At 72.9% G+C, this 115,343-nt stretch carries 100 protein-coding genes, 1 other RNA gene and 1 pseudogene (1 of these 102 running past the window's edge); 66 read left to right on the top strand and 36 right to left on the bottom strand.

The window, feature by feature from the left end; all coding sequences use genetic code 11:
• The 3 genes from IEX22_RS06635 to mnmA form a co-directional block, all read left to right on the top strand.
• Positions 1–414, top strand: partial view of a DNA polymerase IV gene (locus IEX22_RS06635; RefSeq protein ID WP_188667544.1) — the final stretch only. Its footprint begins 684 nt before the window's first position; 414 of the gene's 1,098 nt are visible here — the last part of the coding sequence; its start codon lies off the left edge, out of view; the stop codon is at positions 412–414.
• A gap of 91 nt (positions 415–505) precedes the next feature.
• Complete coding sequence (locus IEX22_RS06630) at positions 506–1,711, top strand: cysteine desulfurase family protein (RefSeq protein ID WP_188667543.1); 1,206 nt, start codon at positions 506–508, stop codon at positions 1,709–1,711.
• Between the two features lie 53 nt (positions 1,712–1,764).
• A complete protein-coding gene (gene mnmA / locus IEX22_RS06625) occupies positions 1,765–2,919 on the top strand; it encodes a tRNA 2-thiouridine(34) synthase MnmA (RefSeq protein WP_188667542.1) in 1,155 nt (384 codons plus the stop codon).
• 76 nt (positions 2,920–2,995) lie between these two features.
• Here mnmA and IEX22_RS06620 read toward each other — a convergent pair whose 3' ends face one another.
• On the bottom strand, positions 2,996–3,316 hold the full coding sequence (locus IEX22_RS06620; protein ID WP_188667541.1) for an alpha-amylase inhibitor: 321 nt from the start codon (positions 3,314–3,316) through the stop codon (positions 2,996–2,998).
• 195 nt (positions 3,317–3,511) lie between these two features.
• Between IEX22_RS06620 and IEX22_RS06615 the strand changes: the two genes are divergently transcribed.
• The 3 genes from IEX22_RS06615 to IEX22_RS06605 are packed head-to-tail and all read left to right on the top strand — an operon-like array spanning position 3,512 to position 5,963.
• Entirely contained in the window at positions 3,512–4,510 is a 999-nt protein-coding gene (locus IEX22_RS06615) for a CPBP family intramembrane glutamic endopeptidase (protein ID WP_188667540.1), read from the top strand.
• The gene (locus IEX22_RS06610) at positions 4,507–4,893 is read left to right on the top strand and encodes a chorismate mutase (protein ID WP_188667539.1); all 387 of its coding nucleotides are present in this window, start codon (positions 4,507–4,509) and stop codon (positions 4,891–4,893) included. Before IEX22_RS06615 ends, IEX22_RS06610 begins: the two co-directional genes overlap by 4 nt.
• A complete protein-coding gene (locus tag IEX22_RS06605) occupies positions 4,890–5,963 on the top strand; it encodes a uroporphyrinogen decarboxylase/cobalamine-independent methonine synthase family protein (RefSeq protein ID WP_188667538.1) in 1,074 nt (357 codons plus the stop codon). Before IEX22_RS06610 ends, IEX22_RS06605 begins: the two co-directional genes overlap by 4 nt.
• Before the next feature lie 38 nt (positions 5,964–6,001).
• Here the strand turns inward: IEX22_RS06605 and IEX22_RS06600 are convergent, their stop codons facing one another.
• The 6 genes from IEX22_RS06600 to IEX22_RS06575 form a co-directional block, all read right to left on the bottom strand.
• Positions 6,002–6,673, bottom strand: a complete 672-nt coding sequence (locus IEX22_RS06600; protein WP_188667537.1) for a DUF4166 domain-containing protein — start codon at positions 6,671–6,673, stop codon at positions 6,002–6,004.
• Between the two features lie 69 nt (positions 6,674–6,742).
• The gene (locus tag IEX22_RS06595; protein ID WP_188667536.1) at positions 6,743–8,035 is read right to left on the bottom strand and encodes a DUF58 domain-containing protein; all 1,293 of its coding nucleotides are present in this window, start codon (positions 8,033–8,035) and stop codon (positions 6,743–6,745) included.
• A gap of 13 nt (positions 8,036–8,048) precedes the next feature.
• A complete protein-coding gene (locus IEX22_RS06590; RefSeq protein WP_188667535.1) occupies positions 8,049–9,170 on the bottom strand; it encodes an AAA family ATPase in 1,122 nt (373 codons plus the stop codon).
• Positions 9,167–10,498 carry a DUF4350 domain-containing protein gene (locus IEX22_RS06585; protein WP_188667534.1) on the bottom strand — a complete coding sequence of 444 codons (1,332 nt, stop codon included), beginning with the start codon at positions 10,496–10,498 and terminating at the stop codon, positions 9,167–9,169. The genes IEX22_RS06590 and IEX22_RS06585 overlap by 4 nt, the downstream gene beginning before the upstream one ends.
• On the bottom strand, positions 10,495–11,211 hold the full coding sequence (locus tag IEX22_RS06580; protein ID WP_188667533.1) for a DUF4129 domain-containing protein: 717 nt from the start codon (positions 11,209–11,211) through the stop codon (positions 10,495–10,497). The genes IEX22_RS06585 and IEX22_RS06580 overlap by 4 nt, the downstream gene beginning before the upstream one ends.
• The gene (locus tag IEX22_RS06575) at positions 11,208–12,545 is read right to left on the bottom strand and encodes a DUF7847 domain-containing protein (protein WP_188667532.1); all 1,338 of its coding nucleotides are present in this window, start codon (positions 12,543–12,545) and stop codon (positions 11,208–11,210) included. The genes IEX22_RS06580 and IEX22_RS06575 overlap by 4 nt, the downstream gene beginning before the upstream one ends.
• A gap of 278 nt (positions 12,546–12,823) precedes the next feature.
• Between IEX22_RS06575 and mtrA the strand changes: the two genes are divergently transcribed.
• The 7 genes from mtrA (at position 12,824) to secA (ending at position 23,378) form a co-directional block, all read left to right on the top strand.
• Complete coding sequence (gene mtrA / locus IEX22_RS06570; RefSeq protein ID WP_188667531.1) at positions 12,824–13,501, top strand: MtrAB system response regulator MtrA; 678 nt, start codon at positions 12,824–12,826, stop codon at positions 13,499–13,501.
• A 51-nt stretch (positions 13,502–13,552) separates the two neighbouring features.
• On the top strand, positions 13,553–15,517 hold the full coding sequence (mtrB, locus tag IEX22_RS06565; protein WP_229659826.1) for an MtrAB system histidine kinase MtrB: 1,965 nt from the start codon (positions 13,553–13,555) through the stop codon (positions 15,515–15,517).
• A complete protein-coding gene (locus IEX22_RS06560) occupies positions 15,514–17,217 on the top strand; it encodes an LpqB family beta-propeller domain-containing protein (RefSeq protein WP_188667530.1) in 1,704 nt (567 codons plus the stop codon). Before mtrB ends, IEX22_RS06560 begins: the two co-directional genes overlap by 4 nt.
• An 84-nt stretch (positions 17,218–17,301) precedes the next feature.
• A complete protein-coding gene (locus tag IEX22_RS06555) occupies positions 17,302–18,180 on the top strand; it encodes a phosphoribosyltransferase family protein (protein ID WP_188667529.1) in 879 nt (292 codons plus the stop codon).
• Between the two features lie 219 nt (positions 18,181–18,399).
• On the top strand, positions 18,400–19,077 hold the full coding sequence (hpf, locus tag IEX22_RS06550) for a ribosome hibernation-promoting factor, HPF/YfiA family (RefSeq protein WP_188667528.1): 678 nt from the start codon (positions 18,400–18,402) through the stop codon (positions 19,075–19,077).
• 127 nt (positions 19,078–19,204) lie between these two features.
• Positions 19,205–20,449 (top strand): winged helix-turn-helix domain-containing protein, encoded by a 1,245-nt coding sequence (locus IEX22_RS06545; RefSeq protein ID WP_188667527.1) that lies wholly within the window; start codon positions 19,205–19,207, stop codon positions 20,447–20,449.
• Positions 20,450–20,561: 112 nt separating this feature from the next.
• The gene (secA, locus tag IEX22_RS06540) at positions 20,562–23,378 is read left to right on the top strand and encodes a preprotein translocase subunit SecA (protein ID WP_188667526.1); all 2,817 of its coding nucleotides are present in this window, start codon (positions 20,562–20,564) and stop codon (positions 23,376–23,378) included.
• A gap of 71 nt (positions 23,379–23,449) precedes the next feature.
• Here secA and IEX22_RS06535 read toward each other — a convergent pair whose 3' ends face one another.
• Positions 23,450–24,085, bottom strand: a complete 636-nt coding sequence (locus IEX22_RS06535) for an Rv3235 family protein (protein ID WP_229659825.1) — start codon at positions 24,083–24,085, stop codon at positions 23,450–23,452.
• Complete coding sequence (locus tag IEX22_RS06530) at positions 24,082–24,897, bottom strand: LysM peptidoglycan-binding domain-containing protein (protein ID WP_188667525.1); 816 nt, start codon at positions 24,895–24,897, stop codon at positions 24,082–24,084. Before IEX22_RS06530 ends, IEX22_RS06535 begins: the two co-directional genes overlap by 4 nt.
• Positions 24,898–24,990: 93 nt before the next feature.
• Between IEX22_RS06530 and IEX22_RS06525 the strand changes: the two genes are divergently transcribed.
• Positions 24,991–25,551 carry a hypothetical protein gene (locus IEX22_RS06525; RefSeq protein ID WP_188667524.1) on the top strand — a complete coding sequence of 187 codons (561 nt, stop codon included), beginning with the start codon at positions 24,991–24,993 and terminating at the stop codon, positions 25,549–25,551.
• 25 nt (positions 25,552–25,576) lie between these two features.
• Here the strand turns inward: IEX22_RS06525 and IEX22_RS06520 are convergent, their stop codons facing one another.
• Positions 25,577–25,786: a helix-turn-helix domain-containing protein gene (locus IEX22_RS06520; RefSeq protein WP_188667595.1), complete on the bottom strand. Its 210-nt coding sequence runs from the start codon at positions 25,784–25,786 to the stop codon at positions 25,577–25,579.
• Between the two features lie 166 nt (positions 25,787–25,952).
• Here IEX22_RS06520 and IEX22_RS06515 point away from each other — a divergent pair, with 166 nt between their 5' ends.
• From IEX22_RS06515 to IEX22_RS06500, 4 genes are all read left to right on the top strand, one after another.
• Positions 25,953–26,603, top strand: coding sequence for an SAF domain-containing protein (locus tag IEX22_RS06515; protein WP_188667523.1), 651 nt, complete (start codon positions 25,953–25,955; stop codon positions 26,601–26,603).
• Positions 26,600–28,171 carry a CpaE/TadZ family protein gene (locus tag IEX22_RS06510; RefSeq protein ID WP_188667522.1) on the top strand — a complete coding sequence of 524 codons (1,572 nt, stop codon included), beginning with the start codon at positions 26,600–26,602 and terminating at the stop codon, positions 28,169–28,171. The genes IEX22_RS06515 and IEX22_RS06510 overlap by 4 nt, the downstream gene beginning before the upstream one ends.
• Positions 28,172–28,343: 172 nt before the next feature.
• A complete protein-coding gene (locus IEX22_RS06505; RefSeq protein WP_188667521.1) occupies positions 28,344–33,227 on the top strand; it encodes an NAD-glutamate dehydrogenase in 4,884 nt (1,627 codons plus the stop codon).
• 1 nt (position 33,228) lies between these two features.
• Complete coding sequence (locus tag IEX22_RS06500; protein WP_188667520.1) at positions 33,229–34,743, top strand: sensor histidine kinase; 1,515 nt, start codon at positions 33,229–33,231, stop codon at positions 34,741–34,743.
• A gap of 144 nt (positions 34,744–34,887) precedes the next feature.
• Here the strand turns inward: IEX22_RS06500 and IEX22_RS06495 are convergent, their stop codons facing one another.
• Entirely contained in the window at positions 34,888–35,136 is a 249-nt protein-coding gene (locus IEX22_RS06495) for a WhiB family transcriptional regulator (protein WP_076693750.1), read from the bottom strand.
• Positions 35,137–35,408: 272 nt separating this feature from the next.
• Here IEX22_RS06495 and IEX22_RS06490 point away from each other — a divergent pair, with 272 nt between their 5' ends.
• The gene (locus IEX22_RS06490) at positions 35,409–35,885 is read left to right on the top strand and encodes a hypothetical protein (protein WP_188667519.1); all 477 of its coding nucleotides are present in this window, start codon (positions 35,409–35,411) and stop codon (positions 35,883–35,885) included.
• On the opposite strand, the gene IEX22_RS06485 is transcribed toward IEX22_RS06490, so the two are convergent.
• The gene (locus IEX22_RS06485; RefSeq protein ID WP_188667518.1) at positions 35,857–40,506 is read right to left on the bottom strand and encodes an FtsK/SpoIIIE domain-containing protein; all 4,650 of its coding nucleotides are present in this window, start codon (positions 40,504–40,506) and stop codon (positions 35,857–35,859) included. The two genes, IEX22_RS06490 and IEX22_RS06485, sit on opposite strands and share 29 nt — an antisense overlap.
• A 341-nt stretch (positions 40,507–40,847) precedes the next feature.
• Here IEX22_RS06485 and glf point away from each other — a divergent pair, with 341 nt between their 5' ends.
• From glf to IEX22_RS06465, 4 genes are read left to right on the top strand one after another with little or no spacing between them, the layout of a single operon-like run.
• Entirely contained in the window at positions 40,848–42,035 is a 1,188-nt protein-coding gene (glf, locus tag IEX22_RS06480; protein ID WP_188667517.1) for a UDP-galactopyranose mutase, read from the top strand.
• On the top strand, positions 42,032–44,050 hold the full coding sequence (locus tag IEX22_RS06475; protein WP_188667516.1) for a glycosyltransferase: 2,019 nt from the start codon (positions 42,032–42,034) through the stop codon (positions 44,048–44,050). Before glf ends, IEX22_RS06475 begins: the two co-directional genes overlap by 4 nt.
• Positions 44,047–44,913 (top strand): ABC transporter permease, encoded by an 867-nt coding sequence (locus IEX22_RS06470; protein ID WP_188667515.1) that lies wholly within the window; start codon positions 44,047–44,049, stop codon positions 44,911–44,913. Before IEX22_RS06475 ends, IEX22_RS06470 begins: the two co-directional genes overlap by 4 nt.
• Positions 44,914–45,711 carry an ABC transporter ATP-binding protein gene (locus IEX22_RS06465; protein WP_188667514.1) on the top strand — a complete coding sequence of 266 codons (798 nt, stop codon included), beginning with the start codon at positions 44,914–44,916 and terminating at the stop codon, positions 45,709–45,711.
• Between the two features lie 27 nt (positions 45,712–45,738).
• Here the strand turns inward: IEX22_RS06465 and IEX22_RS06460 are convergent, their stop codons facing one another.
• Together IEX22_RS06460 and IEX22_RS06455 are read right to left on the bottom strand one after the other, a co-directional pair.
• On the bottom strand, positions 45,739–46,794 hold the full coding sequence (locus IEX22_RS06460) for an ABC transporter substrate-binding protein (RefSeq protein WP_188667513.1): 1,056 nt from the start codon (positions 46,792–46,794) through the stop codon (positions 45,739–45,741).
• Between the two features lie 28 nt (positions 46,795–46,822).
• Positions 46,823–48,898, bottom strand: coding sequence for a DUF6541 family protein (locus IEX22_RS06455; protein ID WP_188667512.1), 2,076 nt, complete (start codon positions 48,896–48,898; stop codon positions 46,823–46,825).
• A gap of 195 nt (positions 48,899–49,093) precedes the next feature.
• Between IEX22_RS06455 and IEX22_RS06450 the strand changes: the two genes are divergently transcribed.
• Genes IEX22_RS06450 through IEX22_RS06435 form a run of 4 tightly spaced genes read left to right on the top strand, consistent with a single transcriptional unit; the run spans position 49,094 to position 52,112 of the window.
• Positions 49,094–49,732 (top strand): glycosyltransferase family 2 protein, encoded by a 639-nt coding sequence (locus IEX22_RS06450; protein ID WP_188667594.1) that lies wholly within the window; start codon positions 49,094–49,096, stop codon positions 49,730–49,732.
• Between the two features lie 3 nt (positions 49,733–49,735).
• A complete protein-coding gene (locus IEX22_RS06445; protein ID WP_188667511.1) occupies positions 49,736–50,125 on the top strand; it encodes a DUF2304 domain-containing protein in 390 nt (129 codons plus the stop codon).
• Positions 50,126–51,022, top strand: a complete 897-nt coding sequence (locus IEX22_RS06440; RefSeq protein WP_188667510.1) for a glycosyltransferase family 2 protein — start codon at positions 50,126–50,128, stop codon at positions 51,020–51,022. It begins immediately after the preceding gene.
• A gap of 58 nt (positions 51,023–51,080) precedes the next feature.
• Positions 51,081–52,112, top strand: coding sequence for a hypothetical protein (locus tag IEX22_RS06435; protein ID WP_188667509.1), 1,032 nt, complete (start codon positions 51,081–51,083; stop codon positions 52,110–52,112).
• Between the two features lie 233 nt (positions 52,113–52,345).
• Here the strand turns inward: IEX22_RS06435 and IEX22_RS06430 are convergent, their stop codons facing one another.
• From IEX22_RS06430 to IEX22_RS06395, 9 genes and pseudogenes are all read right to left on the bottom strand, one after another.
• Positions 52,346–53,065 (bottom strand): hypothetical protein, encoded by a 720-nt coding sequence (locus tag IEX22_RS06430; protein ID WP_188667508.1) that lies wholly within the window; start codon positions 53,063–53,065, stop codon positions 52,346–52,348.
• 73 nt (positions 53,066–53,138) lie between these two features.
• A complete protein-coding gene (locus IEX22_RS06425; RefSeq protein WP_188667507.1) occupies positions 53,139–53,822 on the bottom strand; it encodes a helix-turn-helix domain-containing protein in 684 nt (227 codons plus the stop codon).
• 33 nt (positions 53,823–53,855) lie between these two features.
• On the bottom strand, positions 53,856–54,044 hold the full coding sequence (locus IEX22_RS06420; protein WP_188667506.1) for a hypothetical protein: 189 nt from the start codon (positions 54,042–54,044) through the stop codon (positions 53,856–53,858).
• Entirely contained in the window at positions 54,020–54,463 is a 444-nt protein-coding gene (locus IEX22_RS06415) for a helix-turn-helix domain-containing protein (protein WP_188667505.1), read from the bottom strand. Before IEX22_RS06415 ends, IEX22_RS06420 begins: the two co-directional genes overlap by 25 nt.
• A gap of 68 nt (positions 54,464–54,531) precedes the next feature.
• The gene (locus IEX22_RS06410) at positions 54,532–56,502 is read right to left on the bottom strand and encodes an RCC1 domain-containing protein (protein ID WP_229659824.1); all 1,971 of its coding nucleotides are present in this window, start codon (positions 56,500–56,502) and stop codon (positions 54,532–54,534) included.
• 267 nt (positions 56,503–56,769) lie between these two features.
• Positions 56,770–57,000, bottom strand: a pseudogene (locus tag IEX22_RS16540) (metal-dependent hydrolase); the annotation flags it as partial.
• 51 nt (positions 57,001–57,051) lie between these two features.
• Positions 57,052–57,849 carry an SDR family oxidoreductase gene (locus IEX22_RS06405; RefSeq protein WP_188667503.1) on the bottom strand — a complete coding sequence of 266 codons (798 nt, stop codon included), beginning with the start codon at positions 57,847–57,849 and terminating at the stop codon, positions 57,052–57,054.
• Positions 57,850–57,895: 46 nt separating this feature from the next.
• Positions 57,896–58,717 carry an acylneuraminate cytidylyltransferase family protein gene (locus tag IEX22_RS06400; RefSeq protein WP_188667502.1) on the bottom strand — a complete coding sequence of 274 codons (822 nt, stop codon included), beginning with the start codon at positions 58,715–58,717 and terminating at the stop codon, positions 57,896–57,898.
• Between the two features lie 82 nt (positions 58,718–58,799).
• Positions 58,800–59,867 carry a Gfo/Idh/MocA family oxidoreductase gene (locus IEX22_RS06395; protein WP_229659823.1) on the bottom strand — a complete coding sequence of 356 codons (1,068 nt, stop codon included), beginning with the start codon at positions 59,865–59,867 and terminating at the stop codon, positions 58,800–58,802.
• A gap of 190 nt (positions 59,868–60,057) precedes the next feature.
• Here IEX22_RS06395 and IEX22_RS06390 point away from each other — a divergent pair, with 190 nt between their 5' ends.
• From IEX22_RS06390 to IEX22_RS06360, 7 genes are read left to right on the top strand one after another with little or no spacing between them, the layout of a single operon-like run.
• Positions 60,058–60,720 carry a PglD-related sugar-binding protein gene (locus IEX22_RS06390; protein ID WP_188667501.1) on the top strand — a complete coding sequence of 221 codons (663 nt, stop codon included), beginning with the start codon at positions 60,058–60,060 and terminating at the stop codon, positions 60,718–60,720.
• Complete coding sequence (locus IEX22_RS06385; protein WP_229659822.1) at positions 60,713–61,768, top strand: N-acetylneuraminate synthase family protein; 1,056 nt, start codon at positions 60,713–60,715, stop codon at positions 61,766–61,768. Before IEX22_RS06390 ends, IEX22_RS06385 begins: the two co-directional genes overlap by 8 nt.
• Positions 61,765–62,928, top strand: coding sequence for a UDP-N-acetylglucosamine 2-epimerase (gene neuC, locus IEX22_RS06380; RefSeq protein ID WP_188667499.1), 1,164 nt, complete (start codon positions 61,765–61,767; stop codon positions 62,926–62,928). Before IEX22_RS06385 ends, neuC begins: the two co-directional genes overlap by 4 nt.
• The gene (locus IEX22_RS06375) at positions 62,925–64,004 is read left to right on the top strand and encodes a sugar phosphate nucleotidyltransferase (protein WP_229659821.1); all 1,080 of its coding nucleotides are present in this window, start codon (positions 62,925–62,927) and stop codon (positions 64,002–64,004) included. The genes neuC and IEX22_RS06375 overlap by 4 nt, the downstream gene beginning before the upstream one ends.
• Positions 64,001–65,014, top strand: a complete 1,014-nt coding sequence (locus tag IEX22_RS06370) for an SDR family NAD(P)-dependent oxidoreductase (protein WP_188667498.1) — start codon at positions 64,001–64,003, stop codon at positions 65,012–65,014. The genes IEX22_RS06375 and IEX22_RS06370 overlap by 4 nt, the downstream gene beginning before the upstream one ends.
• A gap of 12 nt (positions 65,015–65,026) precedes the next feature.
• A complete protein-coding gene (locus IEX22_RS06365) occupies positions 65,027–66,187 on the top strand; it encodes an aminotransferase class I/II-fold pyridoxal phosphate-dependent enzyme (RefSeq protein ID WP_188667497.1) in 1,161 nt (386 codons plus the stop codon).
• Positions 66,180–67,628 carry a lipopolysaccharide biosynthesis protein gene (locus IEX22_RS06360; RefSeq protein ID WP_188667496.1) on the top strand — a complete coding sequence of 483 codons (1,449 nt, stop codon included), beginning with the start codon at positions 66,180–66,182 and terminating at the stop codon, positions 67,626–67,628. Before IEX22_RS06365 ends, IEX22_RS06360 begins: the two co-directional genes overlap by 8 nt.
• Positions 67,629–67,710: 82 nt before the next feature.
• Here IEX22_RS06360 and IEX22_RS15815 read toward each other — a convergent pair whose 3' ends face one another.
• Entirely contained in the window at positions 67,711–69,675 is a 1,965-nt protein-coding gene (locus IEX22_RS15815; protein ID WP_229659820.1) for a GH25 family lysozyme, read from the bottom strand.
• A 295-nt stretch (positions 69,676–69,970) separates the two neighbouring features.
• Entirely contained in the window at positions 69,971–70,732 is a 762-nt protein-coding gene (locus tag IEX22_RS06350; RefSeq protein ID WP_188667495.1) for a DUF8692 domain-containing protein, read from the bottom strand.
• A gap of 278 nt (positions 70,733–71,010) precedes the next feature.
• Between IEX22_RS06350 and IEX22_RS06345 the strand changes: the two genes are divergently transcribed.
• The 7 genes from IEX22_RS06345 to IEX22_RS06320 all read left to right on the top strand — a co-directional run bounded on the left by IEX22_RS06345 (position 71,011) and on the right by IEX22_RS06320 (position 75,799).
• Positions 71,011–72,231 carry a TadA family conjugal transfer-associated ATPase gene (locus IEX22_RS06345; RefSeq protein WP_188667494.1) on the top strand — a complete coding sequence of 407 codons (1,221 nt, stop codon included), beginning with the start codon at positions 71,011–71,013 and terminating at the stop codon, positions 72,229–72,231.
• Positions 72,232–72,233: 2 nt separating this feature from the next.
• On the top strand, positions 72,234–73,091 hold the full coding sequence (locus IEX22_RS06340; protein WP_188667493.1) for a type II secretion system F family protein: 858 nt from the start codon (positions 72,234–72,236) through the stop codon (positions 73,089–73,091).
• Complete coding sequence (locus IEX22_RS06335; protein ID WP_188667492.1) at positions 73,088–74,029, top strand: type II secretion system F family protein; 942 nt, start codon at positions 73,088–73,090, stop codon at positions 74,027–74,029. Before IEX22_RS06340 ends, IEX22_RS06335 begins: the two co-directional genes overlap by 4 nt.
• Before the next feature lie 73 nt (positions 74,030–74,102).
• Positions 74,103–74,399 carry a hypothetical protein gene (locus IEX22_RS16535; RefSeq protein WP_438816603.1) on the top strand — a complete coding sequence of 99 codons (297 nt, stop codon included), beginning with the start codon at positions 74,103–74,105 and terminating at the stop codon, positions 74,397–74,399.
• Positions 74,396–74,833, top strand: coding sequence for a TadE family protein (locus tag IEX22_RS06325; RefSeq protein ID WP_188667491.1), 438 nt, complete (start codon positions 74,396–74,398; stop codon positions 74,831–74,833). Before IEX22_RS16535 ends, IEX22_RS06325 begins: the two co-directional genes overlap by 4 nt.
• Complete coding sequence (locus IEX22_RS15810) at positions 74,820–75,326, top strand: hypothetical protein (protein WP_229659819.1); 507 nt, start codon at positions 74,820–74,822, stop codon at positions 75,324–75,326. Before IEX22_RS06325 ends, IEX22_RS15810 begins: the two co-directional genes overlap by 14 nt.
• A gap of 17 nt (positions 75,327–75,343) precedes the next feature.
• The gene (locus tag IEX22_RS06320) at positions 75,344–75,799 is read left to right on the top strand and encodes a pilus assembly protein TadG-related protein (protein ID WP_229659818.1); all 456 of its coding nucleotides are present in this window, start codon (positions 75,344–75,346) and stop codon (positions 75,797–75,799) included.
• 14 nt (positions 75,800–75,813) lie between these two features.
• Here IEX22_RS06320 and IEX22_RS06315 read toward each other — a convergent pair whose 3' ends face one another.
• Entirely contained in the window at positions 75,814–77,025 is a 1,212-nt protein-coding gene (locus IEX22_RS06315) for a glucose-1-phosphate adenylyltransferase family protein (RefSeq protein WP_188667489.1), read from the bottom strand.
• A 117-nt stretch (positions 77,026–77,142) separates the two neighbouring features.
• On the opposite strand from IEX22_RS06315, the gene prfB reads away from it, so the two are divergent.
• The 15 genes from prfB (at position 77,143) to IEX22_RS06240 (ending at position 93,101) form a co-directional block, all read left to right on the top strand.
• Positions 77,143–78,258, top strand: coding sequence for a peptide chain release factor 2 (prfB, locus tag IEX22_RS06310; protein WP_188667488.1), 1,116 nt, complete (start codon positions 77,143–77,145; stop codon positions 78,256–78,258).
• Positions 78,259–78,429: 171 nt separating this feature from the next.
• On the top strand, positions 78,430–79,428 hold the full coding sequence (locus tag IEX22_RS06305; RefSeq protein WP_188667487.1) for an alpha/beta fold hydrolase: 999 nt from the start codon (positions 78,430–78,432) through the stop codon (positions 79,426–79,428).
• Positions 79,429–79,588: 160 nt separating this feature from the next.
• Positions 79,589–80,278 carry a cell division ATP-binding protein FtsE gene (ftsE, locus tag IEX22_RS06300; protein ID WP_188667486.1) on the top strand — a complete coding sequence of 230 codons (690 nt, stop codon included), beginning with the start codon at positions 79,589–79,591 and terminating at the stop codon, positions 80,276–80,278.
• The gene (gene ftsX, locus IEX22_RS06295; RefSeq protein ID WP_188667485.1) at positions 80,275–81,189 is read left to right on the top strand and encodes a permease-like cell division protein FtsX; all 915 of its coding nucleotides are present in this window, start codon (positions 80,275–80,277) and stop codon (positions 81,187–81,189) included. The genes ftsE and ftsX overlap by 4 nt, the downstream gene beginning before the upstream one ends.
• Positions 81,186–82,622 carry a M23 family metallopeptidase gene (locus IEX22_RS15805; RefSeq protein ID WP_188667484.1) on the top strand — a complete coding sequence of 479 codons (1,437 nt, stop codon included), beginning with the start codon at positions 81,186–81,188 and terminating at the stop codon, positions 82,620–82,622. Before ftsX ends, IEX22_RS15805 begins: the two co-directional genes overlap by 4 nt.
• A 123-nt stretch (positions 82,623–82,745) precedes the next feature.
• Positions 82,746–83,228, top strand: coding sequence for an SsrA-binding protein SmpB (gene smpB / locus IEX22_RS06285; RefSeq protein WP_188667483.1), 483 nt, complete (start codon positions 82,746–82,748; stop codon positions 83,226–83,228).
• Positions 83,221–83,568, top strand: a complete 348-nt coding sequence (locus IEX22_RS06280) for a hypothetical protein (RefSeq protein ID WP_188667482.1) — start codon at positions 83,221–83,223, stop codon at positions 83,566–83,568. The genes smpB and IEX22_RS06280 overlap by 8 nt, the downstream gene beginning before the upstream one ends.
• 130 nt (positions 83,569–83,698) lie before the next feature.
• Positions 83,699–84,070: a transfer-messenger RNA gene (gene ssrA, locus IEX22_RS06275) on the top strand.
• Positions 84,071–84,210: 140 nt separating this feature from the next.
• The gene (locus tag IEX22_RS06270) at positions 84,211–84,984 is read left to right on the top strand and encodes a dienelactone hydrolase family protein (RefSeq protein WP_229659817.1); all 774 of its coding nucleotides are present in this window, start codon (positions 84,211–84,213) and stop codon (positions 84,982–84,984) included.
• A gap of 120 nt (positions 84,985–85,104) precedes the next feature.
• Complete coding sequence (locus IEX22_RS06265; protein ID WP_188667481.1) at positions 85,105–87,504, top strand: phosphoketolase family protein; 2,400 nt, start codon at positions 85,105–85,107, stop codon at positions 87,502–87,504.
• A 158-nt stretch (positions 87,505–87,662) separates the two neighbouring features.
• Positions 87,663–88,964, top strand: a complete 1,302-nt coding sequence (locus IEX22_RS06260) for a S1 family peptidase (protein ID WP_188667480.1) — start codon at positions 87,663–87,665, stop codon at positions 88,962–88,964.
• Positions 88,965–89,087: 123 nt separating this feature from the next.
• Positions 89,088–89,303, top strand: a complete 216-nt coding sequence (locus IEX22_RS06255; RefSeq protein WP_188667479.1) for a hypothetical protein — start codon at positions 89,088–89,090, stop codon at positions 89,301–89,303.
• A 27-nt stretch (positions 89,304–89,330) separates the two neighbouring features.
• Positions 89,331–90,737 (top strand): MFS transporter, encoded by a 1,407-nt coding sequence (locus IEX22_RS06250; RefSeq protein ID WP_229659816.1) that lies wholly within the window; start codon positions 89,331–89,333, stop codon positions 90,735–90,737.
• A gap of 40 nt (positions 90,738–90,777) precedes the next feature.
• Positions 90,778–92,637, top strand: a complete 1,860-nt coding sequence (locus IEX22_RS06245) for an alpha-glucosidase (RefSeq protein WP_188667478.1) — start codon at positions 90,778–90,780, stop codon at positions 92,635–92,637.
• A gap of 26 nt (positions 92,638–92,663) precedes the next feature.
• The gene (locus IEX22_RS06240; protein ID WP_188667477.1) at positions 92,664–93,101 is read left to right on the top strand and encodes a DUF2568 domain-containing protein; all 438 of its coding nucleotides are present in this window, start codon (positions 92,664–92,666) and stop codon (positions 93,099–93,101) included.
• Here the strand turns inward: IEX22_RS06240 and IEX22_RS06235 are convergent.
• The 4 genes from IEX22_RS06235 to IEX22_RS06220 all read right to left on the bottom strand — a co-directional run bounded on the left by IEX22_RS06235 (position 93,052) and on the right by IEX22_RS06220 (position 97,053).
• Positions 93,052–93,852, bottom strand: a complete 801-nt coding sequence (locus tag IEX22_RS06235) for a metal-dependent transcriptional regulator (RefSeq protein ID WP_188667476.1) — start codon at positions 93,850–93,852, stop codon at positions 93,052–93,054. The two genes, IEX22_RS06240 and IEX22_RS06235, sit on opposite strands and share 50 nt — an antisense overlap.
• Positions 93,849–95,033 carry an Nramp family divalent metal transporter gene (locus IEX22_RS06230; RefSeq protein WP_188667588.1) on the bottom strand — a complete coding sequence of 395 codons (1,185 nt, stop codon included), beginning with the start codon at positions 95,031–95,033 and terminating at the stop codon, positions 93,849–93,851. Before IEX22_RS06230 ends, IEX22_RS06235 begins: the two co-directional genes overlap by 4 nt.
• 185 nt (positions 95,034–95,218) lie before the next feature.
• Positions 95,219–96,058 carry a histidinol-phosphatase gene (gene hisN, locus IEX22_RS06225; protein WP_188667475.1) on the bottom strand — a complete coding sequence of 280 codons (840 nt, stop codon included), beginning with the start codon at positions 96,056–96,058 and terminating at the stop codon, positions 95,219–95,221.
• A complete protein-coding gene (locus IEX22_RS06220; protein WP_188667474.1) occupies positions 96,055–97,053 on the bottom strand; it encodes a lysylphosphatidylglycerol synthase transmembrane domain-containing protein in 999 nt (332 codons plus the stop codon). Before IEX22_RS06220 ends, hisN begins: the two co-directional genes overlap by 4 nt.
• Positions 97,054–97,246: 193 nt before the next feature.
• On the opposite strand from IEX22_RS06220, the gene IEX22_RS06215 reads away from it, so the two are divergent.
• The gene (locus IEX22_RS06215) at positions 97,247–97,993 is read left to right on the top strand and encodes a CDP-alcohol phosphatidyltransferase family protein (RefSeq protein WP_188667473.1); all 747 of its coding nucleotides are present in this window, start codon (positions 97,247–97,249) and stop codon (positions 97,991–97,993) included.
• Between the two features lie 4 nt (positions 97,994–97,997).
• Here the strand turns inward: IEX22_RS06215 and rsgA are convergent, their stop codons facing one another.
• The 3 genes from rsgA to IEX22_RS06200 are packed head-to-tail and all read right to left on the bottom strand — an operon-like array spanning position 97,998 to position 101,251.
• The gene (gene rsgA / locus IEX22_RS06210) at positions 97,998–99,104 is read right to left on the bottom strand and encodes a ribosome small subunit-dependent GTPase A (protein WP_188667472.1); all 1,107 of its coding nucleotides are present in this window, start codon (positions 99,102–99,104) and stop codon (positions 97,998–98,000) included.
• Between the two features lie 36 nt (positions 99,105–99,140).
• Positions 99,141–100,514, bottom strand: coding sequence for a 3-phosphoshikimate 1-carboxyvinyltransferase (gene aroA / locus IEX22_RS06205; RefSeq protein ID WP_188667471.1), 1,374 nt, complete (start codon positions 100,512–100,514; stop codon positions 99,141–99,143).
• Positions 100,515–100,543: 29 nt separating this feature from the next.
• Complete coding sequence (locus IEX22_RS06200) at positions 100,544–101,251, bottom strand: DoxX family protein (protein ID WP_188667470.1); 708 nt, start codon at positions 101,249–101,251, stop codon at positions 100,544–100,546.
• A 248-nt stretch (positions 101,252–101,499) separates the two neighbouring features.
• On the opposite strand from IEX22_RS06200, the gene IEX22_RS06195 reads away from it, so the two are divergent.
• Together IEX22_RS06195 and rsrA are read left to right on the top strand one after the other, a co-directional pair.
• Entirely contained in the window at positions 101,500–102,219 is a 720-nt protein-coding gene (locus tag IEX22_RS06195) for a sigma-70 family RNA polymerase sigma factor (protein WP_438816602.1), read from the top strand.
• A complete protein-coding gene (rsrA, locus tag IEX22_RS06190) occupies positions 102,216–102,479 on the top strand; it encodes a mycothiol system anti-sigma-R factor (protein WP_188667468.1) in 264 nt (87 codons plus the stop codon). Before IEX22_RS06195 ends, rsrA begins: the two co-directional genes overlap by 4 nt.
• Before the next feature lie 89 nt (positions 102,480–102,568).
• Here the strand turns inward: rsrA and IEX22_RS16530 are convergent, their stop codons facing one another.
• Complete coding sequence (locus IEX22_RS16530; protein WP_369299106.1) at positions 102,569–102,643, bottom strand: 50S ribosomal protein bL37; 75 nt, start codon at positions 102,641–102,643, stop codon at positions 102,569–102,571.
• A 165-nt stretch (positions 102,644–102,808) separates the two neighbouring features.
• On the opposite strand from IEX22_RS16530, the gene IEX22_RS06185 reads away from it, so the two are divergent.
• Positions 102,809–103,210 (top strand): VOC family protein, encoded by a 402-nt coding sequence (locus IEX22_RS06185; RefSeq protein WP_188667467.1) that lies wholly within the window; start codon positions 102,809–102,811, stop codon positions 103,208–103,210.
• A 21-nt stretch (positions 103,211–103,231) separates the two neighbouring features.
• Here the strand turns inward: IEX22_RS06185 and IEX22_RS06180 are convergent, their stop codons facing one another.
• Both IEX22_RS06180 and IEX22_RS06175 read right to left on the bottom strand, forming a co-directional pair.
• Positions 103,232–103,834, bottom strand: a complete 603-nt coding sequence (locus IEX22_RS06180; protein ID WP_306464428.1) for a GDSL-type esterase/lipase family protein — start codon at positions 103,832–103,834, stop codon at positions 103,232–103,234.
• 104 nt (positions 103,835–103,938) lie between these two features.
• A complete protein-coding gene (locus IEX22_RS06175; protein WP_188667465.1) occupies positions 103,939–107,817 on the bottom strand; it encodes a multifunctional oxoglutarate decarboxylase/oxoglutarate dehydrogenase thiamine pyrophosphate-binding subunit/dihydrolipoyllysine-residue succinyltransferase subunit in 3,879 nt (1,292 codons plus the stop codon).
• Positions 107,818–108,120: 303 nt separating this feature from the next.
• Here IEX22_RS06175 and guaB1 point away from each other — a divergent pair, with 303 nt between their 5' ends.
• The 6 genes from guaB1 to IEX22_RS06145 all read left to right on the top strand — a co-directional run bounded on the left by guaB1 (position 108,121) and on the right by IEX22_RS06145 (position 115,257).
• The gene (guaB1, locus tag IEX22_RS06170) at positions 108,121–109,593 is read left to right on the top strand and encodes a GMP reductase (RefSeq protein WP_188667464.1); all 1,473 of its coding nucleotides are present in this window, start codon (positions 108,121–108,123) and stop codon (positions 109,591–109,593) included.
• Between the two features lie 229 nt (positions 109,594–109,822).
• Positions 109,823–111,256, top strand: a complete 1,434-nt coding sequence (locus tag IEX22_RS06165) for a hemolysin family protein (protein WP_188667463.1) — start codon at positions 109,823–109,825, stop codon at positions 111,254–111,256.
• Entirely contained in the window at positions 111,253–112,308 is a 1,056-nt protein-coding gene (locus IEX22_RS06160; RefSeq protein ID WP_188667462.1) for a hemolysin family protein, read from the top strand. The genes IEX22_RS06165 and IEX22_RS06160 overlap by 4 nt, the downstream gene beginning before the upstream one ends.
• Before the next feature lie 204 nt (positions 112,309–112,512).
• Entirely contained in the window at positions 112,513–113,532 is a 1,020-nt protein-coding gene (locus IEX22_RS06155) for a metal ABC transporter solute-binding protein, Zn/Mn family (protein ID WP_188667461.1), read from the top strand.
• On the top strand, positions 113,529–114,347 hold the full coding sequence (locus IEX22_RS06150; RefSeq protein WP_188667460.1) for a metal ABC transporter ATP-binding protein: 819 nt from the start codon (positions 113,529–113,531) through the stop codon (positions 114,345–114,347). Before IEX22_RS06155 ends, IEX22_RS06150 begins: the two co-directional genes overlap by 4 nt.
• Before the next feature lies 1 nt (position 114,348).
• A complete protein-coding gene (locus IEX22_RS06145; protein WP_188667459.1) occupies positions 114,349–115,257 on the top strand; it encodes a metal ABC transporter permease in 909 nt (302 codons plus the stop codon).
• Positions 115,258–115,343: the final 86 nt, after the last annotated feature.

Here is a 115,343-nt window from a genome sequence, read left to right as displayed (position 1 = left end):
TGGTACGGCGGACTCGGCCGCGGCGACGGGCCCCGCGTCGTCGACGACAGCCCGTGGGTCGCCCGCGGGCACAGCCGGGAGACCACCTACCAGCAGAACCTCACGACACCGGAGCAGATCACCGACGCCATCCGGGTCCTCGCCGCGGCGGTGCACGGGGACACCGAGGCCGAGGAACGCCCGGTCGTCCGGCTGACGCTGAAGGTCCGGTATGCCCCGTTCTTCACGAAGGTGTACGGCGGGAAGCTGCCCGAGCCGACCCGGGATCGGGAGACGGTGATCGCCGCGGCCGTCGACCTGGCCGGGCGGCTGGAGGCCGGACGGGAGGTGCGTCTGCTCGGCGTTCGTGCCGAGATGGCCCTGCCGACGCCCACCGACCCCGAGACCCGCACCCCCGTGCGCGGCCGCTGGTGAGCAGTGCCGGTGACGGTGCCACCCGCGACGGCGCACGACGGCGGATGACGGCGCCGGGAGCGGTGCGAGCCCCAGCGACTAGACTGGACCGGTGCCCGCGTACCTCGACCATGCGGCCACCGCGCCCCTCTGCGGGCCCGCTCTGGCCGCGATCACCACTGAACTGACCCGCTGCGGCAACCCCTCCGCCCTGCACGGTGCCGGCCGGCGTGCCCGGATGGTGGTGGAGACCGCCCGCGACGAGATTGCCGCCGCCGCCGGCGCCCACCCCTCCGAGGTCATCCTCACGAGCGGCGGCACCGAGGCGGACAACCTGGCGATCAAGGGCCTCTACTGGTCCCGCCGCGCCGCCGACCCGCGCCGCCGCCGCATCCTCACCTCCACCATCGAGCACCACGCCGTCTCCGAGACCGTCGAGTGGCTCGAGGCGACGCAGGGCGCCGAGGCCGTCTGGCTGCCCGTCGACGGGCGCGGCATCCTGGACCTGGACGCGCTCGACGCCGCCATCGCGGAGGACCCCGCGTCGGTCGCCCTCGTCACCGTGATGTGGGCCAACAACGAGATCGGCGCCGTCCAGCCGGTCGCCGAGATCGTGCGCCGCGCCGAGCGGTACGGCATCCCGGTGCACGCCGACGCCGTGCAGGCCTTCGGGGCTGTTCCCGTCGACTTCGCCGCGACCGGGCTGGCCGCCGCCTCCATCAGCAGCCACAAGATCGGCGGCCCGCTGGGTATCGGCGCCCTGCTGCTCGGCCGCTCGGTCGTCGTCACCCCCGTGCTGCACGGCGGCGGCCAGGAACGCGACGTCCGCTCCGGCACTCTCGACGCCCCCGCCGCCGCCGGCTTCGCCGCCGCCGCGACCGCCGTCGTCGGGGACCTGCCCGCCGATCCCACCCGGATCGCCGGCCTGCGGGACGCGCTGGTGGCCGGGGTTCTCGAGCGCGTCCCCGAGGCCGTGCTGCGCGGGCCGGCGTCCGGGCCCGAACGGCTGCCCGGCAACGCCCACTTCACCTTCACCGGGTGCGAGGGCGACTCGCTGCTCTTCCTGCTCGACGCCGCCGGCGTCCAGTCCTCGGCCGGGTCCGCCTGCAGCGCCGGCGTCCCGCGCGCCTCCCACGTGCTGCTGGCGCTCGGCCTGGACGAGGCCACCGCCCGGGGCGCCCAGCGCTTCAGCCTCGGCCACACGTCCACCGCGGACGACGTCGCACTGCTGCTGGACGTGCTGCCGGGCGCGGTCGAGAAGGCCGCCGCCGCCGGCATGGCCGGGCACGTGCCCGACCTGCAATCGGCCGGCCGCTGAGCCCGCCCAGACCCCGACCGAGCAACCCGTCCCGAACGAATCCTGAGGAGACCATGCGCGTCCTGGCTGCCATGAGCGGCGGCGTCGACTCCGCCGTCGCCGCCGCCCGTGCCGTCGACGCCGGGCACGACGTCGTCGGCGTCCACCTGGCCCTGTCCCGCATGCCCGGCACCCTGCGCACGGGCAGCCGCGGCTGCTGCACCATCGAGGACTCCCGCGACGCCTGGCGCGCCGCCGAGAAGCTCGGCATCCCGTACTACGTGTGGGACTTCTCCGAGCGGTTCAAGGAGGACGTGGTCGACGACTTCATCGCCGAGTACGAGGCCGGCCGCACCCCCAACCCCTGCATGCGCTGCAACGAGAAGATCAAGTTCGCGGCCCTGCTGGAGAAGGCCATCGCCCTCGGGTTCGACGCCGTCTGCACCGGCCACTACGCCCGCGTCACCCGTGACGCCGACGGCCACCCCGAGCTGCACCGGGCCAGCGACTGGGCCAAGGACCAGTCGTACGTCCTCGGCGTGCTCACCGAGGCCCAGCTCGAGCACTGCCTCTTCCCTCTCGCCGACGCGCCCACCAAGGCCGCGGTCCGCGCCGAGGCCGCCGAACGCGGGCTCTCCGTGGCGAAGAAGCCGGACAGCCACGACATCTGCTTCATCCCGGACGGGGACACCGCCGGCTGGCTCGCCGAGAAGATCGAGATGCGGCCCGGCGAGATCGTCGACGAGACCGGCACGACGGTCGGCGAGCACGCCGGCGCCCAGGCGTTCACCGTGGGGCAGCGGCGCGGCCTCAAGCTCGGCCGGCCCGCCGCGGACGGCAAGCCCCGCTTCGTCCTCTCCATCGAACCCAAGCAGAACCGGGTGACCGTCGGGCCCGAGCGGCTGCTCGCCGTCGACGAGATCCGCGGCATCCGCCTCTCCTGGGCCGGGCGGCCGATCCCGGACGCCGTCGTCGACCCCGCCACCGGTGCCTCCACCCGGTTCGACGTCCTCGCGCAGGTCCGCGCGCACGGCGACCCGGTGCCGGCGACGGCGCAGGTGATGGTCCCTGGCGAGGACGGCAGCGGCGACGCGGGTCCGCGCCTGGTGGTGACGCTGACGACGCCGCTACGGGGCGTCGCCCCGGGCCAGACCGTCGTGCTGTACCAGGGCACCCGGGTGCTGGGGCAGGCGACGATCGACACCGCCCGCTCGCTCGCGGCGGCCTGAACCGCCGACCGGTGACGCGCGACGGCCCGGGACGAGGGGTCGTCCCGGGCCGCGACGCGTGACCGGCGTCAGGTGCTCAGCACTTGCGCAGTTCGGACACCTTCGGCGGTCCACCGAGCCGGCTGGCCGTCGACTGGTAGCCCGGCTTGTAGCTGTAGCACGGCCCGTCACCGGCCCAGGCCCAGATCATCCGGAACCGCTGCGTGGACGAGCAGTTGTTGGTGGCGCGGGCGTGGCTGGTGATGACGCCGATGGAGTTGCGCGTCTCCCACTGGCTCAGGTAGACGCAGCTGGGAGCGGTGGCAGCGCTCGCGGGTGCGGCGCTCACCAGGAGGGAAGCGCCCAGGACGAGCGTTCCGACAGCGGCGGACAGGGCTTTCCTGCGGGACGTGTTCATGACAGACCTCTCGACGTGCGGTGATGACTCGGGAGGGTGCGGGGACGGCCGGACCGGACGTGGAAGCAGGAGACCCGACCGGCTGCCCGGTGGTGGGGCAAACGTACGGGGAACTCCCAGCGGGCCGGCAGAGCGGCACCCGACAACATCGCGTGGCCCGCCGTGGAGGTTTCCTCCCGCCGGTACGCTCGGTCCATGGCTGTGGACTCGACCGCGTACTCGACTCAAGGACCCCTGCGCCGGCGGCCGATCCTGCTGTTCCTGGCGATCGCCTTCGGCTTCTCCTGGTCGGTCGGACTCGGCCTGGCGCTCGCGGGCGGACTGCGCAGCCCCGCGCTGTCCCTCCTGCTGTTGATCTACATGCTCGGCCCCGGGATCGCGGCGCTGGTGGTGAGCCGCTGGGTGGACCGCCCGGACTCCATCCCGCGCTCCCTGGGGATCAGCCAGGTGCGGCCGGTGGGCCGCTTCATCCTGCTGCTGCTCGGGGCGATCGTCCTCGCCGTCGCCCTCGTCCTCGGCGCGCTCGCCGTCGGCTCCCTGCTCGGCCTCTACCACGCCGACCTCACCGGCTTCTCCGGCTTCCGGGCCTACCTCGAGCAGGTCGCCCCGGCGGCGCTGACCCGGGTGAGCATCGGCACCGTCGTGCTGCTGCAGTTCCTCAACGTGGGCATCGGGGCCTTCGTCAACCTCGTCCCGGCGCTGGGGGAGGAGCTCGGTTGGCGCGGCTGGCTGCTGCCGGCCCTGCTGCCCGCCGGGGTGCCGACCGCCGTCGTCGTCTCCGGCGCCCTCTGGGGTCTGTGGCACGCCCCGCTGATCCTCCTCGGTTACAACTACCCGGGCGGACCCGCGTGGCTCGGCGTGCTCGCGATGATCTGCTTCGCCGTCGTGATCGGGGCCGTGCTCAGCTGGTTGCGGCTGCGCACCGGGTCGATCTGGCCCGCCGCCATCGCGCACGGCGCCGTCAACGCGGCCGCCGGATTCCCCCTCGTCTTCCTCGCGTTCGGGACGACGTTCAGCCCGCTGACGACGACGATCCTCGGCTGGTCCGGGTGGCTGCTGCCGGCGGCGCTGGTCGCCCTGCTCGCCTGGCGCGGGCAGTTCCGGCTCGATCGGGACCGGTGGCTGGCGCCCGTGCAGGGCCGGCCGCTGGCGGGCCCGGGCGCCGGTCTGCGCGCCCCTAGACTGGAGCCATGATGGATTCGTTCGACCCGTCCGCCAGCTCGCTCGGGAAGGACGTGGACCCCGCCGTCATGCACGAGCTGCTGCAGATCCGCTCCAGCATCGACAACTTCGACGCGACCCTCGTCTACGTGCTGGCCGAGCGATTCCGGGCGACGCAGCGGGTGGGCGTGCTCAAGGCCGAGCACCGGCTGCCCCCGGCCGACCCGACACGGGAGTCCATGCAGATCGCCCGGCTCCGGCGGCTCGCCGAGGAGGCGCACCTGGACCCGGCGTTCGCCGAGAAGTTCCTCACCTTCATCATCGACGAGGTGATCCGGCACCACCAGGCGATCTCGGACGGCACGGCGCCGCTGCCCGTCACCCCCGGTTCCGCCGACGCGGACACGCGGGCGTGAGCCCGGACGTCACCGCTGCCCCGGCTCCGGCCACGGTCACCGCGACCGGTCCCGTCCTCGTCGCCGGGACGGACCTGCCGGGCGCGCTGACCGCGATCCGCGGGGAACTCGGTGACCCGCACCTGCCGTCCCTGCCGCTGCTGCCGGATCGCGGTCCCGGCGCCGATGCGGTGGGCCGCGTGACGGCGCTGCTCGTCGACCTGCCGGTCGAGGTGGGCCCTCACGGCTGGCGGGTGGCCGCCCGGCCGGGGGAGGACCTGCGCCGCTCCCGGTCGCTGCTCGCCTCCGACCTCAACATGCTCGCCGACCTGGCCGGCGCCGAGCAGACCCCGGCCACCCGGATCGGCGTGTGCGTGCTGGGGCCGGTCAGCCTCGCGACGCGGCTGGACCTGGCCGGCGGGGAGCGCGTCCTCGCCGACCGCGGCGCCCGCCGGGACCTGGCCGACTCCCTCGCGGCCGGCCTCGCCACCCACCTGGCCGCCGTGCGTGCGGCCCTGCCCGGGGCGAGCGTCACGGTGCGGATCGACGAGCCGGCGCTCGCCGCCGTGACGGCCGGCACCGTCGCCACCGCCAGCGGGTACCGCACGCTGCGCGCCGTGGACCGGTCCGACGTGCGGCAGACGTTGCGGCAGCTCGTCGAGGCCGTGCGGGACGCCGGGGCGCACGAGGTGGTGCTCGCGGTCGAGCCTGAGCCGCTGCCCCTGGCGCTGGGCCGCGAGGTCGAGGCGGACGGGCTCGCCCTTCCCGCCACGGCACTGACGAGCGCCCCGGACGACCTCGGCGAGTACCTGGACGGCGGCGGGGCGCTGACGATCGGACTCGATGTCGACGGGCCGCGCGGCGTCCGTGAGGTCAGTGACCTCGCCGGCCAGGTCCTGGCGCCGTGGCGCCGGCTCGGTCTGCCCGAGACGCGCCTGACCCAGTTGACGCTGACGGCCCGCACGAGCCCGGCGGCCATCACCTCGACCCGCGCACCGGCGGGCACCCCCGACGCGGGGCGGCTGCCCGCCGTGCTGCACCGGCTGGTCGGCACGGCCGACGCCCTCGAGACGACCGCCCGCGACGCCTGACCCGCCCCCTTCCTTCCGCCGGCGGGGTGGGCGGCACGTCAGGTGGCGGGGAGGGGCTCCGGGTCGAAGCTGCCCGCGTAGACGAACACCGTGCCCAGCAGCGGCTGGACCACCCGGGTCTGGATGGTGAACCGGCCGGTGACGTCGTCGAATCCCTGCTCGGTGTACGCACCGGCCGCCAGCACGCGCGGCACCCGCAGACCGGGTACGGCCCGCGGCGCGTGCGTCGAGCTCGGACCGCCCGCGGCGAGACTGTCCGGCGGGCCGACCCACGCGGTGGTGGACGCGAGCCGCATCGCCCCGGCGGCCGTGACGGACAGGCGCAGCCCCGTGCGCAGCACCCGGTGGCGGCCCACCAGGTCCAGCAGCAGCCCGTCCGCGCCGAGGCGGCACAGGTCGGTGAACCGGCGGGTGCGGTTCCCGAAGCGGAGGATCCGCTCGGCCGCCAGGCATGGGGCGCCGGTCTCGTCCACGGAGGACCGGTTGACGACGCTGAACGGTACGCCCTGCCCGTACTCCGGGAAGAACATCTCTTCTCCGGCCAGCGCCGCGAACACCGGGCGCAGGGGCGGGACGGTGCACCCGGCGACGTCGAACACCCCGTCGAACCGCACGCTGGTGCCCGCGGGCTGCGCGAAGTAGTCCCGGACCCGCGGGTGCAGGTCCGCGTAGCGCGCGCCCAGCACCCGCTCGTAGAGTGATCCGCTCATCTCGTCCTCCTCGGTGTGGCCATCCTGCCGACCCGCGGGCGCGGGGACAACGTTCCTGGACAGGCCGGCCTACAGTCGGCCGGTGGCCTTGAGCCGGATGTACGCGTCGGCGAGGCGGGGTGGCAGCAGGTCCGGCGGCTCGTCCACCACCTCGACCCCGAGCAGCCGCAACTGGGCCGTCATCGCCGCCCGCTCCAGCCGGGCGCGTTCGGCCGCGGCCGCCCGGTACACCTCGCTGACCGTGCCTCGCTCGGCCGCGGTCTCGTCCAGCTGCGGGTCCCGGACCGAGGCCACGACCACGACGTGCTTCTCGCCCAGGGCCGGCAGCACCGGCAGCAGACCCTCCTCCGCGGCGCCGGAATCGAGGGAGGTCAGCAGCACCACCAGGCTGCGATGCGCGCTGACCGCGGCGATCTGGCCCGGCAGCGACGAGAAGTCCGCCTCGATCAGCTCCGCCTCGAGCGGCGCCATCGCCTGCACCAGGGACGGCAGCAGCTCCCCGCGGTCGGCGGATCCCACCCGGGCTCGCACGCGCCGGTCCAGGGCGAGGAAGTCCACCCGGTCCCCGCCACGGTCGGCCAGCACCGCGAGCAGCAGGGCGGCCTCCATCCCGGTGTCCAGGCGCGGTTCGTCGCCGATCCGGGCGGCCGCGGTCCGGGAGGTGTCCAGCACGATGACGACACGGCGGTCCCGCTCGGGCCGCCACGTCCGCACGACGACGGCCTGCCGCCGCGCGGTGGCACGCCAGTCGATCGACCGCACGTCGTCGCCGCGCACGTAGTCCCGCAGCGAGTCGAACTCGGTGCCGGCGCCGCGGATCTGCACGGCGGCCCGTCCGTCGAGCTCCCGCAGCCGGCGCAGCTTGGACGGCAGGTGCCGGCGTGCGTGGAACGGGGGCAGCACCCGCAGCGTGCCCGGCAGGGGAACCGTCACCTGGCGGGCGGCCAGTCCCAGCGGGCCGGCCGACCGGATCGTGACGTGCGGGCTGTGCCGGTCGCCCCGGCGGACCGGGACCAGGGTGGTGCGGAGCCGGCGCGCCTGCCCCGCCGGGATGCTCACCCGGTGCCGGGGGTCGACGGCCCCGGCCGAGGGCTGCCACCCGTCCCGCACCCGGGCCCGCAGGGTGCGCCGCGTCGGGTTCCGCACCACCAGGCCGCTGACGGCCGGCTCCGTGAGCCGGACGTTGTCCGGCAGCTCGCGGGTCAGCGTCACCCGTCGGGGTGAGACGGCGAGGGCGAGGTCGACGGCGGCGAGCACCACGAGCACGCCCGCCAGGGCGAGCAGGGTGGCGACGCCGGGCACCGCCACCACGACGAGGCAGCCGAGCAGCGCGAGGAGGACGAACCGGCCGGTCAGGGCCATCGGGATCCCGAGCTCACCGGGGGACCGGCACGGTGGCGAGGATGCTGCCGAGCACCCCGTCGGCGGAGACCCCGTCCATCTGCGCCTCCGCGCGCAACGCCACCCGGTGTCGCAGCGTCGGCAGGGCCAGGGCTTTGACGTCGTCGGGCGTGGCGTACCCGCGCCCGTTGAGCCAGGCCCAGGCGCGTGCCGTGTTCAGCAGGGCGGTCGCACCGCGCGGGGAGACCCCGAGCTGGAACGAGGGGGTGGACCGGGTGGCCCGCACGACGTCGACGATGTAGCCGAGCACCTCGGGGGAGACCTGCACCCGCCCGACGGCGGCCCGCGCCTCGGCCAGCTGGTCCGCGCCGGCCACCGCCCGCACCCCGGCCGCTGCCAGGTCCCGCGGGTCGAAGCCGGCACTGTGCCGGCGGATCACCTCGATCTCGTCGTCGCGGCCGGGCAGGTCCATGGTCAGCTTGAGCAGGAACCGGTCCAGCTGCGCCTCCGGCAGCGGGTAGGTGCCCTCGTACTCGACCGGGTTCTGGGTGGCCGCGACGATGAACGGGCTCGGCAGCGGCCGCGACACCCCGTCGACCGACACCTGCCGCTCCTCCATCGCCTCGAGCAGGGCGGCCTGGGTCTTCGGGGGCGTCCGGTTGATCTCGTCCGCCAGCAGCAGGTTGGTGAACACCGGGCCGGGCCGGAACGCGAAATCGCTGCTGCGGGCGTCGTACACGAGCGAGCCCGTCAGGTCGCCGGGCATCAGGTCCGGGGTGAACTGCACCCGGGTGGTCTCCAGCGTCAAGGCGGCGGAGAGCGCGCGGACCAGCAGCGTCTTGGCCACGCCGGGCACGCCCTCGAGCAGCACGTGGCCGCGGCACAGCAGGGCGATCAGGACGCCGGTGACGGTGCCGTCCTGACCGATGACGGCGCGGCCCACCTCGGTGCGCACGGCCAGCAGGGCCGCCCGCGCCGCCTCACCGGACGGGTCGCTGCCGGACGCGCCGCTGCTGGCGTGGTCGTCATGCCGGTCGTGCGGGAGGGCGGCAGCCTCGGTCCCGGGCGCCGGTGCCGGCGACGCGGCTCCCGGGGGCGCGGTGGTGGAGAGGCGGGGCGGGGCGTCGGGAATCCGCGGGTGCGGCTGATCGCTCATCGGGGGAAGGCCTCCTTCTCGAGGTCGGTCAGGGCGGTGGTGAAGCTCAACAGGTCGGCGGTGCGCGTGGGCAGCGGGCCGGTCAGCAGGTGCGCGACGTCGGGCACGGCCCGGCCGGTGGCGGCCGCGGTCGCCGCGACGATCGCGTCGGCCGTGGGGGCGTGGCCCAGGCGAAGACGCTCGCCGAGGCGCACCAGGGTGGCCGCGCGCAGCGTCGCGGCGGCGTGCTCGGCGGCGTCCGCGTCCTGGTACAACCGGGCCCGGCCGCGGGTGGTCTCGGCCGCCTGGACGACGACGGGCAGGGGCTCGGTCACCAGCGGCCCGTCCCGACGGCCCCGCCACAGCATGGCCAGCACCGCGACGACCAGCAGCCACACCGCCAGCGGGGTGACCCACGGCGGGGTGACGTCGGCGAGCGTACGGCCCCGGTCCGACGCCTGCAGGTCCCGGACGCCGGGCTGGTACCAGGTCAGGGTGGGGCGGGCGCCCAGGGTGTGCAGCATCAGGGCCGCGTTGCCGCGGGCGGCCAGCCGGTCGTTGCTCAGCGTGTCGGTGCCGCCCAGGACGACGACCCGGCCCCGGGCGCTCTCGACGTACACGCCTGCTGCCTGGCCCGTGGTGTCGCCGCCGGTGTTGCGCAGGCAGGTCACCGGGCCGCGATAGAGCCGGCCGGTCCGGTCCACCTCGCGGGCGGCTCGCACGGCCGGCACGGCGCAGTCGGCGCTCAGGGCCCGATCGGTCGAGGCGTCGCTGACCACTCCGCCGAGGGTGACGTCGTCCGCGAACGCCGTCAGCACCCGCAGGCCGGGTTGGAGCAGGACGACCCGGGTGCCGGCGTCGCGGGTCCGGTCCGCCAATCGCGTCAGCTGCTCGGCCGAGAGAATCCCGGACCGGTCGTCCAGCAGGAGGGTGCCGGCCGGTCCCGCCCCGGCGGCACGGTCGAGCGCCTGGGGGAGATCGTCGGCGCGGTCGACGGTGACGCCCTGGCCACGCAGGATCTGGGCGGCCGCGCGGGCGCCGCCGGGGGCCGGGTTGTCCGGGGAGAGGGATCCGCGGTCCGCGCCGACGCCCCGGAGCGCGACCGTCACGGCGACCGCCACGACGGCGATCACGGCGACGACGAGCCAGAACCGCCAGGCGCGCAACCGGCGGCCGGCGGTGGCCCGCCAGGAGCCGCCGTCCCCGGTCGCGGTGGACCCCCGACCGGCGGGCGTGGCGTCGGTCGTCGGCGCGTCGGCCGCCGTGCCGGCCGTCGATCCCCCGTCCGCCGGCGCACCCTCCGACCGGGAGGCGCGGGCGGGGCCCGGCGTCGGGGCCGGACGGCTCACCGGGGCACCACCGGGCCGGCGCCGGCTCGGACGTCGTCGCGCCGGTTCGTCCCGGCCCGGGCGAGCCGCTGGTCCAGCGCGGTGATCCGCTCGTGGTCCGCGGCGGTGGCGGGTGCGTCGCCGTACCGGACGTCGTTGAAGCGCCGACCGGCCGCGCTCACGGCCTCACGCTCGGTCGGGTGCCGCCCGGAGAGGTCGCCGGTCACCTCGTCGACGGTGCGCCCGGCGCCCTCGGGCAGGTCGGTCCGCTCCTGCGCCGCCCGCACCAGTGCGCGGAACGCCTCGATCACGGCGGTGGCGTGGTCGCCCCGTGCGGCCGCCGCGCGGGCGAGCGCCCGGTGCGCGTCGGCGTCCAGCGGCAGCTCCGCGTCGAACACCGACGCCCGGCGTGCGGCCGCCCGGTTCAACCGCGGCCGCACGACGAGCACGAGCACGACCACGCCGACGAGCAGCAGCAGCACGACGGCGATCAGCCACGGGTTGGCGCCGCTCGGGTCCAGGCCGGTCAGGACGTCGTCCAGCCAGCGGCCGATGGCGTCCAGCACGGCGTCGAGGGGGCCCGGCTTCGCGTCCTGGTACTCGGGCCGCGCCAGTTCCTGTTCCGCCCAGCGCCGGGCGGTGCCGTCGTCGGGCACCACCGGCACGTCGCGGGGCACGGCCGCTGCGACCAGCGTCCCCACCCTCGTCGCCACCGCGAGGCCGGGGACGGTCACGCGGTGCCGGGCAGCGCGCCGGCCCCGCTCCCGCGGGCGAGGCGGTCGTGCTCGGCCATCAGCGCCACGTCCAGTCCCTCGCGGCGCATCCGCAGGTCCACGTACAGCAGGGCGGTGACCCCGACCAGGAAGACCGTCGTGACGGCGCCGACCAGCGTGCTGAGCACGAGGTAGGCGATCAGCAGGGTGACGAGCAGGCCGGTCGCCGACTGGTCCAGGCCCGCGCCGGTGGGGGCGAGCACGCCGGTGAGCAGCGGCGTCGCGAACTGCAGGGGTGCGCCCGCGATCGAGGTGACGATCTGCACCAGGATCATGGTGAGCGCCAGGATGCCGAACAGGCGCCAGAAGCTGCTTCGGGTCAGCCGCCACGAACGCGCGAGTGCCTGCCCGGGGCCGCACTTCTCGAGCACGAGCACCGCGCCGCTCACGCTGAGCCGGACCGCGAACCAGGCGCCGACGACGAGGACGCCGAGCCCGATGACGAGGAACGTCACGACGGCGCCGGTGGGATCGTTGGTGGCGGCCGCGATCCCCACGCCGACGACCATCAGCACGATCATCAGGGCGATGACCGCGCCCACCCCGATCAGGGCGAGCAGCATGGCCAGCCCGATCAGCGCCCCGATCCGCGGACGCACCATCGACCACATCTGCCGGAAGCTCGTGCGCTGGTCGAGCACCGCCCGGGACACGGGGATCACGAGAGCGCCCTGCAGGATGGTGTTGCCGAGCAGAGCGACGGCCACGAACACCAGTTCGCCGAGGAACAGCGCCGGCAGGGCCGAGGTGAAGGCGGCGACGTCGGCCTGGCTGAGTTCCGTGCTCGAGGTCGACGCGAGCTGCAGGAACGACGAGCCGACGGTGACGAGGAACAGGACGATCAGCACGCCCATCAGGACGTGGAACAGCAGGGACGAGCCGATCATGGCCTTCGCGTTGCGGCGGGCCGCCTGCAGGGAACCGTCGAGCACCTCGCCGACCGACAGCGGCCGCAACGGGATGACGCCGGGTTTCGGCGGGGCGACCCAGCCCTGCCCGTTCCAGCCCTGCCCGGGTTGACCCTGCCCGTTCCAGCCCTGGCCGGGCTGACCCTGGCCGTTCCAGCCCTGCCCGTTCCAGCCGCCCGGCGCCGGGCCCCAGCCGGTGGGAGCGGCGCCCCAGCCGGGCGGAGCCGGTGGGGCGCCCGGCACGGACGCCGCCGCGGGTACCGCGTCGCTGCCGTACCGCGCGTCGCTGCCGTACCGCCCGCCGTCGTCGTACGCCCCGCCGTCGTCGCGTCGCTCACCGCCGGGGGCGGCCCAGCGGCCGGCGTCCCGGTGTTCGTCCTCGCTCATGTCCCGTGTTCCCCCTCGTCGGGCGCCGACCGGCGCCGCCCCGTGCCCCGAGCGTATCGGGCACCCGTCCGGCTGGCCAGCATCGCGCTGACCTGCGACGACCCGCGTCGCGACCGGCGGCTGTCCCGCTGTCCACGTGTCGGTGCGGCTGATCGTCCGGCCCGGTATCGCGGGGGCGATCCGGCCATGGCTGCCGCCGGCGTCCGTGGCCGCCCCGGGGCGCGCCGGACGGACGTCGCGAGTACGGGAAACGGCGGCGGGTTTGCGAGGATGAGGGCATGAAGGGACGCATTCTCGTGGTGGACGACGACGAGGCGCTGGCCGAGATGATCGGCATCGTTCTGCGCAACGACGGGTTCGAGCCCTCGTTCTGCGCGGACGGGGCGCAGGCACTGGAGGTGTTCCGCAACAGCCGGCCCGACCTGGTGCTGCTGGACCTGATGCTGCCGGGGCTGGACGGCATCGAGGTGTGCCGGCAGATCCGCAGCGAGTCCGACGTCCCCGTCGTGATGCTCACCGCCAAGTCGGACACCTCCGACATCGTGCGCGGCCTCGAGTCCGGGGCCGACGACTACGTGCCCAAGCCGTTCAAGCCGGCGGAGCTGGTCGCCCGGGTGCGGGCGCGGCTGCGGCCGGGCGAGACGAAGCCGCCGGAGACCCTCACCGTCGCGGACGTGACGATCGACGTCGCCGGCCACTCGGTGCGCCGCGGGTCGCGGACCATCGCCCTGACTCCGCTCGAGTTCGATCTGCTGGTCGCGCTGGCCCGGAAGCCGTGGCAGGTCTTCACCCGCGACCAGCTGCTGGAGCAGGTGTGGGGGTACCGGCACGCCGCCGACACTCGCCTCGTCAATGTGCATGTTCAGCGGCTTCGGTCCAAGATTGAGAAAGATCCCGAGGCTCCCGAGGTCGTGCTGACCGTGCGGGGCGTGGGATACAAGGCCGGACAGAGCTGACGCGGTGGCCCCGCGCCGGCCCGGGCCGGCGTGAAGGAACGGGGAGAGAACGTGCCAGCGACGAGCACCCAGCGGCGGAGCGGGCCAGCCCCGTCGGCGGCGCCCGGCGGCCGGGCGACCCGGCGCACCGGGTCCTACCGGGTGCGGCTGACGCGGCACCGGCCGCGGCGCACCAGCATCGAACGGGTGTGGCGTTCGACCCGGTCCAGCGGGCTCAAACTCGTGTCCCGGTGGCGGCACTCGCTGCAGTTCCGCACCGTGCTGCTCACCATGGGCATGACCCTGATCGCGTTCGCCATGGTGGGGGCCTTCCTCTCGCATGAGATCTCGTCCGCGCTGTTCAGCGAGCGGCTCTACCAGGCCGAACAGGAGTCGCGGCGCGGCTTCGACGAGGTGCAGGCGATCTTCGACCGGGCCGAGACGAACGACCAGGCGACCGGTCAGCAGACCATCTACAACACGCTCAAGGTGCTCGAGGGCGACAGCGGGTCCACGCGCCGCATGTTCCTGCTGCTGCAGAAGCCCGGGGAGCAGGGCCAGCGCTGGGTGGAGACCGCCCGCAGCGACGACTCCCAGATCACCTCCGCCGTCATCCCCGAAGAGCTGCGCGAGGCGGTGCGGCGCGACGACGGCCAGTACTACCAATCCATCGCGCTGCCGGTCGGCAGCTCGGACGTGCCCGCCATCGCCGTCGGCCGGATCGTGCGGGTGCCCCCGGGCACCAACTACGAGCTGTACCTGATCTACAACCTGTCGGAGGCGCAGGACACCCTCAGCTACATCCACGGTGCCCTCTGGGTGGGCGGCGCGGTGCTGCTGCTCGCGGTCGGCGCGATCGCCTGGTTCGTCACCCGCGCGGTCGTCGCCCCCGTCTCCGACGCCGCCGACGTGGCCGAGAAGCTGGCGGCCGGTCAGCTGGAGGAACGCATCAACGTCGAGGGCGAGGACGAGCTCGCCCGCCTCGGCGCCTCCTTCAATCACATGGCCGGCAACCTCCAGGACCAGATCACCGCCCTGGCCGAGCTGTCCCGCATGCAGCAGCGGTTCGTCTCCGACGTCTCCCACGAGCTGCGCACCCCGCTGACCACGGTGCGGATGGCCTCCCAGGTGCTCTACGACGCGCGCGACGACTTCGACCCGATCAACAAGAGGTCCGCCGAGTTGCTCTATCACCAGGTCGAGCGGTTCCAGAACCTGCTTGCCGACCTGCTGGAGATGTCCCGCTTCGACGCCGGAGCGGCGGTGCTCGACATCGGCGACGCCGACCTGAACGCCGTGGTCCGCAGCGTCCAGGACGGCACCGCGATCCTCGCGGAGAACGTCGGGTCCACCATCGAGGTGCAACTCGACGAGGACACCTGCATGGTCGAGATGGACGCCAAACGGATCGAGCGCGTGCTGCGGAACCTGCTGGTCAACGCCATCGAGCACGGCGAGGGCCGGCCGATCCAGGTGCGCGTCGCGGCGACGGACAACGCCGTCGCCGTGACGGTGCGGGACCACGGTATCGGCATGACCCCGGAGGACGTCGCCCACGTGTTCGACCGCTTCTGGCGCGCCGACCCCGCGCGGGCCCGGACCACGGGGGGCAGCGGACTGGGCCTGTCCATCGCCACGGAGGACGTCAACCTCCATCACGGCCGGTTGCAGGCGTGGGGCCTGGCCGGTCACGGCTCCAACTTCCGGATCCTGCTGCCGCGCCGGCGCGGCGAGGAGCTCGTCGACGAGCCGCTGGCCCTCGAGCCGCCGGACGCACCGGTGCCCGCCGTGGACACGGAGGACACCGCCGTCATCCTCGACCCGGCCGACGCGGACGCGACCGTCGTGCTCGACGAGCGCTCCGACGCGGCCTCGACGGCCGCCCCCGCCGAGCCCGACGGGACGGCGGCAGGCCCGCGGGACGGCACGCTCGACGGTCCGCGGAACGACGGGCCGGGCGGGCCGGGGGAGTCGACGCCGGCGGGGGAGCGGGCCGGGACGACGTCGGGCGGCACCGTGGCGGGAGGCGCCCGATGAGCGCGCGCCGGTCCCGCCGCGTGCTCGTGCTCGTGCTGGCCGCGCTCCTGCTGCTCACCGGCTGCTCGTCCATCCCCACCAGCGGCCCGGTGGGGTTGAGCAACGACTCCGGCAACGCGGGCCAGCAGAATCAGCAGGGTCCCGCCCCCAGCGGGCCGCAGGAGAACGGCAGCCCGCAGGCCATCGTGCAGGGCTTCATCCGCGCCGGCGTCGGCAGCGCGGACGAGTACGCGGTCGCGCGGAGCTACCTGACGCCGGCCCTCTCGAGCACGTGGAAGCCGGACCAGCGCACGCTCGTCCTCTCGTCCGCACCGCGCGTGGTCACCACGCCGTCGGCGAGCACGGTGCGACTGGTGATGGCGGTCACCGCCACGGTCGACGACCAGGGCATCTACCGGAACGCGGCCGAGGGCGCCACCGAGTCCCTCGACGTGACGCTGCAGAAGGTCGACGGGCAGTGGCGGATCGGCAAGGTCCCGGACGGGATCATGCTGCAGGTGCGGGACTTCGGGCTGCTCTTCGACGCGTACTCGCTGGCCTTCTACGACCCCACCTACACCTACGCGGTGCCCGACGTGCGGTGGTTCGTGCGCGGACCCCGGGTCACCACCTCCCTGGTCCGGGTGCTGCTGAACGGTCCCGCCGACTACCTCAAGGGCGCCGTGGTCAGCGCGTTCCCCGAGGGGACGACGTTGAACACCCCGTCGGTGCCCATCGTCTCCGGGGCGGCCGAGGTCGACCTGCCGCAGCAGGTGCTCGACTCGTCCGACCAGAAGCAGCGTGAGCGGATGCTCAATCAGCTCTCCGGCACACTCGTGGGAGTGCTCGACAGCATCAGCTCGGTCCGGTTGCTGATCAACCAGCGTCCGCTCGACATCGACGCCGGTGAGGCGGCGCGCAGCGCCCCGGTCAAGGAGAAGCAGGTCCCGGCCAGCCAGGTGGCGGTCGTCCGGGACGAACTCGTGCTCTACCAGGGCGGGGGCTACCGACCGATCGACGGCATCGGCTCGGTCGCGGCGGACAAGCCGATCGACCCGGCCATGAGTTACGACCAGCGCCGGTTCGCCTACCTCAGCTCCGACCGGCGCCGCCTGCTGAGCACGTCCACCGACGGCACCCGCGGCACCGTGTTCACCGGCACGGCGCTGACCCGGCCGAGTTTCGACCCGTTCGACTGGCTATGGACCGCCGACGGCTCCGGCGCGGGACTGGTGCACACGGCCCCCGCCGCCCGGCCCGGCGGCGGGGTGAACGAGGTCAGCGCCCCGTGGCTGCGGGGCAGGACCATCACCAGCCTGCGCCTCTCCCGGGACGGCGCGCGGGCGCTGATCGTGACGGTCGACGACGGGAAGTCCTCCCTGTGGCTCAGCGGGGTGCGCCGGGCCGCGGACGGCACGCCGCGGGAGCTCACGTCGGCGCTGCCCATCCGCACCGCCCACCCGGTCAACACGGCGGTGTGGCTCGGCGACACCGAGGTCGTGGTGATGGCCGCGTCGGACAAGTCGACCGTGACGCCGGAGGTGCTCTCGCTCAGCGGACAGTCCCAGGAGCTGGCGCCGGTGCGCGGGGCGACCTCCCTGGCCGGCGGCAACGGCACCCAGGAGATCTACCTGCAGTACGGGCAGGAGCTGCTGGTCCGCGTGGACACCACCTGGTCCAACCAGGCGACCGGGGTGCTCGACACCGCCTTCGCCGGCTGAGGGTTCTCCCTCCCCAGCCCCGCGTCGTCCCCAGCGGCCGGCGTCGCACCCACGCGCGGTGGACCGACGGGGCACGCTCGGGGGATGGAGCTCGACACCTCGCCGCGACACCGGGGCCCCTGGCCCCGGTTCGCCCGGCTGCGGCTGCTCGCCGGGGCGGTGGAGGCCGGCATCCTGGCCTTCCTCGCGTTGCTCCTGCCCGTCTGGTGCCCGGGCTGTGGGCGGATCGACGTCTCGCTCTGCCGACGGTGCGCCGCGCGCTTGCGGCGCGCCACCGCCCGACCGTTCGCCGCGGAGGCGTCCGCCCCGGGCCTGCCGGTGGCCCCGGCCCTGGCGGTCACCGCGGCCGGAAACTACCGGGCCGGTCGCACGGACGCGGTGCTGCTGGCGTTCAAGGACCACGGGCGCACCGATCTGGCCCCCCCGGTCGCGGCCGCCCTCGGCCGCGCGGTCGCCGTGGCCGCCCGGCGGGCCGGCGCGCAGGCCCGGGACGGCCCGCTGCTGCTGGTCGCGGTGCCCATCCGCCGGCGCGCACGCTGGCGACGGGGCTACCACCCGGTGGGGGTGCTGCTCCGGTCGGCGCTGCGCCGTGGCCTGCTGCCGCCCGGCACCGTGCTGATGCCGTGCCTGACGACCCGGTGGTGGCCGGCCCTCGGGAGCCCACCGTGGGCGGCGGGATTCTCCTCGCTGACGGGGCGACGCGGGATGCGCCGCCCGGGCGCCGGGGCGCACCGCGGTGCGGGTCGACGCGCTCGGGCGCGCCGACTCGCCGGCAGCATGCGGGTGCGCCGCGGGGGCCGTCGCATTCCGGTGCCGCCGGGGTCCGTCGTGCTGCTCGTGGACGACGTGCTGACCACCGGCGCCACCCTGGCCGAGGCCCGTCGTGCGCTGGCCGCCGCGGGCGTGCCGGTCCACGGGGCCGCCGTCGTCGCCGCGGTGCCGGCACCCGGTCGGGGGCGCTGACCAGCCCTCACGCCGCGCCCGGGCGCGGTGAGCCCACGCGGCGCGGTGACGCCCGCGCTGGCGGCGAAGGGGCCGTGATCCGGTGACGGGAAGGTGAGCACCGGGTGAAAAAGCAGTGTCGCTCCACTAACGTGGGGTCAGGTGTCGAGGAGACACCGCAACGGCGTCCGTCGGATGAGCCGGTGCCGTTGTGTCACCGACTACAGAGCGGAGATCACCATGGACTTTTCCATCTACGGTCGCAACGTCACGGTGTCCGACCGGTACCGCGAGTACGCGGAGGAGAAGATCGCCAAGATCGAACCGTTGGTCGAGTCGCGGCACCGTCTCGAAGCCAAGGTGACGAAACAGCCCTCCGCCGTCACCATCGAACTGACCGTCCTCGGCCTCAAGCCCGTCATCCGGGCCGAGGCCGCCTCGGAGGACAAGTTCGCCGCGTTCGACGCCGCCGCCAAGAAGCTGGCCGAGCGGCTCCGCCGGGCTCGCGACCGCAAGAAGGTCCATCACGGAGGCCACCAGCGCCCCACCGCCGTCCACGAGGCCACCGCCTCCCTGCCCGTGGTCCGCGCGGACACGCCGCTCTACCTGCAGACCGCGGACGACGTCGACGGCCGGGTGGCCGACGCGGTGCCGGACCAGCAGACCGGCGAGTCCCCGGTCACCATCCGCCGGAAGGTGTTCCCCGCGGCGCGACTCTCCCTCGACGACGCCGTGGACGCCATGGAGATGGTCGGCCACGACTTCTACCTCTTCATCGACGAGAGCACGAACACACCCTCGGTGGTCTACCGCCGCCGCGGCTGGACCTACGGCGTGATCTCCCTCGACGAGGCCTGCGACGAGAACGCCGACGTGCAGGAGGAGGAGCTGACCTACCGGTCGGCCACCACCGCCTGACGCCGGGCAGCCGGAACGGGCCACGACCCCCTCGGGCCGTGGCCCGTTCCCCGTCCCGGCAACGGGCCGGGCACCGATTCCGTCGCCGTCACCGTCCTTGCCGCCCATCAGGAGGGGAAGCACGCCCGTGGTCACCCGACTCGGCCCGGCCGCCGCTCGGCGCATCGCCATCGCGGCACAGGCCCTGGAGGTGCCGCACGGGCAGCGACCGACCTCGGGGCGGGTCACCTCCGCCCACATCGCCGCCCTGCTGCGCCGCATCCACCTGCTGCAGATCGACTCGGTCAACGTGCTGTGCCGCAGCCACTACCTGCCCGTGCTCGCGCGCCTGGGCCCGTACGACCGGGACCTGCTGCACCGGCTCAGTGAGCGGCCGCCGCGCCGGCTGATGGAGTACTGGGCGCACGAGGCCAGCTACATCCGCCCCGAGCACTTCGCGGACCTGCGCGTGTGGCAGCGCCGTCGCTGGGTCGGTCTGTCCGCGCTGCCCGAGGAGGCGGCGGCGGAGCACGAGCAGATCGCCGCCGGGCTGGTCGAGACGCTCGGCCGGTCCCGGCCGATGACCGCCTCCGCCCTCGCCGTCGCGCTCGACCACGACCACGCGGTCGACCGGGTCGCGTGGGGGTGGAACTGGACGCCCACGAAGCGGGTGCTCGAGCACCTGTTCGAGCGCGGTGTCGTCGGCGCAGCGGGCCGGACCGCGCAGTTCGAGCGCCGCTACACCCTCACGGAACGGGTACTGCCGCCCGCGGTGCGGGGCGCGCCGGAGCCGGACCCGGCGGCCGCGGCGGACCGGCTCACCGAGGCGGCGGCGCGCGCCCTCGGCGTGGGCACCACCCGCTCCGTCGCCGACTACTTCCGGATGCCGGTGCAGGCGGCCACGGACTCCCTGACCCGGCTCGCCGCCGACGGCGTCGTCGTCCCGGTCACCGTCGACGGCCTGGACCAGCCCCACTGGCTGCACACCGCGGCCCGCCGCCCGCGCCGGGTCGAGGCCCGGGCGCTGCTCAGCCCGTTCGACTCGCTGATCTTCCACCGGCCGCGCGTCGAGCAGCTGTTCGGATTCCACTACCGGATCGGCATCTACACCCCGCCCGACCGCCGCGAGCACGGCTACTACGTGCTGCCGTTCCTCCTGGGAGACCGGCTGGTGGCCCGCGTCGACCTCAAGGCGGACCGGCAGCACCGCACCCTGCTGGTGCAGGCGGCGTTCGCCGAGCCGAAGGCGCCGCAGCACACGGCCGACGAGCTGGCCGCGGAGCTGGGCGTGATGGCGGGCTGGCTCGACCTCGACGACGTGGCGGTGGCCCCGCGCGGGGACCTGGCCCCGGCCCTGGCCGCGGCCGTCGCCCGGGCACCCGGCCGGCGCTGAGGAGACGCTGAGCTCGCGGTCGGACGCCTCGCGTAGACTCGGCGCAGCGCGGAACCGTGGCCACGGGATCCGCGCTGTCCAGAACGAGGCGACCACGCAGGAGCGAACAGCTGTGCCATCCCTGATCGAACGGGTTCTCCGCACGGGCGACAAGAAGACCCTCAAGCGATTGCAGTCCTACGTGGACGCGGTCAACGCCCTCGAGGACGACTTCCGGGAGATGTCCGACGCCGAACTGCGGGAGGAGACCGACACCCTGCGTCAGCGGTACCAGGACGGGGAGACGCTCGACGATCTGCTGCCCGAGGCCTTCGCCGCGGTCCGCGAAGCCGCCGGCCGCACCCTCGGGCAGCGGCACTTCGACGTCCAGCTGATGGGCGGCGCCGGCCTGCACCTGGGCAACATCGCCGAGATGAAGACCGGTGAGGGCAAGACGCTCGTCGCCACCGCGCCGGCCTACCTCAACGCGCTGACCGGCAAGGGCGTGCACGTCGTCACGGTCAACGACTACCTGGCCGGGTATCAGAGCGAGTTGATGGGCCGCGTCTTCCGGTTCCTCGGCATGTCCACCGGCTGCATCCTGGCGAACATGGACCCCGCGCAGCGTCGGGAGCAGTACGCGGCGGACATCACCTACGGCACGAACAACGAGTTCGGGTTCGACTACCTGCGCGACAACATGGCGTGGGCGCCGGACGAGCTGGTCCAGCGCGGCCACCACTTCGCCGTCGTCGACGAGGTGGACTCGATCCTCATCGACGAGGCGCGCACCCCGCTGATCATCTCCGGGCCCGCGTCCGGGGACGCCAACCGCTGGTACGGCGAGTTCGCCAAGGTGGTGCTGCGGTTGACCGCCGGCACCGACTACGAGGTCGACGAGAAGAAGCGCACCGTCGGCGTGCTCGAGGGCGGCATCGAGAAGGTCGAGGACTACCTCGGCATCGACAACCTCTACGAGTCGGCGAACACGCCGCTGATCGGGTTCCTCAACAACGCCATCAAGGCCAAGGAGCTGTTCAAGCGCGACAAGGACTACGTCGTGCTCGACGGCGAGGTGCTCATCGTCGACGAGCACACCGGCCGCATCCTCGCCGGCCGGCGCTACAACGAGGGCGTCCACCAGGCCATCGAGGCCAAGGAGGGCGTCGAGATCAAGGCCGAGAACCAGACGCTCGCCACGATCACCCTGCAGAACTACTTCCGCCTGTACGAGAAGCTCTCGGGAATGACCGGCACCGCCGAGACGGAGGCCGCCGAGTTCGTCAACACGTACAAGCTCGGCGTCGTGGTCATCCCGACGAACAAGCCGATGGCCCGGCAGGACCGCACCGACCTCGTCTACAAGAACGAGAAGGTCAAGTTCGACGCCGTGGTGGAGGACATCGCGCAGCGGCACGACGCGGGTCAGCCCGTCCTCGTCGGCACCACGAGCGTCGAGAAGAGCGAGTACCTCTCCGCGCAGCTGGCCAAACGGGGCATCCGGCACGAGGTGCTCAACGCGAAGAACCACGCCCGTGAGGCGGCGATCGTCGCCCAGGCCGGCCGGAAGGGCGCCGTCACCGTGGCCACCAACATGGCCGGCCGCGGCACCGACATCATGCTCGGCGGCAACGCCGAGCACAACGCCATCGCCGCCCTGCACGAGCGCGGGCTGGACCCGAACGAGAACCCCGAGGCGTACGAGACGGCGTGGCCGGCCGCCCTGGAGAAGGCGAACCAGGCGGTGCAGGCCGAGCACGCGGAGGTGCTCGAGCTCGGCGGGCTGTACGTGCTCGGAACCGAGCGGCACGAGTCCCGCCGCATCGACAATCAGCTGCGCGGCCGCTCCGGCCGGCAGGGGGATCCGGGCGAGTCCCGGTTCTACCTGTCGCTGACCGACGACCTGATGCGACTGTTCAACTCCGGCGCGGCCGAGCGGCTGATGAACAGTTCCGCCATCCCCGACGACGTGCCGATCGAGGCGAAGATCGTCTCCCGCGCCATCCAGTCCGCCCAGTCGCAGGTGGAGTCCCGCAACGCCGAGCAGCGCAAGAACGTGCTCAAGTACGACGACGTGCTCAACCGGCAGCGCGAGGCCATCTACGGGGACCGGCGCCGGATCCTCGAGGGCGAGAACCTCGAGGGCATGGTCGAGAACTTCCTCACCGGCGTGATCACGGACGTGGTCGAGGCCGCGACCGCCGAGGGTCACAGCGAGGACTGGGACTGGGACCTGCTCTGGGCCAACCTCAAGACGCTCTACCCGGTGGGCCTGACGCAGGACGAGATCGCCGCGGAGGCCGGCGGCAAGGGCAACGTCAAGCCCGACTTCCTGCTCGAGGAGATCCTCTCCGACGCGAAGATCGCCTACCAGAAGCGGGAGGCGGCGATCGGCGAGGAGAACATGCGCGAGCTGGAGCGCCGCGTCGTGCTCTCGGTGATCGGCCGGAAGTGGCAGGAGCACCTCTACGAGATGGACTACCTCAAGGAGGGCATCGGGCTGCGCGCGATGGCGCAGCGTGACCCCCTGGTGGAGTACCAGAACGAGGGCTTCACCATGTTCCAGCAGATGATGGAGTCCATCCGCGAGGAGACCATCGGCTTCCTGTTCAACCTCGACGTGCGGGTCGAGCAGATCGACACCGACGGCGACGGCGTGCCGGACCAGGCGGCGCTGGCCGCCGCCGGCCTCGAGGCTCCCGAGCGGCCGGCCCAGCTGCAGCTCTCCGCCCCGACGGAGACCGGCGACGTCGAGACCCACGTGGAGCGGGCCGCCGCGGCGCTCGCCTCCGTGGCGCGAGGTTCGCGCCCGACGTCGTCCGCGTCGTCGGACGGCACGTCGGCCGCTGGGGCGGCCACGAGCACGTCGACCGGCACGTCGACCAGTACCGCCCCGTCGAAGGCGTCCCAGAAGGGCACGAACAAGAAGAACAAGAAGAAGCGGCGCTGACGTCCTGCCCGACGAGGGACGACGGGGGTTCGGCCGGTGGGCCGGGCCCGCGCCGTCGTTGCGTGGGTCGGTCAGCCGAGCTGCAGGGCGGTCACGCGCCACTGCAGGTGCCGCAGTTCCAAGCGCAGGGCCATCGCGCGGCTCCGAACGGGCTCGTCGACCACCAGGCTCATCTCGTAACAGCGGGCCGTGACCCGGCAGGCGTGCACCGACCGCACCGCGGCCTGCCGCAACGGCGGTCGCCGGTCGTCCGACGGCGCGGCGGCCGGGTGCCCGGTCCTGCCGGGGTGAGGCGCGGCGCCGGAGGCTCGGGCGGCGGCCGCGCGGGCCGTCGCGGCGCGGATGAGGTCCGCGCGCAGGACCAGCGCCTCGTGCACGGCCGGATCCATCCAGCGCACCAGTTGTGCGGCAGGCCGCGCACCGGCGAGGACCTCCAGGATCGCCTGGCCGATCGCGCGCGTCTGGGCGATCACCCGCCGCGTCGTCTCGTCCTCCAGCGGCAGCACCCGCGCCGGCTCCCGGCCGCGCTCCCCGGCCCCGGCCGGGGCCACCGGGGTGAGAGGGGCGACCGCCGCAGGATGGCGCCTGACCGGCGGAGCACCGGTACGCTGGGCGGGCACCCACCGGGTGGTGATCGGTGGGGGCGTCGCGGCCCCCGCCGTGTCCGTCACCGGTAGCGCGGTGGCGGCGTGGGCTCTCGTGCTCATCGTCCTTCTCCCTCCACGCTGGGGCCGCCAGCGGACGGCACCTGCAGGATCTGGCCGGGGCGGATCAGGCCCGGGTCCGGGCCGATCACCTCGCGGTTGAGTTCGTGCCACCGCGGCCACTGCCGGGCGATCTCCAGGTCGGTGGCCAGCGGGCCGAGCTGGCGAGCGGCGAGGGACCACAACGTGTCCCCGGCCATGACCGTCGCCGTCGTCCCGTTCGTCGGTGTCGTGCGCGTGGGAGGCCGCACCAGCAGAGTCTCGTCCTGCACGGCGGGTGCTCGCGGCACGAACCAGGGATCCGCACCCGGGTCCGGTCGTGGTGCGGCGACGCCGCCGGCCGCGGTGAGGATCGGCGCGGAGGTGACCGTGGGCGCCGCGACGGCAGCGACGGCCGTGGTGGTCGTGCCGGCCACCAGCTGCGCACTGAGCAGGACCGCCACGAGCCGCCGGATGAAGACCGGGCTCAGCCCGGCCGGGACGGTGGAGGTCCGGCCGCACCGGCCCCGCAGCTCCGCGGTCAGGGTGACGAGCAGGCACAGGACCCACCATCCCGTCACGCCGACCCCCACCAGCGAGACGACGGCGCCCACGGCGACCTCGACCCCGGCGTCGCCGAAGGGTGCCGACACGGCCGACGCCGACACGGCCGGTGCCTCGCCCAGTCGGCTCAGCAGCAGCCCGCCGACGACGGCGTTCATGCCGCCGAGGGCCAGCACCGCCAGTGCGGGGGCCAGATCGACGAGGATCGCGGTGCCGGACCGCCGGCGTACCGGTGGTCGCCCGATCGCGCACCGCCGCGGTTCTCGTTCCATCGCGTGTCCTCGATCCCATCGTTTGATGGTGTTTGATGCCATTTGTAGCACTTGGTTCATGGTGCGTAAAGAGTTCGGCGCTACCGTGTGGACATGAGGTGGGATGCCCTCTTCGAGGACCTGCAGAGTCAGTGGGAGAGCCTGCAGGATCGCGCCCGCGAGAGTGAGATCGCCGAGCGCACGCGGATCGACCAGCAGAGCGTCACGCTCGCCGGCCGGTTGAGGGCGAGCACCGGCGCGCACGTCCGCACGCTGCAGGCCGACGGGGATATGGTGACCGGGGTCGTCGGGTTCACCGGGGCCGATTGGGTGTGCCTGCGCTCCGGGCCCCAGGACGTCATCCTGGCGGTCGGCTGGTGCCGGTCGTGGGAGGGGCTCCACCGGGCGACGGCACCGCCCCCCACGTCGGTGGGGGACCGGCTCAGCCTGGCCTCCGCGCTGCGGGGCTTGAGCCGGGATCGCGCCCTCGTCACCGCCACCCTGGCGGCGGGTCAGCCGTCGACGGCCGTGCGCGGACGGATCGAACGGGTGGGTCGCGACTTCGTCGACCTGACACCGGTGCATCCGGGAGAACTCCGTCCGGACCGCCGCCCCGGAGGGACGACCACCGTGCCGATGGCCGCGTGCCTGCGGATCAGCTCACCGGCCCGCTGACCGGTGGCTCGGTCAGGACCGCCGGTCAGCGGGTGCGCTCGCGTGCCACCTGCTGTCGGGTCTGCTCGTACTTGTCCTCGATGTAGGCGTCCAGGACGGTCTGCTCCACGCGCCACTGACCGCGACCGCCGACCTGGATCGCCGGGAGCTCGCCGCTGCGGACCAGCGCGTAGGCCTGCGCCGAGGATATCTGCAGCTCCTCGCAGACGTCGCTGAGCGTGAGGAAACGGGGCATCATGCACCTCCCGGGCCGGTCGTCGTTCTCCCTCCCCATTCTGGCATCCCGGGCGGGCGGGTCCGCCTGTTGTCCACAGCTGCTCGGCAGCCGGTGACCGGGCCGCGCCCGCCGTCTACAGTAAGGACCACGGTGCCCCCGGGCGGGGCACGTCGAGGGGGAGACGATGAGCACGGTGACCGCTCGTCCCGCGTCCGGGACGCCGCGCCTGAAGCGGCCGTCATGGAAGGATCCGCGCCTGCTCCTGGGCGTGCTGCTGGTCGTCGCCTCCGTGGCCGGCGTCGTCGCACTCGTCGCCGGACTGGACCGCAGCACCGAGGTGTACGCGGCGCGGACGGACCTGACCGTGGGCCAACCCCTGCGCCCTGACGATCTGGTCGTCACCCGGGTCCGGCTCGGCGACGCGCAGCCGGCCTACCTCGGCCCGAGTGGAATGCCCGCGGACGGCGCCGTCGTCACCCGTCACGTCCCGCGCGGAGAACTCGTCGCCGCGTCCGCGATCGGCCGGCCCGACGCGCTGGACCGCAAGCCGGTCGCCATCACCATCACCGAGGCCCTCCCGCGTGAGGCGGTGGCCGGCGCGCGCGTCGACGTGTGGGTCGCGATGCCGGGCACGAGCCCGAACTCCTACCTCAAACCCGTGCGCCTGCTGCCGGGTGCGGAGATCGCCGAGGTCACCACGACGACGTCGGCGCTGGGCGCGTCCCGGCAGACCGTGCTCCAGGTCCTCGTGGACGACGCCACGATGCCGCAGATCCTGAACGCGCTGGGGAATCAAGCGCGGATCTCCGTGGTCTGGAACCCGGCCGCCCGATGAGCGTCCCGCTCGCGATCCTCGGCGACGCGCCGGCGGACCACGTCGCCGGGCTGGAGCGGTTGCGCGGTCCGGTGACGGTCGTGCGCCGGTGTGCCGACCTGGCGGAGCTGCTGGCGGTCTGCGAGAGCGGGTTGGCGGAGGTCGCCGTGATCGCCGGGCCGGAGGACGACCTGCCCGGGCACCTGCTGGACCGGCTGATCGCCGGCGGCGTGCCCGTCCTGGTCCTCTCCGCCGACCGGGAGCGAGCGGACCGGTGGGCCGCGCTCGGCGTCGTGATCCTGCCGCCCGCCGTCGGCACGGAGGAACTGGCCGCGGCGGTGTTGACCGCCGTGGCAGGGGGTCGACCCGGGCCCCGTCCCGGTCGCGATGGCGATCTCGATGGTGATGCCGACGGCCAGTGGTCCGGCGGGTGGTCCGGCGACGGCTCCCGGCCCGACGCCCCGGCGTCCATGGACCGCCGGGCATCGGACCCGGCGGAGGGGCCGGAACCGGGCTCCGGCTCGACCGCCGATGCACCGGCATCCGCCGGCCGGACCGGTCGCCCGGCCCGGTCCGGGCGCGACGACGCGGATGCGGACACCGGCGGCATCGGCGACGTCACCGGCGTCCCCGGTGCCGAACTCGGTGGCGGGACGGGCCTGCGGACCGCGGAGGAGCCCGGGAGCGGGCCGGACGGGGACGAACCGGGCCTGGTGATCGCCGTGTGGGGGCCGACGGGGGCGCCGGGCCGCAGCACCATCGCCGTCAACCTGGCCGCCGAGCTGGCGGCCGACCTCGGGACGGCGTACCTCGTGGACGCCGACACCTACGGCTCCAGCACCGCGGTCATGCTCGGCCTGCTGGACGAGACGGCGCCGGTGGCCCAGGCCTGCCGGCTGGCCGACCAGGGACTGCTCGACCCGACCGCCCTGCACCGGGTGGCCGCGGACGTCGTCGTCGGCGGGGGTCGGCTGCGCGCGCTCACCGGCGTCACCCGGCCGGATCGGTGGCCGGAACTGCGGCCGTCGGCGCTGGGAGCGGTTCTCGACCTGTGCCGCGCCACGGCCCCGGCCACCGTGATCGACTGCGGCTTCTGCCTCGAGGCCGATGAGGAACTGAGCTTCGACACCGTGGCTCCCCGACGCAACGGCGCGACCCTGCGGTCCCTGGAGGCCGCGGACGTCGTCATCGCGGTCGGCGCGGCCGACGCGATCGGGCTGCCGCGGCTTGTCAAGGGCCTGGCCGACCTCGCCGAGGCGGTCCCGACGGCGGCCCCGGTCGTCGCGATCAACCGGGTCCGGCGCGAGACCGTCGGCCGGGGCAGTCGACAGCAGATCCTCGGCGCATGGGAGCGGTACGGGCCGGACCTGCCGATCGCGGCGTTGCTGCCCGCCGACCCTGCCGCCGACGCCGCCCTGCTCGGGGGTACGGTGCTGCGCGAGTCGGCGCCGACCAGTGCGCTGCGCGCCGGCATCCGCGCGCTCGCCCCGGCCACGCTGGCCCGGCAGCCCGTCGAGGAACCGGCCCGGTGGCGGTGGTTCCGCCGGGGGCCGGCGGCTGGTGCCTCGACGGCGGCGGGTGGGACCTGACGGCCGCCGCAGCCCGCGCGGGAGATCCCGAGGAGCCGCCGGGCACCTGCACAAGAACCCGGGCGCCGGCAGGGCGAGGCGCCCATGACGCCTGTCACGCCCCGGGCTAGGCTCGACGGTGACGTCCGCAACGGCGCGGACGCGACACCGATGCGTACGGAGGTCACCCCCGATGTCTGCCGGAGAACAGTCCCCTCGACCCGCCTCGTCCGCGGGAGCCACCACCGTGGATCCCGCCGCCGACGACGCGTTCGTGCGGAACTACTACCAGCACCTCTCCGCCGAGGACCTCGCGTCCTACGAACAGGACGCCCTGGTCCAGCGCATCCACCGGCACCAGGAGCTGGCCGCCACCCGGCAGCGGGGCGAGGCGCTCGTGCTGGCCGACTCCGAACCCGACGCGACCGTCCTCTACGTGGTCACCGACGACATGCCGTTCCTCGTCGACTCCGTCGTCGCCGAGATCGCCCGCCACCACGCGGCCATCCGCCAGGTCAGCCACCCCACGTTCATCGTCACCCGGGACCGATCCACCGGCCGGCTGCGTGGCGTGGAGAAGGTCCCCAGCCACAGCGGCGTCTCCAGCGGGGACACCGCCGCACTGCCGCGGGTCGCCGCCCGCGTGGCCGACGCCGAGTCCGGGGACACCGTCAGCATCGTCGAGTCATGGATCGCCGTCGAGTCCGCCCGGGTGGAGTCCACCGAGGCACGGGACGCCCTCGTCGACGGCGTCCGCCGCGTCCTCGGCGACGTCAGCGCCGTCGTCGAGGACTTCACCCCGATGCGCGAGGCGCTGCTCCGCGCGGCCGAGGGCCTGGAAGCGCTGACCGACCCCACCATCACCGCCCGCACCAGCGGGGCGGAGCTGCTGCGCTGGCTCGCGGACGACAACTTCACCCTGGTCGGCTACCGGGAGCACGACCTGGTCGAACGCGACGGTCACGAGCTGCTCGTCAACCGGCCGGGCACCGCCCTCGGGGTGCTCCGGCACGCCGAGCACGTGCAGCATCAGCTCACCAGCGCGGGGGAGCGCAAGGCCCGGGAGAAGACGGCGCTCGTCATCACCAAGGCCAACTCCCGCTCCACCGTGCACCGGCCGGCCTGGCTGGACTATATCGGCGTCAAGGACTTCGACGCCGCCGGCAACGTGATCGGCGAGAAGCTGTTCCTCGGGGTCCTGGCCGCCGGTGCCTTCACCGGGTCCGTGCAGGACATCCCCCTGGTGCGGGAGAAGGTCGACGCGGTGCTGCGGCACTGCGGCTTCCCGCCGGACTCGCACTCCGGCAAGGACCTGAAGAACATCCTCGAGACCTACCCGCGCGAGGAGATGTTCCAGATCAGCACGCCCGAGCTGATCGAGACGGCGACGGCGATCCTGCACCTGCAGGAGCGGCGCCGCACCCGGCTGTTCCTGCGCACCGACGTGTGGGGCCGGTTCGTCTCCGTGCTCGTCTACCTGCCCCGCGACCGCTACACCACGAGCGTGCGGCACCGGATCGAGAACGAGCTGACCGCCGCGTTGGGCGCCGAATCCATCGATTTCGAGGCGCGCATGAGTGAGTCCGTGCTCGCTCGGCTGTACTTCCGGATCCGGCTGCCCCAGGGCGTGGAGGTCCGCGACGTCGACGTCGACGATCTGGAGCGGCGGGTGCAGCGCGCCGGCCGCTCCTGGTCCGAGGGCATCGACCAGGTGCTGCGCACCCGCACCGACCTCACCGAGGTCAGCCGCCTGGCCGGCCAGTGGGCGGAGGCGTTCCCGGCCGCCTACCGGGCGGACTTCGAGGTCGAGGACGCCCTCGAGGACATCGGCCGTTTCGAGGAGGCCGAGGCGAGCGGGCACCCGCAGCTCGTGCTGCGCCGTCCGGACGCCGCGAGCATCGACGACGGCGGGCCCGCCGCCGCCGCTGACGCCCGGCTGAAGATCTACCTCACCGAGCCCCGCTCGCTGACCGCGTTGCTGCCCGTGTTCCACAACCTCGGTCTGCAGGTGCTCGACGAACGACCGTTCCGCGTCGAACGGGCCGACGGCGCCACGTTCCACCTCTACGACCTCGGGCTGAAGTACCCGGCGGGGATCGACCCGATGACCGGCGCGGTCGACCTGGCGGACGCGTTCCGGGCCGCCACGGCCGGCGCGACGGAGACCGACCGGTTCGACCGGCTGATCCTCGCCGAGGGTCTGCGCTGGCGGCAGGTGCAGGTGCTGCGGGCGTACGCGAAGTACCTGCGCCAGCTCGGCAGCACCAGCTCGTACGGCTTCATGGCCGACACCCTGCTGGCCAACCCCGATGTCGCCCGCGCCCTCGTGGCCGTCTTCGAGGCCGCGTTCGACCCGGCGCTCGGCGCCGCCGACGACCCCGCCCGCATCGCCCGCCGGGCGGAGGCGCGCGCCACGCTGGACACGGCGATCGAGGCGGTGGCGACCCTGGACGCGGACCGGCTGCTGCGCGCGTTCGCCGAGGTCATCGACGCCACGCTGCGCACCAACTTCTACCAGGGCAGCACCCACCTCGCCTTCAAGCTGGCGACCCGGGACATCGCGTCCGCGCCCGCCCCGCGGCCGGCGTTCGAGATCTGGGTGTACTCGCCCGAGGTCGAGGGCGTGCACCTGCGGTTCGGCGCCGTCGCCCGCGGCGGGCTGCGCTGGTCCGACCGGCAGGAGGACTTCCGCACGGAGATCCTCGGTCTGGTCAAGGCGCAGACGGTGAAGAACGCCGTCATCGTGCCCACCGGGGCGAAGGGCGGCTTCTACCCGAAGCGGCTGCCGGACCCGGCCGTCGATCGCGCCGCCTGGCTGGAGGCCGGCCAGGACGCGTACCGCACCTTCATCCGGGCGCTGCTGGACGTGACCGACAACCGGGTGACCGGCGACGACGGCACCGTGCGGGTCGTCGCCCCCGCCGACGTGGTCCGGCACGACGCGGACGACCCGTACCTCGTGGTCGCCGCCGACAAGGGCACCGCTTCGTTCTCGGACACGGCCAACGGGATCAGCGCCGAGTACGGCTTCTGGCTCGGCGACGCCTTCGCCTCGGGCGGCTCCGTCGGGTACGACCACAAGGCCATGGGCATCACCGCCCGCGGCGCCTGGGAGTCCGTCAAGGCGCACTTCAAGGAGCTCGGCACCGACACGCAGGCGGACGACTTCACCGTCGTCGGGATCGGCGACATGAGCGGCGACGTGTTCGGCAACGGCATGCTGCTCTCCGAGCACATTCGCCTGGTGGCCGCCTTCGACCACCGGCACGTGTTCCTCGACCCGGACCCGGACGCCGCCGCGTCCTTCGCGGCACGGCGCCGGCTGTTCGACCTGCCGCGTTCCTCGTGGGCGGACTACGACGCGAGCCTGATCAGCGCCGGCGGCGGCGTGTACCCGCGGACCGCCAAGTCGATCCCCGTCTCCGACCCGGTGCGGGCCGTCCTCGGCCTGCCCGACGGCGTCACCCAGCTCAGCCCGCCGGAGCTGCTGCGGGCCGTGCTCGCCGCCCCCGTCGACCTGCTCTACAACGGCGGCATCGGCACCTACATCAAGGCGTCCACCGAGACGAACGCCTCCGTCGGCGACAAGGCCAACGACGCCATCCGGATCGACGGCGCCGACGTCCGCGCCCGGGTCATCGGCGAGGGCGGCAACCTCGGGATGACCCAGCGCGGCCGGATCGAGGCGGCCCTGACCGGTGTCGTGCTGAACACGGACGCGATCGACAACTCCGCGGGCGTCGACTGCTCGGACCACGAGGTCAACATCAAGATCCTCGTCGACGCCGCGGTCCGGGCCGGCCGGCTGGACCCGGACGAGCGCGCCGGCTTCCTGCAGTCGATGACGGACGAGGTGGCCGACCTGGTGCTGACCGACAACGTCGACCAGAACCTGCTGCTGCTCAACGACAAGCAGCACGGGCCCGAGTGGGCGCCGAGCTTCGAACGGCACATGGACTGGCTCGAGGAACACGCCGACCTCGACCGGGCCCTCGAGTTCCTGCCCACCACCGAGCAGGTCGAGCAGCGGATCGCGAACGGCCGGGGCCTGACGTCCCCGGAGCTGTCGGTGCTCGCCGCGTACGCGAAGATCCAGCTCACCGGCGCCCTGCTGCGCAGCGACGTGCCGGACGACCCCTGGTTCGAGGACACGCTGCTGGCCTACTTCCCGTCGCCCATCCGCGACCGGTTCGCCGACGAGGTGCTCGCCCATCCGCTGCGCCGCGAGATCATCGCGACCGCCATCGCCAACGACATGGTCAACATCGGCGGCATCACCTTCGCCTTCCGGGCGATGGAGGAGACCGGCGTCGACGAGGCGTCGATCGCCCGGGCGTTCACCTCGCTGCGCCGGATCTACGCGCTCGACGACGTCGTCCGGATGCTCACCGAGGTGCCGGCCGGCGTGCCGACCGAGACGTGGTGCCAGATCTACTCCGACCTGCGGCGCCTGCTGGACCGCGCGGTGCGGTGGTTCGTCACGCACGGGTACGCCGACGAGAGGATCGGCCGGTCCGTCGAGCTGTTCGAGCCGGTGATCGACCCGCTGCGCAAGGGCATCGGCCGGTTCCTGCGCGGCACGGACCTCGAACGGGAGCGCAGCTGGTACCGGCACGCGGTCGACGGCGGCGTTCCGGACGGCCTGGCCACCCGGTGGGCCGGTCTGTTCGAGAGCTACGCCCTGCTCGACGTCGCCGAACTCGCTCGGCAGAACGGGTACCCGGTGGAGCTGGTGCTGAACACGTACTTCGCGATCTACGACCGGTTCGAGGTGGACGACCTGCTCGAGCGGATCACCCGGCTGCCCCGGCTCGACCGGTGGCAGGCCCTCGCCCGGGCGGCCCTGCGCGAGGACCTCTACTCCACCGTCGCCGACCTGACCACCACGGTGATCGAGACGACGGCGGACACGCCCGACGCGGACGGGCCGGCGCGACTGGAGCGGTGGCAGGAGCTCAACGGTGAGCGACTGGACCGGGTGCGCAGTATGTTCAATGAAGCGACCACCCGGCAGACCGACGACATGGCGTCGCTGTCGGTGGCGCTGCGACTGCTCCGCTCCATCGTCCGGAGGTGACATGGCCATCTTCACCGACCCCATGACCAGACGTGCCGATTTCGGGCCGGGGGACGCCGAATGGCTGCACCTGCTGGTGGGGGACTGGCAACTCGTCGCGGACCTGGCGTTCGCCGACCTGGTGCTCTGGTTCACCGACGGGGACGGTGGGTACACGGCCGTGGCGCACGTCCGCCCGTCCACCTCGCACACGGTGTTCCACACGGACCCGGTCGGGGACCGGATCCCGGCGGACCTGGCGCCCCTGGTGGCCCGGGCGGAGGTGAGCAGGCAGATCGAGCGCAGCTCGGCGACGGACTGGGCCGACGAGCACGGCACGCAGGTCGAGGCGGTGCCGATGGTGCGCAACGGGCGGGCCCTCGCGGTCATCACCAGCCATCTTGACCTGTCCAACGCCCGGCTGCCGTCCCGGCTGGAGATGACGTACCGGCAGTGCGCGTTCGACCTGTTGCGGATGTGCACGCTGGGCCTGTGGCCCGACTTCGCCACCCCCACGAGCACCCGCCGCGGCGCCCCCCGGGTGGGGGACGGGCTGATCCGCCTCGACGTCGAGGGCACCGTGCAGTACGCGAGCCCGAACGCGGTGTCCGCCTTCCGGCGGCTCGGTGAGGTCGACACGCTCGAGGGCCAGTCCCTCGCGCGGGTGACGACGTCCTTGCTGCGCGACCAGCGGCTGGTGGACGAGACCCTTCCGCTGGTGCTGACCGGGCGGATGCCGTGGCGCACCGAGGTGGAGAGCCGGGGTGTGAGCCTGACGCTGAGGGCGATCCCGCTGCGGGACAGCGACGACCGGTTCGGGGCGCTGGTGCTGTGCCGGGACGTCTCGGAGCTCCGGCGTCGCGACATGGAGCTGGTGTCCAAGGACGCGACGATCCGCGAGATCCATCACCGCGTGAAGAACAACCTGCAGACGGTCGCCGCGCTGCTGCGGATGCAGTCCCGGCGGATGAAGTCCGAGGAGGGGCGGCAGGGGCTCGAGCAGGCGATGCGCCGCGTCGCGACGATCGCGCTCGTGCACGAGACCCTTTCGCAGGGGCTCGCCCAGAACGTCGACTTCGACGAACTGATCGGCCGGCAGATCCGGCTCGCCGCCGAGGTGGCGTCACCCGAGCAGCAGGTGCGCACCGCCCTGGTCGGCCGGTTCGGCGAGTTGCGCAGCGACCTGGCGACTCCGCTCGCGCTCGTCATCAACGAACTGGTGACCAACGCGGTGGAGCACGGGCTGCGGGAGAGCTCCGGCACCGTGACGGTGACCGCGCGCCGCACGCCGTCGGAGGAGCAGCCGGAGGCGCTCACGGTCACGGTGGAGGACGACGGGGTCGGCCTGACCCAGCGCCCTCCCGCACCGGGCGCCGCCCGCTCCGGCTACGCGCCCGAACACGAGGGGCTGGGCATGCAGATCGTGCGCACGCTGGTGGGCAGCGAACTCGCGGGCACGATCGGCTGGGAGCCGCGGGCCGCCGGTGGGACCCTGGTCCGCGTCACGATCCCGATGCGCAACGCCGACGACGACTGAGCGGGCGTCGCGCCCGTCCGGACGGGCGCACGTTTCGTGGGCTACGGACGACGAGCCGGGCAGCGACAGCTCAGCGATCTCGTCCTGGAGATGACTGATGGCCCGCACCCCGAGGAGGGCAGGCCATCAGGCGGAGACGAGGGTTCAGCTGGCGCGACGAGCGCGGGCGGCGCGCCGCTTCATCGCGCGGCGCTCGTCCTCGCTCATGCCACCCCACACACCGGCGTCCTGGCCGGTCTCGATGGCCCACTGCAGGCAGGTGTCCATGACCGGGCAGCGCCGGCACACGCTCTTCGCCTCCTCGATCTGCAACAGAGCGGGGCCGGTGTTTCCCACCGGGAAGAACAGCTCGGGGTCGCGTTCGAGACACGCGGCACGACTACGCCAATCCATGGTGTACAACTCCTTCGCGCGGCGTCCGGAATCGACCAGAAGGGCTCAACGGGCGCCAGAGAGAAAATGACAATTCAGTCACACGGACCCGGGTGAGAGGTCGACGTTCACGGCTTGTTCAAGCCTGACATGCAACGATTTGACTGACAAGGGGTCCTGTCGCGGACATTCGCCACAGCCCTGAGAAAAAGATCACAGGCCATCGGCCTTGCCTGCAGGCGGGGGCCGTGACCCGTGCCGCCACTAGGCTGCTGGGGTGAGCATGGAGCGCCATGAGTGAGAGCCGGCAGGCCGGCGACGGCCCCGACGGTCGGCGGGCACCCGCGCCCCGTACACCGAGTCAACGCCCCGGTCGGAGCGCGCATTCCCGGCCGGCGGCCGTGCTCGTGCTCGCGGGTCTGGTGCTGCTCCAGGTGCTGGGCATGGCGGCCGTGGCCCTCTGGTACGGCATCGCGCTCGTCTCCTCCCCGGCCGCGTCCTTCGGCGGGGCCGTGTTCACCCTGGTACTCCTCCTGGCGATCGCCGGCTGGCAGGCGGTGAGCGCGGTCGCCCTCAGCCGCGGCCGCCGCTGGGCGCGGGCGGCCGTGCTGGTGTGGCAGTTCTTCCTCTTCGCGATCGCCGTGCCCACCCTCACCGGGGGATTCTGGGGCTGGGCACTGCTGCTCGGTCTGCCGGCGCTGGCGATCATCGCCCTGCTGTTCCGGCGCGACGTCGTCGCGTTCACCACGCCGGGCCCCGCCGCCGGCTGACATCGGCCCCGGCCCCCGGACCCGGGCCGGTGTCCGGAACCTCGGGCACCTCGGGCACCTGGAAGACCCGTCGGATGGGTCCGTGGACGTGGACCGACCGGCCGCGCACCGTGATCGGGTCGACCGGCAGTCGCACACCGAGAGGGATGAGCGCCGCCGGATCCGCCACCCCGACGACGACCAGACGGCGTTCGGTCACCGCGGTGCCGATCAGCGGGAATCGGTGGGTCAGTGCGGTCGCCGTCGACACCGCCACCACAGCGGCGTGACCGTCGGTGAGCAGTTCCGTCAGCCTCGCGAGGTTCGTCGGATCGAGCGCGTCGGCGTCGTCCACGAGGTGCACCCGCGGGCCGGGCGGCGCCGCGTCCCCCGGCGACCACCGGCTCACCGCGTCGACGTTGAGGGCAGCCAGGGCCCGCAGCACCGTGCTGCGGCCGGATCCGGAGGCCCCGATCACCGGCAGCACCTGGCCCGGTCGCAGCCTCAGCCACAGCGGCCGCCCGTGCTCCTCGCCCAACCCGGCCAGCAGAGCCCAGCCCGTTCCGGTCACCGCCGGCGCGCAACCCGGGCCGCACGCCCGCGGTGAGGAGCCCGGCGCGAGGTCGGACGGTCCCGGGGCGGCCCAGCCTCGCAGTCGGTCCAGGCTCAGCCGATCGGGGAGGGGCGACAGCACCGGTCCGGCGCGCACGTCATCGTCGGGCGTCCCTGCCGATCCCGCCGACGCCGATCCCGCCGTCCCTGCCGATCCCGGTGCCCGGATCGGCGCGGCCATTGCCCCACCGGCGGCCGACCCGTCACTGCGAGCGCGGTCGCGACCCGGAGAGTCGGCGCCCGGATCGTCCTGGCGTGGGCTGTGGCGACCCGGGTCGTCAGCGGTCGGAGTGTCACCGCGCGAGCCGTCGGCCGCGGGTGGGGCGAGCACCAGCTGCGCGCGGGCAAGCACCTGGCCGGACCCGTCGCTCTGGACCGCCGGCCCGTCGAGGACCACGCGGCCGCTCACCCGGGGTACGCGCGGCAGCCGGGGCCACGCGGCCGTCGGATCGCCGGGCACGTGGACGCGTTGACCCAGACAGGCGAGCAGCCGACCGCCGGACAGGTCCCGTCCCCCGCTCACGATCAACCCGAGTCGAGCGGCTCGGCCGGCTCCGGCCAGACGCTGCACCAGTTCCTCGCCACCGGCCCACGGCTGTGCACGGAACACGGTGGTCCACACGGACCAGTCGTGCACGACGAGCAGCAGCGGGTCGGGGACACCGGGGTCGGCCTGCTCGGGAAACTCCGCCCCGTCCGCCGTCCCCTCACGGGCATCGACCGTCCGGGCCAGGTGGTCGAGCACCCGGGCCGCGCGCTGTGGTTCGGCCGCGGTGACCCGTGCCGCCACCGCGGTCGCCGGGAGCAGCCCGGCCAGGGCACCCGACGCGTCGAGCAGGTAGCAGCGCAGGCCCGTCGCGGTCGCGGCGACCAGGGCACGCATGACGACGCCGACGGCGGCTCCGTCCTCGCCCAGGACGGCCAGGTGGGGATCCTCGCCCGGCCGGTGCCACCAGGGCTGCAGTCGCTGCTGATCCGGACGGTCGATCACGCCGACCGGCGCTCCCGCAGGAGACGGAATCGTGCCCGGTGCGGCCAAGGCGAGCACGTCGGCCGGGCACGGGTGCTCCGGCAGCGGGGGCGCGATGACGCGGCGCCGGGATCGTTGGTTCGCGGGGTCGTCGTGCGGGCCACGGGGCCGCACGTCGAACGTCGTACCGGCTCGCCCGCTGATCGGAGCCGTCGTCCAGGGACCGGGCCGGCCGGCGGCGCCGTCCCAGGGGGCGATGCGGGGGAGGGCCGCGGCCGTCCCGGGTACGGCGGTGGCCGTCTGGAAGAGCACGGGCGGACGGTCGCCCACCGCGATCCAGCCTCGCCCGGGGATGCGGGCGGGCAGGGCCGCCGCGAGACCGGAGCCGATCACGTCGAACGACTCGTCGGCGGACTGGGTGCGCAGGGCGATGCGGATGGCGGTGTTGGCGCGGATGTCGCCGTTCACCGCGCCGCGCGGGCGCTGTGTCGCCATCACCAGGTGGATGCCGAGCGAACGGCCCTGGGCGGCGAGCCGCACGAGCTCGGCGAGTCCGTCGGGGTGCTCGTCGGCCATCACACGGAACTCGTCGATGACGATCACCAGTCGGCCGGGGGACTCCTGGGCGGGGATGGCGGCGTCGTCCACGGCGTCCGCGGCCCAGTGGCGCAGGAGCTCCTCCCGCCGCCGCAGTTCGGCCCGCAGCGAGGCGAGGGTCCGTTCGAGCTCGTCGTCGAGATCGGTGATCAGCGCGTCGCAGTGGGGCAGAGTCGCGAGCGGCGCGAGCGCGGTGCCGCCCTTGAAGTCGATGAGAACGAGACCGAGCGCGTCCGGGCTCCGGTGGCGGGTCAAGGAGAGGATCAGGGTACGCAACAGCTCGGACTTCCCGGCGCCGGTGGTGCCGGCGACGAGCAGGTGGGGACCGTCCACCGCCAGATCGATCAGCAGCGGTCCGTCGGCGGTCACCCCGAGCACGCAGGGGAGTCGCGCCGCGGCGACGGCCTCCCGGGTGAGCCGGAGCAGGGCGTCCGACGTGCAGCGGCGCGGCAGGTCGGCGGCGGATCCGGTCAGGATGCGTGCCGGGAGTGCCTGGGTCCGCCAGACGCAGTACCGCTCGAAGGCAGCCGCGGGCATCTCGTCGGGCGCGAAGGTGAGCGCCGTGCCGGGCGCCCGGATCGTGGCGGGTGAGCCGAGCCGGACGACGGTCATGTCGTCGCCGTCGGCCGACGTGGGCGCGCGACCGGGTGCCTCCGGTTCGCGGACGAGCCACAGGGCCGGCGGCGGATGTCGCAGCACTCGTCCCAGTGCGGCCCGACCGGCGGCATCCAGCCGATCGACCGCCACGACGAGCACCGCGGCCGGTTCGTCCGGGGACTCGGCGTCGTCGGCAGGGTCGCTCACCGCTCCGGGACGGCGAGAGCCGGCCGCGGTGACCACCGGCCGGAGGTCGCTGCCGAGCACGGTGACGGACGGCAGCAGTCGCGCGCTCGCGGCCAGCTCGGGGTCGGCGCACAGGTGCAGTCGCACCGCGGGATCCAGGCCGCTCACCTGCGTCACCAGGGCGCGCACCAGCCCCGCGGTCTCGGCACGGCCACCGACGATGTCGACGCGGCGATGGGCGGCCAGCTCGAGGACCACCGGCGGCGGTCCCGGCAGTCGCGTCCCCGCCTCTCCTCCCCGTCCGACCCGCGAGCGTCGCGCCGCCCATCGCGGCTCTCTCGACCGGGGGTCCGGCGCCGTGGGCGCGTTGCCGGGAGCGGTGCCGGCAGCTCCGCCGGTGGTACCGGCCGGAGCCGGGCGGCCGGTGACCGCGTCGCCGTCGCACGTCGTCACCGCCCCGCCCGGGTACCGTAGGCGGCCGCGCCCCGGCGAGGGCACCGCCGCACCGAGACGGAGCAGCGCCGGGGGAAGGTCGGTCTCGGCGCCCGCCGGCCCGTCGGGCGGAGGCGACGCGCGGGTCCCCGGCCCGGGCGGGCCCCCGGGTGCACCGCGAACCCCGGCGACCGATCGGTGAGCGGCGAGCAGATGAACGGTCAGATCGGGCGGTTCGGAGTGCTCCACGCCGGGTCGCCCAGCCGGGGCACCCGGGTCGGTGCGGTGGGGCCGCCGGGACCGGTGGCGCGCGCGCAGCGCGGCGAGCGCCGGCAGCAGGGTCACCGGCACGGACATCGCCGTCATCGCCAGCAGCACCCACGAGCCCGTCGTCGCGCCGAGCACGATGCCGACCAGCAGGGGCAGCAGGGCGGCTGCGGCCAGCGGCCAGGACGGTCCGCGCCGGAGTGCGGGGGCCGACGGTGCCGCGGCCGTGCCGGCACGAGGGCGGGTCACGGAGCCTCGCCTGGTGGGATACGGGGGCAGCGCCGTGTCGGTCGCGCGCAACCGCAACGACGCTGCGCCCACGGTGATCCGCGAGTCCACGGTCACCACCGCCGTCCGACGGCGCCGGCCGTCGACGGTCAGGCCGTTGGCCGAGCCGGTGTCGGTGAGCACGATCCGGTCCGGCAGCACGTCGAGCACGGCGTGCCGGCGGGAGACCGATGGGTCGTCGATCGCGAGGTCGGCGCCCGCCCGGCCGATCGTGTGCCGGCCACGGTGCAGGGCCAGCAGGGTGCCGGCCCCGGCACCGCCCGTCACCCCGAGCACCAGTCCCGCGGCGAGGTCGAACGGGGACGCGGGCCTCAGGCGCAATCCGGCCGGCGGGCCGCCGCGCCGCGCGGCGACCCCCGCCCGGACGATCAGAGCGCCGGACACCGGCACCGCCCGCAGCGCACTCACCGGCACACCGTCGACGGTGAGCTCGGCGTGCCCGCAGACGCGGCCCAGCAGCCCCGCGAGGATCGGGCCAGGGCCGGCACCGGCCCGGAGGCGCTCGCCGGCGTCGTGCGGGTGGTTCTCCCGCCGGACGTCCACCGACTCGTCGGACTCCGCCTCGTCCCCCGACCGGGCGTCCGGCAGGTCGGCGACCAGGTGCACGACCGCGGTCCGGCAGCGGCAGCGGGGCCCCGGGCCGGGACCCGTGGTCGCGCCGGGGCCGTGCACGAGGACGATCGGCAGCATCATCGTGCACCCCATCTCCCTCAATACACCGTCGGGCGAGCCGAGTCGCCTCCGCCGCGTCGATCGTCTCGGCGCCGGAGGGCTGCGGCACCGGCTCGTGGGGACGACCGTAGGACGGTGAGGCCACCGGGGAACGGCACCGGCGTGACGATGTGCACAACGCCAGGTCCGCGGTCGCCTGGGGAGGAAGAAGCGCCTCCCGGCGCGGGATCCCGCGCCGCCACGGCACGCCGCCGGCGGCCCGGATTCCGGCGGGAGCCGGGGCCCCGTCGGGTAATCTTGGGGCGGTGCCTGCCGGGCAGCGCCGTCGCGCGCCCCGGATTCCTCGATCCCCAGGAGTGTTGGTGAACGCTGATCTTGTCGTCGTCGGTTCGGGCTTCTTCGGCCTGACCGTGGCCGAGCGAGCCGCGGAGGAGCTCGGACTGAAGGTGGCGGTGCTGGACCGTCGTCACCACATCGGGGGCAACGCGTACAGCGAGAACGAGGCGCAGACGGGCATCGAGGTGCACCGCTACGGGGCGCACCTCTTCCACACCTCGAACGAGAAGGTGTGGGAGTACGTCAACCGGTTCACCGCGTTCACCTCGTACGTCCATCGCGTCTACACCCGTCACCAGGGTGAGGTATACCCGATGCCGATCAACCTCGGCACCATCAATCAGTTCTTCCGCGCCGCCTACGGCCCGGCCGAGGCACGCGAGCTGATCCGGGAGCAGGCCGGCGAGCTGGCCGGCACGGACCCGCAGAACCTCAACGACAAGGGCATCCAGCTGATCGGCCGGCCCCTGTACGAGGCCTTCATCAAGTACTACACGGGCAAGCAGTGGCAGACGGACCCGAAGGACCTGCCCGCGGGCATCATCTCCCGGCTGCCCGTGCGCTACACGTACGACAACCGGTACTTCAACGACACCCACGAGGGCCTGCCGGTCGACGGGTACACGGCGTGGATCGAGCGGATGGCCGACCACCCGAACATCGAGGTGCACCTGAACACCGACTTCTTCGACGAGAACCACGAGCTGGGCCGCAAGGCCGTGCTCGGTCAGGTACCCGTCGTCTACACCGGTCCCGTGGACCGCTACTTCGGCTACGCCGAGGGCGACCTCTCCTGGCGCACCATCGACCTGGAGGAGGAGGTCCTGCCCATCGAGGACTTCCAGGGGTGCCCGGTGATGAACTACCCGGACGAGGACGTGCCCTTCACCCGCATCCACGAGTTCCGTCACTTCCACCCGGAGCGGGACTACACCAAGGACGCCACGGTGATCATGCGCGAGTTCTCCCGGTTCGCGGAGCAGGGCGACGAGCCGTACTACCCGATCAACACCGCCGAGGACCGCGCCAAGCTGCTCGCCTACCGCGACCTCGCCCGGGACGAGCAGTCCGTGCTGTTCGGCGGTCGCCTCGGCACCTACAAGTACCTGGACATGCACATGGCGATCGGTTCGGCGCTGAGCATGTACGAGAACAAGATCAAGCCGCACTTCAGTGGTGGTGCGCCGCTGGTCAGCGGGGGAGTCGACGAATGAGCGCCGAGGCGACGCCGCTGCCCTCCGAGGCCGCGGCGCAACCGGCGTTCAGCACGCTGCAGCGGGTGATCCTGCCGCACGCCGGGCAGATGGACACCGTGCCCCTGTACGTGGACACCGGCGTCGCCACCGGCGCCCGCTTGTCCACCATGGACGGCTCCGCGGACACCGGGCGCACCGCGAAGACCGTCGTGCCCGTCTCCGTGGCCGCGGAGGTCGCGCACGCCGAGGACTTCATCAGCCGCACCTCCATGTCCGTGCGGGCCGGCAACCGGGTCTCGTTCGCGACGTACTTCAACGCGTTCCCCGCCTCGTACTGGCGGCGCTGGACCGTGCTGGACGACGTGCGGCTCGCCGTGCGCACCACCGGCACCGGCACCGTCGTCGTCTACCGTTCCAACGCGCGCGGCTCGCTGCAGCGGGTGGACTCGCGCCGGGTCACCGGCCCGGCGGACACCCTCTTCGACCTGCCGCTGGCACCCTTCGGCGACGGCGGCTGGTACTGGTTCGACCTGGTGGCCGGCCGCGAGCCGCTGGTGCTGGAGGAGGCGAGCTGGCAGGGCCGGGACGACGGTCGCGCCCCCGGCCGGATCACCCTGCAGATCACCACGATGAACAAGGCCTCCTTCTGCCTCGACAACCTCCGGCTGCTGGCGGACGATCCCGCCGCGCGGGAGTTGCTGCAGGAGATCCTCATCGTCGACCAGGGCACGGCCCGCGTCGCCGACCACCCGGACTTCGAGGCCGTCGCGGCCGGGCTGACCGGCAAACTGCGGATCATCCACCAGGACAACCTGGGTGGTTCCGGCGGGTTCTCCCGCGGCATGTACGAGGCGGTGGCCAACGGCAGCGACTACGCCCTGCTGCTGGACGACGACGTCGTGATCGAGCCGGAGTCGATCGCCCGGCTGCTGACCTTCGCCGACCGGTGCCGCAAACCGACCATCGTCGGCGGCCACATGTTCGACCTCTACAACCGGACCGTCCTGCACACCTTCGGCGAGATCGTCAACCCGTACCGCTTCCAGCCGGACCAGCCGGTCGCCGACCAGGTCCTCGGGCACGACCTGCGGGGCTCCAGCCTGCGCAACACCGCCTGGTTGCACCGTCGGGTCGACGTCGACTACAACGGCTGGTGGATGGACCTGATCCCCACCCGGGTGATCCGCGAGGTCGGCCTGGCCCTGCCGGTGTTCATCAAGTGGGACGACGCCGAGTACGGCCTGCGGGCGCGGAAGGCGGGTTACCCGACGGTGTCGCTGCCCGGTGCCGCCGTCTGGCACGTGTCCTGGATCGACAAGGACGACCTGGTCGGCTGGCAGGCGTACTTCCACATCCGCAACCGGTTGATCTCCGCGCTCATCCACTCGCCGTACGAGCGCGGCGGCCGGGTGCTGCGCGAGTCCGGGTATGCCGACATCAAGCACCTGATCTCGATGCAGTACTACACGGCGGCCGGCCGGGCCATGGCGCTGGAGGACGTGCTCGCCGGCCCCGACCAGCTGCACCGCATCCTGCCGGAGCGGATCCAGCAGATCCGGGCCATGACCCAGGAGTACCCCGACGCGCAGCTGGCGCCCGACGTCGAGCAGTATCCGGCCCCCCACATGGCCAAGCCGCCCCGGCGCGGCCGCGGACTGGCGGCCCCCGGCTACACCCGCCTGATCCCGTGGGCCGCGAAGACCGTGGTGCGTCAGCTCGTCGCCCCGGTCCCGCCGGAGTCCCGGGAGCGACCCCAGGCGCACATCGCGCACCAGGACAACAAGTGGTGGCGGATCTCCCAGTACGACTCGGCGCTGGTCTCCAACGCCGAGGGCACGGGGGTGTCGTGGTACCAACGCGACCGTGGCGAGCTGCGCCACCAGCTGGCCCGCTCCGCGGCGCTGCATGCGCAGCTCCTGCGGGAGTGGCCGGCGCTGCGCCGCGCCTACCAGGAGGCGGCCGCCCGGATCACCTCCCTGCCGGCGTGGGAGCAGACGTTCGCCGCGCACACCCGGTCCGAACTGCGCCGATGAGCACGGCGAGCCCCCTCGAGCCGCTCGTCCGCCCCGGTCACGGCCGGGGTCTGGCGGACGTGCCCCGGCACCGCTACCTGCTGCGGCTGCTGGTGAACAAGGAGATCCAGGTCCGGTACCGCGGGTCGATCCTGGGCCTGGTGTGGTCCTACATCAAGCCCGGGGTCCAGTTCCTCGTGTTCTACCTCGCGCTCGGCCTGTTCCTCGGCCTGAACAAGAACATGGAGAACTACCCGGTGTACCTGTTCTCCGGGATCGTGCTGATCAACTTCTTCGGGGAGGCGTTCGGCAACGGCGCGCGCGCCATGGTGGCCAACGGCGCCCTGATCAAGAAGATCTACCTGCCGCGGGAGTTGTTCTCCGTCTCCACCGTCTGGGTGGCGCTGATCCACTTCCTGCCGCAGCTGCTGGTGCTGCTGCTCGCGTGCCTGCTGGTCGGGTGGCATCCCAGCCTGCTGCAACTGGCCGTGATCGTCGTCGCCATGCTCATCATGGTGCTGCTGTCGGCCGGGCTCGGCCTCGTCTTCGGGGTCGCCAACGTGTTCTTCCGCGACTCGGAGAACATCGTCGACCTGCTCACCATGGTCGCCACCTGGCTCTCACCCGTCCTGTACGTCTGGACCATGGTGGCCCAGGAGCTGCCCGGCTGGGCGTTCCCCCTGTACATGGCCAACCCGATCACGGTCGCCGTCGAGCTGTTCCACTACGGATTCTGGCAGCCCACCACCAGCGGCACCGCACCGATCCCGCCGCACCTGCTCTCCCTGTGGACGCCGGTGGCCCTGGGGATCAGCCTGGTCGTGCTCGTGCTGGGCGATCTGATGTTCCGCCGGCTGGAGGGTCGCTTTGCCCAGGAGCTGTGAATGAGGGAGCGGATCGAGGAGCCGGCGCCGACGTCGTCGTCCGCGGGCTGGCCGTGGCCCCCGGAGGACTCCGTCGTCGTCGCCGTGCGGTCGGTGACGAAGAAGTTCGTGCTGCGGCACACCCGTTCGATGAAGGAGGCGTTCGTCTGGCTGATCACCGGGCGGCGCGGCGACCTGTCGGAGCGGTTCAAGGCGCTCGACGACGTCAGCTTCGACATCCGCCGGGGCGAGACGGTGGCGCTGCTCGGGCTGAACGGCTCCGGCAAGTCGACGTTGCTCAAACTGATCTCCGGGGTGATGCGGCCCGACGGCGGTGAGGTCGCGACCCGCGGTCGGGTGGCCGGGCTGATCGAGGTCGGCGCCGGCTTCCACCCGGACCTGACCGGGCGGGACAACGTCTTCCTCAACGGCGCGATCCTCGGCATGACGCAGCAGGAGATCGAGGACAAGTTCGACGACATCGTCGCGTTCTCCGAGATCGAGCAGTTCATCGACACCGAGGTGAAGTTCTACTCCTCCGGCATGTACCTGCGGCTCGCGTTCTCCGTGGCCATCCACACCAGCCCGGACATCTTCCTCGTGGACGAGATCCTCGCCGTCGGGGACGAGCCGTTCCAGCAGAAGTGCATGGCCAAGATCGAGGAGATGGTCGGCCAGGGTCGCACGCTGGTGGTCGTCAGCCACGAACTGGACAAGGTCGCCACCCTCTGCGACCGGGGCATCCTGCTCGAGCACGGCCGGATGGTGCTCGACGGTCCCGTGCAGGACGCGGTCCGGCACCTGCGCGGCGGCCACTGACACGACGAGCGGCGCCGCGCCGGCCCCTCAGCGGGAGGGCGACGGCGAGGGCGAGACCTGGTCCGGGTGATCGACCAGGTAGGCGGTCTCCGCCACGTCCGGCAGGGCGTTGTCGATGGCCCATCGGAAACTGTCGGGCGTCGCCGCGTCCAGGGCCTGATGGATCGGCCCGCTGGTCTGCACCAGCAGCCCCTTCCCGCTGGCGACGGCGGGGAGCTGCTTGAGGTGCGGGTCGGTCTGCAGGAACCGCTGGTCCCGGCCACCGGGGAAGTTGACGATGAGCACATCGGCGGCCAGGGTGCCGGCGGCGGCAGCCGGGACGCTGGAGCGCGTCGATCCGGGCTCGGGCGCGCCCGCTGCGGCCATCGCCGGCGCCGGCGTCATGCCGACCGCCTCGAGGAACTGCACCTGCCCCGACCGGGCGGTGTGCACCTGGATCCGGGCCTCCGCGGCGGGGGTGACGTCCAGGACGAGGAAGGTCTTGCCCTTCAGGGACGGGTAGACCGTGGTCTGCTCGGCCAGTTCGCGGGTCGCGTTCTCGATCAGCGGGTCCGCGCTGCCGGAGCGGCCGATGGCGCGGGCGACCTCCCGGGTGCGGTCCCGCCAGTCCGCGGTGGCCAGGCCGGGGGAGGAGACGACGGGGGCGCCGAGGTCGGTGTACGGGCCGACCAGGTCCGGGTCGAGCAGCGTGTCCGCCGCCACGATGAGGTCCGGCTTGAGGGCCTTCACGGTGGACAGCGAGATGCCGGGGACCTCGTGGTAGCGGGTCGGAGTGAGACCGGAGGTGTTCAGCTGGGCGTCGAACCATGGGGCGGCGTAACCGGGTGAGGGGGCGCCCGCGAGCCGGCCCCCGAGGGCGGCGACCAGGTCGGCGCTGGCCAGGTCGATGGCCGCGACCCGCTGGGGTGCGGCGGTCACCACGGCGGAGGCGGTGGGCGCCGGCGCGGTGACCGGGAACGAGTCCGTGGCCGACGGCGTCGGCGCGGGTGCGGGGCCCGAGCAACCGGCGAGGGCGAGGGCGGCGATGACGGCGCCCGCCGCGGTGACGCGGACGCGGGCGGTGGCGTGATGACGACGTCGCACGGGGACTCCTCGGGTTTGTGCTCCCACGTCAGGCGCGGCAGGCGGTCAGTTCGTAGAGGCGGGCGTGCCCCACCTCGGCGGCCAGCCGGACGCCGGGCGTGCCCTCGAGGTGGTTCAGACCCGGGTAGGGGTGCTGCCCCGCGGTCACCTCCCGGGACCCGAAGTCGAGCGCCCAGTACGCGTTCTCATCCCGGACGGCGGCGCACACCGTGGTGTTGAAGGCGGCCTCGTCCCAGTGGTCGATGATGGTCTGCTCCGCCGGCGAGCGCTGGCCGGCGACGTGCGGGGTGACGGTGCGGCGGTCCGCGAGAGCGAGCACCAGGGCGCCACCGGTGCGCGGGTTGGCCAGCACCTGCTCGCCGGCGGGCACGAGGCCGTCGACCTGGTCGAGCAGGGCCCGCTCGTCGCTGTCGAGCAGCGGGGACGTCGACGTCATCGCGTACCGGGCGATCAGCGAGTCCTGCCGGACCTCCAGCGACGGGTTCTGGCCCAGTACCCCGATGATCAGGACGAGCGCCAGGCTGACCGAGCCGTAGACGATGCCGGGACGCTCCTGCAGGCCGGCCAGCACGCGCGACCGGTCGCCCGCGGGCGCCACCGGCTGCCGGGCGGCGCGCCGTTCGAGCAGCCGACGCAGATCCGTGACCAGGTGGCGGACGAGGAACTCGGCGCCGATGGCCACGATCGGCACGGTGACGATGGGCAGCAGCGCCGCGAGCCGGAAGTTGTCGGTGTACCAGACGCCCGTCCAGAAGGAGCGCACGTCGCCGACCGGCATCGAGCTGGCGACGATGAAGAGGGCGGAGCCGACGAGGAACATGCCGAAGATCCACCACTGCCGGCGCTGCCGCAGCATGCTGTAGAGCCCGATGGCGATCAGCACCAGCATCAGCCACGAGATCGGCGCGAACATGGGGGCGGCGCCGAGGATCTCGCCGACCGCCTGCGCGGCGGTCTGCACGGGCTGCCACGTGTAGGTGCTGGGGTCCGGGCGGGCCACGATCCAGACGGCCAGCCCGGCCACCACGTACAGCACGGTCAGGCCGGCCCACACGATGGCCCGCCGCCGCGGGACGGAACCGCGCGCCGCGCGGATCAGCTGCTGGGCTAGCTTGGCGAGGACGAGGGGGAACACGAAGGCGACCAGGGCGACCACCACACTCGGGTGGGCCAGGGCCATCCCGGGCAGCATCAGGACGAGCAGCAGGCCGGACGTGAGCACGGACTCGGGCCGGAAGCTGCCGACGTCGAGCACGTCCACCACCAGCCCGATGGCCAGGGGCAGCATCGCGATGGCGAGGTGGTTGGGATAGAGGACCCCGAAGTCGATCATCAGGTAGGGGAACGCGCTGAACGCCGCCGAGAGCACCCCGGTCAGCATCATCGGCAGCAGCCGGCCCCCGCTGATCCGGCTGACCAGGAACAGGCAGGCCAGCGGCCAGACGAGGGCGGCGACGACGATGTTGGTGGCGTTCACCGCCAGCGGCACCGACGCTCCGGTCAGCTCGGCGACGACCGCGACGAGGTCGTGCCACGCGGCCGGGTAGAAGCCCGCCGACGTGGGGGTGAGGTTCCCCAGGGTCAGCGAGGACCCGTTGCCCGTCGAGATGATCGTCTGCACCGCGTTGAGGTGGAAGATGTTGTCGTACGTCTGGGAGATGTTCTCGGGCTTGCCGATGCCGCGGACGTACCGCAGCCCGATGATGTACAGCGGCAGCACCAGCGAGACCAGCCCGATGAGGATGCCCGTCACCCGCGGGTCGCCCACGAGCGGGTAGTCGCGGGCCGTGGACCGGGTGGCACCCGGCCGGATCCAGGACCGCGCCTGGCTCAGATCGGTGCGGCGCAGCAGCACCGCGACCCGGAGGGCGAGGGCGAGCAGCGCCACGATCACGGTGGCGATCGCGACGACGACGGGGGTATAGGGAACGCCGAGGCGCGGCGCGACGATCGCCGTGCCGGCACAGATCGTCACGGTCAGCGGCGCGGACACGGCCGCGAGGGTGAGGCCGCGCACACCCGCACAGCGCGCGAGGACGGCGCCCGGGACGAAGACGGCCACCACGGTGATGCCCAGTGGCAGGATGGTGTGCCACCAGCTCATCCGGGCGACCTCCTTCGATGGACCAACATGACCGGGCGCGGCCCGGGGCCGGTCCGGCGTCCGGGCGGTGACGACCCTCGCCCACCCTACGGCAGCCACCCGCGTGGCCGGCGCATCCCGGCCCGCGGCGTCCCGGCCCGGCGCGGTCGCTGTGTGATACTGGACGGCGTGGGTCGCTCGTGGGTCGTCATTCCGATGTTCAATGAAGCGTCGGTCGTGGCCGATGTGGTGACCGGTCTGCTGCCTCATCTCCCGCACGTCGTGTGTGTGGACGACGGCAGTTCGGACGGTTCGCCCGAGGTGGCCCGGCAGGCCGGCGCCGTCGTCGTGCAGCACCCCATCAACCTGGGCCAGGGTGCGTCCCTGCAGACCGGCATCGACTACGCGCTGCAGGATCCCGAGCTGGACTGCATCATCACGTTCGACGCCGACGGGCAGCACCGGGTGGCCGACGCGCTGGCCATGCGGGACCGGGTGCTCGCCGACGAGGCGGACATCGTGCTCGGCTCCCGCTTCCTGGACGGGCGCACGCGACTGGCCCCGATGAAGCGGCTGGTGCTCAAGACCGCGGCCCTGCAGTCCCGGCTCTCCACCGGGATGGACCTGACCGACGCGCACAACGGCCTGCGCGCGTTCAACCCGTACGTCGCCCGCAGCATCCGGCTGACCCAGAACCGGATGGCGCACGCCTCCGAACTGATCAACCAGCTCGCCGAGCTGAAGCCGCGCTGGGTGGAGCACCCCGTGGAGATCATCTACACCGACTATTCGAAGGCCAAGGGACAGTCGCTGCTGAACGCGGTCAACATCCTGGCCGAACTGTTCCTGAGGTAGCCCATGCAGTTCCTCGTCCAGATCCTCCTCGTCGTCGCGGTCATCGCCTTCTCCCTGGTGCTGATGCGCGGGGCGTCCAACGCCCGCCACATGGCCATCCGGCGCATGCTGCTGCTGGCGATGGCGTTCGTGGCGGTGATCTCCATCCTGTTCCCCGCGATCCTGACCACGGTCGCGTCCTGGTTCGGGATCGGCCGCGGCACGGACCTGGTGCTCTACGGGTTCATCGTGGTCTTCCTCATCTTCATGGCGACCACCTACCAGCGGTTCCGTCAGGTGGAGATCTCCCTGACGAAGCTGTCCCGGCGGATCGCCATCGACGAGACCCCGCGGCCCTGGGAGGGGCCGGAGGGGTCCCCGCAGACCGGAAGCAACCCGAGGATCGGTGGCTGAATGACGATCGATGTGATGTTCCCCTACTACGGCGACGTGGCCATGATGAAGGCCGCGGTGGCGAGCGTGCAGGCGCAGACGTACCGCGACTTCCGGCTGGTGATCGTCGACGACGGGTTCCCCGACCCGGACCTGCCCGCGTGGTTCGCGCAGCTGACGGCCGGGGACGACCGCGTCGAGTACCACCGCAACGAGGTGAACCTCGGGGCGAACGGCAACTACCGCAAGTGCGTGGACCTGGTCACGGCGCCGTTCTGCGTGATCATGGGCGCTGACGACATCATGCTGCCGAACTACCTGCAGACCGTGGCCGATGCCTTCGCCGCCGACGACGTCGACATCGTCCAGCCCGGCGTCGAGGTGATCGACGAGAACGGCGCGGTGTACGAGCCGCTCGGGGACAGGGTCAAGACCGTGGTCCGGGCCCGCGCCGTCGGCCGGGCCTCCCGCGCCGTGATCGGCGGCGAGCCGCTGGCCGCGTCGCTGATCAGCGCCAACTGGCTGTACTTCCCGTCCGTCGCCTGGCGCTCGGACCGGGTCAAGCAGCACAACTTCCGGCAGGGCTACGACGTCGTGCAGGACCTGGCCCTCGCGCTGGACATCATCATGGCCGGCGGCAAGCTGCTCGTCACCGACACCGTGTGCTTCCAGTATCGGCGGCACCGCGAATCCGACTCCTCGGTGCGCGCCCTGGACGGCCGCCGGTTCGCGGAGGAGCGCGCCTTCTTCGACGAGTGCGCCCGCGACTTCGCCCGGCTCGGCTGGACCGGCGCCGCCCGCGCCGCCCGCGTGCACTTCTCCTCCCGCCTGCACGCGGTCGCGCTGGCGCCCGAGGTGGTCAAGCGGCGGATGTGGCCCGGCCTGGGCAAGCTCGCCCGGCATGCCGTCCGGCCCTGACGCCCGTCCGCCCCCGCCCGTCCCCGTTCCGCCCCTGACGAGGAGCGCTGCCCGCCGCATGGACATCCAGAACCACTACTACGGCCACTCCGCGGTCCTCGCCCGGCACTGCGGGCTGCCCCGCGTTCGGCACGTCGCCGGCCTGATCCAGCACGGCTGGACGGTGACCAGCCCGGTCCGGGCCCAGTTCGGCGACTTCGCCGGCTGGGGCCCGTCCCGCCGGCGGCTGTCCTGGACCAGCACCTCGCGTGCCTGGTCGCCCGAGGACCCGGAGAGCCGGTTCGCGGACGGGTCGCCCATGCTGGACGCGATCGGCGCCCCCTACCTCTACCTGCTGCGGCAGGCGCAGCAGGCCGACGCGCTGCCGGCCCGTGAGGACCGGACCCTGGTGCTGCCGATGCACGGCACGGCGCTGCTCAAGGTCGCCGGCGACCACGCGGCCTACGCGGCGCAGGTGCGGGAGAAGGAAGGATCGGCGACGGTCAGCCTGCACATCGACGACCTGCAGAACGAGACGATCGTGCGGGCCTGGGAGGGTGCCGGCCACCATATCGTCAGCTCGGGGGAGCGCCGCGACCCGCGGTTCATCGCCCGGGTGCTGTACCTGATGGCCTCGTCGCGCCGGGTGGTCTCCAACCGGCTGTCGACGTCGGTGATGTACGGCGCGGTCACCGGTGCCGACGTCGCCGTCTACGGCCCGGACTACGCGCTCGGAGCCAACCCGGACGTCGACCCGGGCCTGCAGATGCGCCGCTGGTGGCCCGAGTTCCACGAGGAGAACCCGGACCAGGACCAGCTGCGCCGGATCGCCGGCGAGGAGCTCGGCGCCGGCGACGTGCGGGAGCCGGCGGACCTGAAGCGGCTGCTCGGCTGGGACGGACCGACGACGCGGCCGTTCGTCGAGTACTGGGCCAGCGGGCCGTGGGCGAAGGCCCAGGCGGTGCTCGGCTGGAAGGCACGCCATGAGGGCGCCCACGAGACCGAGGTCGGGCTCTCGCCGTGGCACTGGATCCGGCACCCGTTCCAGCACCTGCCCTCGCCGCTGCCGCGCATACCGAAGGACCTGGTCAGCGAGCCGATCCGGCACTGAGGCCGCGTTCTGCCTCGTCGAGGGGCCGGAGCTGGAGTTCGCGAGCCGGCGAGGGTCTCGGGCCGACGGTTGGCGTAGGAGGGGATCCCGGCGTACTCGCGTTCGTCTCGCGGAGCGCCTCGTCGGCGTGGTCGGCGTCGTCGAGGGTGATCGTGGCGGGGAAGGCGATGATCGCAGAGGTCGTCATGCCCCTCATGTGTGCGGTACTCCAGCCGCCACTCGCACCGCTGCTGTCAGGTCAAGCCGAGCCGACGCACGTCGGTGAGACCCTGCGTCTTCTGGGTGAGGATCGACAGCGCCGAGCGTGCTGCCGGTATGTGCTCAGGGTCCAAGGTCAACCAGGACGGGTGGTCCGGGTCCTGCAGGTGAGCCCAGATCCGCCGGATCCTGCCGCGGTCGTGTCCGCGCAAGAAGCGAGCTTCGGCGACGGGGTCAGCGATCGTGGCCGCGAGGCTGATCGCATCGTCCAGGTGCCGGCGGGTATCCCTCCTGTCGTCGATGTAGGCGGCTGCTTTCAGCCCGAGTGCGGCGATCGAGTTTGGCACGCTGATGATGCTGTGGGTGGTGCCGTCAGGGTCGGTCGCGATGATGCTGTTGACTGTTCGCTGCAGCGCGCCCGTAGCGCCGTGCACCTTCACGACGGGGCGTCCCATCAGCGTCGGGGCGGGGTCGGTGTTGGCGTGATCGGCGACCATCAGGTCGATCACCTCGCTGCCGCCCCTCTCGAAGCGGTGGGCCGCTGCGCCGCGCGGCAGAGGCGGCTTCGGGACGTATCCGAGTGTCATCAGGCGACCCTGGACCTTGGACAGGCGATTGGGGTCGGTCTCGATGTGGGCGACCATGTCGATGTCCTCGGTCGGCCTGATGGTCCGGATGCCGGCTCGCTGCAGGTGCAGCTGGACCATCAGGCCGCCGACGAGCGTCCAGTCCTCTGGGGAGAGGACCTCGGCCACCTCAAAGCACCGCGGCCAAGGTGCTGCCCATCCGTACCTCGGGTAGGGGATCTCCCACACGGGGCGGGCCTGATCAGCCACCGAGCAGCTCCTTCATCTTCTGCCGGCCGGCGGAGGCAAGGCGCGTGTCGGGGCTGTCCATCAGGTCCAGGGCGACCGCCGCGATCGGGGTACGCCCAGCAGCGAACGGCTGCTCGATCGTTGTCTCGCGCAGTGTCACGTTGCCGCGGTGCACCTCGGCGAGCCCCAGGGCTCCGGCGATGGGGCGCGCCTGGGCGGCGGTGACGTACCCGTCCAGGCGTCCCCCCCGGCCGCCGGCCAAGCCGAAGGAGCGTGCGACCTCCGCGTCCTGCAGGCTGGTCTCCCCGGTGACGAGGGCGAGGGATTCGAGGTGTCCGCGCACGTTCTCCGGCGCGTCGAAGCTGAAGGTGATGGCGCGGTGACGCGCGAGGTGACGGACGGCCTCGACGTCGTACCCGGTGAGACGCCGCTTGATGCGGCTCAGCTCGTCGGCGCCAAGCCAGTCGACACGTTGACCGGACAGGAGGGCGATGGCAGCCCAGGCGATGCGCGGGCTCCAGCTGCGGCCCCGTCGGAGCGGCTCGCCCTTCAGGGCCAGGACGTCGGCGCGTTCAAGCAGGGTGGTTCGACCGATGCGGCCGACGGCTTTCAGCCTGCCGGATTCCAGATAGTGGACGACGGCAGTACGGCCGACGTCGAGAATGTCGGCGGCCTCATTCAGCGTGACCTGAACCATAGACACAATGGTGGCTTTAGAAACACTATTCTGTCAATCCAGGCGGCGTCCGAGCGCGGCCGCGCCGGCGGCGGCCAGCTGGGCGTGGGGGTAGACCAGCAGGGCCAGGGCGACCGCGGCGACCGGAACGCGCCCATGAGCTTTGGCCACCTCGACGACGGGCTCGCGCAGGATGACGCCGCCCTTGGCCATGGCGATCAGGCGACGTTCGTGGGCCAGCATGTCGGTGGCGCCGGAGCGGTGTAGCCGTCGATGATCGCGATCGGGCCGGCCTCCAGGCCGAAGGGCACTGCGGTGCTGGGATCGGCCAGGGTGGTCGCCCGGTGCCGGGCGAGCTGGCGGATGTCCTCGACGTCGTAGCCGCGCAGCTTCGCGCGCAGCCGGGCGCGGGTGGACGGATCGAGCCAGTCGGGTCGTTCTCCAGAAAACCGACACAGGGACGCCCACGCGGTGCACGCCCTCCAGGGTCGGTCACGGCGTCGACCGGTGTCGGCGAGGGCGAGGACCTGCTGCTCGTCGAGCAGGATGAGGTTTCCGGAGCGACCGGTGACGGTCAGGCGTCCCCGGCTGATGAGCTTGCGGACGGCGGTCTCGGAGACCCCGAGCGTCCGGCCAGCTTCCGCGACCGTGGTGACACGCATCAGTCCTCTCGGATCGATAACCATGGTGCCAACCCGGAGGTGGGGCCAACCCAGGCAGACGGTTGAGCTCAGGTCTTGCGGAGCAGGTTGGTGACCCCGCCGAGCAGCAGGACGGTGAACAGCCAGGCCAGCGCCTTCAGGGCGGTGACGACCGCCGCGGCGAGCCACGCGCCGGGGCTCCACACCCATGCGGAGGACTGCACGCTGCCGACGACGGGCAACGCCGTCTCGGCGGCGTACAGCCACTTGTTCAGGCACGGGTAGTCCCAGCCCTCGCGGGCGGCCTGGCAGTCGGTGGCACCGGTCAGGGGACCGTGCTGGTCGACGACCTGAACGGCGGTCTCGGTGGACAGCGGTCGCGCCTGCCGAGCGGGTTCTAGCTGGGTAGCGCAGCCGGTGACGATCGCCAGGGTGACGAGCCCGAAGGCGGCCAGCCAGAGCCCGGCGCGCAAGGGTCGGTATCCGAAAGCGACGGCGAGCCCGTACCCGTGGCGGAGCAGCCACCGAAACCACCCGGTTACCCACCTGATGACCGCGCGCACCGACCAGGTCGGCGGTCCAGCCGGTCGAAGCTGCTTGGTGGACCGCTTCGCCGCAGCGATGCGCAATCGGGTCGCCTCCTCCACGTGGCCGTCACGAGCCAGCGCATCGGCCGCTTCATGCCACGGTTGCGGCACGAACCCCTCCTGCTTGTCCAACCAGTGGGTGAGGACGACATCGCGACCCTGTTCCTTGGGGTCGACGCCGTTTAGTCGGATGCTGGTCAGCGTCCAGCCGGTGGCCTCCAGCCCTGAGGGCGGTTCTTGGTCTTGAAGGACGAGCGCCTGAATGTGCGAGAGATGCAGATCCAGCTTCGCCGTCGTCCCACCGATGAACAGGGTTCCGATCACCGCGTCCTGCATGTCGATCTTCCCGACTGCTTCGAGGGACGGAAGCGGACGGCACACCACCTTTTCCAGGTCCAGCTGGCCGCCGATGTGCGCACTGACAGCTCGCACCTCCCCGGTCGCGCGCAACCCAGCCCAAAACGCGCCGCCGTCCACCTGTGCACCGTCGAGGTTGAGGGCATTCCCGCCGCGGTTGGAGAGGACCGCCTTCTGCAGGCCCAGTTGTCCGCCAATGTGCGCACCAAGAGCGCGCACCTCCCCGGACGCCTGCAACCCAGCCCCGAACACCGCACCGTCCACCCGCGCAGCGTCGAGGCTGAGGGCATTCCCGCCGCGGTTGGAGAGGACCGCCTTCTGCAGGCCCAGCTGTCCGTCAAAGTGCGCACCAAGAGCACGCACCTCTCCGGTCGCGCGCAACCCAGCCCAGAACGCCCCGCCGTCCACCCGGGCGCCGTCGAGGATGAGAGCACTCCCGCCTGGATTGGACAACACGGCCCCTTGAAGCTTCAACTCACCAGCGATGTGCGCACCGACGGCGCGTACATCGCCGGCCGTGACCAACCCGGCCCAGAACGCGCCGCCGTCCACCTGTGCACCGTCGAGGTTGAGGGCATTCCCACCGCGGTTGGAGAGGACCGCCTTCTGCAGGCCCAGTTGTCCGCCAATGTGCGCACCAAGAGCACGCACCTCTCCGGCCGCCTGCAACCCAGCACAGAAGGCCCCTCCGTCCACCCGGGCGCCGTCGAGGTTGATCCCCGCGACTCGGCAGCCCGGGAGGGCAAGCGCGGGGATCTGCAGTCCGTTGGCCTCCAGGTCGTGGTCCAGCTGGCAGCGGGAGAGGACGATGCGGCAGTCAAGGCTCGCCTCGACGAGGTCGAGGGATCCGGTGATCCGGCACCCATGGACCTGCAGGCCGTGCGGGTCGGGCGTGGTGTTGCTGTCAAGGAGCGCCAGTCGGACTGCGGCGGAGGGGATGGTCCGCTCCGGTCCCCACTGCTCGAGCTCGTCGTCGTCAGGAGCGATCGTCGCTGCCTGCCGCATGTCGACGTCGAGGATCCCGAGATGCTCACCCCCTGGGGCGACGGGTACCCCGGTCTTGATGGCGTCGGTGAGGACTTGGGCCCATTCGTTTTCGCTGCGTTCCCCCGTCATGCGGGTCAGTGTGCCGCAGCGCGCGGCCCGATGACTAGGGCCGCGGGTCAGCGCAGTCCGATGGTCGCGATCAGGTGGTCGATGCCGGTGCGGGAGAGCGCGACGAGGGCCGTGCCGATCCCGAAGATCGCGTACGCGGAGATCGGGACCAGGAGCAGCCATTCGCGCCAGGACCCGGCATTGCCGAGGACGGGGAAGGCGAGGTAGCCGTTGGGCTTCCAGCACTCCTTGAGGACGGGCAGGCTCTCGATTGCCCTTGGGCGGCTTGATGGTGAACGGCCAGACCAGGTTCACCCCGCCGGTGGTGAGCAAGTCCCCGGCGATGTGCACGAGCACTCCGAGGGTGACCGCGGTGACGAACCAGGTGCGCTGCTCGGGGGCAGCGAGGGCGATCGGGACGCCGGCGACCCAGCGGGTTGCGCACGGTTTCGGGGATGAACTGCAGCGCCTTGACGGCGAAGGCCAAGGTGACCGGCTCCGCGTCGATCCCGGTGGCACTCACCGCTCTTCCTGACGGCGCCGTCGGCGTGGATCGCCTCGCTCAGCGCCTCACCAGGCGCTCCAGCCCCCGTCGACGGGAATGGTCTGGCCGGTCACGTAGCGCGAGGCGTCCGAGGCGAGCCACGCCACCACGCCGCGGAAGTCGTCCTCCGTGGCCATCCGGGCCAACGGCGTCAGCTTCGTGTACCGCTCCGTGAACGCGTCGTCCTGCCCGCGGGCGATGCCGCCCGGGGCGAAGGCGTTGGCCCGTACGTCGGGGGCCAGCACCGTCGCCAGGTAGCGGGTCAGCTGGACGATGCCGCCCTTGCTCGCCCCGTAGGCGGCCGGGTTGCCCATCGTCGTCGACTCGTACAGCCCCATGTTGGGCCCGACGATGCCGTAGATCGACGAGACGTTGACGATGGCGCCGTGCCCCGAGGCCGCCAGCCTGGGCGCCAGCCGGCGGGACAGGGAGAACGGCACCTGCAGGTTCAGCCGGGTGGCCAGGTCGAACGCCTCGTCCGTCTGCTCCGGGAACGGGACGGCGTAGCCGGGCACCCCGGAGGTGCCGGTGAAGGCGGCGTTGTTGACCAGCACATCGAGCTGATCGCCCACCGCGTCGGCGAGGGTGGCGGGCCCGTCGGCGCCGAGCAGGTTCACCGGCGCGGCCTCCGCCTCGACGCCGTGCCGGTCGGTCAGCTCGGCCGCGACGGCATGGCAGCGATCCGCGTCCAGGTCGGAGACGATCACCCGCGCGCCGAGGGAGGCGAGGGTGTCCGCCAGCACCGAGCCGAGCGGCCCGGTGGCGCCGGTGACGAGCGCGCGCCGTCCGTCCAGGGAGAAGAGGTCGGCGGAGCTGCTGGTCATCGGGACTCCTCGGAAGGGATCGGCGGCAGAGAGGGTCAGGCGGGCGTCAGGCTTCGGCGGGGCTCGGCTGGTGATCGCCCGGCTGCTCGCGGCCGGGCAGCGGAGCGAGACCGGCGGTGACCACGGCCTCGACCAGGCGGAACTCCCGCTCGTCGTCGATGCTGAACGCGTGGCTCTCGGGGATCTCGACGTACCCGTGGCGGCCCTCGTCGAACCAGCTGGTCTCCAGCCGGCGGACGAAGTCGGCGCGCCACACGTAGAAGTTGCCGTTGATTCGCAGGAAGGGCGGCACGTCCTGCCGGCGGGTGACGCCGGTGCCCTCGGGGAAGTACCGCGCCAGGGCGCCGTCGTCGGCGCCGGCGTCCTTCTTCACGCCGACCCAGGTCGGGTGGAAGAAGGGTTCGGAGACGGCGATGACGCCGTCCAGATGCGGGGCGGCGGCCAACTGGTCGATGGCGGCGCGGACGCGCTCCGGGGTGCGGGTGGGGCTGGTCGGATCCAGCAGCAGCACCATCGCGATGTGCCCGTCCGGGTCGAGCGTCTCCAGCGCGTGCCGGATCACCGCCCCCATGGGCGCGGTGTCGGAGGCGAGCTCGGCCGGGCGGAGGAACGGGACGTCGGCGCCCTGCTGGCGGGCGACGTCGGCGATGGCGGGGTCGTCGGTCGAGACGACGCAGCGGACGTCCGGGCCGAGCTCGTCGGCCAGGGCGACGGACCAGCCGAGCAGGGGCCGGCCGAGCAGCGGGCGCACGTTCTTGCCGGGCAGCCCCTTGGAGCCGCCGCGGGCCGGGATCACCGCCAGGATCGACGGTGCCTGCGCACTGACCTGGTCAGTGGCCTGCTCGCTGGCCTGATCGGGAAGGGTCACGGTGAGAAGCTCCCGTCGCTGAACTGATCCGGGTGGTGGTGCCGGTGCTGGTGCACGCGCCGCCGGGCCCGCCGGCGCGGCATCACCACCCTAGTCGCACCCGTCCGCCGGCGCGGTCCGAGGCCCGCGCGGCGTCGCAGATCCGCACCGCGTCGACGCCGTCGGCCAACGTCGCGGGGGTGAAGGCGGACACGGCCGCCGGCGGTTCGAGCCCGGCCCGCTGCAGCACGGCCACGGTCTGGCGGGCGAGGATCGTGTCGACGTCGCGATCGGCGGGAAAGGACCACGCGACCGGCTCGCCGTCGGCCGGAATCAGCTCGACCCGCGCGGCGGGCACGTCCCACCGCAGCGTCCCGCTGGTGGTGGACAGGGTGATGCCGCGCGAGGTGACCGGGGTGATGTAGTCCAGCCGCAGGTGCGCGGGCACCGCGCCGAGCCACAGCAGCTCCGCCCACTCCTCGGCCTCGATGCCCAGCAGGTCCGAGCCGAGCGCGGCGGTCAGCGCGTCCGGCCGGCCGAGCAGCTGCATCGGGTAGTCGATGTCGTGCACCAGGTCGCGCAGCACCCCGCCCTGCGCGGCCGACGCCGAGTAGCTCTCCCGATAGTCGCGCTGAGGGCGCCAGCCGGGTAGCCACGACTGGGAGACGACGTGCGCGGACGTGACGGTGCCCAGCTCCGCCAGCAGCGCCGCGGTGAGGGCGAACCCCTGGTGGTAGCGCAACGGGGTGCTCACGACGATCCGGTCGGCGTTCGGATGCTCGAGCAGGGGCCGGGCCGACTCCGCAGTGGGGCTGACCGGCTTCTCCAGCAGCACGGCCGCCGGCTGTGCCGCGAGCAGGTCCACGGTGTCGGCGACGTGCCGGTCCGTGTCGGTGGCGACGACGACCAGGTCCAGCGGTCCCTCGGGCAGGCTGTCCACCACCCGGGCGCCGGCCGGAAGGTTGCGGTCCACGCCCGGCCGGCCCGGCCGCACCGGCCACACGAGGACCTCCTCGACGCCGAGGCCGGCCAGCACGCGGGCGTGCCGGGAACCGATCGACCCCGAGCCGCGCACGAGCGCCCGCAGCGGGCTCCGTCCGCCCTCGCGCGGGCTCAGCCGCGGGACGGCGTCGAGATCGGCCAGGGCGGAGGCGCGGGGGGAGATGTCCACCGGCCCGATGATACGGCGGGGGCACCCGCCGGCAGAGACGGGCGCTCGTGGCGGACGGCGTCGCGGTGGTGGTGTCGGGAGGGCGCTGTGGTGGCCCAAGGCCGTGGTGGCCCGTACGGTGGAGGCGCCGGAGGCGACCAGCACCGGGATCGACCCGGCGACGGGCCACGGCCGCGAAGGAGCGAGACGGATGCACGACTGGCTGATCATCGGAGCGTCCGGGCACGCCCGCAGCGTGGCCGCGGTGATCCGCGGCACTGGCGGCACCGTCGCCGCCGTCAGCGATCGGGACCCCGGTGACCCGGCCGTCCTCGGCGCTCCGGACGCGCGGGTCTTCACCGACGACGCGCCGGCCCTGGACCACGCCCGCGAGCACGGCCTGGCGATCACCGTGGCGATCGGGGAGAACGCCGTCCGGGAGCGGGTGGCGCAGGTGATCCTGGCCACGGAGCCGCTGCGCGCCCTGGCCCACCCCCTCGTCGCCGCCACCGCCACCGTCGACGCCCTCGCCGACCTCGGCCCGCTGGTCCAGGTGCTCGAGCACGCCCACGTCGGGCCCGGCGCCGTCGTCGGCGCGGGCACGATCGTCAACACCGCCGCCGTGATCGAACACGACGCGCGGGTCGGTGACTGGTCTCACGTCGCGCCGGGAGCCGTGCTGCTCGGGGCCGCCGCGATCGGGGAGAAGGTCTTCCTCGGGTCGGGCGCGCGGGTGCTGCCGGGCCGCATGATCGGGCCCGGCGCGGTGCTCGGAGCGGGCACCGTGGCGGTGGCCGATCTGGAAGGTATGGCAACATATGGGGGAGTCCCCGCCCGTCCCCTGCATGCCCGAAAGGTCCCTCTTCTTGACTGATTCCGCGGTCCCCGAGGCTGTCCAGTTCGGCTCCCACCGCATCGGCGCTCAGGAGCCGACGTTCATCATCGCGGAGGCCGGGGTCAACCACGACGGCGACATCGCCGTCGCCCACGAGCTGGTGGACCTGGCCGCCGACAGCGGCGCCAACGCGGTCAAGTTCCAGACCTTCGATCCGAGTGCGCTCGTCTCCGAGTCCGCCGGGACCACGCCGTACCAGCAGGCCGCCGGGTTCGACCAGTCGCAGGCCGAGATGCTCTCCGCGCTGACCCTTCCGAGACAGGCCTGGGCGGAGCTGCGGCAGCACAGCGAGGAGCGCGGTATCACGTTCCTCTCCACCCCGTTCGACCTGGACAGCGCCCACCTGCTCGCCGACATGGGCGTGCCCGGGCTGAAGATCGGCTCCGGGGAGCTGACGAACACGCCGTTCCTCGCCGCCGTCGCCGCCCTCGGGCTGCCGATGATCGTCTCCACCGGGATGGGCACCGTCGACGAGGTGGCCGACGCGCTCGCCGCGACCGCCGCGGCCCCAGCCACGGTGCTGCTGCACTGCGTCTCCTCCTACCCGGCGCCGCTGGACCAGGCCAACCTCCGGGCCATCCCCGCCCTGCGTGACCGCTTCGGGGTGCAGGTCGGCTGGTCGGACCACACGCCCGGCGCCCTCACCGCCGTCGTCGCCACCTCCCTGGGGTCGACGCTGCTGGAGAAGCACATCACCACCGACCGCACCCGCAACGGCCCGGACCACGCCGCCTCCCTGGAGCGCGACGAGTTCGTCGACTACGTGCAGCGGGTCCGCGAGGTCGGCCAGGCCCTCGGCGACGGCAACAAGCGCCGCATGCCGAGCGAGGAGGACAACGCGACGCTGGTGCGCCGGTCGTGGCACGTCGTCCGCGACGTGGCCGCCGGCTCCGTGATCACGGCGCAGGACGTCTCCGTGCTCCGGCCCGAGGGCGGCCTGCCGCCGTCGGCGGAGGTGGTGGGCAGGACCGCCGGCCGCGACCTGAGCGCCGGCGACCAGCTGACGGACCGAGACCTCTCCTCGTGAGGGTCCTCGCATTCGTCGGTACCCGGGCGGACCTGTATCCGCTCGCCCCGGTGCTGACCGAACTCGCGAGTCACGTCGAGCTGCACGCGGCCACCGCGGTCGGGTTCGCCCCCGGCGCCGCCGCCCCGCTGCTCGCCGGCGCCGGCCTGGCAGACGGCAGCTTCGTCCACCACGACCTCGGCCTGCACCTGGCCGCTCCCGAGCCGGCCGGCCAGACCGCCACGGGTGCCGCGCTGGCCACCGCCGTCGGGGCGCTGATCGAGTCGACCCGGCCCGACGTGCTGCTCGTCCTCGGCGACCGCTGGGAACTGCTGTTCGTGGTCCCGGTCGCGGCCCTGCACGGCGTGCGCATCGTCCACCTGCACGGCGGGGAGGTGACCGAGGGCGCGCTGGACGAACGCGTCAGGCACGCCGTCACCAAGCTGGCCGACCAGCACGGCGTGGCCACTGAGGGCGCCGCCCGCCGGGTGCGCCAGCTCGGGGAGGACCCTCGCCGGGTGCACCGCACGGGAGCGCCCGGCCTGGACCGCTTCGCCGACGCCGCCCCGCTGACCGACGAGCAGTTCGCCGCGGAGTTCGGGGTGACGCCCCGCAGCCCGCTGCTGATGGTGGCCTACCACCCCGAGACGGCCACGGACGGGGAGGACCCCGGCACGGTCGCGCGCCGGGTCTACGCCGCCGCGACCGCCACCGGGGGCACCGTCCTGGTCACCCACCCCGGGTTCGACCCCGGCCGGGAGCGCATCGTCGCCGTGCTCGACGAGCTCGCCGCGGCCGGCGACCCGCACGTCATCCTGCGCGAGAACCTGGGCCCGCTCTACCCGGCGACCATGGCTCGCGCCGACGCCATGCTCGGCAACTCCTCCTCCGGGATCATCGAGGCCGCCAGCTTCGGCCTGCCCGTGGTGAACGTGGGGGAGCGGCAGCGCGGCCGGGAGCACGGCGCCAACGTGATCGACTGCGCGGACGACGCCGCCTCGCTGCGGCGGGCGATCGACGCCGCGCTGGATCCGGCGTTCGCCGCCGCCAGCGCCGCCACGACCAACCCGTACGGCGATTCGCACGCGGCCGGCCGCATCGCCGCCGTCGTCCGGGCCGCGCCCGAGCAGTCACTCGTGAAGACCTTCATCGATCTCGACGGGCAGGACCGCGCATCATGACGAGAACCATGACCTTCGACGACCATCTGGGCGCCTGCTGCATCGGCACCGGCGCCACGCTGCGGGAAGCGCTGCAGACCATCGACCAGGGCGGCTCCTCGATCGCCCTCGTCATCGACGACCAGTCCCGGCTCGTCGGCGTGCTCACCGACGGGGACGTCCGGCGGGCGCTGCTGGCCGGTGCCGACCTCGGCGATCCCGCGCGCGACGTCGCCAACACCACCCCCCGCACCGTCAGCCCGGACGAGGGCCGCAGCCGGGCCCTGGACCTGATGCGCAGCCAGCGGATCACCGAGGTGCCGGTGGTGGACGCCGAGGGCCGGTTGCAGGGCCTGCACACCCTCACCGACATCGTCGGCCGGAAGGCGCTGCCCAACGTCGCGCTGATCATGGCCGGGGGCCGCGGCACGCGCCTGGGGAATCTGACGAAGGACACCCCCAAGCCGCTGATGACGGTCGCGGACCGGACCATCATCGAGTGGATCATCCTCGGGCTGGTCGACTCCGGCATCACGTCGATCTACGTCTCCGTCGCCTACCTGGCCGAGAAGATCGAGGCGCACCTGGGCGACGGCTCCCAGCTGGGCTGCACGATCACCTACCTGCACGAGGACCCCGAGACGCCGTTGAACACGGCCGGGGCGCTGGGCGTGCTGCACCACGAGCGGCCGGACCTCGCCGAGCCGATCATCGTCACCAACGCGGACCTGATGGTCCGCTACTCGGCCGCCGACCTGCTGGCGTTCCACGCCGAGCGCGGCGCGACCGTGACCGTGGCGGCGCGCCCCTACACGCACCAGATCCCGTTCGGCGTCCTGGAACTGGAACCGGGCCGGCGGGTCAGGGAAGTGGTGGAGAAGCCCACCATAGAATGCGAGATAAGTTCCGGGATCTACGCCGTGTCCCCCGAGGCGCTGGCCATGGTGCCCTACCTGACCCCGTACTCGATGCCCGACCTGATCCAGGCGTGCATCGCGTCGTCGCGGACCGTCAGCGCCTGGCCGATCGAGTCGGACTGGATCGACGTCGGCACCCCCACCGATCTCGCCAAAGCGAAAGGCCAGTCACCCGCATGAGCACGAGCACCCAGGATCTGTCGGGCAAGACCGTCGTCGTCACCGGCGCGGACGGCTTCATCGGCAGCCACGTCACCCAGCAGGCGATCGCCGCCGGCGCGAACGTGCGCGCCCTGTGCGTCTACAACTCCAACGGCTCCTACGGCTGGCTGGACGAACTGAGCGCCCAGGAGCGCGACGCGGCCGACCTGCGCCTCGGTGACATCCGTGACGCGGAGTTCGTCTCCGACCTGGTGGCCGGCGCCGACGTCGTGCTGCACCTGGCCGCCCTGATCGCCATCCCGTACTCCTACCAGGCGCCGCGCTCCTACGTGGAGACGAACATCGTCGGCACCCTGAACGTGCTCGAAGGGGTCCGCCGGCACGAGGTGCCCCGCATGGTCAACACCTCCACCTCCGAGGTGTACGGCACCCCGGAGACGGTGCCGATCACCGTGAAGAACGAGCTGCGCGGCCAGTCGCCCTACAGTGCCACGAAGATCGGCGCGGACAAGCTGTGCGAGGCGTGGGCCCGCTCCTTCGAGACGCCCGTCATGGTGCTGCGCCCCTTCAACACCTTCGGCCCGCGCCAGTCGGCGCGCGCCGTGATCCCCACGGTGCTGCGCCAGATGGTCGCCGGGGCGAGGGAGATCCGCCTCGGCTCGCTCACGCCGCGCCGCGACTTCACCTACGTCGAGGACACCGCCGACGGCTTCCTCCGCGCGGCCACCGCCGACATCCCGCTCGAGGGCCAGGTCATCCAGCTGGGCACCGGGCACGACGTGACCATCGGCGAACTGGTGGAGCTGGCCCGCGAGGTGACCGGGTCGACGGCCGAGATCATCACCGAGGACGAGCGGGTCCGGCCCGACGCCAGCGAGGTGATGCGGCTGCTCTCGGATCCGTCGCAGGCGCTGGAGGAGCTCGGCTGGGCCCCGTCGGTCGACCTGGAGGAGGGCCTGCGCCGCACCGCGGAGTGGATCTCCACCCGGAACGTCGACGCCGCCGACGCCGCCCGCTACGCGCGCTGAGGGGCGGACACGATGACTGAACGGATTCCCCTCGCCGTCCCCAACATCGGAGCCCGCGAGTCGGAGCTCGTGCGCGACGCCGTCGACAGCGGTTTCGTCTCCTCCGTCGGGCACTACGTCGCCGACTTCGAGCGCGCCTTCGCGGAGAAGGTCGGCGCGAAGCACGCCGTCGCGTGTGCCTCGGGCACCGCGGCCCTGCACGTCGCCATGCGGATGGTCGGCATCCGGCCGGGTGACGAGGTGGCGGTCTCGGACTTCACCTTCATGGCCAGCTCCAACGCCGCGTCCTACCAGTTCGCCGATCTGCTGCTCGTCGACTCCCGGGCCGACACCTGGGGCATGGACCTCGACCTGCTCGAGGTGGAGCTCGAGCGCCGGTCCCGCGGCGGCGAGCGGCTGCCCAAGGCGATCGAGATCGTCCACATCCTCGGTCAGCCGGCCGACGCCGCGCGGGCCGTGGCGCTGGGCGAGACGTACGGCATTCCGGTGATCGAGGACGCCGCCGAGGCGCTCGGCGCCGTCTACACCGACGGTCCCGCCGCGGGCCGGCACGTGGGCACGGTGGGCCTGATGGGGGCCTTCTCCTTCAACGGGAACAAGATCATGACCACCGGTGGCGGCGGCATGCTGACCACCGACGACGACGAGCTGGCCGCCCGGGCGAAGCATCTGACCACCCAGGCGCGGCTGCCCGACCGGGGCTACCTGCACGACGAGGTGGGCTTCAACTACCGGCTGACCAACGTCGCCGCGGCGCTCGGCGTCGCCCAGCTCGAGCGGCTCGACGAGTTCGTCGCCCGGAAGCGGGAGATCGCCCAGCGGTACACCGACGCGTTCGCGGACACGGCGATCACGCCGCCCCCCCAGGTGCCCGGCACCGAGTCCACGTTCTGGCTGTACTCGGTCCTGGTTCCGGACCGCGGGCGCGACGACGAGTCGGCGCGGGACGAGCTGCAGGACTTCCTCGGCGTCGCCGGCATCGATTCCCGTGCGCTGTGGCGGCCCCTGCACCTGCAGCCGCCGCTGAAGAACGAGCGGGTACTCGGGGGCGCGGTCGGCGAGGACGTGTTCCGGCGCGGCCTGTCGCTGCCCTGCTCCACGACCCTGACGGACGCGGAGCAGGAGCGGGTGATCGGCCGGGTGCTCGAGTGGCTCGACCGTCCCGGTGACTGACGCCCCCGACGCCGGAACCGCCGGGGCCACCGGCACCGCGGACGCGGCGGGGCCCGCCCCCCGCGCGCGCACGGGGAGGGCGTCGCTCCTCTACCTCATCGGCGCGCTCGCCCAGGGGCTGGGCATGTTCCTGGTGCAGCCGTTCGCCATCCGGGTGCTGGCCGACGACGTGGCCTGGCAGGAGCTGTACCTCTCGATCTCGTTGATCCAGGTGGGCGTCGTGCTGGCCTCCGCGGGCCTGCCCCTGGCGATCACCCGCGCCTGGTTCGACACCGACGGACACCGCCGTGCCCGGTCGATCAGCGGTTTCCTCACCGGGTTCGGGCTGCTGCTCGGTGTTCTGGCCGCCGCGGTGTTCGCCGCGGTGCGCGGGGGAGCGCCGGGGACGTCGACCTTCAGTCTGGCGCTGGTGGCGATGGGCGTGCAGTCGAGCGTGCTCGCCGCCCAGGCCATCCTGCGCGCCCAGGGCCGCGCCGTCGCCTTCGTCGGGCTGAGCATCGGCTCGTCCGTGCTCGCCTATCTGGTGGGCCTGGTCGCGATGCTCGTGGTGGCGCCCGACCCGACGGTGTTCATGGCCGGTTACGGGGCGGTGCTCCTGCTCACCGGCGTCGTCGCCGCCCTGATCACCGGACCCGTGCTGCCGTTCACGGTGCCGGGGGCGATCCGCGAATCGCTGGCGATCGGCTTGCCGGTGCTGCCGCACACCGGTGCCCTGATGCTGCTCACGCAGGGCGCGCCGTTCCTGCTGGCCTTCCTCGCCGCAGCCGGACTGTCCGGCGACTACGGCAAGGTGCAGATCTTCGTGCTCGGCACCATCACGCTGCTCAACGCCCTGAACAACGCGTGGGTGCCGGAGCTGATGCGGGTGGACCGCGAGCAGCGGGACGCACGGCTGCGCTCGATCATGGGCGTCGCGAGCTGGGCGGCGCTGGGCATCGTCGTGGTCGCCGCCGCCGGCGCGAACGTCGTCACCCACGTGCTGGCGGTCGGGCGGGAGGACCTGATCCCGGTCGCGCAGGCCATGACGCTGGGCACCTTCGGCTACGCGCTGTACCTGAACGCCTCGACCCTGCTGTTCGCCGACAAGCGCACGTGGGTGCTGCCGCTGGTGACGCCGGTGGTCCTCGTCGTCTCGGCCGGCATCGCCTGGCTGCCGGCCGCGGCCGGCAACCTGGTGGGCACCGCCGTCGCCTCGGCGGTCTCCTTCACCCTGCTCGGGCTGGCCTACCTCGCCGTGGTGTGGCGGCGCTCCCGGCGCGGGTGGCCGCTCGGCCGGCTCGCCGCGGTCACGGCGGCCGGCCTCGGCTATGTGCTCGTGCTGATGCTGCTGCCGCGCGACGTGGTCACCGGGCTGGTGACGGTCGCCGTCGTCGGCGTGGCCGGCGGGACGGGCGCCGTCCTGGTGCTGCTGCGCCGCCGGCGTCGCGCCGCCACCGCGTGAGCGCGGCGGCCGCGGCCGCCGCGCATGACGAGAGGCCCGCACCCTCACGGGTGCGGGCCTCTCGCGTCGGGTCAGCTGCGGGTCACCAGGCGCGGATGGTCTCCCCGCCGGCGATGTTGTACGAGTTCCAGCCGGTCCCGAAGGTGCTCACCGAGCCCCAGGTGCCGTTGCCCGGGACGGCGTAGTAGCGCAGGTTGCCGCCCTTGACCCGGACGGCCAGGCCCATCGAACCGGCACCGCTGAAGTTGCTGAGCACGCTGATCGAGCTGGCGATGTTCCACGAGCCGCCGACGTAGCGCGGCGCGCTCCGGTTCAGGAAGCCGCCGGTGCCGTTGCCGCGGTAGACGTACAGGCCGCCGGTGCGCGGGTGCCGGGCGAGCAGGTCCTCCAGGCCGTCGCCGTCGAAGTCGATCATGACGGTGTCGAAGCCGGTCCAGCCGGCGCCGAGGGAGCCGCCCTGGACGAGCCCGCCGTTGCTCCACCGCCACAGCGTCATGGTGCCGTTGCTGTTGCGGGCGAGAACCTGCGGGTAGGCACTCGAGGCGATCCAGTAGCCGACGGTCAGCTGCGCCCCGGCGATGCCGCCGCCCCGGATCAGGTACGTGGCGGCGCCGAAGCCGCCGGTCTTCTTCCCCGGGTAGACGGTCAGGCTGCCGCTGCGCCACTGGCCGAGCAGGTCCAGGACGCCGTCGTTGTTCCAGTCGATGACCGTGACGGAGCGTGCCGTGGCCCAGCCGGTGGAGATCCGGTAGCGGGTGCTCACGGTGCCCCGGCCCGTGGCGGGGTAGTTCCAGAGGTTCCCGGCCGTGTCGGCGGCCACGACGTCCGCGGGAGAGGTGATGGACGGGCCGGTGGGCTGGATCACCGGTGCGGGGGCGACCGGTGCGGCGGAGGCGACGGCGCCGCGGGCGAAGGTCTGCAGCTGCGCGTAGGAACCGTTCCACTGGTTGGAGTCGCCGACGAACGGGCCCTCGGAGGAGAACTGCCAGATGCTGTAGGTGGACCAGCTGGCCGGCATGTCACCCACCCAGGTCGAGTACGCGGCCAGGTGCAGCGGGTTGTCGCTGAACGCGGCGCTGTTGCCGGTGCACTTGATCCACCAGTCGGTGGTCGTGTAGATCGCCGGGGCCCGGCCGGTCTTCGCCTTGACCGTGTTGGAGAAGTCCCGAATCCAGGACACCATCTGCGCGGGCGTGAGGTCGAAGCACGCGTTCCCGAGCTCCGGGTACGGGTTGTACTCGACGTCCAGCAGCGGCGGGAGGGTCTTGCCGTCACCGGACCAGCCGCCGCCGTTGTTGATGAAGGTGGTGGCCTGGCTGGCACCGGAGGACACGCCGGGCAGCGCGAAGTGGTAGCCGCCGCGAATCATGCCGACGGCGGCGGCGCCGTTGTACTGCTGGGAGAAGTAGTCGTTGACCTGGTAGTTGCCCTCGGACGCCTTCACGTAGGCGAACTTCGAACCCTGGCTCCACGCCGTGGCCCAGTTGACGTTCTGCTGCCAGCCGCTGACGTCCATGCCGAGGACGCCGCCGTCCGGGGTCCAGCTGGCGGTGGTCCGCGCGGTGGACGGCGTCGACGTGCCGGACGGGCTCTTCGCCCGCACGCCGGAGCCCGTCGCCCGGGCCTTGACGCCCTGCCCGAGGTAGGCGCCGTTGGTGCCCTGCTGCTTCTTCAACTCCGCCAGATCGATGTCCGAGCGGACCGTGCTGGCGCGTTCGGCCGCCGTCAGCGGCGTCGTCTGCTTGGGCAGCGTGGTGCCGGGCGCGGAGCTGGTGGACGAGCTCCGGGTCGGCACCGGAGCGGTCGGCACGGGGGCGGCGGGCACGGACGCGGCCGTACCGGGGGTGCCGGCGGCGGGCGAGCCGGGCGGGGCGTACGGGTTCACCGGGGCCGCGACCGCGGCGCCGGCGCCGGGGCCGACGACGAGGGCGAGCGCGATCGCCGTGGTGAGCCAGCGGGTGAGCGCCCGGAGCGGGCGCGCGGTGGCGGTGGAGGAGTCGAGGTGGTGTCCGCCTGAGACCTGCGGATCACGTGAGTGAGATGTCATGGAATTGTCTCCGCGATAGCGCCCGCGGGGTCGGGCGTCGTTGGGCACACCGGACCGAACAGTCCGATGCGGGCTGATCCCGCCGGGAACACCCCCCGATGCTCACGGCGTGTCGGCTTGACATTGAACGGCCAAACCCACTCGTCAAGATATCACGACAGTGTTTCGGGTGGGACTGGCGTGATCAACGTGACAACGAAACGGTCACGGCAGTCACTCCCGTCTCTTCTGCCCCTATCGACCGCGGGCGGGCGCGCGTAAGCGACGCGCGGGTACGGGCGTGCTGGTCAGCGGGTCAACGCGAGGTGCGGCGCAGCAGCATGGCGAGGGAGGTGACGGCGATCAGGCACATCACGAACAGCTCACCGCCGGACTCGATCAGGGCCAGCCAGGCCAGCGCCCCCTCACCGGTGACCACCCGGGCGAGCAGCTCGGCGCCCATGTCGATGCCCACGGCGAAGACGGCGAGGGCGACGAGCAGCAGCGCCAGGCGGCGGGTGTCCTGCCGTCCGAGCGCGTCGGCGCGGCGATGGGCGAGGACGACGAGCGCGGCGAGCACGAGGCCGCCCCCGGCCCACACCCCCAGCTCGCCCGCGTCCTGCGGGCGCAGGCCGGCGATCGAGGGAAGGCTGACGTGCTGCAGGATCAGCTTGGCGCCCCGCTCGTGCAGGGCGTACGAGTCGTCCGCCGTCATCACCGCGAACACGAGGGCCCACGCGGCGTACACGGCGCGCCGGCGGCGGACGGCCAGCCCGATCATGGCCAGGGTGGCGACGGACATCGCCGCGTACCCGGCGACCTCGGGCCAGGACCGGTCGTTGTCCCCGTTGAACCGCGGACTGTCGAACACGGCGAGGGCGCCCTCGTGGGGGCCCGTGTAGTAGAGGACGTTCGCGGCCATCAGGGCGAGCCACACGCCGGCGGCAACGACGGCGGTGGTCACCACCAGCGGGTGGCGCCAGCGCGGGACGCCGCCGGCGACGCCGACCCGCGGGTGCGCGCGCCTCGGCGCACGGTGGATGCTCGTGAGGCGGTCACGACTGACCGTACGGCTCATGGTGTCCCCCCACCCGTCGGACGCCCTCCCTGCCCCCAGGGAGAGTCACACCGGTGCGTCGCCCCCCGGCCACGCGGTGTTCACCCAGTGTTCACCACGGCAGGCGTTCTCACCAGTGCTGCGACCGGTCTCCGTCGTCGATTCCGGGTGGGTTGTCCACAGGCTGTGCCCGAACGCTGGTCGGCGTCCCGAAGGACGATTACGCTGCTGCCACGGTCCGGTGACGACGGCCCGTCGTGGAGCCCGTGAGGGTCCGCGCGCGAATACGGGGGGTCCGTATGGACGCTGTTCAGATCGTCGAGGGAGAGGTCCGCGAGCTGATCCGGCTGCGCGGTCTCGACCCGGCCCGGCAGGGCCATGAGGTGCGCCTGCTCATCGACGCCGTGGTCAACGACTACTCCGAGCGCGCCCTCGTCTCGCCGTTGCCACCCCTGGGCGCGCTGTCCTCGGCACAGCGACAGGTGTTCGACGCCGTCGCCGGCTTCGGCCCGCTGCAGCCGTTCCTGGACGACCCGGGCGTCGAGGAGGTCTGGATCAACTCTCCCCGCGAGGTGTACGTGGCGCGCGGCGGGGAGTCCGAGCTGACGTCGCTCTCGCTGACCGAGACGCAGGTGCGCGATCTGGTCGAGCGGATGCTCGCCACCTCCGGCCGTCGGCTGGACCTGTCCAGTCCCTTCGTCGACGCCGCTCTGCCGGACGGATCCCGCCTCCACGTCGTCATCCCCGACGTGACCCGCCGGCACTGGTCCGTGAACATCCGCAAGTTCGTGGTCCGCGCCCGGCGGCTCGAACACCTGGTCGAGCTCGGCTCGCTCTCCCCGTCCGCGGCGCGCTTCCTGGCCGCCGCCGTCAGTGCCGGGCTGAACATCCTGGTCTCCGGGGCGACCCAGGCGGGCAAGACCACGCTGCTCAACTGCCTGGGATCGGCGATCGGCCCGCGTGAACGAGTGATCACCGTCGAGGAGATCTTCGAGCTGCAGCTGCCGCTGCGGGACGTGGTCGGGATGCAGTGCCGACAGGAGAACCTCGAGGGGGCCGGGGAGATCCCCCTGAGACGCCTGGTGAAGGAGGCGCTGCGGATGCGGCCGGACCGCCTGATCGTCGGCGAGGTGCGGGAGGCCGAGGCCCTCGACATGCTGATCGCCCTCAACAGCGGCCTGCCGGGCATGGCCAGCGTGCATGCCAACTCGGCGCACGACGCGCTGGCGAAGATCTGCACCCTGCCGCTGCTGGCCGGGGAGAACATCAGTGCCGCCTTCGTGGTGCCGACCGTGGCCTCCTGCCTCGACCTCGTCGTCCACGCCGAACGGCTGGCCTCCGGGTACCGGCAGGTGGCCCAGGTGCTGGCGGTCGGCCGCCGCGTGGAGGCCGGGGTGATCGAGACCGCCGTCCTCTTCGACCGTCGCGACGGGGAGCTCCGGCCCACCGGCAGCGGCATGCCGGTGGACGACAAGTTCGTCCGCGCCGGCCACCGCGTCACCGATCTGCTGGAGGTGTGAGCATGTCCGCCGTCCTCGGGACCGTGCTCGGCGTCGGGCTGCTGCTGATCTGGTGGTCCTGCTGGCCGCGACCGGTGGCCCGGAACTCTGGACGCGGTACGGGTCGCGTCCGGGCGATGCTGCTGGCGGCCGGCATCGAGAACGTCAGTCCGGCGTCCCTCGTGGCCACGTGCGTCGGCGCCGGCGTGCTGGTCTTCCTGCTCGTCTTCGTCGTCAGTGCCGGGGCGACGCCCATCGCGGCCTGCTTCGGCCTGTTCGGCGGCTGGCTGCCGCTGGCCGTCGTGCGCTGGCGGGCTCGCCGGCGGGCGGCCTCCCTGCGGGAGCTGTGGCCCGACGTCGTCGATCACCTCCGGTCCGCCATCCGTGCCGGTCTCTCCCTCGCCGAGGCGCTGACTCAGCTGGGGGAGCGCGGGCCGGAGGAGCTGCGCCGATTCTTCCGGGATTTCGGCGCCGACTACCGGTCGGGCGGCCAGTTCGAATCCGCCCTCGACCGCCTCAAGGAACGGCTGGCCGACCCGGTCGCCGACCGCATCATCGAGGCCCTGCGCATGACTCGCGACGTGGGCGGCTCCGATCTCGGCCGGCTGCTCGGCACGTTGTCCGAGTTCCTGCGGGAGAACTCCCGCACCCGCAGCGAGCTGGAGGCCCGACAGTCGTGGACGGTGAACGCCGCCCGGCTGGCCGTGGCGGCACCATGGATCGTGCTGCTGCTGATGGCCACCCGGCCGGAGGCCGTCGCGGCCTACAACTCGGCGGCGGGAGCGGCCGTGCTGCTCGGAGGGTTGGCCGTCTCCGTCGTGTGCTACCGGCTGATGCTGCGGATCGGGTCGCTGCCGCCGGACGAGCGAGTGCTGCGATGAGCGCCGAGCACCTGGGTTGGGCGGTCCTGCTCGGTGCGGGCACCGGGCTCGGCCTGTGGCTCGCCATCGTGCGGCTGCCCGCCCTGCGGGCGCCGACGTTCGCCGACCGGATCGCCCCGCAACTGCGCGCCGTCGCGACCCGGTCACGCCTGTTCGACGAGGCCGGCCCGGCCACTCCGTTCGGCCCCGTCGAGCGCATCTTCCGTCCCGTGCTCGTCGACGTGGCCCGGTGGTTCTCCCGGTTCGCCGTCGGCGCCGCGACCACCGGGCGCCGCCTGGCGCAGGCCGGCCGCGACGTCAGCGTCCTGGACTACCGGGTGCAGCAGGTGGTGTGGGCCGGCCTCGGTCTCTTCGCCGGCACGGTGCTGGGCGTGGCCGGCGTGCTGACCGGCCGAACCTCCACCCTCGCCGCCCTGCTGCTCGTGGTCGCCGGGGCGGTCGGCGGATTCGCCCTGCGAGACGCCGTGCTGAGCGCCCAGATCCGCCGACGGGAGGCCCGGATGCTCAGCGAGTTCCCGAGTCTGGCCGAGCTGATGGCGCTGGCCGTCAGCGCCGGTGAGAGTGCCGGCGGGGCACTGGAACGCGTCGTCCGCACCTCCCACGGGGAGCTCGCCGGCGAATTCGCCCGGGTGCTCGCCCAGCACCGGGCGGGCACGCCGCTGCGCACGGCCCTGAGCGAGCTCTCCCGCCGCACCCAGCTCGCACCGCTCGCCCGCTTCGTGGACGGACTGAACGTCGCCATCGAACGCGGGACGCCGCTGGCCGACGTGCTGCACGCCCAGGCCGCCGACGTTCGAGACCTCTCCAAGCGCCAGCTGATGGAAGCCGCGGGCCGCAAGGAGATCGGCATGATGGTCCCCCTCGTCTTCGGGGTGCTCCCCCTCACCGTGGTGTTCGCGGTGTTCCCGGGCATCGCCCTGCTCAACCTCGGGTGGTGACGACTCGTGCCGCCACCGACCCTCCACCCCACCCCGCCGGTCAGACCGGCACATCACCGCACAGGAGAACACCATGGATCACCACCTCATCGTCCCGACGCCGCGCTGGTCGCTCACCGGGCGGCGTCGCCCGCCCGCCGCTGCGCACCCCGCCGTGGGCGCCGTCCTGCTCACCCTCCTGCTCGCCGCGCCGCGAGCGGTGATCGGCCGCGTCGGCGCCGGTGAGGACCCCGAACGCGGGGACGTCCCCGGCTGGGTGATGATCACCCTGATGTCCGCGGTCCTGGTGGCGGCGCTCCTCGCGATCGCCGCCCCGGCGCTGCAGGGGCTGTTCGAACAGGCCATGCAACAGGTGCAGCCACGCCGATGATCCTCACGACCGTTCGCCCGGTGGCGCGCGGCCGGCCGATTCGCCGGGATGACCGGGACCGGGACGACCGGGACCGCGGTTCGGCCGTGGTCGACTTCGTGCTCGTCGGCGCCGTGGTGACCCTGCTGGCGATGTCGATCGTCCAGCTCGCCGTCATCCTTCACGTGCGGAACACGCTGCTCGACGCGGCGAGTTCAGGCGCTCGCTACGGGTCCCTCGCCGACCGGACGGCGGCCGAAGGCCGGCAACGCGCCCACGACCTCGTGGCGTCCACCCTGGGGGAGGACTACGCGGGCTCGGTGACGGCGCAGGAGGGCCGGGACGCGGGCCGGCGGACCCTGCGCGTGACCATCACGGCGCCGATGCCGGTCCTCGGGTTGGTCGGCCCGTCGGGGCTGCTGCAGGTCGAGGGGCACGCCGGTGCGGCCCCGTGACGATGCCGCGGCGCCCGGCCCGGCGCGCCCCAGGACGGTCGTCGCGGCCGTGCGGGAGCGGATCCTCGACGGTCCCGGCGGCGCCGACGCCGGGAGCGCGGTGATCGAGTTCGTCGTCCTCGGCACCCTGCTCCTCGTCCCGGTGGTCTACTTCATCCTCAGCCTCGGCGCCGTGCAGGCCGGCTCCTTCGCGGTCGTCGGCGCCGCGGACCAGGCGGCCAAGACCATCGCGCTGAGCGAGGACCCCGCCTCGGCCGGTGGGGCTGCCGAGGCGGCCGCGGCCACCACCATGGGGGACTTCGGGTTCGACCGCTCCGCCTGGACCGTCGACGTCGCCTGCTCCGCACCGGGATGCGAGGGTGCCGGCGCCCGGGTGACGGTGCGAGTCCGGCTGACCGTGCCCCTGCCGCTGGCGCCCGCGGTCGGCGGGTCGACGCTCAGCGCCGCCGCGGTCGAGTCGAGTTCGACCGAGATCCTCGGCCGGTACCGGTGAACGGGTCGTCACGGGTCGTGGCCTCGGCCCGGTCGCGCGCCGAGGATCGCGAGACCGGCCAGACGACCGTGCTCATCATCGGATTCGTGCTGCTGACCCTGCTCGTCACGAGTGTGGTCGCCGGCGTCACCGCCGTCTACATCGAGCACAAGAAGCTGCTCGCGATCGCCGACTCGGCGGCACTGGCCGCCGCGGACACCTTCGATCTCGCCGGCGACGGCGCCACCACCGCGCCCGTGCCGGTGCTGCGCTCCGACCGGGTCAACGGTGCCGTGCGCGCCTACCTCGACGGGCTCGGCCCGGACGCCGGCGTCGACGGCCTGGCCATCGGCGCCGGAACCGGCACCGCGGACGGCCGGACGGCCCGGATCGAGCTGCACGGGGTGGCGCGCCCTCCACTCGTGACCTTCCTCGTGCCGGACGGCATCCCGGTCACCGCGACGGCTCAGGCGCGCGCGGAACTGCGGCAGTGACGTCCGCGGGCCGGTCAGGCCGGCTCGGGCAGCTGCGCGCCGGCCGGGACGTGCTCGCCGTCACCCACCCGGTGGCGCGCCCCCAGGACGGTGATGCCGGCGTCGCCGTCACCGTCGGTGGCGATCGATCGGCCGGAGTCCGCCTCCCCGACGACCGCGCCCGCGCCGATCCGCACCTGCAGATCGATCAGGGCCGTCTCCACGGTGGCGTCCGCCGCCACCACCACGTCGTCCATCAGCACGGACGAGCGCACCGTCGCGCCCTCCTCGACCACGACGCCGGGCCCGATCACCGAGTCGACCACGGTGCCGCGCACGACGGCGCCGGCGCTGAGCAGGCTGTTCGCCACGGTCGCTCCGGCGGCCACGAACGCCGGCCGCTGCTGCGGTTGGGCCGTGTACATGGGCCACGTCGGGTCCGAGACGTCGAACCCGCCGCCGTGCAGCAGCTCCTGGTGCGCCTCCCAGTAGCTCTCGAGGGTGCCGACGTCGCGCCAGTACCCCTCCAGCCGGTGCTCCGCCACCGTGCCGTGCTCCACCAGGTGGGGGACCAGCGCGTCGCCGTAGTCCTCGAGCCTCCCGTCCCGGTCCAGCAGCATCGCCAGCGTGTCCAGCAGCACGTCGGTGTCGTAGAGGAACACCTCGGTGCCCACCAGCGAGCCCGTCGGTTCGTCCGGCTTGTACGCGAAATCGGTGATGCGCCCGCTCTCGGCCTGCACCACGGAGAACCGGGACACGTCGCCCTCGATCTCGGTGGTCACCATGGTCAGGTCGGCGCCCGCGGCCAGGTGCGTGTCGACGACGTCGCGGTAGTCCAGTCGGTAGAGGTGATCGGCGCTGAGCGTGAGCACGAGGTCCGGCCCGAACTCCCGGATCAGCTCCGCCTGCCGGTGCAGGGAGTCCGCGTTGCCCTCGGCGAAGCCCTCCCCCTCGGCGCCTTCGTACGGCGGCAGCAGCCGCAGCCCGCCGTGCGTGCGGTCCAGGTCCCAGGGCCGCCCGTTGGCCACGTGCTCGTTGAGGAAGTGCGGCTGGAACTGCTCGACCACCCAGACATCCGACACGTCGCTGTGCACGAGATTGGACAGGGGCACGTCGATCAGGTGGTGGGAGCCGGCGAACGGCAGGGCCGGTTTGGCCTTGCCCGCGGTCAGCGGGCCCATCCGGCCACCGGCGCCCCCGGCGAGCAGGACGGCCAGGACGGTGGGGCGGGCTCGGCCGGCACTCATGGGACTCCAGACGGCAGGGGAAGCGGTCCGTCGAGCGTAGCAGCGGCGGTGCCGCGGGACCCCGACGCCGTCGGGCCCACGGGACGGGCGGGTGCGGTGCCGTAGGCTGGTGGCACCATGGCAACCACCGATTTTCCCGCCGAGATCGCCCAGCTCCGCTCCACCTTCGCCAGCATCGAGAACGTCGTCGACGTCGAGAAGGTGCGCGCCGAGATCGCCGAGCTGAGCGAGCAGGCCGGCGCCCCGGACCTCTGGGACGACCCCGATTCCGCCCAGCAGGTCACCAGCAAGCTCTCCCACCGGCAATCGGACCTGGAGCGGGTCGAGAGGCTCGGCTCCCGCATCGACGACCTCGAGGTGCTGGTCGAACTGGCCGGCGAGGAGGACGACGAGGACACCCGCGCCGAGGCCGAGCGGGAGCTCACGTCGATCAAGAAGTCGATGAGCGAACTCGAGGTGGTGACCCTGCTCTCCGGCGAGTACGACGAGCGGGAGGCGGTCGTCACCATCCGCGCGGGCGCCGGCGGCGTCGACGCCGCGGACTTCGCCGAGATGCTGATGCGCATGTACCTGCGCTGGGCCGAACGGCACGGCTACCCGACGTCCGTGCTCGACACCTCGTACGCGGAGGAGGCCGGGCTGAAGTCGGCGACCTTCGAGGTGAAGTCGCCCTACGCGTTCGGCACCCTCTCCGTCGAGGCCGGCACGCACCGGCTGGTGCGGATCAGCCCGTTCGACAACCAGGGCCGGCGGCAGACGTCGTTCGCCGCCGTCGAGGTGATCCCGCTGATCGAGCAGACGGACAGCGTCGAGATCCCCGAGTCCGAGCTCAAGATCGACGTGTTCCGGTCCTCGGGCCCGGGCGGCCAGTCCGTCAACACGACCGACTCCGCGGTGCGCATGACCCACCTGCCCACGGGCATCGTCGTCTCCATGCAGAACGAAAAGTCCCAGATCCAGAACCGGGCCGCCGCGCTGCGCGTCATGCAGTCCCGCCTGTTGCTGCTGAAGAAGGAGCAGGAGGACGCCGAGAAGAAGGCGCTCGCCGGCGACGTCAAGGCCTCCTGGGGCGACCAGATGCGCTCCTACGTGCTCAACCCGTACCAGATGGTCAAGGACCTGCGCACCGAGCACGAGGTGGGCAACACCTCGGCCGTGCTCGACGGCGAGATCGACGACTTCATCGACGCCGGCATCCGCTGGCGCGCCGCCGCCCGCACGGGCGCCGAGTAGCTTCCCGGCGCTCCCGGGCGGGCTGCCGTGACGGTTGTCCCCAACGTCGCGCCCCGTGCGTCGTTCCCGGCCGGCAGAATGGCATGATGGTCCCGTGAGCCGCCGGGGGGCCGGCACTCACGCACCGCCGCGGTGACGCCACCGCGGCCCGAGGGTGGGAAACAGAGGACCATGGATCCGTTCCTGATGCGGTCGTACCACCAGGACCGGGTCGCCGTGCGCGGCGGCGACCTGACGGTCGGGGTGTGGGATCCCGTGCGCGCCCCCGGCACCGACACCCCGGATGACGCTCCGTCGGTGTCCACGGAACCTGCGGCCGGGTACACCGCCGTCGAACCGCCCGCCGCACCGACCGTCGGTGCGGCACCCGCCCGCACCGTCCTGCTGCTGCACGGGGTGACCGGCACCCACCAGATGTTCCGTGCCTTTGCCGAGCGACTCGACGACTACCGGGTGCTCGCCCCCGACCTGCGCGGCCGCGGTCAGAGCTATCACCTGCTCGGGCCGTACGGGATGACCGCGCACGCCGACGACCTGGCCATCGTGCTGGACCAGGAGGACGCGGAGGACGTCGTCGTCGTCGGCCACTCGATGGGGGCACTCGCGGCGCTCGTGCTCGCGCACCGGTACCCGGAGCGCATCCGCGCCCTGCTGCTCGTGGACATGTGGCTGCCGCGGCTCGCGTCCGCGGCCGAGGACCTCGACGCGACGGTGCAGCAGATCTTCGCCCCGCTGCTCGCCCCGGTCGAACGCACCTACACCTCCGTCGAGGAGTATCGCCGGATCTGGTCGGAGTCCGGCCGGTTCGGCACCCCGCCCTCCGCGGACGCGACGGCGGCCCTCGACTACGCACTGCACGGCGACGCGCCGTCCCTCGCGATCCGGGTGCAGCAGCGGGCCGCCTGGGAGGACGCTCGCGAGATCGTCGGGGCGGAGGACGTGCTGGCCGCGCTGAACGGTCTCACCCACCCCGCCCGCGTGATCTGGCACCGCACCGGCCACGCCGAGGACGCCGCCGCCTGGGACGTCGAGGGGGCCGCCCAGTCCTGGGCCGACCTGCTGCCCACCCTGACCGCCACCGAGTACCCCTCCGACGGGCGGATCCCGCTGTTCACCGAGGACGGCATCGCCCGCATGCGCGCCGCCGTCGACGAGCTCGCCGACGGCTGACCACCGTCCCGCGTGACCGGCCGCGGGACGCCGGGCGACACGCCGCACCGGCTGACCGGGCGGCGACGGCCCCCGCCCTACACTCGAACCGCCGAGGCTCCTGTTCCCAGGTACGGTCCCGCCTCGGTGCCACGGGGCGGGCCGGGAGCAGCATGCGCGCATGATCCGATTCGACAACGTCGCCAAGGTCTACGACGACACGTCCCGTCCTGCCCTCGACGGCATCACCACCGAGATCGACCGTGGTGCGTTCACCTTCCTGGTGGGCGCCTCCGGGTCCGGCAAGTCCACGTTCATCCGGCTCGTGCTCAAGGAGGAGGCGCCGTCCCGCGGTGCCGTCTACGTGGCCGGCCAGAACGTCTCCGTGATCGCGCCGTGGCGTGTGCCCCGCTTCCGCCGCGGCATCGGCGTCGTGTTCCAGGACTTCCGGTTGCTGCCGGGCAAGACGGTGTTCGGCAACGTCGCGTTCGCCATGCAGGTGCTCGGCCGCAGCCGCACGGCGATCAAGCAGACCGTGCCGGCCGTGCTGGAGACGGTGGGCCTGCGCGGCAAGGACGGCCGGTACCCGCACGAGCTCTCCGGCGGCGAGCAGCAGCGCGTCGCGATCGCCCGCGCCGTCGTCAACCGGCCCGCCATCCTGCTCGCCGACGAGCCGACCGGCAACCTCGACCCCGCCACCTCGATGGACATCATGCGGGTCCTCGACCGGATCAACCAGAACGGGACCACTGTGGTGATGGCCACGCACGACGGGCTGATCGTCAACGAGATGCGGCGCCGCGTGATCGAACTCGATCACGGCGCCATCGTCCGGGACGACGCCGCGGGAATCTACGAGGGTGCCCGATGAGGGCCGCCTTCATCCTCGGCGAGATCGGCCACGGCCTGCGCCGCAACCTCACCATGGTCATCTCGATCGTGCTGGTCACGTTCGTCTCCCTCACCTTCGTCGGTGCCGCTGCCCTGCTGCAGATGCAGATCAACCAGATGAAGGGGTACTGGTACGACAAGGTCGAGATCTCCCTCTTCCTCTGCCAGGAGGGGTCCGTCTCCCCGAGCTGCTCCTCCGGGGCGGTCACGGAGCAGCAGCGGGAGGCCATCGCCGCCCAGCTGCAGTCGCCGACCTTCGCCCCCTACGTCGCCTCCGCCCACTACGAGTCCTCCGACGAGGCGTTCACCCACTTCCGGGAACAGTTCGAGAACTCCCCGATCGTGGACACCGTGACCGCGGACCAGTTGCCGTCCTCGTTCCGGATCCAGCTCAAGGACCCCACCACGTTCGACGTGATCCGCGAGGGCTTCTCGTCCACGCCCGGCGTCGACACGGTCAACGATCAGCGCGAACTGCTCGACCCGCTGTTCTCGAAGCTGAATCAGGCCTCGGTCTTCGCCCTGGTGACCGCGGGCATCATGATCGTCTGCGCGGTCCTGCTGATCGCCACGACCATCCGCCTCTCCGCGTTCAGCCGCCGCCGGGAGACCGGCATCATGCGGCTCGTGGGCGCGCCCACGTCGGTGATCCAGCTGCCGTTCGTCCTCGAGGGCATCATCGCGGCGACCGTCGGTGCCGTCCTCGCGTCGGCGGCCCTGTGGGCGTTCACCCGCTTCTACGTCGAGGACTACCTCAGCCGGGAGAGCCAGGACCTGGCGTTCATCTCCGCCGGCGACGCGCTGATCGTCGCGCCCGCCCTGATCCTGCTCGGCGTCGTCCTGGCCGGGGCGTCCTCCGTGCTGACCCTGCGCCGCTACCTGAAGGTATGACCGTGACCCCGTCGACATCCCCGGCTCGGCCGGGTTGCCCGTCCCGTCGGTCCGCTCGCTGGGCCGGCCTGACCGCCGCGGCCGTGCTGGCCGCCGGCCTGGTCGCCGTCGCGCCCGCCACCGCCGACGACCTCGACGACCGGCAGTCCGCGCTCGAGCAGGAGGCGCACGAGGTCGGGGAGGCAATGGAGAGCCTCGACGCGAGCATCACGCGCTCCATCGCGCAGCTGCGCGTCTACCAGAAGCAGCTGCCCGGCGCCCGGACCGCCCTCGCCGACGCGCAGGCCCGGGTTGCGACCGCCGTGCGCGACGTCGAGTCCCAGTCCGCGCGGCTCACGCTGGCCGAGCAGTCGAAGGCCGACCTCGACCGGCAGCTGCAGGGCGATCGGGAGGCGGCGGAGAAGACCCGCCGGGCCATCGGGGCCATCGCGGCGCAGGCCTACAAGAACGGCGGTCTGTCCAGCAACGTGTCCCTGATGCTCGGCTCGGGCAGCTCCGCCGACCTGTCCGACAGCATCCGGCTCGCCGACGCGGCCCTGCGCAGTCAGAGCACGGTGCTCAGCACCTGGACCCAGCAGCAGGCGACCGACCAGAACGCGGCGGCCCGGTTGGCGGCGGTCGAGGAGGAGATCTCCCGGCTCAAGGCGCGCGCCGAGTCAGCCCTCGACGCCGAGCAGGCCGCCCGGGACGCCGCCGCCGCGCGCAAGGCGGCCGTGGACCGGCTGGTCGCCGACAGCGCGACCCTGACCGGCCAGCTGCAGGCGAAGAAGCCCGAGATCAGCCGCCGCCTGGCCCGGGTCGAGGCGGACCAGGCACAGGTCCGCAACCAGATCGCCGAGCGGCAGCGCCGGGAGCTCGAGGCGGCCCGCCAGCGCGCCGCCGCGGAAGCCGCCGCCCGCGCCGCCGCCGAGGCAGCCGCCCGGCAGCGCGCGGCGGCCGCGGCCGCCGCGGCAAGCGCCGTCCTGCCGCCGGCGCCGGTGGTCAGCACCCCGGACCCCGCGCCACCGAGCTCGTCCGGGTTCATCCATCCGGTGCCCGCCGGCGTGCCCATCACCTCCCCGTACGGCCTGCGCCCCGTGCCGGAGGGCACCATCGACTTCCTGGGTACGGGCTCCTACCTGCACACGGGCCTGGACTTCGGCGCCGCCTGCGGCACGCCGCTGCTCGCACCGGCGGACGGCGAGGTGATGTTCGCGGACGGGGCCGTGCCGACCGGCGGCAACCGGATCGTGCTCACCCACGGGGTGATCGGCGGCAATGCCGTCTCGACGATGTACTACCACCTGACCTCGTCCGTGGTGCATCCGGGACAGCGGGTCAAGCAGGGCCAGACGATCGGCTACACCGGCACCACCGGCAACTCGACCGGCTGCCACCTGCATTTCGAGGTCATGGTCAACGGCTCGCTCGTGGACCCCGCGCCGTACCTCTGAGGGACTGCGGGGTCGGCCGCGTACAATGGTGAGCCGCCCACCGGGCGGAGGCGGCCGGGCCGGCCGCCGCACCATCCCATCGCACCGCCTCCCCGGCGTCGTGCGCGCAGGCAGGAGGAAGCCGTGCCCCAGGACCGTGGCGCCGACGGTGTCAAGACGGTGGCGAGCAACCGCAAGGCCCGGCACGACTACCTGATCTCCGACACGTTCGAGGCGGGCCTCGTGCTGCAGGGCACCGAGGTGAAGTCGCTGCGCGAGGGGCACGCCAACCTGACCGACGGGTACGCCGTCTTCTACAACGATGAACTGTGGCTCGAGGGCGTCCACATCCCCGAGTACAGCCAGGGCAGCTGGACCAACCACACGGCTCGCCGTCGTCGCAAGCTGCTGCTGCATCGCGAGCAGTTGATCAAGATCTCGCAGAAGACCCGGGAGTCCGGGTTCACCATCGTGCCGCTCTCCCTCTACTTCGTGGGCGGGCGCGCGAAGGTCGAGATCGGCATCGGCCGCGGCAAGCGCGACTACGACAAGCGGCAGTCGCTGCGCGAGGCCCAGGACAAGCGGGAAGCCGCCCGCGAGATGCGGCAGCGCAATCGCCGTGGCTGACCGCCGCCCCGGTCGGCCCGCCGGCCGCGGCACGGAGGTCCCCGCGGTCGGGTCGCCGATGCCGTGGTGGACGACGACGATGATCGTGCTCGACCTGATCTGGCTGGCTTTCACGCTGCTCGGCACCGCGGTCGTCTTCGCGCTGGCGTCCTTCGTGGATCCGACGTGGACCTGGTACCTGCTGATCGTCCTCGTGATCGCCGCCTACGCGGCCTTCGTCACGGTTCCCCTCAGCGCGGTGCTCGTCATCGTGCTGATCCGGCAACGCCGCTGGCCGTGGCTGCTCGTGCCGGCCCTCGTGATCGGCGCCGTCGTCGTGGGGATGATCGCCGTCACCTGAGCACAGCGGTCGCGCGCACACGGCCGGCGGGAAGACGTGAGGGCCTCGATGCGTTATGCTCAGTGGTCCGGACGCGTTCCGGGCATCGCGTCGCGACGGGGTTCCCGTCGAGGCGGTTGGCAATTGCATAGGGGATGACAGGTTTCGACGATGTGAGTCGCGACAGGGGAAGCGGGCCGAGGATGCAGGGTCATCTCGTCAACGCTCTCTGCAAACCAATAAGTGCCAATTCTAAGCGCACTGACTTCGCTCTCGCTGCCTGAGCAGCCAGAATGAGTCCGTCAGCCCGGGGGTGCTCCCGCCCCGGTGACTGGCGTCGATTAGGGAGCCACTGCCCTCAGTCCAGGCCGCAGGGACTGAGGGGACACTGATGCGGCTGGGCCCGGGTCAGCCACCTGTCTGCAGGATGGCTGGGGCCGAGTAACACCCGACGCAGACTGCGCCCGGAGAAGTCCTGACAACACCACATCGGACGGGGGTTCGATTCCCCCCATCTCCACTCATCCCATACGTCACCCGCCTCGCTGGGTCGACGCTACGGCCACGGGCCGGCACCCTCGGGTGCCGGCCCGTTGTCGTCCCGGCCCGGTGCCGCGGGCACGTCGACCCGTGCGGCCATGGCCGCGTTCTACACTCGGCACCATGCCGATGATCGAGCTGACCAGCACCGACACCACGCGCGAGGGGGGCTCGAACCCCGTCCCCGCCTATGTCGCCGAGCCCGGCCCGGGAGCCACCGTGCGTGGTGGCCTGGTGCTGATCGAGGAGATCTGGGGCGTCAACGACCACATCACCGATGTCGCGAACCGGCTCGCCGCCGAGGGCTATCTCGTCGTCGCGCCGGAGATCCTCGCCCTCGGCGTCGACCTCGAGGAGGCCGCCGAGCTCGGCCGGATCCGTGCGCACGGCACCGACGAGGAGCGCCACGACAGCCAGCCCCGGTTCCGGGAACTGCTCGCGCCCACGCACTCGCCGGAGTTCGCCGGCGCCGCGATCACCGCCCTGCGGTCCGCCGTCGGCCGCCTGCTCGCCGATGAGCGCGTCGACGGCCGCGTCGGCGTCGTCGGCTTCTGCTTCGGCGGCACCTACAGTCTCGCCCTGGCCGCCGCGGACGACCGGCTGCGCGCCGCGGTCAGCTGGTACGGCGCCCCGCTGGACGCCGACGACCTGAGCGGCGTGCGCTGCCCGGTCCTGGCCTTCTACGGCGCCGAGGACGAGCACGTGACCGCGAGCCGGCCGGCGGTGGAACAGGCGCTGGGCGAGACCGGCACCCCGTTCGAGGGGATCGTCTATCCCGACGCCGGCCACGCGTTCTTCAACGACACCAACCCCCTGGCCTACCGGGCGAGCCCCGCCGCCGACTCCTGGCGGAGGGCGCTGGCCTTCCTCGCGGCGCACCTGCAGCAGACCGGCTGAGCTCGCCCTGAGGTGAGCGTGCGGCCACCGCCCGACGGTCCGTATGCTGATGACCGGGTCGGCGGTAGCCCGCGCCGACCCGCACCCGCCTGACGCCCGGCCGAGACCCCGGGAGGGACCATGGCCACCGACCAGCACCTGTCCGCCATCGACGCCTGGTGGCGCGCCGCCAACTACCTGTCCGTCGGCCAGCTCTACCTGCGGCAGAACGCCCTGCTGCGCCGGCCCCTGGAGAGCCGCGACATCAAGCGGCGCCTGCTCGGGCACTGGGGCACCACCCCGGGCCTGACCTTCGTCTACGCGCACCTGAACCGGGTGATCACCCAGCGGGAGCAGGACATGCTGCTGATCGCCGGGCCCGGCCACGGCGGACCCGCCCTCGTCGCCGGCACCTGGCTCGAGGGCACCTACTCCGAGACGTACGGCGACATCACCCGGGACGAGGCCGGGATGGACCGGCTCGTGCGGCAGTTCTCCTACCCGGGCGGCATCCCGTCCCACGCCGCGCCGGAGACCCCGGGTTCCATCAACGAGGGCGGCGAGCTCGGCTACAGCCTCGCCCACGGGTTCGGCGCGGTCCTGGACAACCCCGGGCTGGTGGCGGCGGTGGTCGTCGGCGACGGGGAGGCCGAGACCGGGGCCCTGTCCGGCAGCTGGGACGCGCACGTGTTCCTGGATCCCCGGCGCGACGGCGCCGTGCTGCCGATCCTGCACCTGAACGGCTGGAAGATCGCCAACCCCACCATCCTCGCGCGGATGCCGCAGGATCAACTCGAGCAACGGCTGCGCGGTCACGGGTACGAGCCGTTCGTCGTCACGGTCGACGACCCGGACGCCACCGACGCCGCGCACCGCGACTTCGCCGCCGCGCTCGACGCGTGCCTGGACCGGATCGCCGCGATCCAGGCTCGGGCCCGCGAGGGCGCGCCGGCGGACGCGGTCACGCCCGGGGACGAGGCGCGGCGCGAACCGTGGCCGATGATCGTGCTGCGCAGCCCGAAGGGGTGGACCGGCCCGGCCGAGGTGGACGGCAAGCCGGTCGAGGGAACGTGGCGTGCCCATCAGATCCCCCTGACGGTCGCGCCGGACGACGACGCGGCCCGGGAGCGGCTGACCGCCTGGCTGCGCTCCTACCGGCCCGAGGAACTGTTCGACGAGCAGGGCAGGCCGCGAGACGCGGTCACCACACTGAATCCCGCGGGGGACCGGAGACTCGGCGCCACCCCGTTCGCCAACGGCGGTCGGCTGCTCGCGCCGCTGCGGCTGCCGGCGTGGCAGGGCACCGGGGTCGCCGTCGCCGAACCCGGCCGGCAGCGCGACAGCCCCATGGCCACCCTCGGCACCTGGCTGGCCGAGGTGATCCGCGCCAACCCGGAGACCTTCCGCCTGTTCGGGCCGGACGAGACCGCCTCCAACCGCCTGCAGAACGTGTTCACGGCGACCGACAAGGCGTGGAACGCGACGGTGCTGCCGGTGGACGAGCACCTGGCCCCGGACGGCCGGGTGATCGAGGTGCTCAGCGAGCACCTGTGCCAGGGCCTGCTCGAGGGTTACCTGCTGACCGGGCGGCACGGCGTCTTCGACTGCTACGAGGCGTTCGTCCACATCGTGGACTCCATGTTCAACCAGCACGCCAAGTGGCTGAAGGTGCACCAGCGCCTGCCGTGGCGCCGGCCGATCGCCTCCTTCACCTACCTGCTCTCGTCCCACGTCTGGCAGCAGGACCACAACGGCTTCTCCCACCAGGACCCGGGCTTCATCGACCACGCGGTCAACAAGTCCGCCGACGTCGTGCGGGTGTACCTGCCGCCGGACACCAACACGCTGCTGTGCACCATGGACCACTGCCTGCGCAGCCAGGACCGCATCAACATCGTCGTCAGCGGCAAGCACCCGTCCCTGACCTGGCTCGGTCCCGAGGCGGCAGCCCACCACTGCGCCCGGGGCCTGGGCGTGTGGGACTTCGCAGGCACCGAGCGGCCGGGGGAGCAGCCCGACGTGGTGCTGGCCTGCGCCGGTGACGTGCCCACGATCGAGACGGTCGCGGCCGCCCAGCTGCTCGCGCACCACGTCCCGGAGCTGGCGGTGCGAGTGGTCAACGTCGTGGACCTGATGCGGCTGATCGACGACCGGTCCCACCCGCACGGCCTGTCGGACGCCGACTTCGACGGCATCTTCACCGAGGACAGGCCCGTGATCTTCGCCTACCACGGCTACGCGTCCCTGATCCACCGGCTCACGTACAAGCGCGCCAACCACGCCGGCCTGCACGTGCGCGGCTACCACGAGGAGGGCACGACGACGACGCCGTTCGACATGGCCCTGCTCAACGGGATCGACCGCTACCAGCTGGTGATCGACGTGATCGACCGGGTGCCCGCCCTGCACGGGACCCGCACGGTGCTGCGGCAGCGGCTCATGGACGCCCAATTGGCGGCCCGCGAGTACACCCGCGAGGTCGGCGACGACCCGGACCACATCACCGGCTGGTCGCTCGCGGCCGACCCGGTGCTGCCGTGAGGTAACTCAGCTCTGGCTGATCGCCGGCCGTCGATCTAGACTGCGGTCGGCGGCTCAGCGGGATTCTTCTTCTCCCTTCGGATCCTGCCGGCCGTGGCATCCCACGGGTGCCAGCGCGCTGGGGGGCGTTCGACGGCGCGGCAGAAGGACGGCACGTCATGACCACCTCCGGTTACGGACGATGGGTGGCAGCGCCATTCGTCCTGGGCTTGATCGCGCTGCCGCTGTCAAGCTGCACCCAGCCCACGGCCGGTCCGACGGTGACCGTTCAGGCGCCGCCACCTGCGCAGTCCCAGCCGCAGCAGGCGCAATCCCAGCAGTCCGGATCGACCACCACATCGAGCCCTGCGGCGACCCCGCCCGCCGCGACCCCGCCGGTGGCCTCGGGCGCTCCCGTCGTGGGTCCTACCCCGCCGGTCCCGCCCGCAGATCCGACCTGGGCCGACGTCTACTCGAAGGTCAAGAGCGGCGTTGCGCTGATCGAGGTCACGACGTGTGACGGGGGAGGGCATGGCACCGGCTTCGTGGTCGGCCCGAATCTCGTCATGACGGCGGCTCACGTGGTTGACGGGCAGACGGCGATCTCGGTGAGTCTGCCGGGTGGGGTCTCGTCGGCGCAGGTGATCGGGTTTGATCCCGGTGACGACCTGGCCCTGCTGCGCCTGGACGACGCGGTTCAGGGCTACCGGTTCGCAGTCCAGCAGGCGCTGCCCTCGGTCGCGTCGGATGTGGCGACCATTGGGTTCCCTCTCGGCGCCGAGATGACCTTCACCGAGGGAAGGGTCAGCACGGTCAACGCCGAGATCGACGGAGTGTCCGGGCTGATCAAGACCGACACGGCGATCAACCACGGCAACAGCGGCGGTCCCCTTCTCGACAACAAGGGCCGCGTCGTCGGTGTCGTCGTCAGCAAGGTGACACAGGACTCCAACGGAGACGCCGCCGAGGGCATCGCTTACGCGGTGAACCCGTTGCGGGCGGTATCCCGCCTTGCCGAGTGGCGCGACCGCACCACCGCTCTTGCACCGGACAGCTGCTCTACCGATGGCGGGGGCGCGGCAACCTCAGCTGACGTCGACGTGACGATCGAGTCCTCCGACCCCAGCGCGGCATCCATCGCTCAGACCCTTCAGATCTATGGCCAGGCCATCAATCGGGGGGCCTACGAGACCGCCTTCGACGTGTACACAACTGACACCCAGCAACAATTGCACGGCCTCGACACCTGGAAGGCCGGACTGGACTCCGTCTTCTGGCGGTCACTCGTGTTGACGGAGGTCCGGGACCCCGTCGGAGACAGGATCCACGCGGACGTCACCGTGCAGACCCAGCAGGACACCTCCGTCGGTCGCAACGGCCAGACCTGCTCGATCTGGACGTTCGACTACACGATGGTCTGGACAGGCACGGACTGGAAGATCGAGAAGGCTGACGCCGGGGCTCCCGCGGCGTGCTCGTAGGGGAATGCGTTCGTCGGTCGGTCTCGATGCGGCTCGTTGTCGCCACGGCTGCTGCCGTGAGGGAAGGACCGGGCCGGTCCCGGCCCCGGCGAGCCGCACCGCGGCCGGGCCTACACTGGGCCCGTGAGCTGGACCGACCGCCGGCCGCCGTGGTTGCCGCCGATCCCGCCCCCGCACCCGGGGCGGTGGCTGATCGTGACCGGCCTGATCATCCTGGCCGCGGCCTTCGTGTTCATCCTGGTGATGACGGTGATCGGGGGCACGCACACGCTCTACACGCTGCTCGCCATCCTGGTCGGGCTGGCCTTCCTGCTCGGCGGACTGCTGCGCCGTCGCTGAGGACGCCCACCGGCGTACGCTGACGCTGTGACGGACGGCGCCGGCGGGCGGGAGCGAGCCACGCCCGTGCAGCGGCGGGTCCTGACCGTGGCTATCCTCGCCTCCTTCATCGCCGTCCTCGACGGTTTCGTCGTCAACCTCGCGCTGCCCGCCCTGGCCCGCGAGCTCGGCGGCGGGCTGACCGCGCAGCAGTGGGTGGTCGACGCGTACCTGCTCACCCTCGGCGCCTTCATCCTGCTCGCGGGGGCGATCTCCGACGTCGTGGGCCGCGGCCGGATCCTGCAACTGGGCCTGTGGGGGTTCGGGGTCACGTCCCTGCTGTGCGCGGCGGCCCCGGACCCGGGGCTGCTGGTCGCCGGGCGGGCGCTGCAGGGCGTGTGCGGCGCCATGCTGGTACCCAGCGCCCTGTCGCTGATCATGGCGCACTTCGACGGCCCCCGTCAGGCCGCGGCGATCGGCACCTGGACCGCGTCCACCGGGGCGGCGACCGTCGTCGCGCCCCTGATCGGCGGCCTGGCGGTCGACCTGATCGGCTGGCGGGTGATCTTCGTCGTCAATGTCCTGCCGATCGGCGTCTGCCTGGCCCTGCTGCCCGCGCTGCTGCGCGCCGACCGGCGGCGGCCGGACGCCCGCATCGACGTCCTCGGCGGTGCCCTCACGGTCGCCGGACTCGGCGGCCTCGTGTTCGCGCTGATCGAGGCCGGCCGACTGGGGTGGGCCCACCCGCTCGTGCTCGGTTCCGCCGTCGTCGGCGTCGCCGGGCTGGTGGGACTGGTCCGGCACGAACGGCGCACCCCGGCTCCGATGATCCCGCCGGACCTGCTGCGGATCCGGAACGTGGCCTGGGGCAACGCCGCCACCTTCGGCATCTACGGGGCGCTGGGGCTCAGCTCCCTCGTGCTCACCCTCTACCTGCAGCAGGTGGCGGGGCTGGGGGCGACGACCGCCGGGTTGGCGACCCTGCCGACGACGGTGCTGCTCATCGTCTTCTCCGCACCCGTGGGCAGGCTCGCGGGCCGGCTGGGCGCCCGGTGGTTCATGACGGCGGGCCCGCTTCTGGCCGCCCTGGGGCACGTGCTGATGCTGCGCGTCGGCGCGGAGCTGAACTACCCGACCGACCTGCTGCCGGGGGTGCTGCTGTTCGGCGCGGGGCTGGCCGTCACGGTCGCCCCGCTGACCTCGGCCATCCTCGGTGCCGTGCCGCCGGACGTCGCCGGCGTCGGCTCGGCGATCAACAACGCGGTCGCACGCATCGCGGGTCTGGTCACCACGGCGACGGCCGGGCTGGTGATCGGCGGCAGCCTCGACACGGCGGCGCTGCACCGGGTCCTGCTCGTGTGCGCGGCACTGCTGGCCACCGGGGCGCTGCTCTCGGCGGTCGGCATCCGGACGCCGTCGCCGGCGACGGGGCCCGCCGACGTGCCGCGGGCCTGACACCCGTTCCCGGCCCCCGCCCACCTGACATCATGGACGGATGACCGGACACCACGCCGACGCCGCTCCCGCCGACACCGCTCCCGCCGTTGCCTCGTCCGCCGTCCCGGACCCCGCCGACGCTCCCTGGTGGACGCGGGCGGTGGTCTACCAGATCTATCCCCGCAGCTTCGCCGACGGCGACGGGGACGGTTTCGGCGACCTGGCCGGCATCGCCTCGAAGCTGGACCACCTCGCCGAGCTCGGCGTCGACGTGATCTGGCTGTCTCCGATCTACCCGTCCCCGCAGCACGACAACGGGTACGACATCGCCGACTACCAGGACATCGACCCCCGCTTCGGCACGCTCGAGGAGTTCGACGCGCTGCTGGCCGCGGCCCACGAGCGGGGCATGAAGCTGATCATGGACCTCGTCGTCAACCACACCTCCGACGAGCACGCCTGGTTCCTCGACTCGCGCTCCTCCCGCGCGGCCGACAAGCGCGACTGGTACATCTGGCGGGACCCGCGGCCCGGTTTCACCGGGGGCACCCCGGGGGCCGAGCCGACCAACTGGCGGTCCTTCTTCTCCGGGCCGGCGTGGCAGTGGGACGAGGCCACCGGCCAGTACTTCCTGCGCCTCTTCGCCCCGCAGCAGCCGGACCTGAACTGGGACAACCCGGACGTGCGCCGGGCCGTGTACGCCATGATGCGGTGGTGGCTCGACCGCGGCGTGGACGGCTTCCGGATGGACGTCATCAACCTCATCTCCAAGGGCGAGTACGTCGACGTCGAGCCGGTGACCTCCTCGATGCCGCTGGGCGCCGAGCAGTACGCCAACGGGCCGCGCGTGCACGAGTACCTGTCGGAGATGCACCGGGAGGTGTTCGCGGGCCGGGACGCGGAGCTGATGACGGTGGGGGAGACGCCCGGCACCCCGCTCGAGCACGCCCAGCTCTACACGGACCCGACCCGCGCCGAGGTGGACATGATCTTCCAGTTCGAGCACGTGGGCCTCGATCACGGCAAGGGCGGCAAGTGGGATCCGGCGACCCTGGACCTGCGGCACCTCAAGGCCAATCTGGCCCGGTGGCAGGACGGGCTGTTCGGCCGCGGCTGGAACTCGCTGTACCTGAACAACCACGACCAGCCGCGTCTCGTCTCCCGGTTCGGGGACGACGGTCAGGGGCTGCTGGAGCAGGGCGACGTCGACGGGGCCGAACGGGTGCGCTACGCCTCCGCCACGGCGTGGGCGGCGGTGCTGCACCTGCAGTGCGGTACGCCGTTCATCTACCAGGGCGAGGAGTTCGGCATGACGAACGTGCCGTTCGGCGGGATCGAGGACTTCGCCGACGTCGAGGCCGTCAACCACTACACCGAGGCGGTGCAGCAGCAGGGCGCGGACCCCCGCGACGTGCTCGCGGCGCTACGCCTGATGACGCGGGACAACGCCCGGACCCCGGTGCAGTGGGACGACTCGGTGCACGGCGGCTTCAGCGCCGCCTCCGACCGGCCGGACGTCACCCCGTGGATGCCGGTGAACCCGAACTACGCGACGATCAACGCGGCGGCCGACCGGGCGTCCCGCCGGTCGATCTTCCGCTTCTACCAGCGGCTGATCGCGCTGCGGCACACCGACGACGTCGTCGCCTTCGGCCGTTTCGACCTGCTCGAGCCCGACCACGAGCAGCTCTTCGCCTACACGCGCACGCTCGGCGACCGGGTGCTGCTCGTCACCGCGAACCTGAGCGGACGGCCCTGCCCGCTCCCGTCGTCCTGCCGGCCGGCGACGGCGCGGCCGGTGCTGACGAACGTGCCGGACGACGCCGCCGGGGAGGCGGATCCCGCCGTGCTGCAGCCGTGGGAGGTGCGCGTGGTGGCCGTGCCCGCGGGCGTGCCGGACGCGGGCGCCGGGGTCTGACCATGCCGCGGCGGGTGGGGCCCGGTGTGCTCCTGCTCCGGTCGCTGCTCTCGTTCCTGCTCGAGCTCGCCGCGCTGATCTCCCTCGGCGTCGCGGCCTTCCACCTGCTGCCGCTGGCCTGGGCGGTGCCCGTGGGCATCGCGTCCCTCGTGGTGGTGGTGCTGGCCTGGGGCCGGTGGATGGCGCCGCGCGCGTCCCACCGGATCGGCCGGCCCGCCCGGCCACTGCTCGCCGGCGGCTTCTTCCTGCTGGCGGCGGCCCTGCTGGCGCTCTCGGGGCTGCCCTGGCCCGGCCTCGCGATGGGCGTCGGGGCGTCGGCGCTGCTCGGTCTGGAACGGTTCGGCCGTGGCCGGGACGAGGAGCGCCGCGTCCGGGAGGTCCGGCTCCCGGTGCCACCGGAGCAGCACCTCGACGTCAACGAGCGGGACGATCCTGGCGCGGACGCGGGACGGGACGATCCGTGAGGGTGCACCCGTCGTGCTCGCCCCGGTCCGCGACCCACACGGCCGCCGCGTCCTGCCGGGCGAGCAGGACGGCGTCCGCGGCCCCCACCACGCGCACCCGCACGACGGCGCCGCTCGCCCGCCGGTCGTCGGGTGGGTCGAGCACGGTGAGGTCGGTGTCGGGTCCGATCCGGGCCGCCGCGAGTGCACGCAGCAGGGCCGGGTCCGCGTCGCTCACGCGGCGCACCCGGACCGGGTGGCCGGCGTCGAACCCGGCGAGCGGACGGGCGTCGGGGACGACGACGGCGCCGTCACGACGGGGAATCGGATCCCCGTGGGGGTCCCGCTCCGGATCGCCGAGCCGCTCGGCGATCGCCTCGATCAACCGGTCCGAGACCGCGTGCTCGAGCCGCTCGGCCTCGTCGTGCACCTCGTCCCAGCCGTAGCCGAGCTCGCTGGCCAGCCACGTCTCCAGCAGCCGGTGGCGGCGGATCATCGCCACCGCCAGCGCGCGGCCCGCCGGCGTCAGCTCCACCGGCCGGTACGGGCGGTGGACGACGAGGCCCCGCTCGTCCAGGCGCCGCACCATCTCGGACGCCGACGCGGCGGTGACGCGGAGCCGCGCGGCCAGCGCCGTCGTCGTGATCGGTCCCGGGTTCCACTCCGTGTGCGCGTGGATGGCCTTGACGTAGTCCTCCACGCTGGCCGAGGACCTGCCGCGAGGGGCCGCGGCGTCGCCGCGTCCGGCCGCTGCCGCCCGCGGCGCGCTCACCCGGCCGCTCCCGTGACGGTCAGCCACAGCAGCACGGCGTTCAGCGCCACGATCAGGGCCACCGCCGTCCAGGCCAGCACCCGGGTGAGCACCGGGTCCCGGTACTCACCCATCAGGGATCGCCGTCCGGTGTACCCGACCAGCGGGATGACGGCGAAGGGGATGCCGAAGGAGAGCACCACCTGGGAGATCACCAGTGCCCAGGTCGGGTCCACGCCCGCCGCGAGCAGCGCGATGGCGGGGACGAGTGTCATCGCCCGGCGCGCGAGCAGCGGGATCCGCAGGTGCAGCAGGCCGCCCATGATCACCGCACCGGCGTAGCTGCCCACGGAGGTCGAGGCGAGGCCGGAGGCGAGCAGGCCGACCGCGAACAGCACGCCCACCAGGGGACCCAGCGCGGCGACGATCGCCGCGTGGGCGCCGGCGATGGTGTCGGTGCCCTCCACGCCGCCCAGCGTCGAGGCGGCCAGCAGCAGCATCCCGATGTTGACCACCCCGGCGACGGCCAGCGCGCCGCCGACGTCGAACCGGGTGGCGCGCAGCACCAGGGCGGTGTCGCGCTGGGCGTGGTGCCGGTCGCGGCTGAGCGCCGAGTGCACGTAGACGGCGTGCGGCATCACCGTCGCGCCCAGCATGCTGGCGGCCAGCAGCACGGATTCGGCGCCGTCGAACCGGGGCACCAGGCCGCCGACGACGCCGCCGGCGTCGGGTGGGCTGACCACCAGGCCGGTGAGGAAGCCGAGGGTGATCACGGCGAGCAGCCCGACGACGACCCGTTCGAAGGGGCGCTGCCCGTGGCGGGTCTGGACCAGGAGCACGCCCATCGACACGAGGCCGACGATGAGGCCGCCCAGGGGCAGGGGGACGCCGAACAGCAGCTGCAGGGCGATCGCGCCGCCGACGACCTCGGCCAGGTCGGTCGCCAGGGCCACGAGTTCGGCCTGCACCCAGAACGCCCGCCGCGGCCAGGGGGAGAGCCGATCGCCCAGCAGTTCGGGCAGGGAGCGCCCGGTGACGATGCCGAGCTTGGCGGACTGGTACTGGACGAGCACCGCGACGGCGTTGGCCGCGACGAGCACCCACACGAGCAGGTACCCGTAACTCGCCCCGGAGGTGAGGTTGGCGGCCACGTTGCCGGGGTCGACGTAGGCGACGGCGGCGACGAACGCCGGGCCGAGCAGGGCGACGGACGGCCACCGGCGGCGGCGGCCCGGGGCGGGACTGCCGGGCGCGGCGTCGCCGGAGACCGCGGCGTCCGACGGCCGACCGACAGAGTTAGGCACACCTGAAAATTACCGCCGCACGGCGCGGACGGCAACGCCCGCCGTCCCGGGCCGTCATGGCCGGGGCGGCGGGCGCGCCGGGGTCAGCGCTCGGCGGGGGTGAGGGCGAGTTCGTCCAGGCCGGGGTTGAGCCGGCGCAGCACCTCGGTGTGCAGCCGGGCGTTCGTGGCCAGGGCGTTGCCGCCGAAGGGTCCGTCGACGCCGTCGAGGGAGGTGAACCGGCCGCCGGCCTCGGTGACGATCGGCACCAGTGCCGCCATGTCATGCAGATTGAGCTCGGGCTCGCAGGCGATGTCGACGGCGCCCTCGGCGACGAGGCAGTAGGACCAGAAGTCCCCGTACGCGCGGGTGCGCCACACGGCGTCGGTCAGGTCGAGGAACGCGTCCAGGCCGCCCCGCTCCCGCCAGCCGCCGAGGGAGGAGTAGGAGAGGGACGCATCGGCGAGCGTACCGACGTCGGAGACCCGCAGCCGGGTCGCCGCGGCGAGGGACCGGCCGGTGAACGCCCCGCCGCCCTCGGCGGCCCACCAGCGCTTGTTCAGCGCCGGGGCCGAGACGACGCCGACCACCGGTCGCCCCTCGTCGATCAGGGCGATCAACGTCGCCCACACCGGCACGCCGCGGACGAAGTTCTTGGTGCCGTCGATGGGATCGATCACCCACCGGCGCGGCCCCGAGCCGGTCGAGCCGAATTCCTCCCCGAGCACGGCGTCCCGCGGCCGCACCCGGGCGAGCTGGGCGCGGATGGACTCCTCGGCGGCGGTGTCGGCGTCGCTGACCGGGGTCATGTCCGGCTTGGTCTCCACCGTCAGGTCCTGGGCCTTGAACCGCGTCATCGTCTGCGCGTCGACCGCGTCCGCGATCACGTGGGCGAGGCGCAGGTCCTCGGTCCAGGGCGAGGACGTCCGGTCGCGAGCTGTCATGGTCTCTCCTGTGCCGCCCGGCGGGCGTGGCGTGATCGGGGGTGGTCGGATGGGGGTCGCGGCGGGCGGTGCCCGGCGTCGTCCGGGTCGCCGGACGGGCGCAGACGGTCCCTGCGCAGTGTACGGGCCAGCAGGACGAGCCCGCCCGGCAGCACGGAGACGAGCGCCAGCAGGCCGTACGCGACGGACACGGCGACGCCCAGCCCGGGTGGCTGACCGACGAGCAGGAAGCCGAGCGCGGCGGTGCCCTCGCGCGGTCCCCAGCCGGCCACGTTCAGGGGCACGGACATGCCGGCGAGGCTGATCGCGGCCAGCGCCGGCGCCTGGCCGAGCGGCACGTCCGGCGCGACGACGAGCAGCGCCACCACGAACATCGCCGCGAACACGGCCCAGCCCGCGACCGAGAGCCCGGCCACCCGGGCCAGGTCGCCACGGGTCAGCCACCGCAACCACGGCCACGCGACCGCGGCGCACACCGCCGCGACGGCCAGGGACAGCAGCCCGACGGCGGGCTGCAGGGCCAGCAGGGCGATCCCTGCCGCGGTGAAGACCACCGTCGTCCCGGCCAGGCGCTCGGCCGTGACGGTGCCGGCGCTGCGCTTGAGGGTCGCGCCGGGGGAGTCCGTCCCGGCCCGGGGCTGTTCGACGGCGCGCAGCGCGTCCCCGGCCAGCCCGCCGGGGAGCACGGCGTTGAGGAAGGCCGCCTGCCAGCAGCGGGAGACGGCCGCGCCGGGCGTGATGCTCAGGCCGCGGGTGCGGGCGACGAGGCGCCAGCGGCCGGCCTGGAGCAGAACGCCGAACGCGCCCAGCAGCAACCCGGCGACGGCCGCGGGCACCGTCAACACCCGGGTCGCGGCGGCGAACGGCGCGGGACCCCACACGATCACGACCCAGACGAGGATCCCGACCGTCACGCCCACCTGCAGCACGAGGGTGAGCGTCCGGAGCCCGGGACGACGGGGCCGGTCCGGCCCTGGTCGCCCGGCTGGTCCCATGCCGGCAGTCTAGCGAGGCGCCGTCCCGGGAAGGTGGGGCACGGGCGGCGCACGCGCGCGTCCGGTCGGGCGCTGGCCCACGGAGCCGGTTCCGGAGGAAGATGGCTCCACGTGCCCGTGCGGCCCCGTGCGGGCACGCCGTTCGCGTGCGGGCGGCGGCGGGCGCAGGACGCGACGGGCGACGGAGGCGGCGATGCACCGGATGGCGAGCCGGGTCGGTCAGCGCGCGGTGCTCGATGTCGTCGTGACCGTGCTCGGTTGCCTGGGGGTGGGCATCCTGCTGGTCCAGTTCGGGGGTGCCTCGCCCTTCGGCAGCGCCGCCGCCGTGATCAGCGGGCTCACGCTGGTGTCCGTCGGGGTGGTCAGCGTCGCGCGGCGTCGTCCGCTGTTCTCCACGCCGGCGGACCGGGTGACGCTGACGCGGGCGGTGCTGGGCGGCGGCTGCGCCACGATCGTCGTGCTGGCCCTGCTGGGGGCGGTTCCCTTCCGGTCCTGGTGGCTGCTCCTGCTGGCGGCCCCGGCGGTGCTGCTGGACGCCGTCGACGGTTGGGTGGCCCGCCGCACCGGCACCGCGTCCGCGCCGGGGTCGCGGCTGGACATGGAGACCGACGCGGCGCTGCTGCTCGTGTTGTCCGTCCCCCTGACGTGCGTGCTGGGGCCGTGGGTGCTGGCGGTCGGACTGATGCGCTACGCCTTCGTGGCCCTCTCCTGGTGGCGGCCGGCGCTGCGGGGCCCCCTCGGGTTCAGCCGGTTCCGGCGGATCGTGGCCGCCGTGCAGGGCGTCGTGCTGGTCGTCGCGCTGGTCCCGGTGCTGCCGGTGCCGGTGGCCGGCGTACTGGTGGCCGTCGCCCTGGCGCTGCTCACCGTCTCCTTCGCCCGGGACGTCGTCGCCCTCGAACGAGTCGCCCGGCGTCCCCGCCCCTCGATTCCCCCACGCTGACCGGTCAGCGGGAGGGGAGGGGGCCGGGGGCCTCGGCGGCGCCGAGTTCCTTCTGAGCCGCCGCGGCGTCCGCCCCCACGCCGAGCAGCCGCCGGAACGATGCCAGCCGTGCGGGGCCGGCCGGGCCCGCACCACCGTCGGCCACCCATCCGTCCAGTTCGCAGCCGTCGTCGGGGCTGCGGTGCTCGCACCCGCGCGGGCACTGCTCCGCCCCGGGCTCCAGGTCGTCGAACGCGCGCAGCAGCGTGTCGGCCGAGACGTGGGCCAGCCCGAAGGACCGGATGCCGGGGGTGTCGATGATCCAGCTGCCGGCGGCGCCGTCGGCCAGCCGGATCGCGAGGGCCGAGGAGGAGGTGTGCCGCCCGCGGCCGGTCACGTCGTTGACCGTGCCGGTCGCGCGGCCGGCGTCGGAGAGGGCGTTGACGAGGGTGGACTTGCCCACCCCGGAGTGCCCGATCAGCACGCTGATCCGCCCGTCGAGCCGGCGCCGCAGGGCCTCGATCGCCTCCGGGTCCAGTGCCGCGTCGTCCTCCTCGCCGGCGGCCGAGCCCGCCCGGCTGATCACCACGGGCAGGTCGAGGTGCGCGTAGTTGGCCAGGAACGGGGCCGGGTCGGCGAGATCGGCCTTGGTCAGGCACAGCAGGGGAGCGATGCCGGCGTCGTAAGCGGCCACCAGCGCGCGATCCACGAACCCGGTGCGCGGCTCGGGCCGGGCGGCGGCGGTGACGATCACGAGCTGGTCCGCGTTGGCGACGACGACGCGCTCCACCGGGTCGGTGTCGTCCGCTGACCGGCGCAGCACCGTCCGCCGGTCCCGGATGCGCACGAGCCGCGCGAGAGTGTCCGCGGTGCCGCTGACGTCGCCGACCAGGTCGACCTCGTCCCCCGGCACGATCGCGGTACGGCGCAGCTCCCGCGCGCGGGCCGCGATGACGACGCGTTCGTCGGCCGTGTCCTCGTCGACCACGGTCGTGTACCGGCCGCGGTCCACGGTGACGATGCGGCCGACGACGGCGTCCCGGTGCTCGGGCCGGTCCTTCGTGCGGGGCCGCGTGCCGCGCTTGTTCGGCCGGATGCGCACGTCCGACTCGTCCCACTCGCGCCCGCTCACGGCGTCCTTGCGGTCTCGGTCACGGGCACGCGGGCCTCAGGCGGTGCCCGCGAGCATCCGCGCCCACAGGTCGGCGAACTCGGGCATCGTCTTGGCGGTGGTGGCGATGTCCTGCACGCGCACGCCCGGGGTGACGAGCCCGAGCACCGCGCCGAACGTCGCCATCCGGTGGTCGGCGTAACTGCGCAGGTCGGCGGCGTGCAGTGCGCCGCCGTCGATCACCAGACCGTCGTCGGTCTCGCTGGTGGTGGCGCCCGCGCGGGTCAGTTCGGCCCGCAGCGCGGCCAGCCGGTCGGTCTCGTGACCGCGCAGGTGCGCGATGCCGCGCAGCCGTGACCGGCCCGGCGCCACGGCGGCGAGGGCGGCGACGGTGGGGGCCAGCTCACCCGCGGCGGAGAGGTCGAGGTCGACCGGGCGCAACCGCGTGGGCCCCGTGACGGTGAGCAGGTCCGGTCCGCGCGTGACGGTCGCCCCGAAGGCGGGCAGGATCTGCCGCCAGTGGTCCCCGCCCTGCGTGGTGTGCTCGGGCCAGCCGGTGACGGTGACCCGGCCCCCGGTCACCAGGGCCGCGGCCAGGAACGGGCCGGCGTTGGAGAGGTCCGGCTCGACCGCCACGTCGAAGTGACGCACGGGCCCGGGTCGGACCGTCCAGACGTCGGGGGTGCCGTCGTCCACGGCGACGCCCGCCTCGCGCAGCACCTGCACGGTCATCTCCACGTGCGGCAGGCTCGGGATCGGGGCCCCGGCATGCTCGAGCCGCAGCCCACGGGCGAAGCGCGGAGCGGCGAGCAGCAGGGCCGAGACGAACTGGGAGGACGCGGACGCGTCGATCACCACGTGATCGCCGGTCACCGCGCCGGTGCCGTGCACGGTGAACGGCAGGGTGCCCCGGCCGTCGTCGTCGACGGTGACCCCGAGCGCGCGCAGTCCGTGCAGGACGGCGGCCATGGGCCGGCGCCGGGCGCCCTCGTCGCCGTCGAACCGCACCGGCCCGTCCGTCAGGGCCGCCAGCGGCGGGACGAAGCGCATCACGGTGCCGGCGAGCCCGCAGTCGACCGACCGCTCAGGGGCCGGGCCGGAGGCACCGGCCGCGTCGGAGACCTCCGGGGCGGGCACGCCGGTGGGTATCGGGGCGGTGAACCGCCAGTCCGGGCCGAAGTCGCCGTCACCGGGCACGTCCTCGACTCGCGCCCCGAGCGCCCGGACCGCGGCCAGCATGAGGTGGGTGTCCCGGGAGTGCAGGGGCGAGCGCAGCCGCGACCCGTCGCCGGCGAGGGCACCGAGCACGAGGTACCGGTTGGTCAGGGACTTCGAGCCGGGCACGCTGAGCACCGCGTCCACGGGCTGCGGCGCGAGCGGAGCCTCCCACCAGGGGAGGCTCCGCTGCGCCGCGTCGTCGGTGCCGGTCATGCTGTCCACGGTGCTGCGGGCGCGCCGCTTCAGAGGATGCCGGCGGCCTTGAGCTGCTTCTCGGCCCTCTTCTGCCAGGTCGAGGCGTTCTTCGACGCGGGCTTCGCGTTCCTGGCGGCGGCCTTCGAGGTCTTCGCGGCGGCGTCGCGGACGCTCTTCCGGGCGTCCGCCGTGCTGGAGACCAGGTTCTTCTTCGTGTCCGCGGCGACGCTGCGGACGTTCTTCTTCGCCTCCGCGGCCGACTTCTGCAGGTTCTTGCGGGTCTCGGACCGGGCGGCGGAGCGCTTGGCGCCGGCGGCCGCGTGCTCGGCACGCCAGGCCAGGGAGGGCTTGCCGTTGCGGTCGACGGCCGCGAGGGCGGCGCCACCGGCGAGGCCGACGTTCCTGAGCAGCTGGGTGCGCCGGGCGGCCTTCTCCTCTGCCGTGTCGGCGGGCGCCTGCGTGAACTCGACCCAGGCGTTCACCGCCTGCGTGCCGACCAGCACGGTCGAGGCCAGGCGGGTGACCTTGCCGACGGCCAGCAGCGCACCGGCGCCGGCCTGCACGCCGCCGAGGACCTTGGTGACCGTGACCTCGTCGCGGGTGTACGCGGCGACCTGGGGGGCCACCGAACGCAGGCCGCCGATCACGGGCTGCAGGGAGGAGGCCTGGCTCGCGGCGTTCTTGAACCGGTCGATGCCGGAGAGGACGAAGGTGCCGGCGAGGGCGGGTCGGGCGAAGAAACGAACGAGCGTCATGATCTGCCTCCAGTGTGGGAACGACGGCGCGGACGTGCGACGACGGTCGATCGGCCGCCCCGCGCACCGACGCCGAGGGTCGGTGCTTGCCAGTTTTCCATCTTTTCCCGCCTCCGCCCACCCGCGGGCGGAACGCGGCGGGCGCGACACGCAGGCCGGTCGCCGGCCGCGGGGGAATATTCGCGCCACGACGCGTGGTTGGCATCTGGTGGAAGGAACACCAGCGACGGACGCGGGAGGGAGGGGCCATGCCGGTGCTCGAGGCGACGCCAGTAGACTGGGCGACGATGACTTCAGCACCACGCACGCCCTCTCCCGCGGCCGACGACGCCGCGAGCGACGCGCCGACCGATTCCCCCGACGTCGACGTCGCCCGTGAGACGCCGGACCAACGCCGGGCCCGCTTCGAGCGGGACGCGCTCCAGTACGTCGATCAGCTCTACTCGGCGGCCCTGCGGATGGCGCGCAATCCCGCGGACGCCGAGGACCTGGTGCAGGAGGCCTATGCCAAGGCCTTCTCGGCCTTCCACCAGTACAAGCCGGGCACGAACCTCAAGGCCTGGCTGTACCGGATCCTGACCAACACGTACATCAACCTCTACCGCAAGCGGCAACGTGAGCCGCAGCAGTCGCAGTCGGAGAACATCGAGGACTGGCAGATTGCCCGCGCCGAGTCGCACACGTCGACCGGGCTGCGCTCCGCCGAGGTCGAGGCGCTCGACCACCTGCCGGACTCCGACGTCAAGCGCGCGCTGCAGGAGATCCCCGAGGACTTCCGGCTGGCCGTGTACCTGTCCGACGTCGAGGGCTTCGCCTACAAGGAGATCTCGGAGATCATGGGCACGCCGATCGGCACCGTGATGTCCCGGCTGCACCGCGGCCGGAGGTTGTTGCGAGAGAAGCTCTCCGACTACGCCGCGGACCGCGGCATGCGGGTGAGCAGCACCACCAAGGAGAAGACGACATGAGTGAGGATGACTGCACGGCCCTCGGCGGCTGCACGGACGCCCGGATCGAGCGGCTCTACGAGTACCTCGACGGCGCCCTGCCGCGCGAGGACATCGACGAGATCAAGGCGCACCTGGACCACTGCCCCGAGTGCGTCCAGGAGGAGGAGGTGGAGCGGGTGATCCGCACCGTCGTGCGCCGCAGCTGCGCCGAGACCGCCCCCGAGACGCTCAAGGCCACCATCATCAGCCGGATCACGGCCGTGCGCGTCTCCCGCTGAGAGCTCCCGTTCCCGCGGTCGATCCGCACGGAACACGCCGAGAGGGCCCCGGACGTGTGTCCGGGGCCCTCTCTCGTGCCGTCAACGGCTCAGGTGTTCGGCCGCTTGCCGTGGTTGGCTCCACCGCGCTTGCGGTCGCGGCGCTTACGTGCCCGCTTGCTCATCACTGCCTCCTTCGCCGTCGGTCGTCATCGTCGCCGTCCATTCTCCCACAGCGGGGGACGTGTTCCGGACGCGGAAGCCACCCCGTGAGGTGAGGGCGGACGGGAGCTGTCCGCATCGGCACGTACGCTCCTGGTGTCCGGCCGCACCGCACCCCAGGAGGAACCGTGGACCTGCGCTGGTACTCGATCGTCATCGACTCGTCCGACGTTGCCGCCCAGGCCCGCTGGTGGGCCGAGGTGCTCCACTGGCGGATCGTGTACGAGGCGGCCGACGAGGTGGTGATCGTCCCGGCCTGGGCCGATGAGGAGGCGCTCGCCGCCACCCCGTTCGACCGGGTGCCGCCGGGTATGGTGTTCGTCCCGGTGCCGGAGAGCAGGACGGTGAAGAACCGGATCCACCTGGATCTGGCGCCGCATACCAGCCTGGACCGGGACGAGCAGGTCGACCGGTTGCTACGGCTGGGAGCCGCCCGCGTCGACGTCGGGCAGGGACCCGACGTCAGCTGGGACGTCTTCGCCGACCCCGAGGGCAACGAGTTCTGCCTGCTCTCCTCGCGGGACCGGTAGCCGCTCGCGGTCGGCCCACCGTCACGCCGGGACGGGCAGCCGCATCCACTCGTACCAGCCGCGGTGCAGCACGAGCCACGCGAGCAGCCCGTACCCGGCCTGCCCCGGCCGGCCGTCGTTGGCGGCCAGGTCCGCGCGCCACTGCTCGTGGTGCTGCAGCGGGGTGAACGTGTCCACGTAGATGTGGCGACGCCGCGTGGTCACGTCGGCGAAGGCAGCGGAGAGGTCGGCAAGCCGGCGGTTCCGCACCGGGTCGAGCCCCGGCGGCGGCCCGACCACGATCACGGGGATGCCCTGCTGGGAGGCGCCGTCGATGATGTTCGCGAGGTTCAGCCGGCTGCGGGCGCTGGAGACCTCGACGTCCAGGTCGTGCGCCGCGAGCCCGATGACGAGGCGGTTCTCCGCGCCGTCCTCGAACCGGCGGCCCACCTCATCCTGCCAGCGGGCGGCCAGGGCCTCGGTGCCCTCCTGCGGGGCGGCCAGCGTGTAGGCCGCCAGGTCCAGGTCGTCGGTGGGGGTCCGGGCGATCACCCGGCCGAACCAGCCGAGGGCGCGCGGATCGCCCACCCCGGCCAGCAGCTCGTCGCCGACGGCGCTGATGCGCACAGTGCGTTGCTCGAACACGCGGAGCACAGCCTTCCTCGCCCTCCTCGGAGGGACGGAACCAGATCAGTGGGGGACAGGGCAGCGGGCGCCGGGGATCGACCTCGGCGCCCGCTGCACGAGCGTCAGTCCTGCGCGAACGCCGAGGAGACGAGCCCCTGCAGCTCCACCGCGTGCCGCTTGGCGGATCCCGTGGCGGGGGAGGCCGACGCCGGCCGGGAGACGAGGCGCACCGGACGATCCAGCTCCGGCACCAGGTTCAGGCCCATGAACGGCCACGGTCCCTGGTTCGCCGGCTCGTCCTGCGCCCACACGATCTCCGCGTTCGGATACTGCGCCAGCTCGGCGCGCACCTCCTCCAGCGGCAGCGGGTAGAGCCGCTCCACCCGGATGATCGCGGTGTCGGTGGTGCCCTGCTTCTCGCGGTGCGCCGCCAGGTCGTAGTACAGCCGGCCCGAGACGATGACGACGCGCTTGACGTCCTCCGCCCGCAGGTTCGCCGTATCGCCGATCACCGGCCGGAACGTGCCCTGCGTGAAGTCCTCGACCGACGAGGCCGCGGCCTTGAGCCGGAGCAGCTGCTTCGGCGTGAACACGATCAGCGGCCGGCGCGGCTTGCTGAAGGCGTGCCGCCGCAGCAGGTGGAAGTGCGACGCCGGGGTGGTCGGGTTGGCCACCGTCATGTTGTCCTCGGCGCACATCGTCAGGTACCGCTCGATCCGGGCGGAGGAGTGGTCCGGGCCCTGACCCTCGTAGCCGTGCGGCAGCAGCAGGGCGAGCGAGGACCGCTGGCCCCACTTCTGCTCCGCGGAGGAGATGAACTCGTCGATGATGGTCTGCGCGCCGTTGGCGAAGTCGCCGAACTGCGCCTCCCACAGCACGAGGGCGTCCGGACGTTCCACCGAGTAGCCGTACTCGAAGCCCATGGCCGCGTACTCGCTCAGCAGCGAGTCGTAGATCCACAGCTTCGCCTGGTCCTCGGTCAGGTGCGTCAGCGGCGTCCACTCGTCGCCGGTGACCCGGTCGTGGAACACGGCGTGCCGCTGCACGAACGTGCCGCGCCGCGAGTCCTGCCCGGCGAGCCGGACCGGCACGCCCTCCATCAGCAGCGAGCCGAGTGCGGCGAGTTCGCCGAAGCCCCAGTCGATGCCGCCCTCGCGGGACATCTGTTCCCGCTTCTCCAGCAGCGCCTTGAGCTTCGGGTGCACCGTGAATCCCTCGGGGATGTCCAGGTGCGCCTGCCCGATCCGGGCCAGCCGGTCGGCGCTGATGGCGGTGGAGTCGGGCACGTTGATGCCGCGGTCCTGCTGCTGGGCGGCCGGCAGCTCGAGGTCGGAGACCGCTTCGCTGTCCCGGGTGACGACCGGCATGGGGGAGGTCTGCGCGGCGTGCGTCTCGGAGAACACCCGCTCGAGCCGCTCCTGGTAGTCCTTCAGCGCCTGGTCCGCCTCCTCCTGGCTGATGTCGCCGCGGCCGACGAGGGCCTCGGTGTACAGCTTGCGGGTGGAGCGCTTGTGCTCGATCAGCGTGTACATCATCGGCTGGGTCATCGAGGGGTCGTCGCCCTCGTTGTGACCGCGGCGGCGGTAGCTGATCATGTCGATCACGACGTCCTTGTGGAACCGCTGACGGTACGCGAACGCCATCTGCGCGACCCGCACCACGGACTCCGGGTCGTCCCCGTTGACGTGGAAGATCGGCGCCTGCACCATCCGGGCGACGTCGGTCGAGTAGACCGAGGACCGTCCTGACGACGGGGCGGTGGTGAAGCCCACCTGGTTGTTGACGATGACGTGGATCGTGCCGCCCGTGCGGTAGCCGCGCAGCTGCGAGAGGTTCAGCGTCTCCGCCACCACGCCCTGACCCGCGAACGCCGCGTCGCCGTGCACCTGCACCGCGAGCACCGGGAACGAGGAGGGACCGTCGGCGCCCTGGTCCAGCCGGTCCTGCTTCGCCCGGACGATGCCCTCGACGACCGAGTCGACGGCCTCCAGGTGGGACGGGTTCGCGGCCAGGTAGACCTTGGTCGAGTTGCCCTTCTCGGAGACGTACGAGCCCTCGGTGCCGAGGTGGTACTTCACATCGCCGGAGCCCTGCACGGACTTCGGGTCGACGGTGCCCTCGAACTCGCGGAACACCTGGGCGTACGTCTTGCCGGCGATGTTGGTCAGCACGTTCAGCCGGCCACGGTGGGCCATGCCGATGGCCACCTCGTCCAGCCCGTCGTCGGCCGCGTTGTCCATGATCGCGTCCAGCAGCGGGATCAGGGACTCGCTGCCCTCGAGGGAGAACCGCTTCTGCCCGACGAACTTGGTCTGCAGGAACGTCTCGAACGCCTCGGCGGCGTTGAGCTTCGCCAGGATGTGCAGCTGCTCCTCGCGGTCCGGCTTCTTGTACGGGTGCTCGAGCCGCTCCTGGAACCACTCCCGCTCGGTGGGGGACTGGATGTGCATGTACTCGATGCCGACGTTGCGGCAGTACGCGTCGCGCAGGACACCGAGGATGTCGCGCAGCAGCAGTTTGGGCTTGTCGCCGAAGCCGCCGGTGGGCCACTCCCGGTCCAGATCCCACAGGGTGAGCCCGTGGGTGCGGATGTCCAGGTCGGGGTGCTTGCGCTGGACGTATTCGAGCGGGTTGATGTCGGCCATCAGGTGGCCCCGCACCCGGTACGCGTGGATCAGCTGCTGGATCCGGGCGACCTTGTTGATCTGCTCGATCGGGTCGACCTGCACGTCCTGCGCCCAGCGGACCGGCTCGTAGGGGATCCGCAGGACCTCGAAGATGTGGTCGTAGAAGTCCTGCTCGCCGAGCAGCAGCTGGTGCACCAGGCGCAGGAACTCGCCGCTGCCGGCACCCTGGATGACCCGGTGGTCGTACGTCGAGGTCAGCGTGATGATCTTGCTGATCGCGTGCTTGGCGAGGATCTTCTCGCTCGAGCCCTGGAACTCGGCCGGGTACTCGAGGGCGCCGACGCCGACGATCGCGGCCTGGCCGGCGGAGAGCCGCGGCACCGAGTGCACGGTGCCGATGCCGCCGGGGTTGGTCAGGGAGACCGTGGTCCCGGCGTAGTCGTCCATGGTCAGCTTGTTGTTGCGGGCCCGCTTGACCAGATCCTCGTAGGCCGTCCAGAACTCGACGAAGTTCATCGTCTCGGCCTTCTTGATGTTCGGCACCACGAGCGTGCGGGTGCCGTCCGGCTTCGGCAGGTCGATCGCGATGCCGAAGTTCACGTGCGCCGGCTGCACGGCGGTGGGCTTGCCGTCGACCACCTCGTAGCGCACGTTCTGCGACGGGAACGCGGCCAGCGCCCGCACGACGGCGAACCCGATGAGGTGGGTGAAGGAGACCTTGCCGCCCTGCGCCCGGCGCAGGTGGTTGTTGATCACGATCCGGTTGTCCACGAGCAGCTTGGCCGGGACGGCGCGCACGGTGGTGGCGGTCGGCACGGTCAGGCTGGCGTCCATGTTCGCGGCCACGGCCTTGGCGACGCCCTTGAGGACGGTGCGGGTGTCCTCCTCGGTGCGCTGGTCGCGGTCGTTCGTCGGCAGCTGCGCCGGGATCGGCGTGCGGATGCGCCGGCTGTTGGTGCCGGGCTCGGCGATCGGGGTGGGCTTGGTGCCGAGCAGCATCGGCCCGGCGCTGCCCTTCGCGTCGGCGTCGGGATCGGCGGGGTTGGTCGCCGGGCCCTCGTTCGTCACGTCGGAGCCGGTGCCGCGGGACTCCTGAGGCGACCGCTGCTGCGGCGCCCGGTCCTGCGCGGGCTTCGCCGCCCGCGGCGAGGAGGAGGCCGACGCGGCCTGCCCGGTGGTGGGGGCCGCCGGAGCACCGTTGCCCGCGGCCGCCGCGCCCGTGCCGTTCGCGTCGGCGTCGAACGAGTCGAAGATCGGCCACCACTTCTGGTCGACCGAGTTCCGGTCCTTCGTGAACTGTTCGTACAGTTCATCGACGAGCCACTCGTTCCCCGCGAACTCCTCGGGAATGCGCTGGTGTGGTTGGTGTGGCAATGAATTCGCCTCTTCCGTCTGTGCTGCCCGATCCACCGTCGTCCCGGCCGCACAGGCGCTCGCGTCACGCGCACCGCAGCGGACGTCCGTGGTCGGCACGTCGTCAGGCCGCGCGTGGTCGCGCCTGGGCAGCGAAGACCACTGACAGTCTAGTGACGACGCGCGGGGGTGGCGAATCACGACGACGCCCGGTGTCGGCGCGGTCCCGGCGTCCGGGATTTGCCGCACCGGTGCGAGGAACGGTATCGTCGTCAGGTTTGCCGTCTGGATCGCCAGCACGATTGCCGCAGGAGAGCGCCGAGAATGAAGTTCCTCACCGAGCCCACGACCGATCTGACGTACGCGGACGTGTTCATGGTCCCGTCCGCCTCCGATGTGGCCTCCCGGCTCGACGTCGACCTCGCCACCGACGACGGCACCGGCACGACCATCCCGATCGTCGTGGCGAACATGACCGCCGTGACCGGCCGGCGGATGGTCGAGACCGTCGCCCGCCGCGGTGGCCTCGGCGTGCTGCCGCAGGACGTGCCGCTGCCGGTGATCGCCGAGGTGACCTCCTGGGTCAAGGCCCGGCACACCGTCTTCGAGACTCCGGTGCGGCTCGGCCCGGGCGACACCGTGGTCGACGCGCTGCACCTGATCGGCAAGCGCGCCCACGGGTACGTCGTCGTGGCCGACGACGAGGGCTGCGTGCTCGGCATCGCGGGGGAGACGGACCTGGCGGGGGTGGACCGCTACGCGTCCCTGGACTCCGTGCTGCGCCCCGCCCTGACCGTCGACGCGGCCGGCCTGGACGCCGCGGACCTCGCCTCGGACCCGGCCCGCGCCGAGGCCGCCCTGCGCGACGCGTTCGGGCTGATCACCGGCACCGCGGCCGGCTTCGCCCCCGTGGTGCGGGACGGCGTGCTCGCCGGCGCCCTGACCCGGACCGGCGTGCTGCGCTCCGGGCTGTACCGTCCCGCCGTCGACGGCCAGGGTCGCCTGCGGGTCGCCGCCGCGGTCGGCATCAACGGCGACGTCGCCGCCAAGACCCGCGGCCTGCTCGACGCGGGCGTCGACACGCTCGTCGTCGACACCGCGCACGGGCACCAGCGCCGCATGATCGACGCGCTGCGGACCGTCCGCTCCCTGGCCCCGCACGTGCCCGTCGTCGCCGGCAACGTCGTCAGCGCCGCCGGCGTGCGCGACCTCGTCGACGCGGGCGCCGACATCATCAAGGTCGGCGTCGGCCCGGGCGCCATGTGCACCACCCGGATGATGACGGCCGTGGGCCGGCCCCAGTTCAGCGCCGTGCTGGAGTGCGCCGACGAGGCCCGCGCGCTCGGCAGGCACGTGTGGGCCGACGGCGGCGTGCGTTACCCGCGCGACGTCGCGCTCGCGCTGGCCGCCGGCGCGAGCCAGGTGATGATCGGCTCCTGGTTCGCCGGCACCCACGAGAGCCCCGGCGACCTCCAGCAGGGCGCCGACGGGCGCCTCTACAAGGAGAGCTTCGGCATGGCCTCCGCCCGCGCGGTGCAGCACCGGACCCAGCAGGAGGAGGCCTTCGAGCGCGCCCGCAAGGGCCTGTTCGAGGAGGGCATCTCCAGCTCGCGGATGTACCTGGACCCGGCGCGGCCGGGCGTGCAGGACCTGCTCGACGGGATCACCTCCGGCGTGCGCAGCTCCATGACCTACGCGGGGGCGCGCACCCTCACTGAGTTCCGGCAGCGGGCCGTCGTCGGCATCCAGTCCGCCGCCGGATACGAGGAGGGCCGTCCGCTGGCGCAGAGCTGGTGACCGGGCCGCCGGGCCGGTGACCGGGCCGCCGGGCGCCCCGCATCCGCCCGGCCGGGCTCTTGTAGACTGGAGCCCTTATGGGAAGACACTCACCCCGCCGATCCATGAGGAGCGCCCCGGGCGCAGCTGACGCTGCCCCGGGTCGAAGTTCCTCGGGGCCCCATCGGGCCTTCCGCACCCGTCGCCCCGCGACGTCCCCCCGGCCGTCGACGCCGGTCCGGAGCCGTTGATGGAGTGGCTGCTCCTGGTCGCCGGGTTCGTGCTCATCCTCGGCACCGGGTTCTTCGTCGCCGTCGAGTTCTCGCTCGTCGCCCTCGACCAGCCGCAGGTGCAGCGTTCCGTCGAGCGCGGCGAGCGCGGGGCCGAGGCGCTGCTGCGCTGCCTCAAGAGCCTCTCGACCCAGCTCTCCAGCTGCCAGCTCGGCATCACCCTGACCACCCTGCTCACGGGCTACGTCATGGAGCCCTCGCTCGCCACGCTGCTCGGCGGCCCGCTGACCGCGGTGGGCGTGCCCGAGGGCGTGGTGCACGGCGTCGCGCTGATCGTCGCCATGGTCGTCGCGACCCTGTTCTCCATGCTGCTGGGCGAGCTGGTGCCCAAGAACATCGCGATCGCGATGGCGCTGCCGCTGGGCCGCGCGCTGGCCGGGCCGCAACTGATGTTCACCGCCGTGTTCAAGCCCGCCATCGTGGTGCTCAACGGCTTCGCCAACCGGATCCTGCACCTCGTCGGCCTCGAGGCCAAGGAGGAGCTGTCCGGGGCGCGGTCGCCCGAGGAGCTCTCCTCGATGGTGCGGCGTTCCGCGCAGCTGGGCACCCTCGACGCCGGCACGGCGACCTTCGTCTCCCGCACGCTCGGCTTCGCGAGCCAGACGGCGGCCGACGTGATGACCCCGCGGCCCCGGATGGCCGCCGTCGAGGACGACGCGACCGTGGCCGACATCGTCGAGCTCGCCCGCCGCACCGGGTACTCCCGATTCCCGGTGCTCGGTTCCTCCGTCGACGAGATCCGCGGCGTCGTGCACGTGAAGAAGGCGATCGCGGTGCCCGCCGAGCGGCGGGCCCACCTGCCGGCCGGCGTCATCATGACCGAGGTGCTGCGCGTCCCCGAGACCGTGCACCTGGACGCGCTGCTCGCCGAACTGCGCGACGGCAACCTGCAACTGGCCGTGGTGCTGGACGAGTACGGCGGCACCGCCGGCATCGTCACCCTGGAGGACCTGGTCGAGGAGATCGTCGGCGAGGTCTCCGACGAGCACGACCGGGTCAAGCCCGGTGTGCTGCAGAGCGCGGCGGGGGACTGGTACTTCCCCGGCCTGATGCGCCCCGACGAGGTCAGCGAGCAGATCCCCGGCCTGTCGGTACCCGACGAGTCGGGCTATGAGACGGTCGGCGGCTTCGTGATGAGCGCGCTCGGACGGATCCCGGCCGCGGGTGACACGGTCGAGCTCGAGTCCGGCACCCTGACCGTCGAGCGGATGGACGGCCGGCGGATCGACCGGATCCGGTTCACCCAGCGCGTCGAGGAGCCGGTGCTCGGGGGCGACGACGACGGCGTCACCACCGGCGGGGCGTCCGCCGTGCCGTCGCGCACCGCCGTCGGCGGGTCGCCGTCCCGCGCCGCGGGCTCGCACGCCGTTCCCGCTCGAGGGGAGGACCGATGAGCGACTGGTGGGGCATCGTCTGGCTCGTCGTCCTGTTGATCGGCAACGCGTTCTTCGTCGGTGCCGAGTTCGCAATCATGTCCGCCCGCCGCAGCCAGATCGAGCCGCTGGCCGAGACCGGTCACCGGCGGGCCCGCACGACGCTGTGGGCGATGGAGCACGTCTCCCTGATGCTCGCCTGCGCCCAGCTGGGCATCACCGTGTGCTCGCTGTTGATCCTGCAGGTCGCGGAGCCGGCGATCCACCACCTGATCGCCGACCCGCTCGGGTCGATCGGTCTCTCCGCCGAGGTGGCGTCGGTGGTCGGTTTCGCCGCCGCACTGCTGATCGTCACGTTCCTGCACGTCACGCTCGGCGAGATGGTGCCGAAGAACATCTCGGTCTCCGTCGCGGACCGGGCCGCCCTGGTGCTGGCCCCGCCGCTCGTGTTCGTCGGCCGCCTGGTCAAGCACGTCATCATGGCGCTGAACTGGAGCGCCAACCACCTCGTCCGGCTGCTGGGGGTCGAGCCGAAGGACGAGGTCACCTCCACGTTCACGCTCGACGAGCTGGCCTCGATCGTGGAGGAGTCCACGCGCACCGGCCTGGTCGACGACGAGGCGGGGATCATCTCCGGGGCCCTGGAGTTCTCCGGTCACCGCGCCCGGGACACCATGGTGGGGGTCGACGACCTGGTCACCATCGAGGTCGGCGCGACGCCGGAGGAGTTCGAGCGGACCGTGGGGCGCACCGGGTTCTCGCGTTTCGTGTTCGTCGACGAGGGCGGCAACCTCACCGGCTACCTGCACCTGAAGGACGTGCTGGCCATCGACCCCGCCGCCCACCAGCGGCCGATCCCCGAGTCGCGGGTGCGGACCCTGGTCAACCTCGCCCCGGACGAGGAGGTCGAGGACGCGCTGGCGCTGATGCAGCGCACGGGGTCGCACCTCGCGCGGGTGATCGACGGGAACGGCCGGACCCTGGGCGTGCTGTTCCTCGAGGACATCATCGAGCAGCTGGTCGGCGAGATCCGCGACGCGACGCAGACGCAGGACTCCCGCCGCCGCGGCTGAGCGCCGTCGGTGGGCGACCACCGGCTGTCGCCCCGGTGGTCGGGTGCCGGGCCGGCCGGTCGGTCCCGCGCCCGGCCAGATGCGAATGGTTCGCGACTGTGGTTAGGATGAGGGGTCGCTTGATGCGACCGGTTGTCATCTGCCGCACTCGATCGTCGCCGTCCGTCGTCGGACCGGCGCCCGTCCCGGAACCGAGGTCCCACCGTGCCCCGCCCCGCTCGCGTCCTGTCCGCGCTGGCCGTCGCCGCCCTGCTCCTGCCGCTCGCCGCGTGCGGCGGGGGTGACGCCGCCGCCGGCTCCTCCGGTGCCGCCTCCGGGGGAGACGGGCGGCTGAAGGTGGTCGCGTCCACCGACGTGTACGGCGACCTCGCGGCCACCGTCGGCGGTGACGCCGTCGAGGTGACCTCCGTGATCAGCGGCCCGGACAAGGACCCGCACTCCTACGAGTCGACCGTGCGGGACAGCCTCGCCGTGTCCCGCGCCGACCTGGTGATCCTCAACGGCGGCGGGTACGACACGTTCATGGAGGGCCTGGTCGAGAAGAACCAGGTCGACGCCGCCCACGTCGTCGACGCCGTCGCGACGTCCGGGCTGGAGCCCGAGGACGAGCACGACGCCGGGTCGAGCGGCGACGCGAGCGCCGACGACCACGGCGAGGCCGGCCACGATCACGACCACGGTGCCTTCAACGAGCACGTCTGGTACAGCCTGCCGGCGGCGCAGAAGGTGGTCACCGCGATCAAGGACCGGCTGGCCGCGGCCCGGCCCGCCGACGCGGCGACCTTCGACGCCAACGCCACGGCGCTGACCGGGCGGATCAGCGGGTTGACGCAGCGGCTCGCCGCGCTCAAGGGCGAGGCCGCCGGGGGCGGCACCACCCGCGACGTCGCGATCACCGAACCGGTGCCGCTGTACCTGCTGGAGGCCGCCGGCCTGCACAACGTCACCCCGGCGTCCTTCTCCGAGGCGATCGAGGAGGGCGGGGACGTCTCGCCGACGGACCTGTTCACCCTGCGCACGCTGATGCAGCAGAAGAAGGTCGCTCTGCTGGCCTACAACACGCAGTCCGAGAGCGAGCAGACCCGGACGGTCGCCACGGCGGCGCGGACCGCCGGCGTCCCGGTCGTCGACTTCACCGAGACCCTGCCGGACGGCAAGCACTACGCTGACTGGATGGCCGACAACATCTCCGGGGTGGAGTCCGCGCTCCGGACCGCGCGGTGACCCCCGTTCCCGACACCGCTCCCGCCGCCCGCCTCGCCGGTGCCACGCTCTCGTTCGGCGACCGCCGCATCTTCGACGGCCTGGATCTGACGGTCGAACCCGGCGAGTTCCTGGCCGTGCTCGGCCCGAACGGCTCGGGCAAGACGACCCTGCTGCGCACCCTGCTGGGGCTGCAGCACCTGGACGCCGGCACGGTCACCGTCGGCGGGAGGCCGCCCGGCCGGGCCGCCTCCCGGACGGGCTACATCCCGCAGCAGCGGCCCTTCGCCCCGTACACGCCGCTGCGCGCCCGGGACCTCGTCGGTCTCGGCCTGGACGGCACCCGGCTCGGTCCGCGCGTGCGACGACGCGAGCACACCCGGCGGGTGGACGAGCTGCTCGAGCGGGTCGGCGCGACCGGCTACGCCGACGCCCCGGTCGGGGCCCTGTCCGGCGGTGAGCAGCAACGGCTGCGGGTGGCGCAGGCGCTGGCCACCGACCCGGATCTGCTGCTGTGCGACGAGCCGCTGCTCTCCCTGGACCTGAAGCACCAGCAGGCCGTGTCCGCGCTGATCGACCGGCGCCGCACCGAGCACGGCACCGCCGTCGTGTTCGTCACCCACGAGATCAACCCCGTCCTCGAGCACGTCGACCGGGTGCTGTACCTGGTCGGCGGCCGGTTCCGGCTCGGCACCCCCGCCGAGGTGCTGCGCACGGACGTGCTCTCGCAGATGTACGGAACCCGGGTCGAGGTGATCCAGACCGGCGGCCGGCTCGTCGTCGTCGGCCTGCCGGACGCCACCACCCACCACCACCACCACGACGAGGAGAACTGACGTGGACGCCGACGCCGTGTGGGGGTCGATCATCGACTTCTCCGACTACGGGGAACTGCTGCCGCTGGTCACCACGTCCCTCGTCGCCGCGGCGGTGCTCGGCCTCGTGGGCGGGCTGATCGGCGTGTTCGTGATGATGCGGGACCTCGCCTTCGCGGTCCACGGCATCGCCGAGCTCTCCTTCGCCGGGGCCGCGTTCGCCCTGCTGGTCGGGGCCGACGTGGTCGCCGGCTCCCTCGTCGGCTCGGTGCTCGCCGCCGTCGTGCTCGGGTTGATGGGCGTGCGCGCCCGGGACCGCAACTCCACCATCGGGGTGCTGATGCCCTTCGGCCTGGGCCTGGGCATCCTGTTCCTGTCCCTCTACCAGGGGCGCTCGGCCAACAAGTTCGGCCTACTCACCGGGCAGATCGTCGCCGTCGAGGCGGTGCAGCTGCAGTGGCTGCTGATCGTCGCCGCCATCGTCCTCGCCGGCCTGGCCGTGCTGTGGCGGCCCCTCGTCTTCGCGAGCGCGGACCCGGACCTCGCCGCCGCGCGCGGGCTGCCGGTCGGTGCCCTGTCGGTCGGCTTCATGGTGCTGCTCGGCCTGGCCGTGGCGTTGTCCATCCAGGTGGTGGGGGCGCTGCTGGTGCTCTCCCTGCTGATCACCCCGGCGGCCGCCGCCCTGCGGGTGACGGCCACGCCGTGGCTCGTGGCGGTGCTCAGCGTGGTGTTCGGCGTCGTCGCGGCGGTGGGCGGGATCCTGCTCGCCCTCGGCGGCACCATCCCGATCAGCCCCTACGTCACCACCCTGTCGTTCCTCATCTACCTGGTCTGCCGGGTGACCGGTGAGGTGCGGGAGCGCCGAGGCGGCCGCCGGCGGGGTTCGCCGGTGCCGACCGCACCGGGTCAGGGAACGCCAGCTCGTCAATAGATGTGATGTCCAGGGAGGTTGTTCAGTCGGGTGATGGGTGGTTGGCCTCCGGTTGCGGTGTGGGGTCGATGGTGATTGTAGAAGTG

The sequence above is a fragment of the Tersicoccus solisilvae genome (assembly GCF_014643255.1).
Taxonomy (GTDB): domain Bacteria; phylum Actinomycetota; class Actinomycetes; order Actinomycetales; family Micrococcaceae; genus Tersicoccus; species Tersicoccus solisilvae.
This window is presented reverse-complemented; position numbering and strand designations above follow the sequence as displayed.

Bases quoted from the DNA above. Each gene is read 5' to 3' on its own strand.
- IEX22_RS06475 (WP_188667516.1), top strand. From the start codon at position 42,032: ATGAGCGCCGAGGCGACGCCGCTGCCCTCCGAGGCCGCGGCGCAACCG.
- IEX22_RS06515 (WP_188667523.1), top strand. From the start codon at position 25,953: ATGAGCACGGTGACCGCTCGTCCCGCGTCCGGGACGCCGCGCCTGAAG.
- IEX22_RS06495 (WP_076693750.1), bottom strand. From the start codon at position 35,136: ATGGATTGGCGTAGTCGTGCCGCGTGTCTCGAACGCGACCCCGAGCTG.
- IEX22_RS06590 (WP_188667535.1), bottom strand. From the start codon at position 9,170: ATGAGCGATCAGCCGCACCCGCGGATTCCCGACGCCCCGCCCCGCCTC.
- IEX22_RS06405 (WP_188667503.1), bottom strand. From the start codon at position 57,849: ATGACCAGCAGCTCCGCCGACCTCTTCTCCCTGGACGGACGGCGCGCG.
- IEX22_RS06420 (WP_188667506.1), bottom strand. From the start codon at position 54,044: ATGCTGGCCCACGAACGTCGCCTGATCGCCATGGCCAAGGGCGGCGTC.
- IEX22_RS06470 (WP_188667515.1), top strand. From the start codon at position 44,047: ATGAGCACGGCGAGCCCCCTCGAGCCGCTCGTCCGCCCCGGTCACGGC.
- IEX22_RS06270 (WP_229659817.1), top strand. From the start codon at position 84,211: ATGCCGATGATCGAGCTGACCAGCACCGACACCACGCGCGAGGGGGGC.
- IEX22_RS06555 (WP_188667529.1), top strand. From the start codon at position 17,302: ATGGAGCTCGACACCTCGCCGCGACACCGGGGCCCCTGGCCCCGGTTC.
- IEX22_RS06435 (WP_188667509.1), top strand. From the start codon at position 51,081: ATGGACATCCAGAACCACTACTACGGCCACTCCGCGGTCCTCGCCCGG.
- IEX22_RS06595 (WP_188667536.1), bottom strand. From the start codon at position 8,035: ATGGCCCTGACCGGCCGGTTCGTCCTCCTCGCGCTGCTCGGCTGCCTC.
- IEX22_RS06160 (WP_188667462.1), top strand. From the start codon at position 111,253: ATGAGCGACTGGTGGGGCATCGTCTGGCTCGTCGTCCTGTTGATCGGC.
- IEX22_RS06505 (WP_188667521.1), top strand. From the start codon at position 28,344: ATGTCTGCCGGAGAACAGTCCCCTCGACCCGCCTCGTCCGCGGGAGCC.
- guaB1 (WP_188667464.1), top strand. From the start codon at position 108,121: ATGAAGTTCCTCACCGAGCCCACGACCGATCTGACGTACGCGGACGTG.
- IEX22_RS06335 (WP_188667492.1), top strand. From the start codon at position 73,088: ATGAGCGCCGAGCACCTGGGTTGGGCGGTCCTGCTCGGTGCGGGCACC.
- aroA (WP_188667471.1), bottom strand. From the start codon at position 100,514: ATGACCGGCACCGACGACGCGGCGCAGCGGAGCCTCCCCTGGTGGGAG.
- IEX22_RS06375 (WP_229659821.1), top strand. From the start codon at position 62,925: ATGACGAGAACCATGACCTTCGACGACCATCTGGGCGCCTGCTGCATC.
- IEX22_RS06560 (WP_188667530.1), top strand. From the start codon at position 15,514: ATGAGCGCGCGCCGGTCCCGCCGCGTGCTCGTGCTCGTGCTGGCCGCG.
- IEX22_RS06600 (WP_188667537.1), bottom strand. From the start codon at position 6,673: ATGAGCGGATCACTCTACGAGCGGGTGCTGGGCGCGCGCTACGCGGAC.
- hisN (WP_188667475.1), bottom strand. From the start codon at position 96,058: ATGACAGCTCGCGACCGGACGTCCTCGCCCTGGACCGAGGACCTGCGC.
- IEX22_RS06500 (WP_188667520.1), top strand. From the start codon at position 33,229: ATGGCCATCTTCACCGACCCCATGACCAGACGTGCCGATTTCGGGCCG.
- IEX22_RS06520 (WP_188667595.1), bottom strand. From the start codon at position 25,786: ATGCCCCGTTTCCTCACGCTCAGCGACGTCTGCGAGGAGCTGCAGATA.
- IEX22_RS06325 (WP_188667491.1), top strand. From the start codon at position 74,396: ATGATCCTCACGACCGTTCGCCCGGTGGCGCGCGGCCGGCCGATTCGC.
- IEX22_RS06410 (WP_229659824.1), bottom strand. From the start codon at position 56,502: ATGACGGGGGAACGCAGCGAAAACGAATGGGCCCAAGTCCTCACCGAC.
- IEX22_RS06305 (WP_188667487.1), top strand. From the start codon at position 78,430: ATGGATCCGTTCCTGATGCGGTCGTACCACCAGGACCGGGTCGCCGTG.
- mnmA (WP_188667542.1), top strand. From the start codon at position 1,765: ATGCGCGTCCTGGCTGCCATGAGCGGCGGCGTCGACTCCGCCGTCGCC.
- ftsE (WP_188667486.1), top strand. From the start codon at position 79,589: ATGATCCGATTCGACAACGTCGCCAAGGTCTACGACGACACGTCCCGT.
- IEX22_RS06415 (WP_188667505.1), bottom strand. From the start codon at position 54,463: ATGCGTGTCACCACGGTCGCGGAAGCTGGCCGGACGCTCGGGGTCTCC.
- IEX22_RS06455 (WP_188667512.1), bottom strand. From the start codon at position 48,898: ATGAGCTGGTGGCACACCATCCTGCCACTGGGCATCACCGTGGTGGCC.
- IEX22_RS06530 (WP_188667525.1), bottom strand. From the start codon at position 24,897: ATGGAACGAGAACCGCGGCGGTGCGCGATCGGGCGACCACCGGTACGC.
- IEX22_RS06525 (WP_188667524.1), top strand. From the start codon at position 24,991: ATGAGGTGGGATGCCCTCTTCGAGGACCTGCAGAGTCAGTGGGAGAGC.
- IEX22_RS06350 (WP_188667495.1), bottom strand. From the start codon at position 70,732: ATGAGCCGTACGGTCAGTCGTGACCGCCTCACGAGCATCCACCGTGCG.
- IEX22_RS06265 (WP_188667481.1), top strand. From the start codon at position 85,105: ATGGCCACCGACCAGCACCTGTCCGCCATCGACGCCTGGTGGCGCGCC.
- IEX22_RS06440 (WP_188667510.1), top strand. From the start codon at position 50,126: ATGACGATCGATGTGATGTTCCCCTACTACGGCGACGTGGCCATGATG.
- IEX22_RS06200 (WP_188667470.1), bottom strand. From the start codon at position 101,251: ATGACGCTCGTTCGTTTCTTCGCCCGACCCGCCCTCGCCGGCACCTTC.
- hpf (WP_188667528.1), top strand. From the start codon at position 18,400: ATGGACTTTTCCATCTACGGTCGCAACGTCACGGTGTCCGACCGGTAC.
- rsrA (WP_188667468.1), top strand. From the start codon at position 102,216: ATGAGTGAGGATGACTGCACGGCCCTCGGCGGCTGCACGGACGCCCGG.
- IEX22_RS06490 (WP_188667519.1), top strand. From the start codon at position 35,409: ATGAGTGAGAGCCGGCAGGCCGGCGACGGCCCCGACGGTCGGCGGGCA.
- IEX22_RS06535 (WP_229659825.1), bottom strand. From the start codon at position 24,085: ATGAGCACGAGAGCCCACGCCGCCACCGCGCTACCGGTGACGGACACG.
- IEX22_RS06370 (WP_188667498.1), top strand. From the start codon at position 64,001: ATGAGCACGAGCACCCAGGATCTGTCGGGCAAGACCGTCGTCGTCACC.
- ftsX (WP_188667485.1), top strand. From the start codon at position 80,275: ATGAGGGCCGCCTTCATCCTCGGCGAGATCGGCCACGGCCTGCGCCGC.
- IEX22_RS06610 (WP_188667539.1), top strand. From the start codon at position 4,507: ATGATGGATTCGTTCGACCCGTCCGCCAGCTCGCTCGGGAAGGACGTG.
- IEX22_RS06510 (WP_188667522.1), top strand. From the start codon at position 26,600: ATGAGCGTCCCGCTCGCGATCCTCGGCGACGCGCCGGCGGACCACGTC.
- IEX22_RS06220 (WP_188667474.1), bottom strand. From the start codon at position 97,053: ATGGGACCAGCCGGGCGACCAGGGCCGGACCGGCCCCGTCGTCCCGGG.
- prfB (WP_188667488.1), top strand. From the start codon at position 77,143: ATGGCAACCACCGATTTTCCCGCCGAGATCGCCCAGCTCCGCTCCACC.
- IEX22_RS06450 (WP_188667594.1), top strand. From the start codon at position 49,094: ATGTTCAATGAAGCGTCGGTCGTGGCCGATGTGGTGACCGGTCTGCTG.
- IEX22_RS06615 (WP_188667540.1), top strand. From the start codon at position 3,512: ATGGCTGTGGACTCGACCGCGTACTCGACTCAAGGACCCCTGCGCCGG.
- IEX22_RS06315 (WP_188667489.1), bottom strand. From the start codon at position 77,025: ATGAGTGCCGGCCGAGCCCGCCCCACCGTCCTGGCCGTCCTGCTCGCC.
- IEX22_RS06245 (WP_188667478.1), top strand. From the start codon at position 90,778: ATGACCGGACACCACGCCGACGCCGCTCCCGCCGACACCGCTCCCGCC.
- IEX22_RS16535 (WP_438816603.1), top strand. From the start codon at position 74,103: ATGGATCACCACCTCATCGTCCCGACGCCGCGCTGGTCGCTCACCGGG.
- IEX22_RS06215 (WP_188667473.1), top strand. From the start codon at position 97,247: ATGCACCGGATGGCGAGCCGGGTCGGTCAGCGCGCGGTGCTCGATGTC.
- IEX22_RS06390 (WP_188667501.1), top strand. From the start codon at position 60,058: ATGCACGACTGGCTGATCATCGGAGCGTCCGGGCACGCCCGCAGCGTG.
- IEX22_RS06365 (WP_188667497.1), top strand. From the start codon at position 65,027: ATGACTGAACGGATTCCCCTCGCCGTCCCCAACATCGGAGCCCGCGAG.
- IEX22_RS06165 (WP_188667463.1), top strand. From the start codon at position 109,823: ATGGAGTGGCTGCTCCTGGTCGCCGGGTTCGTGCTCATCCTCGGCACC.
- IEX22_RS06485 (WP_188667518.1), bottom strand. From the start codon at position 40,506: ATGATGCTGCCGATCGTCCTCGTGCACGGCCCCGGCGCGACCACGGGT.
- IEX22_RS15805 (WP_188667484.1), top strand. From the start codon at position 81,186: ATGACCGTGACCCCGTCGACATCCCCGGCTCGGCCGGGTTGCCCGTCC.
- IEX22_RS06345 (WP_188667494.1), top strand. From the start codon at position 71,011: ATGGACGCTGTTCAGATCGTCGAGGGAGAGGTCCGCGAGCTGATCCGG.
- IEX22_RS06465 (WP_188667514.1), top strand. From the start codon at position 44,914: ATGAGGGAGCGGATCGAGGAGCCGGCGCCGACGTCGTCGTCCGCGGGC.
- mtrA (WP_188667531.1), top strand. From the start codon at position 12,824: ATGAAGGGACGCATTCTCGTGGTGGACGACGACGAGGCGCTGGCCGAG.
- IEX22_RS06260 (WP_188667480.1), top strand. From the start codon at position 87,663: ATGACCACCTCCGGTTACGGACGATGGGTGGCAGCGCCATTCGTCCTG.
- IEX22_RS06620 (WP_188667541.1), bottom strand. From the start codon at position 3,316: ATGAACACGTCCCGCAGGAAAGCCCTGTCCGCCGCTGTCGGAACGCTC.
- IEX22_RS06340 (WP_188667493.1), top strand. From the start codon at position 72,234: ATGTCCGCCGTCCTCGGGACCGTGCTCGGCGTCGGGCTGCTGCTGATC.
- IEX22_RS06575 (WP_188667532.1), bottom strand. From the start codon at position 12,545: ATGAGCGAGGACGAACACCGGGACGCCGGCCGCTGGGCCGCCCCCGGC.
- IEX22_RS06195 (WP_438816602.1), top strand. From the start codon at position 101,500: ATGCCGGTGCTCGAGGCGACGCCAGTAGACTGGGCGACGATGACTTCA.
- IEX22_RS06445 (WP_188667511.1), top strand. From the start codon at position 49,736: ATGCAGTTCCTCGTCCAGATCCTCCTCGTCGTCGCGGTCATCGCCTTC.
- IEX22_RS15815 (WP_229659820.1), bottom strand. From the start codon at position 69,675: ATGACATCTCACTCACGTGATCCGCAGGTCTCAGGCGGACACCACCTC.
- IEX22_RS06425 (WP_188667507.1), bottom strand. From the start codon at position 53,822: ATGGTTCAGGTCACGCTGAATGAGGCCGCCGACATTCTCGACGTCGGC.